Source organism: Arthrobacter sp. D3-16, from assembly GCF_054408515.1.
This window is the reverse complement of the sequence record NZ_CP096437.1, coordinates 3,979,312-4,094,654: the sequence shown is the minus strand read 5'-3', so window position 1 is coordinate 4,094,654 and position 115,343 is coordinate 3,979,312. Positions and strand designations below refer to the sequence as shown.

Sequence of the window (115,343 nt, the reverse complement as noted above, 5' to 3'; positions counted from 1 at the left end):
GGGCATTGTGCCGGTAGGCGTTCCCAAGAATGAATGGGGCGGCAACGACCAGGGCTCCACCCCCTGGAAGGATGCAGCACTGGAAGACCTCGGCGCCGGCTTCGGCTCCGACAAGGCTCCTGCCCAGTACTCCGAAGCTGACGGCATCAACTTCACCGAGATCGCCAAGCTCACCCCGGACGTCATCCTGGCCGCCTACTCGGGCCTCACCGAGGAGGACTACAAGAAGCTCAGTGAGATCGCGCCCGTCGTGGCCCACCCTGAGCTTGCTTACGGAACCTCCTGGCAGGACTCCACCTCCATCATCGGCAAAGCCCTCGGCAAAGACGCCGAAGCCACCAAGCTGATCTCGGACACCGAGGCCACCATCAAGGAGAAGGTTGCCAAGTACCCGCAGATTGAGGGCAAGAGCTTTATTTACGGGAACCTCGAACCCGCCAAGGGCGATGGCGTCAATGTCTATACCGCCAATGACAACCGCCCCCGCTTCCTCTCGGAAATCGGCATGAAGCTGGCTCCGGTGGTCGAAGACAACTCCAAGGGCTCCAAGGAATTCTTCATCCCGTGGTCCGCGGAAAAGGCCAACGAGCTTCAGTCAGACGTGTTCGTGACCTGGGTTCCGGACGCCTCCACCACCGACGCCATCAAGTCGGATCCGCTGCTCAGCCAGATCCCGGCCATCAAGAACGGGGCCCTGGTTGCCGACTCGGACAACACCCTGACGCTGTCCATCTCCGCGGCTTCCCCGCTGAGCCTGCCGTGGTCGCTGGACACGTTCCTGCCGCAGTTGGCCGCCGCTGCGGACACAGTGAAGTAAGCACCTTTCCATGACGCACAGTACGACGACGGCTGCCCCCGGGCAGGGAGGTGCCGGCACCTCAGTGCCGGCACAAGGACCTGGTGGTCCCTCCCGCGGCCGCGCTTTCGGGGGGAAGCGCGCCGCCTGGCTGCTGGCCGCCGTCGTCGTGCTTGCAGTTTTGGCCGGGGCGTCGCTCGCCATCGGCGCCAGGGGACTGTCCCTGGGCACTGTGTGGCAGGCGCTCACCACATTTGATTCCGCCAACGGCGACCACGCCGTGGTGCATGCCCGTATCCCGCGGACCGTCCTTGGCATCCTCGCCGGGGGAGCCCTCGGCCTTGCGGGCGCAGCGATGCAGGGTGTGGCGCGCAATCCGCTGGCCGATCCCGGCATTATGGGCGTGAATGCCGGGGCCGCCCTGGCTGTGGTGACAGGTATCTACGTTTTTGGTGTTGCCACGTTCTCCGGCTACATCTGGTTCGCATTCGTCGGGGCAGCTGTTGCCGCCGTCGTCGTCTACCTCATCGCTTCCCTGGGCAGGGACGGTGCCACCCCGGTGAAGCTCGCCCTGGCAGGCGCAGCGCTGAATGCCGGACTGTTCTCGCTCATGAACGTCATCCTTGTCTCCAGCCAGGACACCCTGGACAGGTTCCGCTTCTGGCAGGTGGGCGGCGTGGCAGGACGGGACTGGTCCGTAGTGCTGCCCGGCCTGCCATTCCTCGCCGCCGGGGCGCTGATCGTGCTGCTGACCGGCCGTATCCTCAACAGCCTGGCGCTCGGCGACGACATTGCCCGTGGCCTCGGCCAGCGCGTAGGCCTGGTCCGGGGCATCACCGCCCTCGGAATTGTGCTGCTGTGTGGTTCAGCCACCGCGCTGGCCGGCCCTATTGGTTTTGTTGGCTTGGTCATCCCGCATGCTGTCCGTTTCCTCACAGGCCCGGACTACCGCTGGATCCTGCCGTTCTCGCTGGTGCTGGCACCGGTGCTGCTCCTCGGCGCGGACATCATCGGCCGCGTGGTGCTCCTGCCGGGCGAAGTTCCGGCCGGCATCATGACCGCCCTTATCGGGGCGCCGGTTTTCGTCTGGCTTATCCGCCGGGGCAAGGGGGCAGGACTGTGACTCTCGCCCAGGACAGGAAACCCACTGAAAAACCCGATGCGCTATCAGTTACGGCTGCCAAAGCCGGGTCCAAGGGACCAAAGGTGATAGGGCAACGCAGGGGGAGGCAGCTGCTGAACCGGACCGCCCTCCTGGCAGCCGCCGTCGTGATCCTGTTCGCTGTTTCCATCCTGCTGGGCAGCTACACGGTCACCGTCCCGGACTTCTTCAAGATCCTCTTCGCGCACCTGACCGGCGGAGAGAAGATCCCTGGCGCAAGCTTCATCGTGATGGAGAACAAGCTGCCGCGGGCTGTCATCGGCACCATGATCGGCCTTGCGTTCGGCCTGGCCGGTGCCCTGTTCCAGACCATGCTCCGCAACCCGCTGGCGAGCCCTGACATCATCGGCATCAGCTACGGCGCGAGTGCTGCCGCGGTGGTGTCCATCGTGGTCTTCGGTGCCACCGGGGCAGCGGTCTCCGGTGCTGCGCTTGGTGGCGCGCTCGGCGTGGCCGCCATCATCTACGCGATCTCCAGCGGCGGCGCGATGCGCGGCACCAACCGTGGCGATGCCGCTGGCAACCGCCTTATCCTGGCGGGCGTAGGAATCGCCGCTGCCCTGCACGCCGTGGTGAACTTCCTGATGACCCGTGCGGATATCCGCACCGCCGCGGACGTCCTCGTCTGGCTCAACGGATCACTGAATTCCGCCAACTGGGACCGGGCCGGCGTGCTTGCCCTTTGCCTCGCCGTCCTGATCCCGGCGGTGGGTGCCATCGCCGGGCCGCTGCGCATCCTGGAACTTGGTCCCGACGCCGCCGCCGGACTTGGCATCCAGGTAGGTGCCACCCGCCTGGCGCTGGTGGTCATTGCGGTGTCGCTGGCGGCAGTGGCGACGGCGGCGGCCGGGCCAGTCTCTTTCGTCGCATTCCTCGCAGGGCCCATCGCCCGGCGCTTCACCGGCAAAGCCAGCCTCCCGGCGTCGGCAATGGTTGGCGCCGTGATTGTCCTCGCCGCGGATTACGTCGCCGCCAACCTTGCCCCCGTGCTGCTGGACGGCACGGTCCTGCCGGTGGGTGTCATCACCGGCGCACTTGGCGCCCCGTTCCTGCTGTGGCTCCTGGTCACGGCCAACCGAAAGGATGCCTGACGTGGCAGTTCTTAACGCCAAGGACCTAACGCTGAAGTACGATCAGCGCTGCGTCGTGGACGGGCTGACGGCCGAGATTCCCGAAGGCCAGGTGACCATGATCGTGGGGGCCAACGCCTGCGGAAAGTCCACCCTCCTCCGGGGACTGTCCCGGCTCCTGAAACCCGCGGCCGGCGCCGTGACCTTGGACGGCAAGGACATCCACTCACGCCCGGCGCGGGAACTGGCCCGTATTCTTGGCCTGCTGCCACAGCACCCCACCGCCCCCGACGGCATCCTGGTCCGCGATTTGGTGGGCCGCGGCCGGTACCCGCACCAGGGTTTCTTCCGCAGCTGGAGCGAAAAGGACGACGCCGCGGTGCAGCGCGCGCTGGAAGCCACCGAAACGCTGGCCCTCGCGGAGAGGAACGTGGACGAACTCTCGGGCGGGCAGCGGCAGCGGGTCTGGATTGCCATGGCGCTGGCCCAGGAAACCGACGTCCTGCTGCTGGACGAGCCCACTACCTACCTGGACCTTGCCCACCAGGTGGAAGTCCTGGATCTGGTGACTGACCTGAACCGGCAGCGCGGCACCACCGTGGCCATCGTCCTGCACGACCTGAACCTGGCCGCCCGCTACGCAGACAACGTGATCGCCATGAAGGGCGGCGCGGTGGTGGCAGTAGGCACGCCGCAGGACGTGGTCACCGAAGGGCTGGTCCGCACCGTCTTCGGCCTTGAGTCGCGCGTCATCCCGGACCCCGTCTCCGGAACCCCCCTGATTATCCCGATCGGCCGACACCACGTCCCCGCCAACGAACTGGAGCTCGTTTCATGAAGACCCGCGATATTGCCGCCGCCTCCACCGAGCCGATGACCCTGGCGTTCGAGGTCACTGTCTCCTCAGTGCAGGAACTCAGCCCCAACTTCCGCAGGATCACGTTTGGCGGGTACTCGCTGCGGGACTTCGGCGTCAACGGGGACACCCTCGACCTCCGGATCAAACTCATGATCCCGTCCCTCGCCGCGGACGGCACGGAACTTCCCCTGCCGGCATTCGAAATGAGCCACGCCGGCTGGTACCGCGAATGGCTGGCCATGGACCCCACGGTGCGCGGCTCCATGCGCACCTACACCGTCCGCCATGCCCGCCTGGACACCGTGTACCCGGAGATCGACGTCGACTTCGTGATGCACTTCGACAGCCAGGGCAACGGCGGGCCTGCCGCCAACTGGGCCCTCAATGCCAAGCCCGGTGATGCCATCACCCTTATCGGCCCGAACAACCGCGCCGCACAGTGCCTGACGGCGGAGGCCTACGGCGGCATCGAATGGCGGCCCGGACTGGCGCAGCGCATTCTCCTCGCCGGCGATGAGACGGCCGTCCCTGCCATCTCCGCCATCCTGGAAAGCCTGCCCGAATACATGACCGGACACGCCTTCCTGGAGGTCCCCGAAGCAGGCGACTTCCTCGAACTTTCCTCGCCAGCCGACATCGAGGTCACGTGGCTGGCGCGGGGCGCCGCAATTGGACGGTCCCGGCCGCACGGCGAGCTGCTCCAGGAAGCGGTCCGCAAGGCGGTTCCGGTCCCCGGCTGGGTGGCCATCAAAGCCGCTGACGGCGCCGCTGGACCGGAGCCGGAGGACGTCAACGTGGACGTGGACATCCTCTGGGAGACTCCCCAGCGGATGGAGACGGCCGACATCCAGGCCACCAAAAACCCCGACATGCCCGCCGGCGCCATGCCGTTCTACGCCTGGATCGCCGGCGAAGCTGCGGTGATCAAGGACATGCGGCGGTACCTTGTCCGCGACGTTGGGATCGACCGGAAGCAGGTTGCCTTCATGGGGTACTGGCGGCAGGGTAAAGCCGAGGGGTAAGCCTCCCTGGGATTGGGCTGGGTGGGCCGGTTGCGTCATTTTGCCGTCGCTTAGACACCTCCTTGCGCTCCATTGCGGCCGCGGGCGGCCTTCACTTCGCTCCAGTCGGCGATGCGCTCCTACCCAAAACAACGCACCCGGCCCTGCCTCGCTTACCTGAGCTTCACCTTGGCTTTCCCTGCTCTCTTTCTGTGGGGGTTACGTTGGCTTGGTGCGTTCTGAACCTTTGCTTCCTGATTCCGGGCGGCGGGTGTTTGTTGCTCTTGGAGACTCTTTTACTGAGGGTGTCGGAGACCGGGACGAGCGGTTGCCCAACGGCGTCCGGGGCTGGGCGGACCGGGTGGCGGAGAAACTGGCGAAGGCGCAGCCGGGATGGCGATACGCGAACCTGGCGATCAGGAGCAAGCGGCTTCGGCACGTCATTGGCGAGCAGCTGGAGCCTGCGCTGGCGATGCGGCCCACCCTGGTCACGCTCTACGCCGGCGGCAACGACATCCTGGACCTGAAAACGGATATGGCCGTGCTCATGGACGACTATGAAAAGCTTGTGGCGCAATTGGCGGCTACGGGCGCCACCCTGGTGCTCTTTACCGGCTTCGATGTGAAAGTTTCCGCCCTCCTCGAGCCGTTAAAGAAGCGCAACAACTTTTACAACCAACAAGTCCGTGCCATCGCAGCCAAGTACGGAGCCGTGCTGGTGGACTACTGGTGCCTGGACGCCTTCCATGACCGCCGGATGTGGGACTCGGACCGGCTCCACATGTCCAAGGCCGGGCACAAGTACTTGGCGGGCCAGGTGCTGGACCAGTTGGGAGTGCCGCACAAGATCCGGCTCAAGGACTGGGAACCGCCGCCAAAGCTCAGCCTCCGGGAGTGGGAGCAGCACCAGCGGCGCTGGATCCACGACTGGGTCCTGCCGCTGTTCGGTCGGAAGTTGCGCGGCGTCACGCTGGGTGACCAGCTCACGCCGCGGTGGCCGGAACCGGTAAAGGTGCCGCGAAAGGGCGGCCTGAAAAAGATCGCCGCCATGTCCCGGGCGGGTAACGCTTGGCCCTAACTGTCCAGCAGGTTCTCAAAGCCCGATGCCACTCTGGCGGCGTGGAACTCCACCACTTCGAAGTCGGCAACGCCATTCGAATAGAACGGGTCCTGTGCCAGGCTGGCGTCCAGCGTGGCGCGGTCTGCCCTGGAGAGCAACATCCCGCCCGTCCGCGGGACCTTGCGCCCTGCGGCAATGAACACGCCGTCGTCGAAAGCCTTCTTCAGCCAGGCGATGTGGGCGTCGTTGTGGAAGTCCACGATGTCCTGGGGTACCCGGTAAGTCAGTGAGACAACATACATGCGCCCAGCCTACCGGCCGGCCCTGCCGCTACTTGAAGGATCAACCGCTGTCTTCTCGTAGAATGGGCATATGACCGAACCCCGCTGGCTCACCGCCGACGAACGCCGTGCCTGGCTGGCCCTGGTAAGCATCAATACCCTCCTGCCGGCGGCCCTCGACACGAAGCTCCATGCAGCGGGGAAGCTGTCCCTTTTCGACTACACGGTCCTGGCCATGCTGTCTGAGGCAGAAGAGCGGTTCCTGCCGATGAGTGAGCTCGCCGCGCGCAGCAGTGCTTCGTTGTCGCGGCTTTCGCATGTGGTGACCAAACTGCAGAAGCGGGGGTGGGTGGAGCGGCGTCCGCACCCGCACGACGCCCGCGTCACCACGGCCCATCTCACTGAAGAAGGCATGGCGACGATCGTCGGCCTGGCCCCCGGTCATGTCGAAACCGTTAGGGACCTGTTCCTGGACGCCTTGACGGAACAGGACGTGCAGGATCTGGCGCGTATCGGCGAGAAGGTGGTTGGCCGGCTGGACGCCGACCACTGGATCCTGCGGGAAAGCTAGACGTTCACCCATGGTTGGTTGCTCCCAGCAACTGATGGCAAACTAGCCGAATGGATTTCACGACCCGCTACGTGGCCCTTGGTGACTCCTTCACCGAAGGTGTGGGCGACGACGACCCCACCCGCCCCAATGGTGTCCGAGGCTGGGCAGACCGGGTGGCCGAGCAGTTGGGAGCCGCTGACCCCGGCTTCGGCTACGCCAACCTCGCTATCCGCGGAAAAAAGCTTCGCCAGATCCTGGCTGAGCAGGTGGATGCCGCCGTCGAACTTAAACCCACCCTGGTGAGCGTTTATGCGGGTGCCAACGACATCCTGCGCCCGAGGATCGACATCGACAACCTCCTGGTGGAGTACGACGACGCCATCGCCAAGCTGCGCGCGGCCGGCGCCGCCGTGGTCATGTTCACCGGCTTCGACGCCAGGGGTTCGAAGGTCTTCAGTACGACGCGCGGACGGACGGCCATCTACAACGAACTGGTCCGCGGCATCGCCGGCGACCACGGCGCATTGCTGGTGGACTACTGGCGCTTCAGTGAGTACTACGACTGGGGAATGTGGGCGCAGGACCGGATGCATATGTCTGCCGCCGGCCATGCCAACATGGCCAAGCGCGTGCTGGACGTGCTGGAACATGACCACTCCATCGACGTCCCGCCCATGACCCCCGTCCCGGAGCTCAGTGGCGTGGATGCCATCCGCGCAAACGCCCGCTGGTTCCGAGAGTATGCGGGCCCATGGGTTGTCCGGCGCGTCACCGGGAGGTCCTCGGGTGATGGCTTGAAGCCAAAGTATCCCCAGCTCACCCGGCTCTAGCCACCGGCCCTCCTTATACACCCTTCGGGGCCGGATTGGTCTTTAATTGCGGGAACTCGTAGACTTGGTAGGCGCTAAGTGCGCGGAGCGTGCGCAATTGCTCCGGTTGTCCGGTAATTTCTCCAGGGCGGCCGGTAGTTAGGGGCTCAAGTTGCGCGACTAACCGTTGCCCTTCTTCATTTTTGGGTCGCCCTTAGCAGCATGGTCCAGCAGCAGATATGCGGATCATTACTTTCAATTCTTGAGGAGAAGTCATGGCAGCACACTGCCAAGTGACCGGAGCCGAGCCGGGCTTTGGGCACAGCATTTCGCACTCGCACCGCCGCAACAAGCGTCGGTTCGATCCGAACATTCAGAAGAAGCGCTACTGGGTTCCGTCCCTGCGCCGTAATGTCACGCTGCAGGTTTCTGCAAAGGGCATCAAGACCATCGACGTACGCGGCATCGACGTTGTCGTCGCCGACATTCTCGCTCGTGGGGTGAAGCTCTAGTGGCCAAGGACAAGGACGTACGTCCGATCATCAAGCTCAAGTCGACCGCGGGCACGGGTTACACCTACGTAACCCGCAAGAACCGTCGTAACGATCCGGACCGCATGGTCCTGAAGAAGTACGACCCCAAGATCCGCCAGCACGTCGAATTCCGAGAGGAGCGCTAAACCATGGCTAAGAAGTCCAAGATTGCTCGCAACGAGCAGCGCAAGGTCATCGTTGAGCGTTACGCTGCAAAGCGCCTCGAGCTGAAGAAGACCCTGGTTGACGAAAATGCAACCGACGAAGCACGCGAAGCAGCCCGCCTGGGTCTGCAGAAGCTTCCCCGCAACGCGTCCCCGATCCGTCTGCGTAACCGCGACATCATCGACGGACGTCCCCGCGGTACCCTCCAGAAGTTCGGCATCTCCCGTGTCCGCTTCCGCGACATGGCCCACAAGGGCGAACTCCCGGGCATCACCAAGTCTTCCTGGTAATCCAGCTCCGCTGATACCAGCTGCTTGAGAAAGAGCCGGCAACCTTACGGTTGCCGGCTCTTTCTGTTTTAAGCCTCCAAGGCTGTGGTGCACGGCATACAAGGAAAGTACGACGCCGGGCGGAGGGCTTGGGGGCCCACGGCCGGTTTTGCCGCGGGATGACGCGGAACAGGGCCGCCGGGGGGTGGATTTGCGGTGCCGGGGGTGGGGGTGTATTGTTTTCTAAGTCGCCGCGAGGGGAACAGCGAAGAGCTGGTTACCGCGGGCGGCCAAAACCCCCAAAAATTGATGCCTTTTCTGGTAGGTCTTTCGAGGACCTCTGGTAGGGGTGGGGGCGGTTTCCCGCTGGTGTGGGTCCTGGAACATGGATTTGCGTCGGGGCGGGTGATCGGGTAAGTTTGAAAAGTTGCTCCGGAGCGATCCTGAACCGTTTGGTTGGGTGGTGCCGGGTGTGTCTGTTGTTTGAGAACTCAATAGTGTGCCAAGTTTGTTGATACCGATTTGTTTTATGAATTGGTTGAATTTGCCGGGCTGCCCGCCCCTGTGGGTGGTCTGGTTTTTACAGCTGGTTTCAAATTTTGTGCGGCCTTTTGGTCCCGTTTTCCCGGGGCTGGGGGTTGTGTCTGTTTTTGTTTTACTTCAACGGAGAGTTTGATCCTGGCTCAGGATGAACGCTGGCGGCGTGCTTAACACATGCAAGTCGAACGATGATCCCCAGCTTGCTGGGGGGATTAGTGGCGAACGGGTGAGTAACACGTGAGTAACCTGCCCTTAACTCTGGGATAAGCCTGGGAAACTGGGTCTAATACCGGATATGACTCCTCATCGCATGGTGGGGGGTGGAAAGCTTTTTGTGGTTTTGGATGGACTCGCGGCCTATCAGCTTGTTGGTGAGGTAATGGCTTACCAAGGCGACGACGGGTAGCCGGCCTGAGAGGGTGACCGGCCACACTGGGACTGAGACACGGCCCAGACTCCTACGGGAGGCAGCAGTGGGGAATATTGCACAATGGGCGCAAGCCTGATGCAGCGACGCCGCGTGAGGGATGACGGCCTTCGGGTTGTAAACCTCTTTCAGTAGGGAAGAAGCGAAAGTGACGGTACCTGCAGAAGAAGCGCCGGCTAACTACGTGCCAGCAGCCGCGGTAATACGTAGGGCGCAAGCGTTATCCGGAATTATTGGGCGTAAAGAGCTCGTAGGCGGTTTGTCGCGTCTGCCGTGAAAGTCCGGGGCTCAACTCCGGATCTGCGGTGGGTACGGGCAGACTAGAGTGATGTAGGGGAGACTGGAATTCCTGGTGTAGCGGTGAAATGCGCAGATATCAGGAGGAACACCGATGGCGAAGGCAGGTCTCTGGGCATTAACTGACGCTGAGGAGCGAAAGCATGGGGAGCGAACAGGATTAGATACCCTGGTAGTCCATGCCGTAAACGTTGGGCACTAGGTGTGGGGGACATTCCACGTTTTCCGCGCCGTAGCTAACGCATTAAGTGCCCCGCCTGGGGAGTACGGCCGCAAGGCTAAAACTCAAAGGAATTGACGGGGGCCCGCACAAGCGGCGGAGCATGCGGATTAATTCGATGCAACGCGAAGAACCTTACCAAGGCTTGACATGAACCGGTAAGACCTGGAAACAGGTCCCCCGCTTGCGGTCGGTTTACAGGTGGTGCATGGTTGTCGTCAGCTCGTGTCGTGAGATGTTGGGTTAAGTCCCGCAACGAGCGCAACCCTCGTTCTATGTTGCCAGCACGTGATGGTGGGGACTCATAGGAGACTGCCGGGGTCAACTCGGAGGAAGGTGGGGACGACGTCAAATCATCATGCCCCTTATGTCTTGGGCTTCACGCATGCTACAATGGCCGGTACAAAGGGTTGCGATACTGTGAGGTGGAGCTAATCCCAAAAAGCCGGTCTCAGTTCGGATTGGGGTCTGCAACTCGACCCCATGAAGTCGGAGTCGCTAGTAATCGCAGATCAGCAACGCTGCGGTGAATACGTTCCCGGGCCTTGTACACACCGCCCGTCAAGTCACGAAAGTTGGTAACACCCGAAGCCGGTGGCCTAACCCCTTGTGGGAGGGAGCTGTCGAAGGTGGGACTGGCGATTGGGACTAAGTCGTAACAAGGTAGCCGTACCGGAAGGTGCGGCTGGATCACCTCCTTTCTAAGGAGCACCTACAGACCTGTTCATGCCGCGTATGTGGTGGTGGGGGTTTGTCAGGAGTATATGCCCGTTGCGCAGACGCAAGTTCTGCGGCGGGTGCTCATGGGTGGAATATCAACGAATAGGTGCCTGGTGGCACGGGCCGGCTTGTTAGTACGGACGCTCGTGAGTGTCCAGGAAAGCTTGCCGGATCGTTTCTGCCGGGTAGTGTTTGGCACACTGTTGGGTCCTGAGGCAACAGGGCTGTGGACTGGTCCCCGTGTGGGGTTGGTTTGCGGGTTTGTTTGTTTCTGGTTTCCTGGCTGCACCGATTACACGGTTGTTCTTCGCTTTTGGCGGGGGTTGTGTGGGGTGTGTGGTTTGGGGTTGTTGTTTGAGAACTACATAGTGGACGCGAGCATCTTTTATAAGAAGCAATTTCCAAGAATATGAACCTGGATCTGGCTGCGCGTGATGATGGCCCTCTTTTTGGGGGTGGTTGTTGGGTGTGGTTGGTTTTCGTGGTTCTCTCGAAAATTACTGATTGATCTTTTGTGGTCAAGTTTTTAAGAGCACACGGTGGATGCCTTGGCATTAGGAGCCGAAGAAGGACGTAGGAATCTGCGATAAGCCTGGGGGAGTCGATAACCGGACTGTGATCCCAGGGTGTCCGAATGGGGAAACCCCGCCAGACGCGCGAGTGATCTGGTGACCCGCATCTGAACACATAGGGTGCGTGGAGGGAACGCGGGGAAGTGAAACATCTCAGTACCCGCAGGAAGAGAAAACAATAGTGATTCCGTTAGTAGTGGCGAGCGAACGCGGATCAGGCTAAACCGTTCCATGTGTGATAGCCGGCGGGCGTTGCATGGTCGGGGTTGTGGGACTTTCCATACCAATTCTGCCGGGTTGGTGGGGTGTGATGTGCAGGCATAGGTGAACGGTCTTGAAAGGCCGGCCAGAGAGGGTGTGAGCCCCGTAACCGAAATGTTGTGTACCGCCCGGATGAGTATCCCAAGTAGCACGGGGCCCGAGAAATCCCGTGTGAATCTGTCAGGACCACCTGATAAGCCTAAATACTCCCTAATGACCGATAGCGGACCAGTACCGTGAGGGAAAGGTGAAAAGTACCCCGGGAGGGGAGTGAAACAGTACCTGAAACCGTGTGCTTACAATCCGTCGGAGCAGCCTTGTAGTTGTGACGGCGTGCCTTTTGAAGAATGAGCCTGCGAGTTAGTGTTACGTCGCGAGGTTAACCCGTGTGGGGAAGCCGTAGCGAAAGCGAGTCTGAATAGGGCGTTGCAGTGGCGTGATCTAGACCCGAAGCGAAGTGATCTACCCATGGCCAGGTTGAAGCGACGGTAAGACGTCGTGGAGGACCGAACCCACTTCAGTTGAAAATGGAGGGGATGAGCTGTGGGTAGGGGTGAAAGGCCAATCAAACTTCGTGATAGCTGGTTCTCCCCGAAATGCATTTAGGTGCAGCGTTGCGTGTTTCTTACCGGAGGTAGAGCTACTGGATGGCTAATGGGCCCTACAAGGTTACTGACGTCAGCCAAACTCCGAATGCCGGTAAGTGAGAGCGCAGCAGTGAGACTGTGGGGGATAAGCTTCATAGTCGAGAGGGAAACAGCCCAGACCACCAACTAAGGCCCCTAAGCGTGTGCTAAGTGGGAAAGGATGTGGAGTTGCGAAGACAACCAGGAGGTTGGCTTAGAAGCAGCCATCCTTAAAAGAGTGCGTAATAGCTCACTGGTCAAGTGATTCCGCGCCGACAATGTAGCGGGGCTCAAGTACACCGCCGAAGTTGTGGCATTCAGATATTAGCTAAGCCCTTGTGGTTCAGGCGTCTGGATGGGTAGGGGAGCGTCGTGTGGGCAGTGAAGTCGCGGTGTAAACCAGCGGTGGAGCCTACACGAGTGAGAATGCAGGCATGAGTAGCGAAAGACGGGTGAGAAACCCGTCCGCCGAATGATCAAGGGTTCCAGGGTCAAGCTAATCTGCCCTGGGTAAGTCGGGACCTAAGGCGAGGCCGACAGGCGTAGTCGATGGACAACGGGTTGATATTCCCGTACCGGCGAAAAACCGCCCATGCTGAACAGGGGATACTAACTGCCCGAGACCTGCCTGACACCCCTTGTGGGTGAAGGGTTTTGGTGGAGCGCAGGACCTGATCCTGGGAGGCAAGCGTATTAACAGGTGTGACGCAGGAAGGTAGCCAAGCCGGGCGATGGTTGTCCCGGTCTAAGGATGTAGGGCGAACGGTAGGCAAATCCGCTGTTCATGATGCCTGAGATCTGATGGGACCCCCGTTTGGGGGGATTTGGTGATCCTATGCTGCCGAGAAAAGCATCGACGCGAGGTTTTAGCCGCCCGTACCCCAAACCGACACAGGTGATCAGGTAGAGAATACTAAGGCGATCGAGAGAATTATGGTTAAGGAACTCGGCAAAATGCCCCCGTAACTTCGGGAGAAGGGGGGCCCCAACCTTGATGGAACCATGCGTTCCGGAGGGGATCGGGGCCGCAGAGACCAGGGGGAAGCGACTGTTTACTAAAAACACAGGTCCGTGCGAAGTCGCAAGACGATGTATACGGACTGACTCCTGCCCGGTGCTGGAAGGTTAAGAGGACCGGTTAGCCGCAAGGCGAAGCTGAGAATTTAAGCCCCAGTAAACGGCGGTGGTAACTATAACCATCCTAAGGTAGCGAAATTCCTTGTCGGGTAAGTTCCGACCTGCACGAATGGAGTAACGACTTCCCCGCTGTCTCAACCATAAACTCGGCGAAATTGCAGTACGAGTAAAGATGCTCGTTACGCGCAGCAGGACGGAAAGACCCCGAGACCTTTACTATAGTTTGGTATTGGTGTTCGGAGTGGCTTGTGTAGGATAGGTGGGAGACGTTGAAGCCCGGACGCCAGTTCGGGTGGAGTCATCGTTGAAATACCACTCTGGTCACTTTGGACATCTAACTTCGGCCCGTAATCCGGGTCAGGGACAGTGCCTGATGGGTAGTTTAACTGGGGCGGTTGCCTCCTAAAAAGTAACGGAGGCGCCCAAAGGTTCCCTCAGCCTGGTTGGCAATCAGGTGTCGAGTGTAAGTGCACAAGGGAGCTTGACTGTGAGAGAGACATCTCGAGCAGGGACGAAAGTCGGGACTAGTGATCCGGCGGTACATTGTGGAATGGCCGTCGCTCAACGGATAAAAGGTACCTCGGGGATAACAGGCTGATCTTGCCCAAGAGTCCATATCGACGGCATGGTTTGGCACCTCGATGTCGGCTCGTCGCATCCTGGGGCTGGAGTAGGTCCCAAGGGTTGGGCTGTTCGCCCATTAAAGCGGTACGCGAGCTGGGTTTAGAACGTCGTGAGACAGTTCGGTCCCTATCCGCTGCGCGCGCAGGAAATTTGAGAAGGGCTGTCCTTAGTACGAGAGGACCGGGACGGACGAACCTCTGGTGTGTCAGTTGTACTGCCAAGTGCACCGCTGATTAGCTACGTTCGGATGGGATAACCGCTGAAAGCATCTAAGCGGGAAGCTCGCTTCAAGATGAGATTTCCATACACCTTGTGTGTGAGAGGCCCCCAGCCAGACCACTGGGTTGATAGGCCGGATGTGGAAGCGAGGACTAACGACTCGTGAAGCTGACCGGTACTAATAGGCCGATAACTTACACCACACACCCTCTTCGTGAACGGATTCAAAAGACGTTCACACCTGAAGCAGGGTAAAAAGATAACAAGACTGCTTGCGTCCACTATGTGGTTCCCGAACAACAAACCAAACCGGTACGTTGTCCAGGGAACAAACCACAATTGAATAACAACACCACACTGCCCTGATACGGCAGAAGCAATTGTTGTAACCACACGAGATTTCCCACACCACCCCCAAGGGGCTGGTGCCGGGTAAAAGGGTTACGGCGGTCATAGCGTGGGGGAAACGCCCGGTCCCATTCCGAACCCGGAAGCTAAGACCCACAGCGCCGATGGTACTGCACCCGGGAGGGTGTGGGAGAGTAGGTCACCGCCGGACATAAATTAGAGCAGGGCCCTGACAAACGACGTCAGGGCCCTGCCGCATTTAACAGACACAACGCCCAGGACACACACGCAAGCGCCTGGTGGGCGAACCCCGCCGCCAGCACCGCCGTCGAACGCCCCCCAAACCGCCGGCCCACCACTACGAAAGCGGCTCTTCCTACCTGAGACGACGGTGAGAGACAGCCCGCCGCCGACGCCGTCGGCGCTGCTCATCGTCAACCTGGGCAGCCGGTCGACTGGGGCGATCTTGCCGGCGGCGCGGACTACTTCGAGTAGACCCCCTTCAGCCCCGGGTCCCGAGCGTTCACCGCGCTCACCCCGACCCGGTACGTCGCAGTCCGGCGGAGGTTCTGCGCAAACATCCCGGCCACGCGGTTGCACGGCTGGCCGCTGCCGGCCGATCATTCTTCAGTAGAGCGACCGCTCGCGAGACGCTAATGTGGGGGCACCCCAAAGCCGAGGAGAGACCCGTGGGCAAAGTGGTCATGTACAGCTCGGTGTCGGTGGACGGTTTCATCGCGGACGAGAATTATTAGCCCGGACTGCTGTTCGACTGGTTGACCAACGGTGACGTCCCGTTGGACGAGAGCGGCGAGGTGAAGGTGTCGCAGCCTTCCTACGACTACACCCGGCCGTACTGGGACCAGATCGGGGTGACACTCTGCGGCCGCCACGTCTTCGACCTGACGGATGGCTGGGACGGGAATCCTCCGAGCGGGATCGACCACATGGTCGTCGTGACGCACCGGCCGCAGCCCAAGGGCTGGGACCTCGACGCGCCGTTTCATTTCGTCGACGGCGTCGAGGCAGCCATGGCCAAGGCACAAGAGCTTGCGGGTGACCGCATCGTTGAGGTCGCCGCTGGTGACGTCGGTGGCCAGATGCTTGCCGCCGGCCTGGTGGAGGAGGTGCGCATGGATGTCGTACCCGTCGTGTTCGGGTCCGGCAAGCGCTACTTCGGGTCGGTCCACGCACAGCGCCGGTTGGAGGATCCCGACGTGGTGATTCAGGGCAACCGGGTGCTTCACCTCCGCTATCGGGTGCGCCGCTGACCGATCTGAGCGGGTACACGACGGAGCCCACTGCGAACGGTGACACAAGATCCGGCCGCCGGCTGCGTTTGCGCAACCGCTGTCCCCCGGAACTGGCGCGCCAGCCAACATTCAGCCGGCGACGTTGAAGTAAGCCAGGAACGCCTCGCGCCACTGCTTGAGTGTCTTCGCGAGCCGCTTAAACCCCTGGACCGGGCAGGTAGGCGGCGACGCGAGGAGCTTCTCCGTGGTAAGCAGGCCCTCGCCCCGGGGTCTTGCACCTGTAGACCGAGCGGACTTGTTGGACCTACAGCCAGGCGGCGAGCACTTCGTCGTGGCGTTCGTCGGCAACGATCGTGCTGTCGGGCCGGGCCTGTTGGTTGATTTCTCTGCCAAAGGGGAGGGGCTTCTGCAGCCGCGATCGGCCGGCCGCGTTTCGAACTTTCCAACCCCCGCTGCGGTGAAGCTGGATCTTCGGGGTCCGGCATTGAAGATTGCGTAAGTGTGATCGGGTCCATATCGTGTCTTTCCTGGTGGGGAAGGTGGGTGCGGGCCACCATCCCCGGATACTTCCTTGTGTTGGCGGGGTTTGTGAGGGCCTTCGGGTGGGCCGGGGGGTGGATTTGCGGTGCCGGGGGTGGGGGTGTATTGTTTTCTAAGTCGCCGCGAGGGGAACAGCGAAGAGCTGGTTACCGCGGGCGGCCAAAACCCCCAAAAATTGATGCCTTTTCTGGTAGGTCTTTCGAGGACCTCTGGTAGGGGTGGGGGCGGTTTCCCGCTGGTGTGGGTCCTGGAACATGGATTTGCGTCGGGGCGGGTGATCGGGTAAGTTTGAAAAGTTGCTCCGGAGCGATCCTGAACCGTTTGGTTGGGTGGTGCCGGGTGTGTCTGTTGTTTGAGAACTCAATAGTGTGCCAAGTTTGTTGATACCGATTTGTTTTATGAATTGGTTGAATTTGCCGGGCTGCCCGCCCCTGTGGGTGGTCTGGTTTTTACAGCTGGTTTCAAATTTTGTGCGGCCTTTTGGTCCCGTTTTCCCGGGGCTGGGGGTTGTGTCTGTTTTTGTTTTACTTCAACGGAGAGTTTGATCCTGGCTCAGGATGAACGCTGGCGGCGTGCTTAACACATGCAAGTCGAACGATGATCCCCAGCTTGCTGGGGGGATTAGTGGCGAACGGGTGAGTAACACGTGAGTAACCTGCCCTTAACTCTGGGATAAGCCTGGGAAACTGGGTCTAATACCGGATATGACTCCTCATCGCATGGTGGGGGGTGGAAAGCTTTTTGTGGTTTTGGATGGACTCGCGGCCTATCAGCTTGTTGGTGAGGTAATGGCTTACCAAGGCGACGACGGGTAGCCGGCCTGAGAGGGTGACCGGCCACACTGGGACTGAGACACGGCCCAGACTCCTACGGGAGGCAGCAGTGGGGAATATTGCACAATGGGCGCAAGCCTGATGCAGCGACGCCGCGTGAGGGATGACGGCCTTCGGGTTGTAAACCTCTTTCAGTAGGGAAGAAGCGAAAGTGACGGTACCTGCAGAAGAAGCGCCGGCTAACTACGTGCCAGCAGCCGCGGTAATACGTAGGGCGCAAGCGTTATCCGGAATTATTGGGCGTAAAGAGCTCGTAGGCGGTTTGTCGCGTCTGCCGTGAAAGTCCGGGGCTCAACTCCGGATCTGCGGTGGGTACGGGCAGACTAGAGTGATGTAGGGGAGACTGGAATTCCTGGTGTAGCGGTGAAATGCGCAGATATCAGGAGGAACACCGATGGCGAAGGCAGGTCTCTGGGCATTAACTGACGCTGAGGAGCGAAAGCATGGGGAGCGAACAGGATTAGATACCCTGGTAGTCCATGCCGTAAACGTTGGGCACTAGGTGTGGGGGACATTCCACGTTTTCCGCGCCGTAGCTAACGCATTAAGTGCCCCGCCTGGGGAGTACGGCCGCAAGGCTAAAACTCAAAGGAATTGACGGGGGCCCGCACAAGCGGCGGAGCATGCGGATTAATTCGATGCAACGCGAAGAACCTTACCAAGGCTTGACATGAACCGGTAAGACCTGGAAACAGGTCCCCCGCTTGCGGTCGGTTTACAGGTGGTGCATGGTTGTCGTCAGCTCGTGTCGTGAGATGTTGGGTTAAGTCCCGCAACGAGCGCAACCCTCGTTCTATGTTGCCAGCACGTGATGGTGGGGACTCATAGGAGACTGCCGGGGTCAACTCGGAGGAAGGTGGGGACGACGTCAAATCATCATGCCCCTTATGTCTTGGGCTTCACGCATGCTACAATGGCCGGTACAAAGGGTTGCGATACTGTGAGGTGGAGCTAATCCCAAAAAGCCGGTCTCAGTTCGGATTGGGGTCTGCAACTCGACCCCATGAAGTCGGAGTCGCTAGTAATCGCAGATCAGCAACGCTGCGGTGAATACGTTCCCGGGCCTTGTACACACCGCCCGTCAAGTCACGAAAGTTGGTAACACCCGAAGCCGGTGGCCTAACCCCTTGTGGGAGGGAGCTGTCGAAGGTGGGACTGGCGATTGGGACTAAGTCGTAACAAGGTAGCCGTACCGGAAGGTGCGGCTGGATCACCTCCTTTCTAAGGAGCACCTACAGACCTGTTCATGCCGCGTATGTGGTGGTGGGGGTTTGTCAGGAGTATATGCCCGTTGCGCAGACGCAAGTTCTGCGGCGGGTGCTCATGGGTGGAATATCAACGAATAGGTGCCTGGTGGCATGGACCGGCTTGTTAGTACGGACGCTCGTGAGTGTCCAGGAAAGCTTGCCGGATCGTTTCTGCCGGGTAGTGTTTGGCACACTGTTGGGTCCTGAGGCAACAGGGCTGTGGACTGGTCCCCGTGTGGGGTTGGTTTGCGGGTTTGTTTGTTTCTGGTTTCCTGGCTGCACCGATTACACGGTTGTTCTTCGCTTTTGGCGGGGGTTGTGTGGGGTGTGTGGTTTGGGGTTGTTGTTTGAGAACTACATAGTGGACGCGAGCATCTTTTATAAGAAGCAATTTCCAAGAATATGAACCTGGATCTGGCTGCGCGTGATGATGGCCCTCTTTTTGGGGGTGGTTGTTGGGTGTGGTTGGTTTTCGTGGTTCTCTCGAAAATTACTGATTGATCTTTTGTGGTCAAGTTTTTAAGAGCACACGGTGGATGCCTTGGCATTAGGAGCCGACGAAGGACGTAGGAATCTGCGATAAGCCTGGGGGAGTCGATAACCGGACTGTGATCCCAGGGTGTCCGAATGGGGAAACCCCGCCAGACGCGCGAGTGATCTGGTGACCCGCATCTGAACACATAGGGTGCGTGGAGGGAACGCGGGGAAGTGAAACATCTCAGTACCCGCAGGAAGAGAAAACAATAGTGATTCCGTTAGTAGTGGCGAGCGAACGCGGATCAGGCTAAACCGTTCCATGTGTGATAGCCGGCGGGCGTTGCATGGTCGGGGTTGTGGGACTTTCCATACCAATTCTGCCGGGTTGGTGGGGTGTGATGTGCAGGCATAGGTGAACGGTCTTGAAAGGCCGGCCAGAGAGGGTGTGAGCCCCGTAACCGAAATGTTGTGTACCGCCCGGATGAGTATCCCAAGTAGCACGGGGCCCGAGAAATCCCGTGTGAATCTGTCAGGACCACCTGATAAGCCTAAATACTCCCTAATGACCGATAGCGGACCAGTACCGTGAGGGAAAGGTGAAAAGTACCCCGGGAGGGGAGTGAAACAGTACCTGAAACCGTGTGCTTACAATCCGTCGGAGCAGCCTTGTAGTTGTGACGGCGTGCCTTTTGAAGAATGAGCCTGCGAGTTAGTGTTACGTCGCGAGGTTAACCCGTGTGGGGAAGCCGTAGCGAAAGCGAGTCTGAATAGGGCGTTGCAGTGGCGTGATCTAGACCCGAAGCGAAGTGATCTACCCATGGCCAGGTTGAAGCGACGGTAAGACGTCGTGGAGGACCGAACCCACTTCAGTTGAAAATGGAGGGGATGAGCTGTGGGTAGGGGTGAAAGGCCAATCAAACTTCGTGATAGCTGGTTCTCCCCGAAATGCATTTAGGTGCAGCGTTGCGTGTTTCTTACCGGAGGTAGAGCTACTGGATGGCTAATGGGCCCTACAAGGTTACTGACGTCAGCCAAACTCCGAATGCCGGTAAGTGAGAGCGCAGCAGTGAGACTGTGGGGGATAAGCTTCATAGTCGAGAGGGAAACAGCCCAGACCACCAACTAAGGCCCCTAAGCGTGTGCTAAGTGGGAAAGGATGTGGAGTTGCGAAGACAACCAGGAGGTTGGCTTAGAAGCAGCCATCCTTAAAAGAGTGCGTAATAGCTCACTGGTCAAGTGATTCCGCGCCGACAATGTAGCGGGGCTCAAGTACACCGCCGAAGTTGTGGCATTCAGATATTAGCTAAGCCCTTGTGGTTCAGGCGTCTGGATGGGTAGGGGAGCGTCGTGTGGGCAGTGAAGTCGCGGTGTAAACCAGCGGTGGAGCCTACACGAGTGAGAATGCAGGCATGAGTAGCGAAAGACGGGTGAGAAACCCGTCCGCCGAATGATCAAGGGTTCCAGGGTCAAGCTAATCTGCCCTGGGTAAGTCGGGACCTAAGGCGAGGCCGACAGGCGTAGTCGATGGACAACGGGTTGATATTCCCGTACCGGCGAAAAACCGCCCATGCTGAACAGGGGATACTAACTGCCCGAGACCTGCCTGACACCCCTTGTGGGTGAAGGGTTTTGGTGGAGCGCAGGACCTGATCCTGGGAGGCAAGCGTATTAACAGGTGTGACGCAGGAAGGTAGCCAAGCCGGGCGATGGTTGTCCCGGTCTAAGGATGTAGGGCGAACGGTAGGCAAATCCGCTGTTCATGATGCCTGAGATCTGATGGGACCCCCGTTTGGGGGGATTTGGTGATCCTATGCTGCCGAGAAAAGCATCGACGCGAGGTTTTAGCCGCCCGTACCCCAAACCGACACAGGTGATCAGGTAGAGAATACTAAGGCGATCGAGAGAATTATGGTTAAGGAACTCGGCAAAATGCCCCCGTAACTTCGGGAGAAGGGGGGCCCCAACCTTGATGGAACCATGCGTTCCGGAGGGGATCGGGGCCGCAGAGACCAGGGGGAAGCGACTGTTTACTAAAAACACAGGTCCGTGCGAAGTCGCAAGACGATGTATACGGACTGACTCCTGCCCGGTGCTGGAAGGTTAAGAGGACCGGTTAGCCGCAAGGCGAAGCTGAGAATTTAAGCCCCAGTAAACGGCGGTGGTAACTATAACCATCCTAAGGTAGCGAAATTCCTTGTCGGGTAAGTTCCGACCTGCACGAATGGAGTAACGACTTCCCCGCTGTCTCAACCATAAACTCGGCGAAATTGCAGTACGAGTAAAGATGCTCGTTACGCGCAGCAGGACGGAAAGACCCCGAGACCTTTACTATAGTTTGGTATTGGTGTTCGGAGTGGCTTGTGTAGGATAGGTGGGAGACGTTGAAGCCCGGACGCCAGTTCGGGTGGAGTCATCGTTGAAATACCACTCTGGTCACTTTGGACATCTAACTTCGGCCCGTAATCCGGGTCAGGGACAGTGCCTGATGGGTAGTTTAACTGGGGCGGTTGCCTCCTAAAAAGTAACGGAGGCGCCCAAAGGTTCCCTCAGCCTGGTTGGCAATCAGGTGTCGAGTGTAAGTGCACAAGGGAGCTTGACTGTGAGAGAGACATCTCGAGCAGGGACGAAAGTCGGGACTAGTGATCCGGCGGTACATTGTGGAATGGCCGTCGCTCAACGGATAAAAGGTACCTCGGGGATAACAGGCTGATCTTGCCCAAGAGTCCATATCGACGGCATGGTTTGGCACCTCGATGTCGGCTCGTCGCATCCTGGGGCTGGAGTAGGTCCCAAGGGTTGGGCTGTTCGCCCATTAAAGCGGTACGCGAGCTGGGTTTAGAACGTCGTGAGACAGTTCGGTCCCTATCCGCTGCGCGCGCAGGAAATTTGAGAAGGGCTGTCCTTAGTACGAGAGGACCGGGACGGACGAACCTCTGGTGTGTCAGTTGTACTGCCAAGTGCACCGCTGATTAGCTACGTTCGGATGGGATAACCGCTGAAAGCATCTAAGCGGGAAGCTCGCTTCAAGATGAGATTTCCATACACCTTGTGTGTGAGAGGCCCCCAGCCAGACCACTGGGTTGATAGGCCGGATGTGGAAGCGAGGACTAACGACTCGTGAAGCTGACCGGTACTAATAGGCCGATAACTTACACCACACACCCTCTTCGTGAACGATTCAAAAGACGTTCACACCATGAAGCAGGGTAAAAAGATAACAAGACTGCTTGCGTCCACTATGTGGTTCCCGAACAACAAACCAAACCGGTACGTTGTCCAGGGAACAAACCACAATTGAATAACAACACCACACTGCCCTGATACGGCAGAAGCAAATGTTGTAACCACACGAGATTTCCCACACCACCCCCAAGGGGCTGGTGCCGGGTAAAAGGGTTACGGCGGTCATAGCGTGGGGGAAACGCCCGGTCCCATTCCGAACCCGGAAGCTAAGACCCACAGCGCCGATGGTACTGCACCCGGGAGGGTGTGGGAGAGTAGGTCACCGCCGGACAACCATTAGGTCGAGGCCCCAACCACCAGGTTGGGGCCTCCCACATTTAACACACACAACGCCTGAGGCGTCCCAGCAGTCGAAAGCTCCGGCCCGCCTAGACTTACGGACATGACCCCTGGTTCCCGTGAAACGCGCATTCGCAGAGCAACGATTCTGGATGTGGCGGCCGCCGCGGGCGTCTCGCGCCAGACGGTGACGCGGGCCATGAACGACATGCCTGGAATCAGTCCTGCAACCCGGGAACGGGTTCAACAGCTAGCTGCAGAGCTGGGCTACACCCCGAGCCGGTTTGCCAAGGGCCTGGTGCAAGGCGCGCGGGTCTCTCTCGGGCTTGCCATCCCGGACCTTACCAACCCCTACTTTCCTGCTTTCGCGTCCAGCGTTGTGGAAGTGGCCACGCAGCGGGGCTGGAACGTGGTTGTTGATGACTTTGGCCACGGCAGCGGGAGCGGCCTGGACGCCGTCACCCGCCTCGCACCCCAGGTCGACGCACTCGTCGGTTATCTCGGCGCCTCCTCAGGTGATGCCCAGGCGATGATGGGCCGGCGGCCGGTAGTGGTACTCGACGACCCGTCAAGCCACGCGGCCGGCGGCATCTCCTTTGACTACTCCTACGCGGCGCGGACCGCCCTGGAGCGCCTCCAAGCGGCGCACTGCCGGGAGATTGCCTACCTTGATTCGGACCAAGAGGGCCCCGCCACTACGCGTGGACTGGCCGTCGCCGCTGCAGCAAAGGAAGCGGGCATTGAGCTCACGGTACAACAGGCCGCTGATTCGGCCCCTTCTGCCCGGCAAGCCGTCCACTCCATGATCGAGCATCGCGGCGGAATGGACGGGCTTTTGGTATTCAACGACCTTATGGCGGCAGGGGCGCTAAAAGCACTGCAGGACGTCGGCAAAACAGTGCCGGGGGACTGTGCCGTTATCGGGATGGACGGGATCCCTTTGGGGGAGCTCTTGACGCCCGAACTGACCACTCTTGCCTTGGACCTGCGCGCGGTTGGACGGGCTGCCGTCGACCTTGTCGATAGCCTGCTGACCGGTACGGTGGTGGCCGGAAGCGAAAACGCCATGCTGGTTCTCAAGCACGAGTTGGTTCTTCGCCAGTCAGCCTGACCCTACTCAAACGGGACAATGTCGGCTAAGCTCAGCGTGCCACGTGAACGTTCACGTGGCACCCGTCCCCAAAGGGGCGCCGCCGCCCGCAACCTTTCGGTCTGACCCCTGAAGCAAGGAACCCCATGTCAGTTCAATCGCCCTCCGCGCCCACCGGCAGCCCCGAACTTGCGGCAGGTTCACCCGCGCTCAGCCTCGAACTTGGTGCTGAGGGCGTCCGGCAGTTGTCCTCCCTGGAGCCCGGCGCCGGTAGCCTGCCGGCGCGCGCCTTCCTGAACAGTGATGCACCAAAGTTGTCGCTCAACGGCGAATGGCAGTTCAGGCACAGCCCCGGGATCCGGCTGGCCCCGGAGGACGGCTGGCAGCTGGGGAAGGACCTGAGAGGCTTTGAGAACCTGCCCGTTCCGTCCAGCTGGCCATTGCTAGGGCACGGCGCGCCTGCCTACACCAACGTTCAATTCCCGTTTGCCGTGGAGCCTCCGCACGTTCCCGAGGCAAATCCCATCGGGGACCACGTGGTGGTCTTTGAGGCCGGACCCGAGTTTCTTCCGCACGCCCTGTTGCGGTTCGACGGCATAGAATCCGCCGGAACAGTGTGGCTGAACGGAGTGGAGCTTGGAACAACGCGCGGCAGCAGGCTTGCCCATGAATTCGACGTTTCCGGAACCCTGGAGCAAGGGACGAACACGCTGGCCGTGCGCGTCGCCCAGTTCTCGGCCGCCAGCTACGTGGAGGACCAGGACATGTGGTGGCTCCCCGGCATCTTCCGTGACGTTACCCTGCAGGCGCGGCCTGCCGGTGGCATCGACGATGTCTTTGTGCATGCGGGCTACGACCACCGCACCGCCGAGGGCGTCCTGCTCGTGAAGGCAAGCCGGGGCGGACAGGCGATTGACGCCGTCGTCCGCGTTCCGGAACTGAACCTGGAACTGCCTGCAGGCACTGAGGTGCGGCTCCCCGCCGTCGAGCCGTGGTCCGCGGAGATGCCCAGGCTCTACGAGGCAACCGTCAGCACTCCGGGGGAGGTTGTGGCACTGCAGGTCGGCTTCCGCAGCATCGCCATCGAGGACACCCAGTTCAAGGTCAACGGACGGCGGATCCTGCTGCGCGGTGTCAACCGACACGAGCACCATCCACGCCTTGGCCGGGTAGTTCCCAGGGATGTGGTGGAGGCTGAGTTGCGGCTCATGAAGCAGCACAACATCAACGCCATCCGGACGTCCCATTACCCGCCCCACCCGGAGTTCCTGGCGCTTGCGGACCAGCTTGGTTTCTACGTTGTGCTTGAGTGCGACCTGGAGACGCATGGCTTTGAAAGCGCCGGCTGGGCTCAAAACCCCAGCGATGACCCGCAGTGGGAAGCCGCGCTGGTAGACCGTATGCACCGAACGGTCGAGCGGGATAAGAACCACCCGGCAGTGATCATGTGGTCGCTCGGCAATGAGGCGGGCACCGGCAGGAACCTCGCCGCCATGTCGCGTTGGACGAAGGACAGGGATCCGTCCCGTCCCATCCATTACGAGGGAGACTGGTCTTGCGCACATGTGGACGTCTACTCAAGGATGTATGCCAGCCAGGCGGAGACGGCACTGATCGGACAGGGGATAGAGCCGGCCCTGGAAAACTCCGCGCTGGATGCCCAACGCCGGGCCATGCCTTTTCTGCTGTGCGAATACGTGCACGCCATGGGCAACGGCCCCGGTGGCATGAGTGAGTACCAGAAGCTTTTCGAACGGTATCCGCGCCTGATGGGCGGCTTTGTCTGGGAATGGCTGGAGCACGGCATCACCGTCGCCACTCCGGGCGGCGGCGAGCACTACGCGTACGGCGGAGACTTCGGCGAGCAAGTCCATGACGGCAACTTCGTCACCGATGGGCTGGTGGACCCGGACCGCAATCCCAGGCCGGGACTGCTGGACTTCAAGAAAGTCATCGAACCGCTGCGGATCACCGTGGCCGGCGACTGGTCGGGCTTCACCGTCCGCAACGGGCAGGATTTCGCTGACACCTGCGCCTACAGCTTCCGGTACGTAGTTGAGTCCGACGGCGGGCCGATTGACGCCGGCATGGTGGACGTTGCGCCCGTGGCGCCTCAGGCCGACGCGGTTGTGGAGCTGCCCGCCAGCCTGGCTGCCCTCGCAAAGTCACTTCCCGACGGCCGACCCGCGGTACTGACCGTCAGCGCGGTCCTTGCCGTTGATTCAGCATGGGCATCAGCCGGGCATGAAGTTGCGTGGGGACAGGCGGCTCGGGGGCTTGGCACCGCGGTTCAGCCAGCGCCGGTTGAACCCGTACTCATCCAGGACGCCGAACTCAGCCTGGGGCCGGTGGTTTTCAGCCGCGTCACGGGCATGCCCACCTCCATCGGTGGAGTCCACGTTGAGAGAATGAGCCTGGCCCTGTGGTGGCCTCCAACTGACAACGACCTCGGCCGGGAGTGGAGCGGCGCCGACGAGCGTCCTCTCGCCGCACAGTGGACGGATGCCGGGCTGAACCGGCTCCATACGCGGTTGCTGGAAATCAGCACGGAAGCCTGCTCTGAGGGAGGTGAAGCGTTGACGGTCCGCACCCGCGTGAGCGCCGCCGACAAGCAATATGGCGTGTTAGTGGACTACACCTGGAGCAGCGACGGTACAACGGCTGCACTCCGGACGCAGGTCAGGCCTGATGGCGAATGGGTCAACCGCGGTTTTCAGGTGGAGTGGGCCCGCATTGGACTGGAAATCGTCCTGGGTGAAGAGACCAGATCGGTCACGTGGTTCGGGCAGGGGCCTCACCAGAGCTACCCCGATACGGGGCAGGGGGCAAGACTGGGTTTGTTCTCATTGGCGTTGACCGATTTGGACGTGGACTACGTGCGCCCGCAGGAGTCCGGGGCGCGGTCAGGAGTGCGGCGGGCCGCCCTGGAGCTCACGGGCAGTACGCTCGAGATTTCCGGAGATCCCTTTGCCTTAACTGTCCGGCCCTACGGCCTGGGCATTTTGGACGCAGCGGCTCACCGCCCGGACTTGTCAGCTGATGGCAGGAGTTACGTGTACGTGGACCATGCGCTCCGTGGTGTGGGAACCGCTGCCTGTGGTCCCGGCGTGCTGGAGCAGTACCGGCTCAAGCCCCGGGAAGCAGACTTCATGCTGACCTTTAGCATCCGGGGCTGACGGGTTCCGGAAGTGTGAGCCAGTCCATACCGGAGCTTGGCTGGCTGGCACGGCGCTGACTCCGGTGCTATGCCTCCGAAAACCGCGGAATTTCGGGGTTCTTGGGGGTAGCCAGCGCGTTGTGGGGTTGATTTGCGGGGTGGGCCTGGGGAGTGTATTGTTTTCTGAGTCGCCGCCGCTGAAGCGGAAAGATAGCGGCCAATCCCCCTTGTGAACAGCCTGAAAATGGTTCGCCTTTTGGTGTGCCGGCCGCAGGTGGGGCCGGTTGAGGGTAGCGCAGGTCGCGGAAACGCCGATTTGCAAAGCTGCTTGAAACCGGGTAAGTTTGAAAAGTTGCTCCGGAGCGATCCTGAACCGTTTGGTTGGGTGGTGCCGGGTGTGTCTGTTGTTTGAGAACTCAATAGTGTGCCAAGTTTGTTGATACCGATTTGTTTTATGAATTGGTTGAATTTGCCGGGCTGCCCGCCCCTGTGGGTGGTCTGGTTTTTACAGCTGGTTTCAAATTTTGTGCGGCCTTTTGGTCCCGTTTTCCCGGGGCTGGGGGTTGTGTCTGTTTTTGTTTTACTTCAACGGAGAGTTTGATCCTGGCTCAGGATGAACGCTGGCGGCGTGCTTAACACATGCAAGTCGAACGATGATCCCCAGCTTGCTGGGGGGATTAGTGGCGAACGGGTGAGTAACACGTGAGTAACCTGCCCTTAACTCTGGGATAAGCCTGGGAAACTGGGTCTAATACCGGATATGACTCCTCATCGCATGGTGGGGGGTGGAAAGCTTTTTGTGGTTTTGGATGGACTCGCGGCCTATCAGCTTGTTGGTGAGGTAATGGCTTACCAAGGCGACGACGGGTAGCCGGCCTGAGAGGGTGACCGGCCACACTGGGACTGAGACACGGCCCAGACTCCTACGGGAGGCAGCAGTGGGGAATATTGCACAATGGGCGCAAGCCTGATGCAGCGACGCCGCGTGAGGGATGACGGCCTTCGGGTTGTAAACCTCTTTCAGTAGGGAAGAAGCGAAAGTGACGGTACCTGCAGAAGAAGCGCCGGCTAACTACGTGCCAGCAGCCGCGGTAATACGTAGGGCGCAAGCGTTATCCGGAATTATTGGGCGTAAAGAGCTCGTAGGCGGTTTGTCGCGTCTGCCGTGAAAGTCCGGGGCTCAACTCCGGATCTGCGGTGGGTACGGGCAGACTAGAGTGATGTAGGGGAGACTGGAATTCCTGGTGTAGCGGTGAAATGCGCAGATATCAGGAGGAACACCGATGGCGAAGGCAGGTCTCTGGGCATTAACTGACGCTGAGGAGCGAAAGCATGGGGAGCGAACAGGATTAGATACCCTGGTAGTCCATGCCGTAAACGTTGGGCACTAGGTGTGGGGGACATTCCACGTTTTCCGCGCCGTAGCTAACGCATTAAGTGCCCCGCCTGGGGAGTACGGCCGCAAGGCTAAAACTCAAAGGAATTGACGGGGGCCCGCACAAGCGGCGGAGCATGCGGATTAATTCGATGCAACGCGAAGAACCTTACCAAGGCTTGACATGAACCGGTAAGACCTGGAAACAGGTCCCCCGCTTGCGGTCGGTTTACAGGTGGTGCATGGTTGTCGTCAGCTCGTGTCGTGAGATGTTGGGTTAAGTCCCGCAACGAGCGCAACCCTCGTTCTATGTTGCCAGCACGTGATGGTGGGGACTCATAGGAGACTGCCGGGGTCAACTCGGAGGAAGGTGGGGACGACGTCAAATCATCATGCCCCTTATGTCTTGGGCTTCACGCATGCTACAATGGCCGGTACAAAGGGTTGCGATACTGTGAGGTGGAGCTAATCCCAAAAAGCCGGTCTCAGTTCGGATTGGGGTCTGCAACTCGACCCCATGAAGTCGGAGTCGCTAGTAATCGCAGATCAGCAACGCTGCGGTGAATACGTTCCCGGGCCTTGTACACACCGCCCGTCAAGTCACGAAAGTTGGTAACACCCGAAGCCGGTGGCCTAACCCCTTGTGGGAGGGAGCTGTCGAAGGTGGGACTGGCGATTGGGACTAAGTCGTAACAAGGTAGCCGTACCGGAAGGTGCGGCTGGATCACCTCCTTTCTAAGGAGCACCTACAGACCTGTTCATGCCGCGTATGTGGTGGTGGGGGTTTGTCAGGAGTATATGCCCGTTGCGCAGACGCAAGTTCTGCGGCGGGTGCTCATGGGTGGAATATCAACGAATAGGTGCCTGGTGGCATGGACCGGCTTGTTAGTACGGACGCTCGTGAGTGTCCAGGAAAGCTTGCCGGATCGTTTCTGCCGGGTAGTGTTTGGCACACTGTTGGGTCCTGAGGCAACAGGGCTGTGGACTGGTCCCCGTGTGGGGTTGGTTTGCGGGTTTGTTTGTTTCTGGTTTCCTGGCTGCACCGATTACACGGTTGTTCTTCGCTTTTGGCGGGGGTTGTGTGGGGTGTGTGGTTTGGGGTTGTTGTTTGAGAACTACATAGTGGACGCGAGCATCTTTTATAAGAAGCAATTTCCAAGAATATGAACCTGGATCTGGCTGCGCGTGATGATGGCCCTCTTTTTGGGGGTGGTTGTTGGGTGTGGTTGGTTTTCGTGGTTCTCTCGAAAATTACTGATTGATCTTTTGTGGTCAAGTTTTTAAGAGCACACGGTGGATGCCTTGGCATTAGGAGCCGACGAAGGACGTAGGAATCTGCGATAAGCCTGGGGGAGTCGATAACCGGACTGTGATCCCAGGGTGTCCGAATGGGGAAACCCCGCCAGACGCGCGAGTGATCTGGTGACCCGCATCTGAACACATAGGGTGCGTGGAGGGAACGCGGGGAAGTGAAACATCTCAGTACCCGCAGGAAGAGAAAACAATAGTGATTCCGTTAGTAGTGGCGAGCGAACGCGGATCAGGCTAAACCGTTCCATGTGTGATAGCCGGCGGGCGTTGCATGGTCGGGGTTGTGGGACTTTCCATACCAATTCTGCCGGGTTGGTGGGGTGTGATGTGCAGGCATAGGTGAACGGTCTTGAAAGGCCGGCCAGAGAGGGTGTGAGCCCCGTAACCGAAATGTTGTGTACCGCCCGGATGAGTATCCCAAGTAGCACGGGGCCCGAGAAATCCCGTGTGAATCTGTCAGGACCACCTGATAAGCCTAAATACTCCCTAATGACCGATAGCGGACCAGTACCGTGAGGGAAAGGTGAAAAGTACCCCGGGAGGGGAGTGAAACAGTACCTGAAACCGTGTGCTTACAATCCGTCGGAGCAGCCTTGTAGTTGTGACGGCGTGCCTTTTGAAGAATGAGCCTGCGAGTTAGTGTTACGTCGCGAGGTTAACCCGTGTGGGGAAGCCGTAGCGAAAGCGAGTCTGAATAGGGCGTTGCAGTGGCGTGATCTAGACCCGAAGCGAAGTGATCTACCCATGGCCAGGTTGAAGCGACGGTAAGACGTCGTGGAGGACCGAACCCACTTCAGTTGAAAATGGAGGGGATGAGCTGTGGGTAGGGGTGAAAGGCCAATCAAACTTCGTGATAGCTGGTTCTCCCCGAAATGCATTTAGGTGCAGCGTTGCGTGTTTCTTACCGGAGGTAGAGCTACTGGATGGCTAATGGGCCCTACAAGGTTACTGACGTCAGCCAAACTCCGAATGCCGGTAAGTGAGAGCGCAGCAGTGAGACTGTGGGGGATAAGCTTCATAGTCGAGAGGGAAACAGCCCAGACCACCAACTAAGGCCCCTAAGCGTGTGCTAAGTGGGAAAGGATGTGGAGTTGCGAAGACAACCAGGAGGTTGGCTTAGAAGCAGCCATCCTTAAAAGAGTGCGTAATAGCTCACTGGTCAAGTGATTCCGCGCCGACAATGTAGCGGGGCTCAAGTACACCGCCGAAGTTGTGGCATTCAGATATTAGCTAAGCCCTTGTGGTTCAGGCGTCTGGATGGGTAGGGGAGCGTCGTGTGGGCAGTGAAGTCGCGGTGTAAACCAGCGGTGGAGCCTACACGAGTGAGAATGCAGGCATGAGTAGCGAAAGACGGGTGAGAAACCCGTCCGCCGAATGATCAAGGGTTCCAGGGTCAAGCTAATCTGCCCTGGGTAAGTCGGGACCTAAGGCGAGGCCGACAGGCGTAGTCGATGGACAACGGGTTGATATTCCCGTACCGGCGAAAAACCGCCCATGCTGAACAGGGGATACTAACTGCCCGAGACCTGCCTGACACCCCTTGTGGGTGAAGGGTTTTGGTGGAGCGCAGGACCTGATCCTGGGAGGCAAGCGTATTAACAGGTGTGACGCAGGAAGGTAGCCAAGCCGGGCGATGGTTGTCCCGGTCTAAGGATGTAGGGCGAACGGTAGGCAAATCCGCTGTTCATGATGCCTGAGATCTGATGGGACCCCCGTTTGGGGGGATTTGGTGATCCTATGCTGCCGAGAAAAGCATCGACGCGAGGTTTTAGCCGCCCGTACCCCAAACCGACACAGGTGATCAGGTAGAGAATACTAAGGCGATCGAGAGAATTATGGTTAAGGAACTCGGCAAAATGCCCCCGTAACTTCGGGAGAAGGGGGGCCCCAACCTTGATGGAACCATGCGTTCCGGAGGGGATCGGGGCCGCAGAGACCAGGGGGAAGCGACTGTTTACTAAAAACACAGGTCCGTGCGAAGTCGCAAGACGATGTATACGGACTGACTCCTGCCCGGTGCTGGAAGGTTAAGAGGACCGGTTAGCCGCAAGGCGAAGCTGAGAATTTAAGCCCCAGTAAACGGCGGTGGTAACTATAACCATCCTAAGGTAGCGAAATTCCTTGTCGGGTAAGTTCCGACCTGCACGAATGGAGTAACGACTTCCCCGCTGTCTCAACCATAAACTCGGCGAAATTGCAGTACGAGTAAAGATGCTCGTTACGCGCAGCAGGACGGAAAGACCCCGAGACCTTTACTATAGTTTGGTATTGGTGTTCGGAGTGGCTTGTGTAGGATAGGTGGGAGACGTTGAAGCCCGGACGCCAGTTCGGGTGGAGTCATCGTTGAAATACCACTCTGGTCACTTTGGACATCTAACTTCGGCCCGTAATCCGGGTCAGGGACAGTGCCTGATGGGTAGTTTAACTGGGGCGGTTGCCTCCTAAAAAGTAACGGAGGCGCCCAAAGGTTCCCTCAGCCTGGTTGGCAATCAGGTGTCGAGTGTAAGTGCACAAGGGAGCTTGACTGTGAGAGAGACATCTCGAGCAGGGACGAAAGTCGGGACTAGTGATCCGGCGGTACATTGTGGAATGGCCGTCGCTCAACGGATAAAAGGTACCTCGGGGATAACAGGCTGATCTTGCCCAAGAGTCCATATCGACGGCATGGTTTGGCACCTCGATGTCGGCTCGTCGCATCCTGGGGCTGGAGTAGGTCCCAAGGGTTGGGCTGTTCGCCCATTAAAGCGGTACGCGAGCTGGGTTTAGAACGTCGTGAGACAGTTCGGTCCCTATCCGCTGCGCGCGCAGGAAATTTGAGAAGGGCTGTCCTTAGTACGAGAGGACCGGGACGGACGAACCTCTGGTGTGTCAGTTGTACTGCCAAGTGCACCGCTGATTAGCTACGTTCGGATGGGATAACCGCTGAAAGCATCTAAGCGGGAAGCTCGCTTCAAGATGAGATTTCCATACACCTTGTGTGTGAGAGGCCCCCAGCCAGACCACTGGGTTGATAGGCCGGATGTGGAAGCGAGGACTAACGACTCGTGAAGCTGACCGGTACTAATAGGCCGATAACTTACACCACACACCCTCTTCGTGAACGGATTCAAAAGACGTTCACACCTGAAGCAGGGTAAAAAGATAACAAGACTGCTTGCGTCCACTATGTGGTTCCCGAACAACAAACCAAACCGGTACGTTGTCCAGGGAACAAACCACAATTGAATAACAACACCACACTGCCCTGATACGGCAGAAGCAATTGTTGTAACCACACGAGATTTCCCACACCACCCCCAAGGGGCTGGTGCCGGGTAAAAGGGTTACGGCGGTCATAGCGTGGGGGAAACGCCCGGTCCCATTCCGAACCCGGAAGCTAAGACCCACAGCGCCGATGGTACTGCACCCGGGAGGGTGTGGGAGAGTAGGTCACCGCCGGACAACCATTAGAGCAGGGCCCTGACAAACGACGTCAGGGCCCTGCCGCATTTAACAGACACCGGCGCGGTGAGGCTGAACCCGGCATCGCCCCACCCCGCCGCTGACGGCGGGACCCTTCATCTCCTCCAGCGGCAGCACCGCCGTCGACCCCCCACACTGCCGGCCCGCTTCACCAAAACCAGCAGAGCTGATGGGCGTCGCCGGAAGGAGTGCAGGAGCTGGTAGAGCGTCTCGCCAAACCCGGCAGGAGGTGATGGAGGGTTGGACGAAAACCCGCAGGAGCTGATGAGTCGTCGCCGGAAAACATGCAGGAAGTGAGCAAGCGTCCGCTGTGGGCACAATTGGGGGCCGGAAACCCTGAAGAATCTGGTGATTAACCTCAAAAAGTCGCGGAAACACGCGGAATTTGCGGAACGGGACGGCCCAAGCTGGTAAGTTTTCGAACAGTGGCTTGTGCGCACGCCGCGTTCAGGCTCCAGAATCATGACCGTCCAGGAGGACATAAATGGCTAAGAACCGTAGTGAACTTGTTGCAGAGGTAGCGGGCAAGGCCGGCACCAGCCAGGCAGCCGTCAACTCCGTCCTCGATGCACTGTTCGAGGTTTTCGAGACTTCTGTTGCCGCGGGCGAGAAGATCACCATTCCGGGTTGGCTCGCCGTTGAGCGCACCGACCGTGCAGCACGCACGGGCCGCAACCCGCAGACCGGCGAGACCATCCAGATCGCCGCTGGCCACAGCGTCAAGCTGACCGCCGGCTCCAAGCTGAAGGCTGCGGTCTCCAACAAGAAGTAGAGCTTCTTCCCCCGGCACCAGGCCGGCGTGGACAAGGGGCGGCAACCACCCGGTTGCCGCCCCTTTTGCTTTAAGCCGATTCGCGGCCGGGGCCAGGGTATCGGACAATGGATAGGTGCCTTCCGCCGCAAAACCCCAATCCACAGCAACCCAGCCAACTCCCGCCAAGGGAGTCCCTGGGCAGGCTGGCGCGGGCTTGGGCGTCCCGGCGGCTTGGCAGCTGGCAGGACTGGCGGCGCTTTTCCTCGGCCTGGCAGCGGCGCTCATTTTCTCCGGCGCGGCTGTGGCCCGCGAGGTTTCTGATCCCGGTGCCCTGGTCCGCTGGGGCCTGCCCGTCAGCAAAGCCGTTCACAACGTCTCCGTGGCCACGGTCATCGGTGGCCTGATCTTCGCCGTAGGAATCCTGCCCAAGACCCTCGGGCTCCGCAGCAAGGACCGGGAGGCCGGGGGCGAGGAGGGCCCCGAACATCCGGCCTTCACCCGCGCGATGGCTGTTGCGGCAATTGCGGGGGCCGTCTGGACTCTGTCCGCCATCGCCGTCCTGGTGCTCACCTATTCAGACGTAGCCGGGCAAGCGGTGTCCGGGGACGCCCAGTTCACGCAGGCCCTGGTCTACTTCATGACGGACATCGAGACCGGCCGGGCCTGGCTCGCCGTCACCATCATTGCCGCCGTGGTGACCACTGCCCTCTTCGGCGTCAGGTCCCTTGGTGGCCTGGCCCTGACCCTGATCCTGGCACTCATTGGCCTGGTCCCGACGGCCCTGATCGGACACTCCTCCAGCTCTTCGGACCATGAAGGCGCCATCAATTCCCTGGGCCTGCACCTGGTGGGCGTCAGTACCTGGGTGGGTGGCATCATCATGCTGGCGCTGCTGTCCGGGATCCTGGCAGGCCGCAAAGCCGGCGCGACGGTGGACATTACCGAAGCAACGCTCCGCCGGTTCTCCTCGCTTGCGGGCTTCGCCTTTGTGCTCGTCTTCGCCTCCGGCATCATCAACGCCAGCATCCGCATCACCAACTGGGGAGACCTTTTCGGGTCCCCCTACGGCCAGCTGATCCTGGCCAAGGCCGCTGCAACGCTGGTCCTCGGCGGGATCGGGTTCATGCACCGGCAGTGGGTGATACCGCAGCTGAACCGCAAGGGCTCCACCATGTCCTCGCGAAGGGTCCTCTGGCAGCTGGTCCTGGCTGAATTCCTGCTCATGGGTGCCACCTCCGGTGTGGCCGTGGCCCTGGGCCGTTCCGCCCCGCCCCAGCCCACCACGTTTGCGCCCGACGCGACGCCGGCTTTCATCCTGACCGGCTACGAACTGCCTCCGGAGCTGACCCCTGCGCGCTGGCTCACCGAGTGGCGGCTGGACTGGCTTTGGATTGCCGTGGCGCTGTTCGGACTGGTCTCCTATTTCCTGGGTGTGGCGAAGATCCACCGGCGGGGCGACAAGTGGCAGTGGTTCCGGTCCGTGAACTGGGTGATCGGCCTGCTGGTGCTCACCTACATCACCTCCGGCCCGCCGTCGGTCTATGGCCGTGTACTGTTCTCGGCGCACATGGTGGACCACATGGCGCTGACCATGGTGGCGCCCATTTTCCTGGTCCTGGGCGCACCGGTGACCCTGGCCCTGCGCGCCTTGCCTCCCCGCGGAGACGGTTCACGCGGGCCGAGGGAGTGGCTGCTGGTGTTTGTGCACTCCAGGTTCTCGGAGGTAGTCACGCATCCGCTGTTCGCTGCTGCCAACTTCGCCGGTTCCATCGTCCTGTTCTACTACTCGGACCTGTTCGGGTTTGCCATGCGGGAACACGTGGGGCACGAACTGATGATCGTGCACTTCCTGCTGACGGGCTACATCTTCATCCTGAGCATGATCGGCTCCGACCCGCTGCCGCGCCGGGCGCCGTACCCCATGCGCCTGCTGCTGCTGCTGGCCACCATGGGCTTCCACGCCTTCTTTGGCGTCGCCATCATGGGCGGAACCAACCTGCTGGCCGCGGACTACTTCGGCAACCTGGGCCGGGCCTGGGGACAGTCAGCGCTGCTGGACCAGCAGACCGGCGGCGCCGTGGCCTGGGGCATCGGCGAGGTGCCCACCCTCCTCGTGGCCATCGGCGTGGCCATCATGTGGTCCAGGTCCGACCAGCGGGAGACCAAACGCGTGGACCGGGCGGCGGACAGGAATAACGACGCCGATCTCACCGCTTACAACGATATGTTTGCCAAATTGGCTGAACGCGACGCCAGGCTGGCTGAACGAAACAAGCTGGAAGGACGCTGATGAGCGAAACCGTACGCACCCACCTCCGGGTCCGAGCCTCCGAACTGGTGGGCCGTAACTGGTTGAACACCGGGGGGAAATCGCTGGACCTCGAAGCGCTCCGCGGCAAGATCGTGTTGCTGGACTTCTGGACCTTCTGCTGCATCAACTGCCTTCACGTCCTGGACGAACTGCGGCCGCTCGAGGAGCAGTACTCCGACGTCCTGGTGACTGTGGGCGTCCACTCGCCCAAGTTCGAGCACGAGGCAGACCCGGTGGCCCTGGCCGCTGCCGTGGAGCGCTACGAGATCCACCACCCGGTCCTGGACGATCCGGAGCTGGACACGTGGAAGGCCTACACCGCCCGCGCCTGGCCCACCCTGGTGGTCATTGACCCCGAGGGCTACATCGTGGCGCACCTCTCCGGTGAAGGCCACGCGGACGGACTCGCAGTATTGATCCCCGAGCTCATCGCCGAACACGAAGCCAAGGGGACGCTCCACCGCGGCACCGGCCCCTACGTTGCCCCTGAGCCCACCTCAGGGACGCTGCGCTTCCCCGGCAAGGCGCTCTTCCTGCCCGCCGGGCGCGGCTCCACCGCCTCAGATGGAACGTCCGACGCCGGTGCAGCGGCGGATGCCGCAACCCACGGCTCCTGGCTGGTTACCGACACCGGACACCACCGCCTGGTGGAACTGGGCACCGACTTCCAGACTGTCCTGGGAACCTACGGCTCCGGCACCAAGGGCTACGCTGACGGCCCCGCCGCCGGTGACGCGGCCACAGCCCAGTTCAACGAGCCCCAGGGCCTGGTCCTGCTGCCGGAGGACGTGGCAGCCAAGGTGGGTTACGACGTCGTGATTGCCGATTCCGTGAACCACCGGCTTCGCGGGCTCTCACTGCAGGACGGGAAGGCGACCACCCTCGTGGGCAACGGCATCCAGCGCCTGCTGGAGACCGGCCCGGCCCGCGTTGACGAGGACGCTGCCGGCTTCACCGGCCGTTTGAGCGAACACCCGCTTGAGGTTTCCCTAAGCTCACCGTGGGACCTCGTCTGGTCCAGCAAGCTCAACGCCGTGGTCATCGCCATGGCCGGCACACACCAGATCTTCAGCTTTGACCCGCTGACCGGGGCCGTGGCCATTGCCGCCGGCAACGGCCTGGAAGGCCTGCTGGACGGCCCGGCCCACGAGGCCTGGTTCGCGCAGCCCTCCGGCCTCGCCGAAGACGCGGCCGGCAACATCTGGGTGGCTGACTCCGAGACGTCGGCCCTCCGCAAGCTCGTGATTGACGACGACGGCGCCATCACCGTTGAGTCTGCTGTGGGCAAGGGGCTGTTCGACTTCGGTTTCCGCGACGGCGCCGCGGCGGAAGCCCGGCTCCAGCACCCGCTGGGTGTGACGGTGCTGCCGGACGGTTCTGTGGCAATCGCCGATACCTACAACGGTGCTGTCCGCCGCTACGACCCCACCGCGGGGACCGTCTCGACGCTGGCCCGCGGGCTCCTGGAGCCCTCGGACGTGATTGTGGACCACACGCAGTCTGCCGGTTCCGAGCCGCTGCTGGTTGTGGTGGAGGCCAACCAGCACCAGCTGGTGTACGTTCCCATTCCCAAGGAAGCACAGCAGGTGGACGAGGGAGCGTCCCAGACCCACCGGCCGAAGAGCCCGGTGGCGCCCGGCCCGCTCGAGCTGACCGTGCGCTTCACCGCCCCCACCGGGCAGAAGCTGGATGACCGTTGGGGCGATCCCACCCAGCTGAAGATCTCTTCCACTCCGCCTGAGCTGCTGGTGTCCGGCGTCGGTACGTCGGTGGGGCTGCTGCGGACACTGGAGCTGTCCGCAGACGTGCCGGAGGGCGTCCTGCATATTACTGCCCGCGCGGCGGCCTGTGACGGCCCCGAGACCGAGGACGGCGAAATCCCTGACCATGCGGCCTGCCACCTTTACCAGCAGGACTGGGGGATTCCGGTGGTATTGCAGGGCGACGGCGATACAGAGCTGGTGCTGGACCTGCGCGGCATGGACTGACCAGCCGCCGTCGTGCCTTGAGCGCACCAAGGGCTGCCGCCCGTGGCCTAAGCGTCACGGGCGGCAGCCCTTTTCGCGTTCGACCCGGGGAGCCGGACCGGCCAGAATCCAGCCTTAGAAGCTCAGCAGCGGCGTGACTTTGATGGTGTCCCCGGAGACGTCCAGCCGGGTGGTGAAGCTGAAATCCACCTCTTCGTCCAGCGGGTACCAGGCGCCGGTGAACAGGTTCTGCTGGAGCGCTTCCACCTTCGCCTTGCCGTCCAGCGGCGCCACCACCCAGCGCCCGTCGAAGGGCTCGATGGCCACGTTGGGATACTCAGTGACGGCCCATGTGATGGTGCCGTCCTGGACCCGGTTGTTGCTGGCGTAGTAGAAGGGGCAGTCCGGCTGGAGCTTCTGCTCCTTGACTGCCTGGGCCGCGCAGCCGTCCAGGAATTCCTTCACCTTCGCCGCTACGTCTGTCTTCAGGTTGTCCGTCGCCTGGGTCAGCAGGTTGAGCGGCGCCACCGGGACGTCCCGGGCGGTCACTGTGGCACGGGTGGCTGGCGCAGAGAAGTACTCCCCGTTCACCGTGGCTTCGTATTCGCCCGGGTAGAAAACGGCGAAGGAGTTCCGGCCGTTCGGCATATTGACGTCCACGCCGTTGACGGTGGCCTCGCTGGCATTGACCACGGTGACATCGAGGGTGGGCAACCGGGACGGGACAAACGCCCACGTGTTGAAGAAGATCCACTCGGTTCCGGTCTTCTGCAGCAGGAACTCGGTGCGGAGGCGGCTTCCGTCGATGGTGTATTCCAAGGGGACCATCACCTGCGCGCCCGGTCGCTCCTCGGCCTCTCCGATGTTCACGTTGGCCAGGCGGGACGCGGCGGTCTGCAGGGCCGTGCCGTCGAGCATGGCAGCGTTGCTGGGCGGTACCGTTGCCCTCAGAAGGCCCAGCGCCTTGCCGCCGTCGCCGCTTTGCAGAGCGTCCAGATACTCGCGCACCGGCTGCTGCGGACTGGCCACAGTATCGTTTACGAGGTTTACGGCAACGACGGCGCCGGCAACAGCAAGCATGAGGCCCAGCAGCCATCCGGCCGCGATCCTCACCAACGCTTGACTCATCTGCACGTTCCATACGTTACCTGCCATGCGCCCGACGGCGGCAGTTGAGTCAGCGCACGGCGGTGGCTCCGATCAGCGGCGGCGCCGGGACGACGTACCAAAAACGCCCCGCAGCAGCTCGCGTCCCAGCTGCGTTCCGATGGACCGTGCCATGCTTTTCAGCCCGCCGCCAAGTGCACCGCCGAGGACACCTCCAAGGTCGCCCATCGTGCTGTCGCCGGACTCCCCGCGGCTGGTTCGCGGGATATCAGCAGGGGCACGGCGGCCGCTGCTCCTGGTGGGTGCGGTCCGGCTGCTGGGCCGGCCCAGGATCTCCTCTTCGATCCGCCGCGCCTCGGCATCGACATCGGCATCAGGAATGCCGGCACCGGGAACGGGAGGTTCGCCGGGTGCAGCCGGGCCGGTGGAAGCCGCCGCCTTGCCGCTGAGCTTCTCGTAGGCCGAGGGGTTGTCTACGGCGGTCCCGTACTTGGACAGCAAAGCGGACCCGGCCACCGTGCTTCTCACCAGGGCCTCGTCACTCGGGCCCATCACGGATTCCGGGGCGCGCAGCCGGGTATGGGCCACGGGTGTTGGTGCGCCGTTCTCGTTCATCACCGTGATCACGGCTTCGCCGATGCCCGCGGACGTCAGGGTCTCTTCGAGGTCGTAGTCGCTCATCGGGAAGGTGGAGACCGTCGCTTTGAGCGCCTTCGCGTCCTCCGGAGTGAACGCGCGGAGCGCATGCTGCACCCGGTTGGCCAGCTGGCCGAGGACTTCAGCCGGCACGTCCTTGGGCGTCTGGGTGACGAAGAAGATACCAACACCCTTGGAACGGATGAGCCGGACGGTGGTGGTGATCGCCTCCAGGAACGCCTTGGACGCATCGTTGAAGAGGAGGTGTGCCTCGTCGAGGAAGAACACGAGTTTTGGTTTATCGAGGTCGCCGGCTTCGGGCAGGTCCTCAAAGAGGTCAGCCAGCAGCCACATCAGGAAGGTCGAGAACAGCATGGGCCTGGTCTGCAGGGTGGGCAGTTCCAGGCACGTGACCACGCCGCGGCCGTCGGGGGCGGTCCGCAGCAGTTCGGCGGTATCGAATTCCGGTTCGCCGAAGAACTTCTCCAATCCCTGGGCCTCCAGGTTCACCAGTTCCCGCAGGATCACGCCCGCGGTAGCTTTGGACAACCCGCCCAGCTCCTCCAGCTGGTCCTTGCCCTCCGGCGACGTCAGGAACTGAATGACCGCCCTGAGGTCCTTCAGATCGATTAGCTCCAGCCCGTTCTTGTCCGCAAAATAGAACACCAGCTGCAGGCTGGATTCCTGGGTGTCGTTCAGCTCCATGATGCGAGAGAGCAGGATGGGGCCGAAGGACGTTACCGTAGCCCTGACCGGGACACCGTTGCCGTCACCGCCCAGCGCGAGGAACTCTACGGGGAAAGTCCTGCCCTGCCAGGCCTGGCCGATGCTCTCGGTGCGTGCAGCAAGTTTTTCACTGCCAGTGGCAGCCGTGGCGAGGCCCGAGAGATCGCCCTTGATGTCCGCAAGGAAGACGGGGACACCCGCGGTGGACAGCTGTTCGGCCATCATGTGCAGCGTGACGGTCTTGCCGGTGCCGGTGGCGCCTGCCACCAGGCCATGCCGGTTCATCATGGCCAGTGGCAGGCGGACCTGCGCCTCCTTGTGGAGTTCGCCGTCAACGATGGCGGCACCGAGTTCAATGGCGGCCCCTTCCAGCGTGTATCCCTTCTGGATGGTGGCAAGCTTCTCTGCTGTGGTTTTGTTGGCCATGCCGCCAGCTTAGCGGTGGGCCCTGCCCGCCCGGCGGAGCCCACGGTCAGTTGGGCCGAACCCCTGAAGCTCCTTCGTGAACGCCAGGAGCTTCAGCGTCTCCGGGTCCGCGTCCAGGTTGAACTGGGGCTGGTAGCCGGTGCTGAGGTACAGGTGCTTGGCTTCAGGCTGGCGGGGACCGGTGGTGAGATAGACGCGCCTGTACCCGCGTGTGGCGGCGAGGGTTTCCAGCTCGGCCACCACCCGCCGGGCCAAGCCACGGCGGCGGTGGCCCGAGTGGGTCCAGATCCGCTTCAGTTCCGCCGTTGTGGCGTCGTAGCGGCGGAATGCCCCACCGGCGATGGATTCCCCGTTTTCCTGGATCACCAGGAGCGCTCCACCGGGTGCTTCAAATTCCTCCGCGGGGTAGCGGCTTAGTTCTTCCGCTGCCGCCTTCCGCCCGAAGAGATCGCCGTACCGGGTGTCGTATTCGACGGCGAGCTCGTCCAGCAGCGGCCGAACCCGCGGATCGTGCATGGGGAGGTTAAGGACCGTCAGCGCGGCCGGGTCGAGCGGGGGGCGCGCAACGACGACGGGCGGGTGCGCACCGTCCAGGTGCTGGCGGGCGAGGTCCGGTTCTGCTGTCACGGTTCAGTTCTTTCCGACGGCGGCTGGTTCTGGAGACATTGTGCTGGAAGTGCGGGAGGCGATGCCACGGGCAACGGCGAGGATGGTCCGGGCCAGGGCATCATTCTCCCGAAAGGGTGCGGCGTTGGTGCCGGGACGGGCAAAGGCTCCGGCGCCCCAGCCGGACGTGCCGGGGCCGATGCCAAAGATCCGCGGCTGCGGCTTCCCCTCGGCGCCCACCAGCTCCTGCCGGGTTGAAATCAGCAGTTTCCCTGTGGAGTGGATCCCGTCCGTGGTGAGCAGCTGCTGTTCCACGCCGAGCCCGGACCGGTGGAGGGACTGCAGCAGCGGGTTAAGCGACCGCGCCACGGTAGGCGAGGGCAGCCTGGCTTCGATCAGGGCTTTTGCCGCCACAGAGGTCCCTGACTGCGGTGAGCTGCCATGGAACAAACCGGTTGATTCGTTCGCGGACACCTCAAGGCCGGGCCCGAGGAAACGCAGCAGGCCGGCGCGGTGCAGTGCCAGCATCTGGCGGAGCCGGTGCGGCGGCGGCCCGGAGTCCACGAAGCTGAAGAACCCGTGCCACCAGCCGTGGATCGTATGCTGGGACCGGGCGTTGAAGCGCTCCGGCGGGACGACGCGTCCTACTTCCATGTACACATGAAGCAGGGCCAGGAATAGGGCGAGGGTTTCGGGGTGGTCGGGGCTGTCCCGGAGCACAAGATCCTGCTCGATGTACTCAACCACCGCATCCTGCACCTCCTGGTCGCCTGCAAAGCGGCGGCCGGCGAAGGGACGGTCAAGCCGTTCCAGATCCAGGTGCAGGGCGGGATCCGGTACGGCAGCGGCCACGAGCTCCTCCCGGCCTGGGCTGTACCAGTCAAGGCTGGAGTAGCGCGTGGCGAACTCCTCCCAGCCCATGGCAGCCCGGGCCGGGCTGCCGGTCAGCAACTCCCGGTAGTAGCCGTAACCGGCTTCCTTAGCAATCAGCGGCCACAGGTCCCTGCGGAAATCCAGTTCTTCGTGTTGCTCCAGCAGGGCATCCACGGCTGCGGCGGTCAGGAAACGCAACGGCCCCGGCGTCTCGCCCCGAAGCGTTGCGGAAATCTTGGAGTGGTAGGGCACCCCCCTGCGCGACCCGGCCCACAACCTGGGTTCCCGCCCGGACGGAAGGTACCGCAGGCCGCCGTCGGAATTTTCCACAAAGCGGCCGCCGCGTCCCTCCATCAGGAGGACCAGGAGGTCAACGAAGGCCAGGCCCATGCCGGAAACGATCACGTCCTGTCCCGGAGCAATGGGTGAATAGTCGACGTCGGTGGTGTAGCTGGGGGCCGCATGGAACCCAGCGTGCCGTTCGGCAAAATCGGGCCAGGCAGCAGAAGCGGTATCAGGATAGGAATCAGTGTGCCCCAGGGCGGTAACCACGACGTCGGCCCGCAGGGTCCGCCCGCTTGCCAGATCAACGAGGTAGCCGTCCGGCCTGCCGGCGGCATCTGCGCCGGAAGCCGAGTCACCTGCCTGCCTGACCGCCACGGCAGTGGTCCGGTGAACCGTCACGTGACGGCCGAAGGACCTGGCCGTGCGGCGGAAGAACCACTCCAGGTACTGGCTCTGCAGCTGCCGGCTTGGGAAGGTGGCGCCGGTAAGGCCGCGGAGCTGCTCCCATAAGGGGCGGGGGAAGTCCGGCACGTCCGTGATGGAGCCGTCCACCACGCCCGCGGCCCATTCAGCCAGGCTCGGACCATTGCTGGCCGGACCTTCGCAGGCAACCGAGGCATCGGTGAACATGGTGATGTCCGCCGCGGTGGAGTTGAGCAGGAGGCCCGGATCCTGGTCGTAGCGCCAAATGCGGCCGGAACCCGGGACGTGCGGCTCGATCACGTGGATCTCCAGTGGTCCGCTGAAGAGCTCCGGACGGTTTGCGGCGATCCGCTCGAGGACGCCGGCCGTGCGGGGCCCGCCGCCCACGAAGACGACGACCGGGATGTTCGCTGGCATGGATGCTCCTGGTAGCGGCGGTAGGCGGCGGCTGGAGTGCCCATGCTAGGCAGCCTTTCCGGCGGCGGTCGAGCGCCCCTTCACGGCCGTTAACTCCGCGTCACAACGCGTCAAGGGACGCAAAAAACCGACTCATGACGCCGTGCGAACTCCGGTGAAGTAATGCAACCTGCTGCCTTGCTGCCCCGTTCGCGCCGGTCCTAGATTTGCAGCCAGCAACCGGGGCAACCAGTTCCGGCCCAACCAGAGAAGCGAGGTGGCGCATGAGTTCAGCAGCAACGACGGTGGCGCAGTCAACAAAGTCAGCCCAGTCAGCTGCAGGCCCGGCGCCGGCCGAAGCTCCTGGAACGGCTGCTTCCGGGGCGGGCGGGCTGCCGCCTGAAAATGGCGCGACCAGGGTAGCCACTGACTACTCCGCCTACCGTATGGTGGCCGCCAAGCACCCCTGGCGGTGGGTGGGGACCGCCGTCGTGGCCCTTGGAGTCCTCGCGGTGGCGTGGTCCCTGGCCACCAACCCCCGCTGGGAGTGGGGCGTCGTGGCGCAGTGGTTCACCGCCCAGTCCGTCATCAACGGATTGCTGGAGACACTGAAGCTGACCGCGATCTCCGGCATCCTCGGCTTCGTGCTGGGCTTCATCCTGGCACTGATGCGGTTGTCCGCCTCGCCGCTGCTGGTCTCGGTGTCCTGGACGTTCTCCTGGATCTTCCGGTCCACGCCGCTCCTGGTCCAGATGCTGCTCTGGTACAACCTGGGCTACCTGTACGAAAAGATCAGCTTAGGTATCCCCTTTACCGACGTCCGGTTCTTCGAGGTGCAGACCACCACCCTGATCAGCCAGTTCGCAGCAGCTGTGCTGGGCCTGACCCTGAACCAGGCCGCGTACTCGGCCGAGATCATCCGGGGCGGCATCCTCTCGGTGGACCAGGGACAGCTTGAAGCCGCTGCCGCCCTGGGCATCCCGGCCTGGCGGAGGTCCACCCGCATTGTCCTGCCACAGGCCATGCGGGCCATCCTGCCCAACGCCTTCAACGAGATCATCGGACTGGTGAAGGGCACCTCCATTGTGTACGTCCTGGCGTACTCCGAACTGTTCTACACCGTCCAGGTCATTTACAACCGCACCCAGCAGGTCCTCCCTCTGCTCCTCGTGGCAACCCTTTGGTACGTGGTGATCACCTCGGTGCTCAGCGTCTTCCAGTACTACATTGAACGGCACTACTCCAAGGGGGCGGTGCGGAACCTGCCGCTGACTCCCCTGCAGAAGGCCCGCACATTCTTCGCCACCCACGCAGTGGCCACCAACCGGGCAAGGAGCCTCTGATGACCGCCACCGCAACTGCCGCTACCACCCGCGGCCTCGTGGAAATCACCAAAGTCCGTAAGTCCTTCGGTACCACCGAGGTCCTCAAGGGCGTCAGCCTCACTGTTGAGCCCGGCGGCGTTGCCGTCATCGTTGGCCCCTCCGGTTCAGGCAAATCCACCCTGCTGCGCACCATCAACCATCTGGAAAAGGTGGACGGCGGCTTCATCTCGATCGACGGCAGGCTGGTGGGCTACGAAGTCCGCGGCGAGCGGCTGCTCGAGCTGCGCGAGAAGGAAATCCTGAAGCAGCGCACCGGGATCGGCATGGTGTTCCAGAACTTCAACCTGTTCCCGCACCTCACCGCACTGGAAAACGTGGCCGAAGCTCCCGTCGTGGCACTGGGCCGCTCCAAGGAGGATGCACGGCGCCGCGGCCTGGAGCTGCTGGACCGGGTAGGCCTGAAGGACCGTGCCGGCGCCTACCCCCGCCAACTCTCCGGCGGCCAGCAGCAACGGGTGGCCATCGCCCGCGCCCTGGCCCTAGACCCCAAGATCCTGCTGTTCGACGAGCCCACCTCGGCCCTGGACCCCGAACTGGTCAACGAAGTCCTCGACGTCATCCGGGAACTCGCCACCTCCGGCACCACCCTGATCATCGTCACCCACGAAATGGGCTTCGCCCGCGATGTGGCAGACACCGTGGTGTTTATGGACGAGGGGCAGATCGTGGAACAGGGCAGCCCGGAACAGATCTTCACCAACCCGCAGGAACCGCGCACCCGGAGCTTCCTCTCCAAAGTGCTCGAACCGGCCTTCAACATCTAAAGGACTCCCCATGGCAACCTCTTCACCTGCCGGCATCCGCACCCTACGCTTCCGCAACAGGCGCACTCCCGCGGCGCTGTCCGCCGTCGTACTTCTTGGAACTGTTGCCCTGGCCGGCTGCGCTGATCCCGGCGCAACAGCTGCCGGCCCCGCCGCCGGAGGTGCGCAGACGACGGCGGCACGCAACGGCGTCGTCTACAACACTTCCCCGGACCAACAGCGCATCCGGGCGGAGAAGGACACGGCGCTCGCGGCCAAGGTCCCCGAACTGATCGGCAAGGACGGCAAGCTGACCATTGCCACCACCGCGGGGTCCATTCCGCTGTCCTTCCATGCCACCGATGACAAGACTCCGATCGGATCCGAACTGGACATCGCCCAGCTCGTGGCGGACAAGCTGGGCCTGGAACTGGACGTCCAGGTGACGTCCTGGGAAAACTGGCCACTGAAGACCCAGTCGGGTGACTTCGAGGCCGTCTTCTCCAACGTGGGTGTCAACAAGGACAGGGTGAAGCTGTTCGACTTCGCCAGCTACCGCGCGGCCTTTATGGGCTTTGAAGCCAAGACGTCCGCCACCTATGACATCGAGGGCGCCGACGACATCTCCGGGCTGAAGGTCTCCGTGGGCTCCGGGACCAACCAGGAGAAGATTCTGCTGGCGTGGAACAAGGAGCTCGAAGGCAAAGGCAAGCCGCCCGCCACCCTGCAGTACTACTCCTCCGATGCCGACACCATCCTGGCGTTGTCTTCGGGACGCACCGACCTCAACATCGCGCCCTACCCGTCCACTGTGTACCGGGAAAACACCCGTGACGACCTGAAAGTGGTGGGCAAGGTCAATGCCGGGTGGCCGTCCGAAACCCTCGTGGCTGCCACTACCTTGCGTGGCAACGGCCTGGCACCGGTGATCACGGAAGCCCTGAACGCCGCCATTGAAGACGGCTCATATGCCAAGGTGCTGGAGCGCTGGGGCCTGTCCGAGGAAGCACTGCCGGAGTCCGAGACCATCACCGAAGAAAGCTTTGCGGCCTCCCAGGCTGCCCCCACGCAGAATGAGAAAACCCGATGAACGCCACCACAGCCGGATCCACTGACACCGCATACGAATCCTTTGAATCCGACTGGCAGGAATGGCACTCGGCCCATGAACGCCACCGGGCACACCCGCACGGTTTCCTGGCCGTCACCCACCTCCACTGGTTGGGTCCTGAGCCCGCCGCATTGGACGGAGTGCCCGGAACTTGGAGCGCCGCCAACGACGTCGTCACCGTGGTCCTGGAGCCCGGCGAGCTACTGGAGCTGGAGCAGCAGGCCCTCCCGGCAGGGGAAACGGTCATCGGTCCCATCGCTGAACGTGGCGGCCTGAACTTCAGCTCCGGGCAAACCGTCATTGAGCTTGCCAAGCGGGGCGGCGAGTACATGGTGCGGCCGCGGAATCCTGAGAACGGGCTGCTGCGCGGCTACCAGGGCACGCCGGCCTACACACCGGATGCGGCGTATGCCGTCCGGGGAACCTATGTGCCGTTCGAGGTGCCCCGCCCCACCACGGTGGGTGCCGCCGTCGAAGGCATCCAGCATGTCTACGAGGCGCCAGGTGAGATCCGGTTCAAGCTGGCCGGCCAGGAACTGGCATTGACGGCGTTCAACGGGCACGCGCCCGGATCCCTGCTGGTGCTGTTCACGGACCAGACCTCCGGCAAAACCACCTACGCAGCCAACCGCTCGCTGTCGGTGGTCCCGGCCGGCGACGGCACGGTCGAGCTCGACTTCAACCGGGCCGTGAACCTGCCGTGCGCCTATACCGACCTCGCCACCTGCCCGCTGCCACCCGCGGAAAACCGGTTACCGGTGCCCATTGAAGCCGGCGAGAAGATCCCCTACGAACGTCAGGACCAGCAGTGAGCACCCCGGAAAAGAACACAGCAGAAGCGGGACGGGTCGGTTTCCTGGCGATCGAGCTGGACGGCGCCGGCTGGGACGGCGGAGACTTCGCAACACTTGCCGAAGCCGTCCTCGCCGCTGAATCCGCAGCGTTCCACGTGGCCACGTTTACGGACTCACCGCTTCCGGGCCGGGCCAACGCCCTGCACCGCGCCGCCTACGCCGGGCCGGTAACCCGGACTATCGCCCTGGTCCCCGAGGTGGACACGGTGTACACCGAGCCGTTCCACGTTTCCACGCAACTGGCGAGCCTGGACTACGTGTCCGGCGGCCGTGCCGGTTGGATCGCAACCGCAGCGGAATCACCGGAGGCGGCAGCCGCCGTCGGGCGCGATCATGTGACCGGCACGGCTCTGGCTCAGGAAGCCGCCGCTTCCATCGAGGTTTCCCGACGGCTGTGGGACTCCTGGGAGGACGACGCCGTCATCCGCGACGTCGCAACGGGCCGGTACATCGACGTGGACAAGCTGCACTACGTCGATTTTGAGACCCCCGCCGATTTCGCCGGCGGCGGCTATTCAGTCAAGGGACCATCCATCATTCCCAGGCCGCTGCAGGGGCAGTTGCCGGTGCTTGCCGCTTCGGCCTTGGTGGGCGACGGGCAGGTTTCCGCGAACGACGTGGATGCCGTGCTCGTCACCGCGCCGACGCCCGAACTGCTCGCCGCCGAAGTCAGGGACTTCCGCAGCCGCCTGGGTGCGTCCGTGGCGGTCATCGCCGAGCTCGACGTCGTCCTTGACGCCCGCGGGCAGGCTGCGGCTGAGCGGGCAGCCGGGGCCGAAAGCGGCCGCGCACGGTACCTCGGCACTCCTGCCGGCCTGGCGGACCTGCTTGAGCTGCTGCTCGTGGAGGCCGACGGCGTCCGCCTCCACCCGGCGTCGCTCGCCGTGGAGCTGGACGAACTTTCACGGCTGGTCCTGCCCGAACTGAGGCGCCGCGGCGCCCTGCGGGCGCCGATTCAGGACGGCACCTTCCGCGACCTGCTCGGGCTCCCGCGCCCGGCCAGCCGCTATGCAGATTCATCCGCGGCCGCTGCCGCCGGAAACTAGGGGAAAGACCATGACGCAGCACAGCAGTGCTAAATCCGATGATTTTGTACCGACCGGCAAAATCAAGTTCGGCGTCTTCTTCCAGGGCGTCAACTCCGGCACCATTTGGAAGGCGGGGGAATCCGGGTCCCAAACCGACTTCGAATCCTTCCGCCGCATCGTGCAGACGGCCGAGCGCGGGCTGTTCGCCGCGTTCTTCCTTGGCGAGGGCCTCCGCCTGCGGGAACACCTGGGCAGGCCGCACGCCCTGGACGTGGTGGGCCGCCCGGACGCGCAGACCATGCTGGCCGCCCTTGCTTCCGTGACCAAAAACATCGGGCTTGTGGCTACCCAGAACACCACGTACAACGATCCCGCGGACCTGGCGCACCGGCTCTCGTCCCTTGACCTGATCTCCGGCGGCCGGGCCGCGTGGAACATCGTGACCACCGACAACGCCTGGACCGGCGCCAACTTCCGGCGCGGGGGATACCTGGACCACGCGGACCGCTACAAGCATGCGGAGGCCTTTGTGCGGACCGCCAAGCGCATCTGGGATTCCTGGGAAACCGCGGAAGGGCCGGTGCGCCGCGTGCTCCATGAAGGGCAGCACTACACGGTGGACGTGACGCCGCGGCTGCCTCGAAGCGCGCAGTACCGGCCCGTGCTCTTCCAAGCGGGTGACTCCCCGGAAGGCCGCGACTTCGCCGCCCGCCAGGCGGACGTCATCTTCTCGGCCCATCCCAAGTTCGACGACGCCGTCGAGTTCCGCAAGGACCTCGTGGAACGGTCCCTGGCTGCAGGCCGGGGCGCCAACGCCGTCCAGATCATGCCGGCCAGCGAATTCATCCTCGCGGCCACCGCTGAGGAAGCGGCGGAGAAGAAGGAGTGGGTGCGCAGCCTGCAGATCGGTCCGCAGCAGGCCGTGGCGTACCTGGAGCAGTTTTGGGGCCGCGAACTCTCGGAATATGACCCCGACGGGCCCCTTCCGGAGATCGATCCCGTGGTGGAGGAAACCTCCGAGACCCGCGGCAGCGGCTTCCACGGAGCCAAGGCCAGGCAGTTGGCGGACCAGTGGCGGGCGGAGGCCAAGGACAAGGGCCTCTCCATCCGCCAATTCGTCACCTCCCGCACAGCACGCGTGGACGCCACCTTCACGGGTTCCTACTCGCGAGTGGCTGATCAGTTGGCTGAGTATGCGAGGGTCGGCGCGGTGGACGGTTTCAACATCTCCCCGTGGCTGGTTCCCAGTGGCCTGGACGACATTGTGAACCACCTGGTCCCGGAGCTGCAGGATCGCGGCGTCTACCCCACGGAGTACCGGGGCAGCACCCTGCGTGAAAACCTTGGGCTCGCGGCTCCAGTGCCTGCTGCCGAGGTGGCACGCGCATCATGAGCGCGGCCGGCTACGGGGAAAGGGCCGTCGACGGCACTGAGAGTGCCGTCGACGACCCTTCCCTGGGGAGCGTCAGGCTGCAGCTGACAGTGTGGGAGCTGCAGCTCTAAGGTATTTTGCCTCCGCACCATGGCTTTCCGCCGACGCTGCCTGCAGGGCGGAGCCTGAGGACGGATGTGCTGCGGAAGCCCGCCGCATGGCTGGGGCTATTGGTCCCGCGGCGGCGCGAACGCGATCTGCTCCGTGCGGGCGATGCTTCTCTGGATGGCTGCCTTGTCTATGCCAAGAAGCGCAGTGAGCCACATGCCGTTTTGTACGACGACAATGTCGGCTGCCCGTTCCCTGCATTGCTCCCGCGGGAGTCCGGGAACGGCGTTGGCCACCAGCGATGCGAGCCCGTCGAGGTACCGGTCAAAAGCTGCAGCATTAATCTCGGCATAGTCCTCGTCTGCTTGCGCGAGGGCCCAGAGGTGCAGGCGCAGGGACAGGTACCGTGTAGTCAGCAGGTCGGCGCCCGCAACCCGCCGCAGGGCCTTGCGCAGCTGTTCGTCCGGGGCGGACGTTGGGTCTGGTGCGACCAGCTTAAGGTCGTGCTCGTCTACCCGGTGCAGGGCCGCCCGGATCAGGCTGGTCTTGTCGTCGTAGTAATAGTTCACAAGCCCCAGCGCGACGCCGGCTTCGCGGGCCACAGCGCGCATGCTCACGCCCGAGATACCGTAGCGGGACAGCAGATCGAGCGCCGCTTCGAGGATGCGCGACTGCCTGTCGACCTGTTCGCCGGAGTTCACGGTATTTGTCCCCATCTGGCCAGACTATGGCTAAACCTGCCAGGCATGCACTTTCCAGGGTGGATGGAAGGGCACATGAGGTCATAGGGCGGCTACGGTGAGCCCTGCCCAACCTCCACCGGGGTCCAGCCCAGGGCGGGACCCAACCTGCCGGCAATGTCGGTAAGGATCTGGAGGTAGTCCTCGTGGTCAAAGCTAAAGGGGAGCGCGAACGCCACCTCATCCACTTCCTGGAATCCTGCATGTGCGTACAGCTGCTCCGCAATTTCATCGCTGGTGCCGATGAGGTCCGGGGCGAACATCATGCCTTTTGGCCCCTGCGGCACCCGTGTGCGGGGAGTGCGTTCATCAACGTACCGCTGGTACTTCTCCCGCTGTTCCGGCGATGCTGAATCGGTGGGGATGACCACCAGGCCCTGCGACACGCGGGCCGGTCCATTCGCTTGGGCTGACGTCGCGGCGGCCTCACGAAAGGCACGGATCTGCGATTGCTGAACCCGGGCAAAGTCCGGTTCCTGGTCCGCTTCGGGGAAGATCACACTGCTGGAGAGCAGATTGAAACCGTTCGCCCCGGCCCAGACGGCCGACTTCCTGCTGCCGGCCCCGTACCAAAGGCGATCCCGCAGGCCGGGAGAGTGCGGCTCGACCCGGTTGGAGAATTCCTCGACCACACCTTGCCGGCCGGAAAAGTCCCGCACCCTTTCCCCTGCGATCAGACGTGCAAGGCGGTCCACGCGGGCGTAGCTGAAGTCCTCAAGCTCTGATGTATCCGGGTACAGCTCGTGCTTCAGTGTGTCGTAGTGCATCGGTTCCCCCACGCTCAGCCCCGGATTAATGCGTCCCCCGGCGAGCAGATCGACGGTGGCCAGGTCCTCAGCCAGGCGCAGGGGGTTTTCCCAGCCCAGCGGGGTGACGGCGGTTCCCAGTTCAATCCGGGAGGTGCGCTGGCTGGCGGCGGCCATCACCGCGATGGGGGAGGAGATCCCGAACTGCAGATGGCGGTGGCGCAGCCAGGCACTGTCGAATCCAAGCCGCTCGCCACGTTCAATGATCTGCAAAGTGGATTCGTGGCCGGAAGCGGGATCCGCCGGATCGAACAGGCCAATAGTGAGGAATCCAAGCTTGCGCAAGGGACGGGTGGGGTGGGTCATGGGGCTCCTTCAGCATGGGGCAGCTCCTTCTCAGGATATGCGCCCTGACGTGAAGGATCCCCGCCTTGCTGAAGCGAGGCGGGGATCCATTCGTCGGCAGGCTTTCCTACTTTTTGGGCAGGCCTGCCGGGTTCAGTTCGGACTTCTGGATGGCCTCTGATGAGAGTCCCCAGCGGTCCAGGATCTTGCTGTAGGTGCCGTTTTCAATCAGCTCATTCAGTGCGGCCTGGGCTGCAGCGGCCAGGCCATTGTCCTTCTTGGTGGTGAAGGCGATGTGCGCGGTCAGCGGCCAGCCGCCGTTGAGGGTGCCAACCTGCTTGCTCTTGCCGTCCAGCGCGGCCTTGTACGCGGCCCCGGCGTTCGGTCCGAACGTGAGGTCCGCGCGGCCGGACTGCAGGGCCAGCGTGGAGGCGGAGTCGTCGTCGTAATACTGGAACTCAACAGGCTTCAGGCCGTTCTTCTTGTTCTCCTCGTCCCAGCGCACCAGGATGGCTTCCTGGTTGGTGCCGGAGCCAACAATGACGCGCTTGCCCGCAACATCCTTGGCCTCTTTGATCTCGCCGATGTCCGAATCGCTTTTCGCGTAGAAGCCCAGCAGATCGTTCCGGTAGGTGGCGAAGTCAAACTTTTCCTTGCGGGCTTCGGTGACAGTCACGTTGGACAGCACGGCTTCGTACTTCCCGGACTCAACGCCCAGCGGCCAGTCAGCCCAAGCCACGGGAAGGACCTCGACCTCCAGGCCCAGGGTCTCGCCCACCGCGTAAGCGATGTCCACCTCGCTGCCGATCAGGGTCTTGTTGTCCGTGGCAAAGGCGCTGAGCGGGGCCGTGCCGCCAGTGCTGACAACCGTGAGCTTGCCATCGGCTTTGATGGTCTCCGGAACCAGTGCGGCTGCTTCGGAGTCGGCCGAAACCTTGAAACGGTCCTGCTCAGGGGACAGGTTAAACGCCTTGCCCGCCGCCGTAGTGGGGGAGCCCGACGTCGGTGCTGTCGCCGCCGTCGCGCCGGGGTCGGAGCAGGCAGTGAGCGCCAAGAGTGCCGTGATGGTGAAGGCGACGACGGCTGGTTTTGCCTTGGGGAAGGCCATTTTTCCTCCTTGGAGGTGGGTAGCGGATGCATCGGAGCGTGTTCGTTGCAGCAACTATCCGGCAGGGCCGGACGGGGAATCAAAGGCCTCCGCAACCCTGGGATACAGGGAGTAACGGCGGTTAACCGGGCGACCGCGGCGGTCACATTCGGAGCGGATCTTCCCCCTTTCATGCCGGCAGCGTGCACCTTCATGGTGAGCCGGCGGCGCCCGCCAGCTTGCCGAGTATTCCGAACGTCACAGAAATAAGACGGGTCCCGCCGTGGTTATGCAGAGAGTGCCCGCCGCAACCCGGCCGGCAAAACTCCACGTAACGTTTTGAAAGGTCGGCTCCCACCGTGACTCCTCCCCTCTCCATCCTTGACCTGGCAACCATCGGTAAGGGCCAGACGGCGGCAGAGAGTTTCGCGGGCAGCGTGGCCATGGCGCAGAGCGCCGAGAAGCTGGGGTACCGGCGGGTCTGGTACGCCGAGCACCACAACATGTCCTCCATTGCCTCCTCGGCCACGAGCGTGCTGATCGCCCATGTGGCCGCGCACACGGAGAGCATCCGGCTCGGCGCCGGCGGCGTAATGCTGCCCAACCACTCGCCGCTGACCATCGCGGAGCAGTTCGGCACCCTCGAAACCCTGCACCCGGGGCGGATCGACCTGGGCCTCGGACGTGCGCCCGGCAGCGACCAGAACACCATGCGCGCCCTGCGCCGTGACCCCATGTCCGCCGACAGCTTCCCGCAGGACGTCCTGGAGCTCCAGGGCTACCTCACCGGGCCCACCCGGATCCAAGGCGTGGAAGCCACTCCGGGAAAGGGCACCGACGTCCCGCTGTACATCCTGGGCTCATCCCTGTTCGGCGCGCGCCTGGCCGCCCAGCTCGGCCTGCCGTACGCGTTCGCCTCGCACTTCGCCCCCACCGCGCTGCAGGATGCGGTTGCCCTTTACCGCCGCGAGTTCAAGCCCTCGGCACAGCTGGATGCGCCGCACGTTATCGCGGGCGTGAACGTGATTGCCGCCGATTCCGCCTCCGAGGCACAGGCAATGATGCAGGCCACCAAGCGTGCGCGGGTGTCGCTGTTCTTCGGCGGGGGCCGCGAGTTCACCGACGACGAAGCGGACATGATCCTCGACTCACCCCAGGGCCAGCACGTCTCGCAGATGATGACGTACTCGGCGGTGGGTACGCCCGACGTCGTGATGGACTACCTGGACGAATTTGGCAGGCACGCCGACGCCGACGAACTCATCGTTGCGCACCAAAGCACGGGCACCGAGGCGCGGCTGCGTTCCGTGGAACTGCTTGCGCAGGCCGCCGGACTGGCCCGGGTCTAGCGTGGCACCCACCAGCGAGGGCGTCGGATTCCGATCCAAACGCGGGCCCATCCTTATTGCACTGATGCTGTCCACCGGACTGGTGGCCATTGATTCCACCATCGTGGCCACCGCAGTCCCGTCGATTGTCCGCGACGTGGGCGGGTTTGAATCGTTCCCCTGGCTCTTTTCCGCGTACCTGCTGGCCCAGGCCGTCTCGGTGCCGATCTACGGGAAGCTGTCGGACATGGTTGGCCGCAAGCCGATCATCCTGGCAGGCATCGGACTGTTCCTGCTTGGTTCCATCCTCTGCGGGATCGCCTGGAGCATGCCCGCCCTGATCGCTTTCCGGGCGCTGCAGGGACTCGGCGCGGGAGCCGTGCTGCCGGTGTCCATCACCATTGCCGGCGACATCTACTCAGTTGAGGAGCGGGCCAAAGTCCAGGGCTACCTGGCCAGTGTGTGGGCGGTCTCCTCAGTGGTGGGTCCCAGCCTGGGCGGCATATTCTCCACTCTGGGGATCTGGCGCGGCATCTTCCTGGTCAACGTTCCCTTGTGCCTGCTGGCCGGGTGGATGCTGCTCCGGACCCTTCACGAAAACGTCGAGCGCACCAAGCACAACGTGGACTATGCAGGCTCTGCGCTCCTGGCAGGTTCGCTCAGCCTGCTGATCCTTGGCGCCCTCCAGGGCGGGCAGGCGTGGGAGTGGAATTCACCGGTTGGCATCGGCGTCTTCGCCGCGGGCGCCGTCCTCCTGGTCCTGTTCCTCCTGGTGGAGCGGCGGGCGGCGGAGCCGGTCCTGCCGGCCTGGGTGGTGTCGCGTCGCCTGCTGGGTACCACGGCGCTGGTGTCCTTCGGCGTTGGAGCAGTCATGATCGGACTGACGTCGTATGTTCCCACGTTCCTCGAAGGAGCCCTGTCCACCTCGCCGTTGATTGCCGGCCTGGCGCTCGCAGCGCTGACCCTCGGCTGGCCGATCAGCGCCTCGCAGGCCGGACGGCTCTACCTGCGGATCGGGTTTAAACCCACTGCCCTGATCGGGATTGCCGTCACAGTGGCGGGCCTTCTGGTCCTTGCCCTGACGTCAGCTACTCCCAACGTGATGCTGATTGCCGTCAGCTGCTTCGTCGTCGGACTCGGCCTGGGCTTGGTGGCCACGCCGACCCTCATCGCTGCCCAGTCAAGCGTGGAATGGAATGAGCGCGGCGTCGTGACAAGCACCAACATGTTCGCCCGGTCCATTGGCAGCGCCCTCGGCGTGGCCGTGTTCGGCGCCATCGCGAATTCGGTGTACGCAAACAGGGCAGGAGGCGCCGGTGAGGCATCGGCCGTCGTCGCCGCTTCAGGCGCCGTCTTCCTGGCGGCCCTGGCGGCAGGCCTCCTCACTGTGGCCGCGGTGCTGGCCATGCCCGCGGTCAAGGCGACCGCGGGAAAGCAGGTTGCGGGAAAGCCGGTTCCGGGGAAGGCGGCCGACGGCGAGCCGGTCGCCAGCGGGGTAGAGGACGGCAAGGAGCGTTAACGGCTAGCGGGATGCGCGGAAGATCTCCGGCGCCGGCCGGGTGCCGGTGGCGAGGTCGGCAAGGATGCGGCCAACAACGGGAGTGAACTTAAACCCGTGCCCGGAGAATCCTGCGCCTATGACCACAGGGCCAATCCGGTCCAGGACGAAATCCTCATCCGGAGTGGTGGTGTAGGTGCAGCTGATGGCCTCGAAGGAATCGGCGTCCACGCCGGGGAGCCACGTTCGGGCGTAATCCTGCAGGGCGGCGAGCTGGACGGGTTCCGGCTGGAACGATCGCCGGTCCGGGTCCACCACGGGGCCCACGCCGTGCCACCCGGCCTTGACCCCCTCCCCTGGAGTCTGCATTCCGTATACCGGGGAGTACCAGTTTTTGTACTCGGCGCCCGTGCCAGGCATGTGGTTGAAGCCGGGCCACCGGGCGCCCCCATCCGCCACCCGGAAGTGTGCCGGCTGCTCCTGGGTGACCCGCAGCTTCGGAGTCCGCAGTCGCGTGTTTCCGGCGGCGCCGGCCAGGAGCTTTTCGGTCCAGCCCCCGGCGGTGATCACAACCTGGGCGGCCGTGACCATCTCGGCGCCCGCGCCGGACTCCAAGGTGAGCCGGACGCCGTCGTCCATGACTCTCAGCTCCACCACTTTGGTGTGATGCCGCATCTCTGCGCCCCGGGCCACCGCGAGCCGCTGGAAGACTGGCAGCGCCGCCTCCGGGTTGAGCTGGCCGCCGTCGGGCATGTGGAGTGCCTGCTGGTCAAAGCGGATGCCGCGCCAGCGCTCGCCGGCCGCGGCCGGGGACAGGAATTCGGCACGGATGCCGGCCTGGTTCAGCGCAGCGGCGACGTCCGGAAGCCGCGGATCGGGGCCGTGGTTGACCACCCCCGTTCGGGCCAGCAACAGTTGGCCGCTGTCCTGCTCGAGTTCGTCCCACAGGCTCAAGGCTTCGGCCAGCATGGCCACGTATTCCGGCCGGTGGTAGCCGGGGTTCAGATTGCGCGTGGCCCCGTGCGAGGCGCCGATCTTGTGCCCCGGCCCGAACTGCTCCACCAGCGTCACCTGGCGGCCACGGCGGGACAACGCCCACGCCGCAGCCGAGCCCATGGCTCCGCCGCCGATCACCACGGTGTCCAGCATCTTCTCCATCAGACTCCCATCAGGTCAGCAGCAGCGCTACGCCAATCATCGCCGGGACGGCCACCACGGTAGTAATCAGCACGGTGTCCTTGGCCACGGTGAGGCCCGTTTTGTAACGGCTGGCGGCCACAAAAACATTCTGCGCCGTAGGCAGCGCTGAGGTGACCACGACGGCAAACAAAATGTGGCCCTCCAGCCCCAGTGCGAAACGGGCAAAGACATACGCAAGCGCCGGCTGGACCGCCAGTTTGAACGTGCTGGCCAGCAGGGTGTCCACGCGGCGGGCGGCGGAGGCCTGGAGCGGGCGGGTGCCGTTCAGGCTCATGCCAAAGGCGATGAGCATGGCCGGGATCGCGGCGCCGCCGATCAGGTGGATGGGCTCCATAACCAGCGGCGGAACCTGCCAGCCGGTGCCTGCCACCAGCAGGCCCAGGGCGGAGCCGACGATCATCGGGTTCTTCAGAATCATCACCACGAAGTTCAGGGGCGTGGTGCGGTGCGAGCTGGTGCTCGAGTCCAGGATCATCAGGAACAGCGGCGTGAAAAAGGCCAGTTGAAAGATCAGCAGCGGCGCCACGTAGCTCGCATCGCCCAGGACGTAGACCGCGATGGGGATGCCCAGGTTGGCGGAGTTCACCAAGGATGCCGCCATCGAGGACATCAGGGACTCGGGAAGCGAGCGTTTAAGCCAGAACTTGGCGATGACAAAGAAGATGGCGGCGGTGGCGATCGCCGATACCGCAGCAACCAGCAGGGGAGCCGCGAAAACCTCGGCCAGCCGTGCCTTACTGAGCGTTTCGAACAGCAGCGCCGGGCTGGCCACAAAGAAGGTGAGGGAGCTGAGGACCTGGCGTGCGTTGTCACCCAGGATCTTCTGCCGGCCCACGAACCAGCCCACCAGGATGATGCACCAGACAACGAAAAAGCCGGCCAGTACACCTAGCAAGGGATACCCCGCAGGGAGCTAAACGGCTGGGAGCTGAGCTGTTGGGAGTTGAACGGCAGGGCGCAGCGGCGGAGGGTACTGGGACACACGCTCCGGATTAGAGGGAAGCGTTGTTAAGGGCAAAAGGGGGGCGGAGCAGCCCTGGCGTCAGTCCCTCGGCGGGGTCGTTGCCCAGTTGGATCACGCGGTTGTTTCCGTCCACGTGGACCACCTTGGGCTCGTAGGCCTTCGCTTCCTCGGTGGTCATCTGCGCGTAGGTGATCAGAATGACAATGTCGTTTTCCTGCATCAGGTGGGCCGCAGCACCGTTGATGCCGATGACGCCGGAGCCGCGCTCGCCGGCAATGGTGTAGGTCTCCAGCCGGGCGCCGTTGGTCACGTCCACGATGGACACCAGTTCGCCGGGAAGAATGTCGGCAGCGTCCAGGAGGTCCAGGTCAACGGTGACGGAACCTACGTAGTGCAGGTCGGCGTGCGTGACGGTGGCCCGGTGGATTTTTGACTTGAACATTGTTCGATTCATAACGGCATCAGTCTAGCGCCGGGGGACATTCCGCGCAGTGACGCAGGGAACACTGCAGCAGTAAATCGCAACCCCCGCGGACAGAAGGTCTCGACGGCGGGTGGTCACCCGGCGTCGTTCGTTGCCACCGCCGCGGCGGCCGCAGCCAGCGTCTCCCTTGCTGCAAGGATGGCGGGCCGCTGGGCGCTGGAACGGCGCACTGAAGTGAACACTGTGCGGTGCGGCTTGCCAGGGAGCTCCAGCAGTTGGGCAGTGGTGCCGCGGCCCGTCCAGACCAGGTCCGGCATCAGGGCCACGGCGTTGCCGGACTCGATCAGCCGGATCTGCGCCTGAAGGTCGGCAGTTTCAAAGCGGACATCGGGTTCGAACCCGGCACTCCGGCAGGCCTGCTCCGCCCAGTGCCGTGATGCTGCGCCCCGCGGCTCCATCACCCAGGCGAGTTCCGCGGTGTCCGCCAGCGAGCTGATGGCGGGCCCGCCGTCGGACGTTGGTGGAACTGCCAGCCTGATGGCATCGGTGGTCAGCCGGACGCGGTCCAGCTCGGGGTATCGCGGGGCAGCGTGCCCCGGGTACTGTTCAGCGATGACAAGGTCGAAGTCCCGCGCCCAGGTCTCGTGCAGTGCGGTTTCCGGCTCACGCTGGATCATCTCGATGCGGACCTCCGGGTAGGCCTTGGCCATCCTCGTCAGCGTTTCCGGCATCAGTGCAAGGGCAGCCGACTGGAAGACCGCGATCCGGACCGTGCCGGTGACAGTGGTTAAGGAAGCAGCCAGGTCGGCCTCCGCCTGTTCCATGGTCTGCAGCAGGCTGGCCGTGTGCGCCACCAGCACCTCAGCCTGCGGTGTGAGCTGCACGCGCCGGCCGGTCTTGCGGAGCAGCTCCACTCCTACTTCCTTCTCCAGCAGGGCAAGCTGCTGGGATACCGACGACGGGCTGTACTGCAGCGCCTCCGCCACCTCGGCGAGCGTTCCACGGATGCTTAGTTCCCGGAGCAGCCGGAGCCTGCGGAGGTCAAGCATGGGGAATTCCTAACTGAATCTAACGAATATAGGTTAGAAGTAGTCACTTTATCTAATGCAAGCAGGCTTGCATACTGTTGGGACCGAGTTACCCCCGTCACAGCGCCTAGCGGCGTGCCGCGGCGGGGTCGCACCCCAACAGGAGTTCCTGATGAGCACTAGAGATATGAGCCAGTCGATCATGAGGCGCAAGCCAATCGACGACATTGAGGAAGAAAACAAACACAGTGGCCTCTTCAAGTCACTCGGGCTGTGGCAGCTTACGGCGATCGGCGTAGGCGGCATTATCGGCGTCGGCATCTTTTCGCTTGCGGGACTGGTGGCAGCAGGAAGCGAAACCGCACCCGGGGTGGGGCCCGCGGTGCTGATTTCCTTCCTGGTGGCCGGCCTTGCTTCGGCCGCCGCGGCGCTGTCCTACGCAGAGTTCGCGGGCATGATTCCCCGTGCCGGCTCGGCGTACACCTACGGATATGTGGCGTTGGGCGAGATCATCGGCTGGTTCATCGGCTGGGACCTGCTGCTCGAATACATTGCCATCGTGGCCGTGGTGGCCATCGGCATCTCCGGCTACTTCGACGCTTTCCTCTCAGGCATCGGCATCAACATGCCCGTCTGGATGACCTCCACCGCGGAGGAAGGCAGGGGCGGCATCGTCAACATCCCGGCCATCGTGGTGTGCCTCATCGTGACCTGGATCCTCTCCCGCGGCACCAAGGCTTTCGGCCGGTTCGAACTCGTGGCAGTGGCCATCAAGGTCATCCTGATCCTCTTCATCATTGGACTGGGCGTCTTCTACATCGACACCAACAACTACAACCCGTTTATGCCCAGCGGCTTCGGCCCCGTCCTTGCGGGTGCTGCCACCGTCTTCTTCGCCGTGTTCGGCTACGACGCCATGAGTACCGCGGCCGAAGAGGCCAAGGACGGCAAGAAGCACATGCCCAAGGCCATTATCCTTTCGCTGATCATTGCGATGCTCCTGTACGTGGCCGCCACCCTGGTCCTGACCGGTATGCAGAACTACAAGGACATCGACCCCACCGCAGGCTTTGCTTCAGCCTTCACGGGTGTGGGCCTGCCGGTGATTGCCGCCATCATCTCGGTGTTCGCCGTGTTGTCCATCCTCACCGTGATGCTGACCTTCCTCCTGGGTGTTACCCGCGTCTGGTTCTCCATGAGCCGCGATGGACTGCTCCCCGGCTGGTTCTCCAAGACCGACCGCCACGGCACCCCACAGCGCGTTACGTGGATCGCCGGCGTGACGTCCGCCCTGCTGGCCGGAGTGTTCCCCATCAAGGCCGTTGCCGACCTTACGAACATCGGCATCCTGGCCGCGTTCGTCGTCGTCTGCTTCTCCGTGATCGTGTTCCGCTACAAGAAGCCGGACGCTCCCCGGTCCTTCCGCCTGCCGCTGATGCCGGTCATCCCGGCCTTCGGTGTGCTGGCCTCGGCGTTCCTGATGTTCCAGCTGCACTGGGAAACGTGGGCCCGCTTCGGCGTCTGGCTTGTTATTGGCCTGGCCATCTACTTCTTCTATGGCAAGAAGAACTCGCTGATGAACCCGAACAGCCCGCGGCATGAGGAGATTGTGGAGATGCACCCGCCCGTCGGCTGACGCTGCCCAACCCCCGAACGCCCCACCACCTGGCGCCTCAGCCGGGACGCTCTCTCACTTAATGTCGCTTAAACCCGGACGCTCTATCACCTTCCTGTGGACGGTGATAGAGCGTTTCCGTTTTTTCCGCATTAAGTGAGAGAGGGTGGCCACAACGCCGCGCCATGTGAGGGAGCGTCCGGTGGCGAGGGGCAATCGGCCGGGGGAAAATGCTTCATGTTTTCTAACCTGTATTGCTTAGAAAAGATCGCTTTATCTTATGTGACAGGAAGCTCATACTGGTGGGTAAGAGCTCCTTGTAACCCCAGGAAAGAACGAGAAAAGCCATGACCCACATTGCAATGGAACCGGCAATTGCATCCGGAACTACGCCACGGACCGTCGACGTCGATGTGCCCCAGGCGAAGGCGCTGGCCAACGAAGCGGTAGCGCTGGTCCGCCACTGGCTGACCGAGGCGTCCAAGGTTCCCGTGGATGCTTCCGCCCAGCAGCTTGCAGGGGTGTTGAAGGACCCCAACGGGCTGGAGTTCACCGTTGGTTTCGTGGACGGGGTGGTCCGGCCCGAGGACCTGAACGTGGCCGCGCGGAACCTCGCCGCGCTCGCACCCAAGGTCCCCGCGTTCCTGCCCTGGTACATGCGCCGTGCCGTGCAGCTGGGCGGGACCATGGCTCCGGTTATGCCGCAGGTTGTCATCCCCATCGCCCGCAAGGTCCTGCGCGAAATGGTGGGCCACCTCATCGTGGACGCCACCGACGCCAAGCTGGGCCCCGCGATTACGAAGATCCGCAAGGACGGCATCAAGCTCAACGTCAACCTCCTGGGCGAGGCTGTCCTCGGCGAACACGAGGCTTCACGCCGTCTCGAGGGCACGCACACCCTGCTGGCCCGCCCGGACGTAGACTACGTCTCCATCAAGGTGTCCTCTACTGTGGCACCCCACTCCGCCTGGGCCTTCGACGAGGCCGTGGAGCACGTGGTGGAAAAGCTCACCCCGCTGTTCCAGCGCGCCGCCTCGTTCGCCGGGACCGGCACGAAGGCAAAGTTCATCAATCTGGACATGGAAGAGTACAAGGACCTGGACATGACCATCGCGGTCTTCACCAGGATCCTGGACAAGCCCGAGTTCAAGAACCTCGAAGCCGGCATCGTACTTCAGGCCTACCTCCCGGACGCCCTGTCCGCAATGATCCGCCTGCAGGACTGGGCAGCCGAACGCCGTGCCAACGGCGGGGCCGCCATCAAGGTCCGCGTGGTCAAGGGCGCCAACCTGCCCATGGAGCAGGTGGAAGCCTCCCTGCACGACTGGCCGCTGGCAACCTGGGGCAGCAAGCAGGACTCCGATACCAGCTACAAGAGCGTCATCAACTACTCCCTCCACCCGGATCGGATCCAGAACATCCGGATCGGCGTGGCCGGTCACAACCTGTTCGACATCGCCTTCGCCTGGCTCCTGGCAAAGCAGCGCGGCGTTGAATCCGGCATCGAATTCGAAATGCTGCTGGGCATGGCGCAGGGCCAGGCCGAAGCAGTCAAGAAGGACGTCGGTTCGCTGCTGCTCTACACCCCCGTGGTGCACCCGGCCGAGTTCGACGTCGCCATCGCCTACCTGATCCGCCGCCTCGAAGAAGGGGCAAGCCAGGACAACTTCATGTCGGCAGTGTTCGAGCTGAGCGAAAACGAGGTCCTGTTCGAGCGCGAGAAGCAGCGCTTCCTGGCCTCGCTCGCCGAACTGGACAACACGGTTCCGCCGGCCAACCGGCAGCAGAACCGCAACCTGCCGCCCGAGCCGATGCCCCATAACGGCTTCGAGAACACCCCGGACACGGATCCGTCCCTGCCGGCCAACCGCGGCTGGGGCCGGGCCATCCTGGAACGCGTCCCGTCCTCCACCCTGGGCAACGCCTCCGTCGCCGCAGCATCCATCAAGGACGAGGCCACCCTCAACACCGTCATCCAGACCGCCCTGGACAAGGGCAAGGCCTGGGGCGAGCTCTCCGGCGACGAGCGCGCCGAAATCCTGCACCGCGCCGGCGACGTCCTGGAGGCCCGCCGCGCGGACCTGCTCGAGGTCATGGCCAGCGAGACCGGCAAGACTATCGACCAGGGAGACCCCGAGGTCGGCGAAGCAGTGGACTTTGCCCACTACTACGCCGAATCCGCCCGCAAGCTGGACAAGGTCGACGGCGCCACGTTCGTTCCCGCGAAGCTCACCGTAGTCACCCCGCCGTGGAACTTCCCGGTCGCCATCCCCGCCGGGTCCACCCTCGCGGCACTCGCCGCCGGCTCCGCCGTCGTCATCAAGCCTGCCAAGCAGGCTGCCCGCAGCGGCGCCGTGATGATCGAAGCCCTCTGGGAAGCGGGTGTGCCCCGGGACGTCCTCACCATGGTGCAGCTCGGTGAGCGCGAGCTCGGCAAACAGCTGATTTCGCACCCGGCCGTTGACCGGGTGATCCTCACCGGCGGCTACGAGACAGCCGAACTGTTCCGTTCCTTCCGCCAGGACCTGCCGCTCCTGGCTGAAACAAGCGGCAAGAACGCCATCATCGTCACCCCCAGCGCTGACCTGGATCTTGCTGCCAAGGACGTCGCCTACTCCGCGTTCGGCCACGCCGGCCAGAAGTGCTCTGCCGCTTCACTGGTGATCCTGGTGGGCTCCGTGGCCAAGTCCAAGCGGTTCCACAACCAGCTGATCGACGCCGTCACTTCGCTGAAGGTGGGCTACCCCGAAGACCCCACCAGCCAGATGGGCCCGATCATCGAGCCCGCCAACGGAAAACTCCTCAACGCCCTCACCACCCTCGGCGAAGGTGAGAACTGGGCCGTTGAGCCGCAGAAGCTGGACGACACCGGAAAGCTGTGGAGCCCGGGCGTGCGTTACGGCGTCAAGCGTGGTTCCTACTTCCACCTGACCGAATTCTTCGGCCCGGTCCTGGGCGTCATGACCGCCGACACCCTGGAAGAAGCCATCGCCATCCAGAACCAGATCGAGTACGGCCTCACAGCCGGCCTGCACTCCCTGAACAGCGAGGAACTGGGCATCTGGATGGACAGCATCCAAGCCGGAAACCTGTACGTGAACCGCGGCATTACCGGCGCCATCGTGCAGCGCCAGCCGTTCGGTGGCTGGAAGAAATCAGCAGTTGGCGCCGGTACCAAGGCTGGCGGACCGAACTACCTTGCCGGCCTGGGCGAGTGGACTTCCGCTCCGAGTACTGCGGATACTGTTGTCACCCATCCCGGTGTCGTGCGGATCATCAATGCGGCCGGTTCGGCCCTGGAAACTGAAGAACTGGAATCCGTCCAGCGTGCACTGGCCTCCGATGCGGAATCCTGGGCAGACGAATTCGGGACCGCAAAGGACGTGTCCGGGCTGAGTGCGGAACGCAACATCTTCCGCTACCGCAGCTTGCCCGTGACCATTCGCCTCTCTGAGGGGGCGCCGCTCGCGCATCTCGTCCGGACTGTAGCCGCCGGGGTCCTGGCAAGCTCGGAGCTGACGGTGTCCACCGCCGTCGGGCTTCCTGCGCAGCTGCGCGCGGTGCTCACCGCGCTGGACATCGACGTCAAAGTTGAGTCCGACGCCGACTGGCTGGCTGCTGCTGGCCAGCTCGCTGAGGCCGGGAAGCTTTCCGGAGCACGCATGCGCCTGATCGGCGGAGATGCGGCTGCTTTGGCGCACGCGACCGGCGGCCGCCCGGACCTTGCCGTCTACTCCCACCCGGTCACCGAGGCCGGCCGCGTGGAACTGCTGCCGTTCGTGCACGAGCAGGCGGTGAGCATCACTGCGCACCGCTTCGGCACACCGAACCACCTCTCGGATGCGCTGATCTAGCGTTAATCGAAGCAGTGCAACAGAAGGCCGGGTGGCCACCTTGACGGTGGCCGCCCGGCCTTCTGTTGCACTGGCTGGTTTAGTTCTCCGCTAGCCGAGGTACCAGCCGGGCGGTGTCCACGTCACCGGCACGCTGTGAGCGGAAAACTCCTCGCAACGGGTGCAGGTGTAGGCGACCTCGCCCAACGTTGCAACAGCCCCGTCCCGCCGGTATGTCGGCGGAATGTAGGACTCAAGGTAGACAAATTCATCGGTGCGGCACTTGTCGCAGGTAGGCTTGCCGACGTATCCGGAGTCCGTGGTGGCCAGTCCGGAGCCGAGGGTGGATTGGCGGGTAGCCAGCGGCCGCGCAGTATTATGCGGGCGGGCATGCGTGGAGCTGAGGCGGGTGTTCTTGGCTGTCGTCATTGGCTGCCTGTCCCGAGCGCCCAATCCGTTGGGCAGGGCGTGCTCGTATTGGAGAACCGGCCATCTGCTTGACCATGGGAAAACCAGCATAGGTGATGCAACCTTGCGCCATCAATGGAGAACGGGTTGTCTTCCGGGGCAAGCTTTAGCTGGTCAGGAACGATTTCAGTGCGGCTACCCATGCGCCGGGGGCATCGAGATGGGCGTCATGAGAGGCCGTGGGCAGGTCGACGCGCCGGACGTTTTGGCCGCGGGCGGCGAATTCCGTTTTCTGCTCTGCTGAAAACATTCCTTCTTCGCCATACACCACGAGGGTGGGAACTGTGACGGCGTCCCACTCCTCCCAGCGGGGCCGTCTCAGCCCGTTCATGGTGTCCACCAGGACGTCAGCGTGGAAGCGGGGCCAGTATCCGTTGTCCCTTTCCTCGAGGTCGGACACCCACGCCTCCTGCAGGCAGCCGTGGCCCAGAAACTCCTTCGCGGCGGACCGGCTGGGGAAGGGGACCGGCCAGGAGCGGAAGAATTCTCCGAGCTGCATATTCGCGGCCACGCTGCTGCTGCCGGCTCCGCTTTCGAGCAGCACGAGTTTAGTGACCAGGTCTGGCCGTTTAGCCGCAACGAGCATTGCGGTGTGGCCGCCCATCGATTGGCCCACGAGTACTACAGGACCGCCCACGGCGGACTCGATCACGTGGACGACGTCGGCAACAAAGGCCTCCCGGGAAAGATCGCCGGGCCTGGAGGTGCTTCGGCCGTGGCCTCGCAGGTCAACCAGGATAGTCCGGAATTCCGGAAGGGCACGGGCGGTTTCAAAGAATTCCGCGGCACTGCCGGCCAGGCCATGCAGCATAACGACTGGAAGTCCGTTGCCGCCGGCGTCGAAGTAGTTGATCCGGACCCCCGAACCGACGTCAAGGGCGAACTGGTGCGCGGCGCCGGTGATCGCTCTCATGCGTACAACCTACGCCTGAGGGATCCTGCAGTCGCGGACCGGCTTGATACTCAGGCTAGGACGGGCGGTTGATGGTCCGCCCCACGATGGACTGCGTGAGTGCATCGATCACCTCGGAGTTGGCCAAGGGGTTGCGGATCAAGGTGAAATCCACGTCACCAACTGCCGGAAGGGCAAAGCGCCGCGTGATGATCTTCAGGTCCTCGGGCACCAGCGAGGACGGCATAACGGCAACGCCGATGCCGGCCCGGACTGCGGCAAGGACTCCGCTGATCTGGCGCGTGGTGCAGGTGATGCGCCAGGTCCTGCCATGGGACTCCAAAGCATCGATTGCGAGCTTTCGGCTTAGGCTGGGGGCGGGATAGGCGATCAGCGGCACGGGAGCTCCGGGTTCCAGCACGGTCTGTTCCTGGCCCACCCAGGAGAACGAGTCATGCTGTACCACCGTGCCGTCCTTGGCCCCGGCGACCCACTTCACGAACACGAGGTCAAGCTGGCCGGCATTGAGCTTCCGGTAGAGCTGGTCGCTTTGGCCAACCGTCAGTTCCAGGTTGATCTGCGGATAGATCTGCCGGAATTCCCGGAGAATCCGGGGGAGGCCGGTAATCGCAAGGTCATCAGCGGTACCAAACCGGAGCCTGCCACGCATGGCGGAGCCGGAGAAATACCGCGCAGCGGCGTCGTGGGCGGAGAGGATGTTCCGTGCGAAGCCCGCCATGGCATCACCGTTGTCCGTCAGCCGGACATCCCGGGTATCCCTCGTGATCAGCACCCGCTTGGCGGCTGTTTCAAGCTTTCTGACGTGCTGGCTGACCGTGGGTTGGGCAAGGCCCAGCCGGTCAGCAGCCTTGGTAAAACTCAGGGTTTCGGCAACCGCCAGGAAGGAGCGCAACTGCGCCGGTTCAAACACGGGGACTCCTGTGGGGCAGAAAGCGGATATTGCCAGCATTGCAGTTCGCAATACGAGTTATAGGGACAATACGTCTCCATAATCGCGTGCACCCAGCCTAGCGTTAACGGCATCCCGGACCGACTGCAATTTGAGGACACTTCTGTGGCACCCCCACCGCCTTCATCGGCAACTGTCACCCAGCCCGTCATCGACTCCGCACGCTCCGCACCACCCGACCACCAGACGCAACCGCTCGCCGTCGTCCCTGAACGGCTGCCATGGAAGCACACCTTCATCTCGCTGAAGGTCCCGAACTTCCGGATCTTCGCGATCGGCCACTTCATCGCCGTCATCGCCATCTGGATGCAGCGCATTGCCCAGGATTGGATGGTCCTGCAACTTTCCGGATCCGTGACTGCCGTGGGGATCACCGTTGCACTGCAGTTCCTGCCTTCGCTTCTCCTGGGCCCATGGGGCGGCATGGTGGCGGACAGGTTCGCCAAACGGAAGATCCTGATTCTGTGCCAGAGCATGGCCGCGGTCCTTGCCGCCGCGCTCGCGGTCCTTGCCCTGACAGGGGCCGTTGAGGTCTGGCACGTCTACGTCATCGCCTTGGTGCTCGGGCTGGTCACCGTGCTGGACCAGCCTGCCAGGCAAGTTTTCGTCAACGAACTGGTGGGCCCGAAGTACCTTCGCAACGCCATCAGCGTCAATTCCACCACGTACCAGTTGGGAGGCCTGATCGGCCCTGCCGTGGCCGGATGGCTGCTCACAGCGGTGGGGGCAGGATGGGCGTTCGCCGGCAACGCCTTCGCCTGCTGCTCCACTGTCGCCATGCTCCTGATCCTGCGGAAAGACCAGTTGTTCGTCAGCGCCCCCACGCCCAAGAGCAAGGGCATGCTGCGGGAAGGGCTCAGCTACGCCCTCAGTAAGCCCACGATCTACTGGCCGTGGCTCATGGCCGGGTTCATCGCGGTTTTTGCCATGAGCCTGCCTGTGGTGCTGGCCGCCTTCGCCGACAACGTCTTCAACGTCGGGGCAGGAGGCTACGGACTGCTCAACGCCCTCGTTGCCCTCGGGGCCATTGCCGGCGCGGTCGCCTCCACCCGGCGCAGGCAGTTGCGGCTGCGCTCCGTGGTGTTCTGCGCGGGCATGTACGGAGTCATGCTCTGCCTTGCCGCCGCGGCGCCATCCATGGTGATGTTCGGAGCGGTGATGGTGCTGTCCGGATTCTGGTGCCTGATGTTCCTGACAGGCTCCAACCAACTGGTCCAGGTCAGTTCAAACATGAGCATCCGGGGCCGGGTGGTAAGCCTGTACATCATGGTGCTTGTCGGCGGCCAAGCCATCGGCGGACCGATGCTGGGCTGGCTCGCCGAGCATGCCAGCCCGCACATGGCGCTGCTGGTGGCCGGGGGAGTCCCCGCACTCGCAGCACTCACAGTCGCCGTCATCCTCGCCCGGAAAGGCTCGCTGCTGCTGAGGGTCAGCCTCAGGGACCGCCGCCACCCCGTGAGCATCGTCAGCAAGGCGACGGCGGCCTGAAGCGGGGCTACAGGGCCAGGTGCGGGTACGCGTCTTCCCGTTTCTGGAACTCGAGGACATCCTTGTTGCGGACTACGCCGTCGCGGATCTCGATGGCCCGGGTAATGGTGTCATTCCCTGCCCAAGCCTCCGGGCCGTCGATAACCGTTTCCAAAAACGGAAGCAGGGCCTGGCTGATCTCCCAGGTGGAGGAGTTCCAGAGGTAGGACGGGCTGTGGTCCACCGCGTAGTAGTTGATGTGGTCACCGACGCTGAACATCGGATCTGCGAACGTGGTGGACCGTGCCCAGCTGAAGCCCATTCCCTCGTCGCAGGAGACGTCCACTATCAAGCTTCCCGGCTTGAAAGCGGCAAGATCATCTGTCTGCAGATAGGTCAGCGGATTATTAGGATCCTGCAGCGTGCAGTTGACCACGATGTCGCTTTCGGCCAGGAACGGCGCCAGCGGCACCCGGCCCCGCTCGGTGATGACCTGGCTCAGGAAGGGCGCTTCGTCGTCGTGATCAAACTGAACGATATTGACCGAGTGAATGGGAGCGCCGACGGCGGCGACGCCGCGGTTGGTCAGTACCTGGACGTCGTGCACACCGTGCGCGTTCAGGGCCGTCACGGCGCCGCGGGCCGTGGCGCCGAAACCGATCACCACAGCGCTGAGGCGCCGCCCGTAGTCGCCGGTGGAACCGGTCAGCGCGAGAGCGTGCAGGACTGAGCAGTACCCGGCGAGCTCGTTGTTTTTATGGAAGACGTGCAGGCCGAAGCCGCCATCGCTGGCCCAGTGGTTCATGGCCTCGAAGGCGATCAGCGTCAGCTTCTTGTCGATAGCCAGCTGGGTGATGGCGCGGTCCTGGACGCAGTGCGGCCAGCCCCAGAGGACCTGCCCGTCCCGCAGCTCGGCCAGATCCTCGGGTTGCGGCTTCGGCAGGAGTACGACGTCGGCCTCCGCCAGCAGTTCCTCCCGGCCCGCCATCCCGCCCACCAGGGTGGAAAGATGCGAGTCCGGTACGCCGAAGCGCTCGCCGTAGCCTCGCTCGAGGATGATGTGCCGGCGGACATGGGGCGTGATGCGCTCAAAATGCAGCGGATGGATGGGGAGCCGGCGCTCGGCCGGCTTCCGCGTGGACGCCAGGACGGCCAGGGTCAGTTTGTTCCCGAGGCCGGTCACTTCTTCTTTGCGGCCTTGCTGGACGTTACGTCCAGGGAGCTGGCCGGCGCGGAAGCGGCCCTCTTATCCGCGCGCTTTTCCTTGATGGATTTGCCGGACTTCTTGGATGCTGCTTGACGCGGGGACTTGTCAGCCATGATTGCTCCTGTAGCGGAACCGGAGAGGTTCCTGACCTCTGACCATACACGCCGGCACCTAATGGCCCGGGGGTTTGTGTGGCGTCCCGGTGCACCCGTGGAGCGGCTGACGGGAATCGAACCCGCGTATCAAGCTTGGGAAGCTAGCGCTCTACCATTGAGCTACAGCCGCGTGGTCCCTCTTCAGGGGCAGAACATAGCTTAGCGCAGATGTGGCAGTGGACCGTCCAAGCGGTGGCTGAGGCCGCCCGTGTCCGGTCACCCGCGCGTCATTCAGTAACCGTTCAATAACGTCCCGGGCCCTGGCTGGGTGGCGGCGGGGGAGCGCGGGCTAACCTAATCCGGGTAGCTGCAGAGCCGGGGGGTGCAGCTGCCGCGGCAGATAGACGTCAACCATGAAAGATCCCGATGGCATTCGCAGAGCATGAGGTCCTCATCCGCCGCGACGCCATGGCTGTGTACCTGTACCTGCTCGATGCAACCAACCTGCCGCTCTGGCGGGACGGCGTGCGCAGCGTCAAGCTGTTGCGTGGTTCCGCCGGAACCAGGGGCGCCGTGTACCGGCAGATGGTGGCAGGGCGGTCCGGCCTGAGCATTCCGGCCGACCTGGAAATCACCCAGGCCAGGCCAGGGGCTGAAATCCAGTTTGACGTCATTTCGGGCCCTGCCTGCCGGTCAGGCGGCTACTACCTAAGCACGGAAACGTCGGGTACGCGCGTCCGGTTCGCGGTTGAAGCCGAGCAGGAGGGGCCCTATGGGTTCCTGAACCGGATAACTTTCCTGAACCGGCTCGGTTTCCTTAACACGATGATGCAGCGGAGCCTCAGCTCCGAGGTAGGCCAGCTGGAGCGCCTCAAGGACGTCATGGAGCTCCAGCCGGCCATGTAGCCCCTTATTGCGCCAGCCGCTGCCCCGCCCACGGGCCCGTTATGTTCGACGGCGACGCCAGGCTTCCGGACGTCAGGTCCCAGTACTGCACCACATCCGCTGCCCGGCGCAACGCCAGCCCGGTGGAGTTGAGCCCGCTGACGTCCCGCAACGGCCGAATGCCCGTGACGTCGCCCCAGCCGGTGGCGACGGTAGGCCTCGCCTCCGCGCGCAGGGCGGTGGTGCCCCAGCCGCGGTGCAGTTGCACTGATCCGTCCGACCGGAGCGCCAGGATGTCCTGGAACCCGTCCGCGTCGTAATCCACCATGGACAGCCTCCGGGCGGTGCCGATGTTGCCGATCGGTGTGCGCTCGGAAAGATCCCCCAAGCCCTTGTTGGGATACAGGAAAAGGTTTCCGGTTCCGTCGAGGGCTACAAGCTGGGGGAGCCTGTTGTTGGCGCACCAGCCGCCCACTGAAAGGGTGAGCGTCTCCCAGCCGCCGCTGCCGAGTGTGACCGGTGCCTGGAATCCGCCGGTGGCAATGCCGCGGTGCAGGGTGAGGGTGCCGCTGGTCCATTGCGCCAGGAGGTCGTAGGCGCCGTCGCGGTCCCAGTCCGTAGTGAACACTTCCTTGGCCCCTGCGAAACCTGACCCGATGGACCTTGCCGCTGCATAGGTGCGCGCCCCCGTGGCTGCCCGGGCGAGGAGCTGGCCGGCCGAGTCAACTGTCACGAGGTCTGCCGGCCCCTTGATTGCTGCTGCAGAGAGGTCCAAAGTAGGCGGCATATGGCGGACCGGAGCGTCACACATGCTTGGCGCCGACGGAGGGAAGGCATGGCCTGATCCCGGGCCGCCGGGGGAATTAACGGTGCCGGCCGGAAGGGTGGTGTAGCCAAAGAAGTTCACCACACCCCAGATCTTGTAAGTGCGGTCCGTGTAAGAGATTCCGGCACCCATGACGTTGAACCGCGGATCGATCAACATGGCGTTGTGGCCGGGGGACCCCTTCCACCACTCCACAAGTTGCGCGGCATCACGGTCCGTGCGGATGGCAATGACTTCGCCGGCGCCGTTGTTGGGATTCATGGCGCGGGGGTCAGTCCAGAAACTGGCGCGGTGCTCAATGACTTCGCGGGAGGCGATGCTGTCGGACCACTCCTGCGCCAGCCCTGCCACGGTGGGGTGGTACTTCACCGGGTTCAGGCCCTTGGACGCCCGGTATTCATTGATCCTGTTAAACACCGTGAGGACCGCCGCCGCGTTGCTGTCCTGGATCAGTGCCTCCGTGGACGGCAAGGCAGCAGCGGACTCGGAGGCCGCCAGGCGCTGCACCGATGGGGCCAGTTCCCCGTCCGGAGCCCACAGCGGCGGGATCGAGGGAACTTCCGGGGCTGGTTCTTCGGCTGCAGCAGTGGCCGGAACCTGTGCGGTGGGGGCCTCTGCGGCAGGTGCTCCACCGGCTGGCTCCAGTACTGCCGGCCCCGTTGACCCGGCCGGTGACGCCGGGCGGATATCCGGTTCCACGGCGGGGGTGAGCCTGGACGCAGCTGACCCGTCGACTGAGGAAGGACCGCTGTCCTCGTTCACGCTGGCCGGGCCCAGGGAGACGCTTAGCGGTCCTGCCGCGCTCGCCGCCTGGCCCGGCGGAAGCGGCCTGGGCACGGTTCCCGCGGACGAGGAAACCAGCGCCAACGCGCAGAGCACGCCAATAAAAGAGGGCGCGACCAATCTATTCACAACATCCCCAGCTCTGTTGGGCCATCCGGGAGACCATCCGGCGCCTGAATCACTGAGGCAACACTAGCCCCAGGAGGTCACAGGAACAACGAAAGAATGTGGCTGTGGATAACCGATACGGTAATTTGGGACGGTGTTGATCTCTGACCGCGATATTCGCGCCGAAATAGACTCCCAGCGGATCGTGCTGGAACCGTACGAACCGGCGATGGTGCAACCTTCGTCGGTGGATGTCCGGATCGACAAGTTTTTCCGTCTGTTCGACAACCACAAGTACGCGCACATCGATCCGGCCGAAGAACAGCCGGAGCTCACGCGCCTGGTGGAAGTAGAGCAGGACGAACCCTTCATCCTGCACCCGGGCGAGTTCGTCCTTGGCTCCACCTATGAGACGGTGACGCTCCCCGACGACATTGCTGCCCGGCTGGAAGGCAAGTCTTCCCTCGGAAGGCTTGGGCTGCTGACCCACTCCACTGCAGGGTTCATCGACCCGGGCTTCTCAGGCCACGTCACCCTGGAACTCTCGAACATGGCCACGCTGCCCATCAAGTTGTGGCCGGGCATGAAGATTGGCCAGCTGTGCTTCTTCCGGCTGACCTCTGCGGCCGCCTACCCCTACGGGCAGGGCGACTACGGCAACCGCTACCAGGGCCAGCGCGGGCCCACGGCCAGCCGCAGCCATCTGAACTTCCACCGCACCAGTATTTAGGCTTTCGCAGCAGCCGCTGGCTAGGCTTTGGCAACAACGCCCGCGGGCGGCAGCACGGTCTTGACCAGCGGTTCCACATAGCGTGCTGCAAGCGGACCAACAACTGCCATGATCAGCACATAGGCAGTGGCCAGCGCGGCAAGTTCAGCTGGAATCGCCCCGGAGGCAAGGGCCAGCCCGGCGATCACAATCGAAAACTCGCCGCGTGCTATCAGCGTTGCTCCGGCGCGGAACCGGCCGGGGCGTGCGATGCCCACCCGCTTTGCGGCCCAGATCCCGGTTGCCATCTTTGTGACTGCGGTGATGAGGGCGAGCACGAGTGCCCAGCCAAGCACTGGTGGAATGGACGTGGGATCGGTGTTGAGCCCGAACGCCACAAAGAAGATGGCGGCAAACAGGTCCCTCAACGGTTCCAGGATGCGGGTGGCGTTGTGGGCGGTGGCTCCGGAAATGGCAATCCCGAGCATAAAGGCCCCCACCGCTGCGGACACCTGCATGGCGGAGGCCAAACCGGCCACCAGCAGCGCGGCGCCCAGGACATTCAGCAGGAATACCTCGGAGTTCTCGCTGTGCACGGCCTTCGAGACCCGGTGTCCGTGGCGCAGCGCAATCATCAGGACGAGGCTCACCACAGCCAGTGCCACGCCGACGGTGGTCAGTCCGCCCAGGAAGCTCACCCCGGCCAGCATCGCCGTAAGGATGGGCAGGTAGACAGCCATCGCCAGGTCCTCAAAGACCAGGATGGACAGCACCACGGGAGTTTCACGGTTGCCGAGCCGGCCCAGGTCCGTGATGACCTTCGCAGCGATGCCGGACGAGGAGATGTAGGTGACGCCGCCCATCACCATGGCGCCCACCCCGCCCCAGCCCAGCAGCAGGGCAAGGCCGGCTCCGGGCAGGAAGTTCAGGACCAGGTCGAGTACGCCGGCCTGCCAGGAGCGGCGAAGCCCGGTAAAAAGCTCTGCAGCAGTATATTCCAGCCCAAGCATAAGCAGCAGCAGGATGACGCCGATCTCCCCGGAGAGGTGGGCAAACTCGTGCATGCCTTCGAGCTTGACGATCCCGCCGGCCCCGAAGGCGAGCCCGCCCAGGAGGTACAGCGGGATGGGTGACATTCCGATCCGTCCGGCCAGCCTGGCCAGGAGGCCGAGGCAGAACACAACGGCCCCCAGTTCGATGAGGGTCAGGGCCAACGGGTCCATCGCGTTTATCCGTTACGCAGGATATCGGCCGCCGTGTCGAGGCCTTCCTGGGTGCCGACAGCTACCAGCAGGTCGCCGGTGTGAAGGACGACGTCGGGTCCCGGCGAGGGGAGCACCTCGCCTTCGCGCATGATGGCCACAATCGAAACGCCGCAGCGGGTGCGGATGCAGGCCTTCCCCATGGGCTGGTTCTGGAACGGGGAGTCGGGAGCAATCGAGAATTGCCGGGTAACGATGCCGGGAACATCCTTGTGTTCTTCAGTCAGTTTCATGGCCAGGTGCTGCCCGCCCAGGAGGTTTCCGAGGGCTGCAGCTTCGTCCCCGGTCAAGGGAATCGAGGCCTGGCACGTATCGGGATCATCCCAGGTGGAAACGATAAGTTCCATCTGGCCTTCCCGCAGCTCCACCACGCCGATTCGGCGGCCGGATGCTGTCATAAAATCCTTCCGCCGGCCGAGGCCCGGAAGGTCCGTCTCATCCACGTTCATGGACCAAGCCTAGTCTGCCGCGACCCGCTTGGCGCTGGTCCTGAGGATTCCCGCAGCACCAGCCGCATCGCGGTAGGGCCGGGCTCCGGGGGAGCGGGGGCACCAGGCGTAAGCGCAGCGAGCAGCTGGTGGATGGTGCTGCTTCCCAGGGCCTCCAGGTCCATCTGCACGGTGGTCAGCGAGGGCACCAGGAATGCGGATTCGGGGTGGTCGTCCCATCCCACCACGCTGACATCCGCAGGCACAATGAGGCCAAGGTCGTGAAGGGCGCGCAGGGCACCGATGGCCAGTTGGTCGTTGGCGGCGAAGATGGCCGTGATGGAGGAGTCGGCCATCAGGGTCCTGGCCGCCCTGTAGCCGGAAGCGGAGCTCCAGTCCGCGCCTGCGACGCCGCGGTCCTCCAGGCCTGCGTCGTTGACTGCCTGCCGGTACACGGCCAGGCGGTTCCGCGCGGCAGGCCACTCCTGTGGTCCGGCGATGTGGGCAATCCGCCGGTGCCCCAGTCCGGCGAGGTGGGCCACGATGGCCTTCGCTGCCGAGCCGTCGGAGATCCGGCCTTGGCCGCGCATTTTGTCGTCGTAGTCCCCGGCCACCACCACGGGGATGCGTTCCTGCGCCTGCAGGAGGTCGGTGCTCGGAATCGGCACAAAGGACAGGGCCCCGGCGAACGGGCTGCCATCGAGGATGCCGCGCAGCCTTGCTGTCCGTTCCGGCCCGGTTCCTTCGAGGGCCACGACGTCGAGCTGGTAGCCGGCTGCGTGGGCGGTGTCCGCTGCCCCGTTGAGCATCCGGGACGGAAAGTACGGCGAGGCCCCGGGCACCAGGGCCAAGAGCCGGTACGCGGCCTTGGTCCGCAGCGAACGGGCGGTCAGGTTCGGCGAGTATTTCAGTTCCGCCATGGCCCGTTCCACTTTTTCGGAGGTGGCCGCCTTCAGCTTCGAACGGTCCGCCATGTACCGGGAGACCGTCTGGTGCGAGACGCCGGCGAGCCGTGCCACCTCGTAGATGGTGGCGGGGCGGGCGGGATGCCGGGACTCAGCGGGGGTTTGTGTCACAGCCTGGAATCTTCCCACGTAGTCAGCCGGCCGCACATGCCGTAGCCTTCACCAACCCGCTGGTGGGCCGAAACCACTGCCGCTCCCGCCATCGACGCTGCAGACCCGTCCTCCAGCTCCAGCAGCGCCTGCTCAGTTGCCGCCACCTGGCTGCGGACGTTCGCGGCCCAGATCTCCTTCCAGAGCTCCACTTTCGGCCGGACCAGCGCCGCGGCGAGGCGATGGAACTCGGCCAGCACATCCGGCCCATCATGAAGGACGGATGCATGCAGTTCCGCGTATCCTTCCAGCGCCAGGTCCCGCCGCCGGCGGGCGGCGGAGGCAACCACGGACTGGTCCGTGTCCAAGGGGAGGACAGCGTGCTGCGCGTAAAGGTCCGGGTCCTGCAGGATGTGGCGCGGGAAGGTCAGCACGGAATCCCCCGCCTCCGGCAAACCTGCGTTGGACATGATCACGTTGAGCGTCAGCTCCGCAGTGTTAACCAGGCGGTGGACTGTTCCGGGGCTGAACCAGAGCAGGGAGCCTGCTGCGAGGTCATGCTCGGCCGGGCCGTCCATGGAGATGGTGTGGACCTGGCCGGTCCCGCTTGTCACCAGGTAGGCCTCGGAGGACACCATGTGCAGGTGCGGGGAGCCGCCGCACAGCCCGTCCCTCGCCTCCCAGTCGTAGACCCGCAGCCCGCTGACGGCAGTACCGCCGGGGAAACCGGGCACCGCTGCGGATGATTTCACTGCCCCGTTCCCCGGCCTGCCGGGGACTGGGTGGAACCTGCCAGGACTTCGCGGGCGGCGGCGGCAAGCGCCTCAGCCCGGCCTGCGTCCGACTCGCCGTCCGCTATGACCACCCCGTACCGGTACCGCAGGGTGGAGCCGGCGGGGAACAGGACTTCCTCACTGAAGAAAGGTGCCGGGCCCATGCAGGCGAAGGGCTCGGACCGGGCAAACCACTCCGGCTGGCCGTGATCGCTTTGGGGGTCGTCAACCATCACAACCGTGGAAAAGCGGCACGTCTCATCATGCTGGCCCACGAAGGAAAGCCACGGTGCCCGCTGTCCGCGCAGCTCTTCACCCGTAGCCCCGCCGGGTCCGATGATCGCTCCGCCGGCGAAGGACCGGGGACCGCGCCAGAACAGCCCGCCGTAACCGGCGTTTTCACGTCCCTCGGTAGTGGGCGATCCGATGTGGATGTCCTCGCCGGAGACGTTGGTCATGGCTGAATCGAAGACCAGGGTGTAGCTGTCGTCGTTACCCGGGACGATCTGGAAGGAACGCTCCTCCTCAACCACGAGAGACCCCGCCTGGGTAATCCACTGCAGGGTGTGAGCGAAACTGAACCTGCCGTCGTCGTCCGCTGCCTGGCGAAGCTCGCAGTGCCGCATGGCGCCGTTGTTCGGCAGCCACTGGTAGTCCTGGCCGCGGCGGTAGCTGGGGCCGCCCCAGAAGTTGTCCGGTCCGAGGTGCGGCAGCGACCAGGCGATGCCCTTGTGCCAGACGTGATCGTGCGGGCGGTAGGCGCTTACAAGGTCGCCGGTGCGGGTCCGGACCGGATGGAAATAGGGCCTGGGCGACTCCACCTGGGGATCATCGGCGGCATAGGTATAGGTCAGGACAGGAATGCCGTCCAGGGAGACTGCGACGGCTGCGCCGTCGTCAAACCAGCTGAAGGGGCTGGCGCTGGCGGTGGCGGAGGCTGCGGGCGCGGTGGTGCTCATGCGTTGCTCTTTTCGAGTTTCCAGGGTTCGAGCCGGCCGTCGGCGCGGTCGAAGAACGGGTTTCCTTCAGTGATTTCGCCGCGGCGGACGGTCTTGCCGGTGATGGCGGAGGCGTAGATTGCTGCTGCGAGCTCCATGGTGGGATAGGCCTCAGTGAGGGGGACCGGCGGGACCGTGCCGGAGCTGACGGCTTCAATGATGTGTTCGTACTGGGCGGGATGTCCGCTGGGGGTGACCGTGGAGCCGTCTGCCCAGAGGTCGGCGAGGTGCTCCTGTCCTGGGGCGGGGGTGAAGCGCCAGTGGGAGTCGTCATAGCCGTAGAGGTGCTCCAGTTCCACGGTGGCGTTCTCGTAGTCGAACCGGAGTTGTGAGGTTTCGCGCGGCGAAATGACCGAGTTGATGACGGTGCTGAGGGCGCCGGACTCGAAACGGACGATTGCGGTGGACACGTCCTCGGTTTCTGTCCGGCGCGCCAGCCTGCCGGCAAACGCGGTGACTTCCTGCCATGGGCCCCAGAGGTGGAGCAGCAGGTCGAACTGGTGGATGCCGTGGCCCATGGTGGGTCCGCCGCCTTCAACGTCCCACAGGCCCCGCCACGGAACGTCAAAGTATTCCTGGTCGCGGAACCACAGAGTGTTGCAGAAACCGGTGAGTGCGTTGCCCAGGACGCCGGACTCCTGCAGCGCCGCCAGCTTCCGGGCGCCGCTGCCGAAGCGGTGCTGGAAAACGCAGCTGACGTGCTTGCCGGTTGCGCGCTCGGCCTCCTGCAGTTCCCGCATCTGCCGCAGCGAGAGTGCCGGAGGTTTCTCCAGCACCACGTTCAAGCCAAGGGACAGTGCTTCCATGGCCAGGGAGGCATGCGACGACGGCGGCGTGCAGACGGCGACGACGTCCAGGCCCGCTTCGGTGGCAGCGGCCAGGCTGGGCGCCGTGTGGGCGAAGCCCATTTTCTCCGCAAATGCCGCTGCCCGGTCTGCGTCAATGTCCACTGCCACGACGAGCTCTGCGCCGGCGAGTTGAAGGGCTTCGGCATGGGCATGGGCGATGCCGCCCGTACCAATGATTCCTGCGCGCGGGCGGTGCGGGGCCTGCTCCATGGATAGTGCTCCTCGTCATTGAAAGGATTCATGTTATCGATCACCACAAGTATGTGATCGATAACAGAAGGAGTCAAGACCCCTGAAACCCCGACATCCCGGGGGAAGGCATGGACGGCTGCACGGGCAGAGTCTCAGGCGAAGCAGACGCCCATACCGCCGCGGCGTTCGGGAGAATCACGCCGCCGGGACGACCGCGATGGGGGCCTTGCCTGGCGGCTTCACCGGCAGCAGGACCAGGAGCCCGGCCAGGAGAACCACCATGATTCCCAGGATGCCCCAGCGTTGGGCTTCACCCGGAGCCACCAACGGGGTGGCCAGCGTAATGCAGACGGTAAAAAGCGCCGGCGCCAGGAAACTGACAGCCCGGCCCGTGGTGGCATAGAGCCCGAAGAGCTCACCCGATTCGCCATGCGGGGCAAGCCGGGCCAGGTACGCCCGGGACGAGGACTGCGCGGGACCCACAAACAGGCAAAGGAACAGTCCGAAGACCCAGAAAGTGGTGCTGCCGGGCCAGTCCATGCCAAAGAAGGCATAATTGCCGTTGCCCAGGACCAGGATGGTGGTGCCGGCGATGAGCAGGCCCACCAGGGACGCGATAATCACCGACTTGGGCCCGATTTTGTCATCAAGGAATCCGCCGATGATGGCGCCCACCGCGGCCACAACGTTGCCGAAAATAGCGAAGAAAATGACCTGGGACAGTTCGAAGCCAAAGGTGCCTGCGGCGATGATCCCGCCGAAGGTGAAGACTGCAGCCAGTCCATCACGGAAGATGGCGCTGGCCAGCAGGAAGTAGATGGTGTGCGGACTGGTGGCATAAATCGCCTTGATCCGGCGGATCAGCAACCCATAACTGCCCACGATTCCCAGGCGGCCGGCCTGCGGAGCCCTCGGCAGTTCAGGTACGGCAAACAGCACGGGCAGGGCGAACACGAAGAACCACAAGGCGGAGAAGACTGCCACGAGCCGGATGTTCAGGCTGTCCTCCGTGGAGGCCCCGAACCACTCGAAGCTTGGCTGCACGAACAACTGCAGGACGATCAACAGCGCAACGATGCCGCCAAGGTAGCCTGCCCCCCAGCCAAGGCCGCTGACCTTTCCGATGTTCCGCGGCGTGGAGATCTGGGCCAGCATGGCGTTGTAGTTAACCCCGGCGAACTCGAAGAACACGTTGCCAAGGGCGATGAGGGACACCCCGAGCAGGAGGAACCCGGGGCGGGGAAACACAAAGAAGCACAGCGCGGTAAGGATGGCGACGGCGGCGGTGTTGACTCCCAGCCACAGCTTGCGCCTGCCGCCGGCATCAGAGCGTTGCCCGGTAACCGGAGCCAGCAAGGCGATGGCGAAGCCGGCAACGGCCAGCGCCCCGCCGAGGACCGCAGACGCCTGGTCTTCGCCGCCGAAGGCGCTGGACGTGAGGTAAACCGTGAAGACGAACGTGGTCATGACAGCGTTGAAGGCGGCCGAGCCCCAGTCCCACGACGCCCAGGCCAGGACCCGGCCCTTGCTGGTTGCCTGGTTCCCGGATTCAAGCTCCGAGGACGGCTGTGTGGCCCCGGGAGCGCTGGCGCTGTTCATACGATGCATCGTATCCGCCCATGGCGAACAGTCAGCGGACCCGAGGCCTTTGACGCCGGGAAATGCGGGGGAAGGATACAACACCGAGGAGGAAGCGGACGCGGAGGCTTGATAAACTGGGGGCTCCCGAACCTAACCAATGACCGCCAGCTCCAACTTTTGACAATCGAATCCCTGACGTTGCGGAGATAACAGTGATCACAGTCCTTGCCGTGCACTTTACGGTGGCTGTGGCGGCGCCGTTCCTCTTCGGAATATGGGGCCGGAACGCTTTTTACGCACTGGCGGCTGTTCCCGGTGCCTCCTTCATCTGGCTGCTGTTCCAGCACGGCCCTGTTTACTCCGGGGACGGGGCGGTCACCGAAGTGGTCCCTTGGATTCCGGGCCTCCAGCTGGAGTTCGCCTTCCGGATGGATGCCCTGGCGTGGGTCATGTCCCTGTTGGTGCTGGGCGTTGGCTCACTGGTTTTGGTCTATTGCGCAAGGTACTTCAAGAAGAAGGACCAGGACCTTGGCGCCTTCGGAGCCCAGCTTCTGGCCTTCGCCGGAGCCATGTTCGGCCTGGTGGTCGCGGATGACCTCCTGCTGCTGTTTATCTTCTGGGAACTCACTACTATCCTGTCCTACCTCCTGATCGGATTCGCCCGCACCAGGCTGGCAGCGCGGCGGTCGGCACTCCAGGCACTGATGGTCACCACCGCGGGTGGCCTGGCCATGCTGGTCGGCCTGATCATGCTCGGCCACGCGGCCGGAACATACCGAATCTCCGACATTCTCCAGCAGGCGCCTGCATTGATGGGCGGAGCTTCCGGCTCCATGGTGAGTGCCGCCGTCGTGCTCATCCTGGTGGGTGCCATCACCAAATCGGCGCTGGTTCCCTTCCACTTCTGGCTCCCCGGAGCCATGGCAGCCCCTACGCCGGTCAGCGCCTACCTCCATGCCGCGGCGATGGTCAAAGCGGGCATTTACCTCGTTGCACGGCTGGCCCCGGGCTTCGCCGAGACGGCCTTCTGGCAGCCGGTGGTGCTGGGGCTCGGACTGGCGACCATGCTGGTGGGCGGCTACCGGGCCCTGCGGCAGTCCGACATCAAGCTCATCCTTGCCTACGGCACCGTAAGCCAGCTCGGTTTCCTCACCATGGTGGTGGGGCTCGGCACGCCGGACGCTGCCCTCGCCGGCCTGGCAATGCTGTTGGCCCATGGCCTGTTCAAAGCCACCCTGTTCCTGGTGGTGGGCATTATCGACCACCAGTCCGGCACCCGCGATGTCCGCAAGCTTTCCGGGGTCTTCAGGTCCTCGCGCGCCTTGGGCATTGTGGCCGGCATCGGTGCCGCTTCCATGGCAGGGGTGCCCCTGCTGGCCGGCTTCGTGGCCAAGGAATCCGTGCTCGAGGCCTTCGTCCATCACGCAAGTGACCCTGCCGCCGGTCCCTGGGGGATGGTGGTCCTGGCCGGGCTGGTCCTGGGGTCCATCCTGACCTTCGCGTACAGCGCACGCTTCATGTGGGGGGCGTTCGCCGTCAAGGCAGGAGTCGAGCCCACACCCTTCAAGGCCATCAAGCCCTCTTTCCTTGCAGCGCCGGCCATCCTCAGCCTCCTGACTATTGTCTACGGCCTTTGGCCGGTCCCCGTGGATGCCTGGATCCAGCCGTACGCCGCATTGTTTGCTTCGTCCGCTCCCGACGCCGGCACGCCCGCTGAGCAGGCAGGCCACCTGGCCCTGTGGCACGGTTTCACCCCCGCGCTTGGGTTGACGGCCCTCACTTTCGCACTTGGCCTTGCGATGTACTTTGGCCGCAACGCTGTTTCGCGCGTTCAGTCCCTGGTGCCGCCATGGGTGGACTCGGACAAGGCTTACCAGTACACCGTCGGGGCGCTGGATGACGTGGCGGTGTGGATCACCGGACGAACGCAGCGCGGCTCGCTGTACTACTACCTCGCCGTCATCCTCAGCGTGGCCTTTGTGCTTCCCTTGGCGGCCATCCTGCTGGCAGGCAAGCCGCTGCCGGGCGGAATCTACCTTGTGGATCCGGGTTCCCCGCTCCAACTGGTGGTGGGTGCGGGCATCGTGATTGGCGCCCTGGCCGCCGTCAAAGCCAACAAGCGGTTCCTTGCGGTCCTGATGGTTTCCGTCACGGGCTACGGCATCGCACTGATGTTTGCCCTTCAGGGCGCTCCGGACCTTGCCCTCACCCAGATGCTGGTGGAAACCATCGTCCTGGTGGCGTTCGTCCTGGCGTTGCGGAGCCTGCCGCCAGAACTTCGGGACCGCACCGGGGGCAAATACCGCGTGGTCCGCGTCATTATCGGCCTCTGCTTCGGCGCCACCATGGTCTTTGCCGCGATTCACGCCATGGGCGCCAGGACAGCCACCCCTGTCTCACTGGAGTTTCCGCGGCTCGCTTACGAGGGCGGCGGGGGACTGAACATCGTCAACGTCACGCTCGTGGACATCCGGGCCTGGGACACCTTCGGTGAAATCACCGTCCTCGCCCTTGCGGCAACAGGTGTAGCAAGCCTCATCTTCGTCCGTGGCCGCGGCGACCGGATCAAGAACTCCGCCACCGTTGCCGCCGGCACCGTAGGCCGCTACCGCGGAGTCAACCCGGGTTCCCGTGACGCCGCTGCCCTGGCGGTGAGCCGGAAGTTCGCCGCGTCAGCACGGGACGCCTGGATCGTGGCGGGCAGGACCCTCGCCCCGGAACGCCGCTCCATCATCTTCGAAGTGGTCACCCGGCTGACCTTCCACTCCATGATCATCTTCTCGCTCTACCTCCTGCTCGCCGGCCACAACCTTCCAGGCGGCGGCTTCGCCGGTGGCCTCACCGCAGGCCTTGCCCTGACCATCCGCTACCTGGCGGGCGGGCGGTTCGAACTGCGGGAGGCCACCCCCATTAGCGCCGGTGCCCTACTGGGCGTCGGGCTGGCGGTTGCCGCAGCCTCAGGCGTAGCGCCGTTGCTGCTGGGCGGCCAAGTGTTCCAGACGGCCATCATCGAACTCTGGCTGCCTGTGTTCGGAGACATCAAGTTCGTCACGTCAACCATCTTCGATATCGGCGTCTACATCGTGGTGGTGGGCCTGGTGCTGGACGTCCTGCGCAGCCTCGGAGCCGAAATTGACGAGCACTTTGAAAAGGGTTCGGCTGCGGTGTCCCACGACATGGCCGACGAGGGGCAGGACTACGCCGGCGAGGCGCACGCCGCAGCCGTGGCCGCGCACAACCCGTCCGCACGGGAACAGAGGCCGGAAGACCTCTCCGCAGAGACCACCGCAAGGGGTCAAGCATGAGCATAAACCTGACCCTGCTGATTGTTATGGGCGCCCTGTATGCCTGCGGAATCTACCTGGTCCTGGAGCGCAGCCTTACGCGGGTACTGCTGGGCCTGATGCTCCTGGCGAATGCCACCAACCTGCTGATCCTGGCAACCGGCGGCTACGCCGGGCTTGCTCCGCTGTACTCGAAAGACATTGCGGCCCAGGACTACAACGATCCCCTTCCCCAGGCGTTGATCCTGACGTCCATCGTGATCTCTTTCGCGGTCACGGCCTTTATGCTCGGCATCATCTACCGGACATGGGTACTGGCCCGCCAGGATGAAATCCAGGACGACGTGGAAGACCGCCGCGTGGCGGAAACGCCAAGCTTCGATGCCGAGGACGACGCCGAGATCCCTGCCGAGACTTCCGAGTTTCCCGTGGCGACGCTCGTGGCGGGCGGCCGTGAAATGCCTGTGGAACGTGCTGCCGCTGAGGAAAAACCCGGCTCCAACAATGTGGCCCTTGGCCCGGAAGGAGTCGGAAAGTGAACATCGCAAGCTTTGCCCCGCTCGCCGTCGTCCTTCCCATCCTGGGCGCCGCCCTGACCTTCCTGCTGATCAGGCACTCACGGGCGCAGCGGGCGGTCAGCATCGCGCTGCTGTCCCTCACGCTCCTGCTGGAGTGTTTCCTGCTGGCCTCCGTCTGGGACGGCGGGACGGCTGCCGTGACCATTGGCGGCTGGCTGCCGCCATGGGGCATCGTGATGGTGGTGGACCAGTTCTCCTCGCTCATGCTGGTTGTCTCCTCGGCCGTGAGCCTCGCCGTGCTGGTATACGCCACAGGCCAGGGCATGGCTGACGGCGACCAGGACGCGCCGGTCTCGATCTTCCACCCCACCTACCTGATCCTGGTGGCCGGGGTCTCAAATGCGTTCCTCTCCGGGGACCTCTTCAACCTTTACGTGGGCTTCGAGATCCTGCTGACGGCAAGCTACGTCCTCATGACCCTCGGCGGCACCGGGCCGAGGATCCGCGCGGGCGTTACCTATGTGGTGGTGTCCGTGGTGTCATCGGTGCTGTTCCTGATCTCCATCGCCATGGTTTACGGGGCCACAGGCACCGTCAATATGGCTGACCTTGCCATCAAGCTCGGCGAGCTGGACCAGGGCACCAAGACCCTCCTGCATGTGATGCTGCTGGTGGCGTTCGGCATCAAGGCGGCTGTCTTCCCGCTGTCCTTCTGGCTGCCGGACTCCTACCCCACGGCACCGGCGCCGGTCACTGCCGTGTTCGCGGGCCTGCTGACCAAGGTGGGTGTTTACGCGATGGTGCGGACGGAGACCTTGCTCTTTCCCGGAGACACCCTCAACACACCCCTGATGGTGGCCGCCCTGCTGACCATGGTGGTGGGGATCCTTGGCGCGCTGGCCCAGAATGACATCAAACGTTTGCTTTCGTTCACCCTGGTCAGCCACATCGGCTACATGGTCTTCGGCCTTGCCATGTCCTCTACGGCAGGCCTGGGTGCAGCAGTCTTCTATGTGGCGCACCACATCACCATCCAGACCAGCCTCTTCCTGGTGACCGGGCTGATCGAACGCCGTGGCGGGAGCTCGTCCGTGGACCGCCTGGGCGGACTCGCCAAACTCTCGCCGCTGCTGGCGTTGCTGTTCTTTGTTCCCGCCATGAACCTGGCCGGCATCCCGCCGTTTTCCGGATTCCTGGGGAAGGTGGGGCTGATGCAGGCCGGCATCGAGCTGGGCACGCCGCTGGCGTACGTGCTGGTGATCGGCGGGGTTGTCACCAGCCTCCTGACACTGCTTGCGGTGGCCAGGGTATGGAACCGCGCCTTCTGGCGCAGCCCCAGTGACGCCGAGCACCCGGATCCCGTGCTGCTGGCCCCGCCGATGGCCGCAGTGGCCGGTCCGGGCGCCAAGCGGAACACTGTGACCCTCCTGCCGCGCACCATGGTGGGTTCCACCCTGGGCCTGGTTGTCCTCGGCGTTGCGCTCACTGTTTTCGCGGGTCCGTTGTTCACCGTCTCCGACCGGGCTGCCGAGGACATGCTGGACAGGTCTTCCTATATTCAGGCCGTCCTTGGCGAGGACACCACCGTCCCGATGGTTCTCACGTCCGGAGGAGGAAAATGAGCCGCCGCCGCATCTCGCTGCGCCAGGAACTTCCGCTCCTGGTCTGGCTGGTCATTGTCTGGGGTGCCCTGTGGCAGGACTTCAGCCCCGGAAACCTTCTCTTCGGTGCGCTGCTGGCCATAGCCGTTGCCAGGCTGTTCTATCTCCCGCCGGTGGAACTCAGCGGCCGCTTCAACATCCTTCACGCCATCCCCTTCGCGCTCATGTTCCTGGCAAAGGTGGTGATTGCCAGCGCCCAGGTCCTTTACTTGGCAACAGTGCGCGGACCCCGGGTGAGGAACGCGGTGGTGGCCGTGACCCTGCGGAGCCACCAGGATCTTTTGGTCACGGCCACAGGGCACGTGATTTCCCTGATTCCCGGGTCGCTGGTGGTGGAGGTGGACAGGTCAACTTCCACCCTCTACCTGCATGCGTTGAACATCAGCTCCCCGGAGGAAGTGGCGAACCTCCGGCAGGAGGTGCGGTCCATCGAGGCCGGGCTGATCAGGATCATGGGTACCAGGGAAGAACTCGAAACCGTTCGTATGGAGGCAGCATCGTGATGCAGACCGTCCTGGTTGTTACAGCCGTCATCTTCTCGCTGGCCGCTGCCGGCGCCATCGTCAGGATTTCCCGCGGGCCGTCGCTGCTGGACCGCGTGCTTGCCACAGACGTCCTGCTCGCCATCCTGGGCGGGGCCCTGTGCGTGGACATGGCCGTTAACCGGCACCTTAACAACCTGATGCTCGTGGTGGCGATCTCCATTATCGGTTTCATCGGGTCCGTCACGGTTGCCAGGTTTGTGGCCGATCGAAGGGAACAGCCCATTGAATCCTGATGCCACGGCCCTTGACGGTTGGATCGACCTGTTGTCAGGCGTATTCATGGTGGTGGGGGCCCTGATGTCCTTGGGTGCCGCGATCGGCCTGCTCCGCTTTCCGGACCTCCTGAGCCGCATGCACGCCGCCACCAAGCCGCAGGTGTTGGGGCTGTTCCTGCTTCTGGCAGCCATCGGCCTGCAGATGCGTACCTGGTGGGTTTGGCCGGTGCTGGTGGTCGCCTGGATTTTCCAGCTGTTGACTGTGCCGGTGTCAGCCCACATGGTGGGCCGGGCGGGGTACCGTACCAAGCACCTGCACCGCGAGCTGCTGACGGCCGATGAGTTGGAGGCAGTCGTGCAGAAAGCCGCCGCCAAAACCGCCCGCGAGGACGGTCCCGGCGACGGCTCGGTGCACTGAGTTAGACGATGTCCTGGCTCTTGGCGAACCGGGTGATGGCCCGCTGCGTGCCGCGGTTGGCCAGGACCTGGATGATGGTGCTCACCGAGGCCGAGATCAACGCAAACGTCAGCGCCGACTGCAGGCTGGTGGGGACATCCTCGTCCTTGCCGGTAGGCGGCTTCCGCCCGGTGGACTTTTCCCAAATGGTGTTGACCAGCTTGGTCCCGACGAACCCGGCGCCGAGGCTCACACCGGTGCCGAGCAGCTTGATGAAGAGGTTCATTCCTAGTACTCCTTGCGGGGCGGAAAACGGGCTGACTTCAGCCTAGCGGCATCGTGGCCGGAGCCGGTGCGGCAAAGCAGCGGTTCGCTGTGGGCGTCGTGAGTTGAGTGGCGGAACCATGGTCATGCCACCGGTGGTTCCGTCCGGAACTTGATCATTTTGTGGGTGCCGTCGCAGTAGGGTTTGATGGCCGAGGCGCCGCAGCGGCAGAGCGCCACGGTCTTGCGTTCCCGCGGGACGGGGTCGCCGGAGGGCGTCACGATTTCGAAGTCGCCCCGCACAATCAAGGGCCCGTCGGGGCACACCACAATCGAGCTTTCGGCTGGTTCCTGGTTCATGGCTGCTCCTGGTCTTGGTTGCGGGCGGAAGGCTGGATGTCCTTGTGGCGCGCGATGGCCAGTTTTCCGGAGTGCCGGCGCTGCAGTTCGGCCTCTGAGTGGGCAGCGGTCCTGAGCCGTGTGCCGGCGTAGGGAACGCCCCCGGCCAGGCGGAATCCCAAGGCGATCCAGATACACACCGCCCGCTCCAGGACCCACAGCGGGGCGCACCAGACGGCCCGGAAGGGGAAGACTGTTGGGCCGTTGGTCCGTCGTCTCCCGATGCCGGCGATGATGACCGGCGCAGCGGCCAGGCCCAGAAGAGCCCGCCCCCGGAACTTCCTGGGAAGGCAGGCTGCTGTGGCGATTACCGGAAGCAGGGAAAGTTCGGCGGCGAGGCGTCGGGGCTGGGCGAAATCGTCGTATGCCTGGCGGGTGCGCTGCTTGAGGAAGTGCCGCGGCTGGGGCGGCCTGCGGGCTACAAACAGGTCCGGCAGGATCTTTTCCTGTCCGCCGGCTGCCTTGACGGTCCTGATCAGCTCGAGGTTCTCGAAAAGCACCGGATCGTAGCCGCCGGTGGCCAGCAGCGCGTTTCGCCGTACGGCCAGGGTGCCGGGGTAGTCCGCCGACCACGCCCGGTTGATCAGGGTCCTGGAGGTGTCCCAGCATGCATGCCACGGCAGCGGGTCAAAGTAGTTCTGCGGTCGCACGAGGTCCGCTGACTCAAGGTGGTTGAGGACGGCGGTGAGCGATTCGCGTGTGTAGCGCACGTCGTCGTCGGCTATTACCAGCAGCTCCGCCTTGGCGGCACGGACGCCGGTCATAACGCCGGCCACCTTGCCGTTGCCTTCGCCCCTGCTGCCTCCGCCTTCGCCCGACGCCGGACGGATATGGCGAACACCAGGCGGGAAAGTTGCCGCGTGCCGCGTGAACAGTTCCGGATCGGAGCCGTCCACCACGGTGACAGGTATCCACTCGGCCAGGTGCCCAAGGTAGGCGGCCAGGTCCGGGAGCCCCGAATCATCGGTCCAGCGCAGTGGCAGAATGTACTCTGCAGACTGCCTGATGGCCTTCGTGCTCATGCTGCCGCCGGCACTGCCGCCCTCAGCGAGGTCTCGCCCTGTTCCCAGCAGGCCAAAAGGTGCGTGGAAATCCTGCCATCGATCGCCATTGCCGCCGTTGCCCCCAACAGGACGTCCCCGAGGAGGCCGGGTTCAGCCTCCACCAGTCCACCCGCAAGGTCGCGGCCGGCGATCTGCTCGTGGACGGCGTCGGCTTCAACGTGCTCGTCGAAATAGTGGGTCACCCCGGTATCGAAGCCGTGCCGCCGGAAGCCGTTGCCGTACAGGCGGTTGGGCTGGGAGGAGGTCATTTCGTAGAGCGCCAGGTGACCGGTGATGGCGCCGCGAAGCCGGCGGTTGAGCCCGAAGAGGGACATCATGTTCACCGCGGCGAGTGAGATGGCGGGTACCGCATCGACGTAGGCGCCGTATTCGTCGTCCATTCCCAGCCCCCGCATGGTGCGGGCAAAGAGTGCGCTGTGCATGCGTTCCGGGCGTCCTCCGCCGTACTCGTCGGCCTGGATCTCCACCAGCGCTGCCTTCGGCCGTCCTGTGAGCCGGGGGATGGCCCACGTGTGGGGGTCCGCTTCCTTCAGCTGGTAGACGGACTTGTGGATGAGGAACTCCTTGAGCTGGTCCAGGCTCGCCTTCTTGGCCACGTAGCGGGACACGCTGGGCCCGGTGTCTGTGCCGGCAAGGCCGAACAGGACGTCAGCCACGGCGTCACTGGTCATCTCCGCTGCCGGCGGCAGGGCCAGCTCCCCGGCTATCGGTTGGGCAGCAGCCCGCAGTGCTTCCTCGAACGGCCTTTCGAGCAGGTGGCGGACCTGGATAAGGCCCGGCTCCCACTCCCACTCGTCGCTGACGCCTTGAAGGCCGGAGTAGTGGAGCTCATAGAGGCAGAAAAGGGCCAGCTGGACGTCGTCGTCCCCGATGATGTCTGTGGTTGCGTCCAGTCCTGCCGTGACCAGCCCGCGCAGTTCTTCGATGCCCGGGATGACGCTGCCGGTGCCGGCGGTTCCTGCCAGGGCAGTGAACAGGGCGCTGCTGATGGGGCCTCGGGATTCCGGGATTTTCATGATGCTCCTTTGGGCGGCAGCAGTGCTGCCGGTGTTGCGGCGTCGACGGTGACGGTTTCGGTTGGGCCGGGGCTCAGGTCACGCCCGCGGCGGCTTCTTTGGGGTGGTTCGCGGTGACAGCAGGATGGCCAGGATGATCATGCCCAGGCCCAGGGCCAGGTGCAGCCAGTTGTCGGCGCCGTTGACAGGGACAAAGTTGGCAGGGGTTTGATCGCCCACCAGGAGGCCGTAGAGCCAGAGGACCAGGTAGACAACGCCCCCGTAGATGAGGAAGCTCCTTGCCTGCTGGTGCGTTCGGGCCAGCAAGAGTCCCGCTGCCCCGAAGGCCGCGTGCACGATATTGTGCAGGATGGACACCTGGAAAAGCCCCAACAGCAAGGCTCCCGAGCCGTGCCCGGCCATGCCCAGGGCCTCGTAATTAGCAGTGATCCCGGGGATGAACCCCAGCACAGCCACAAGGAGGAAAAGGGCGCCCGTTGCAAACGCCGCCTTCTGCAGGCCGGTCCTTGCTCCGGTTGCCCGGGTGCTGACTGTCATGTCCTGTCTCCTCAAAAACCGGGAGACAACATAGTAAGCATGGTTACTAATAAAAGCTAAGTACGCTTCTCATCTTCTGGACGGCCAGCGAGTGCGGCGCCCCGGCTGGTGATGCTGGTGTCTACCCGTCGGAGGTACTCCACACATAGGGATTGGCCTGGTGCCCGCCGCGTCGGCCGTGCTCGTACCCCTGCTGCCAGGCCTTCCCGACGGCGGACACAAGTTCCGCCAGCAGGGGATAGTAGGGGTGGTCCGGGCCGATATAGATCATCTCCTCGGCGGCCTTGTCCACCGCGGCCCGCACTTGGTTTTCGGCTGCAGGACCTAGCATTGGCGTCCTCCTGGTTGAACTCCGGCCGCTGGCCTCGAATGTACTCCCGGGCCTGTGGCGGAGTCCATAGCCCGCTGGTTGATGCCTTCGGTCCATCCGCTCCGAAGTCAGTCCGCCCTCATGGACCCAAGGATCTCCCGCAGGCCCTGCACCACCAGGTCATGGTCCTGCACCTGGGGAAGCCCGGAAACAGTCACTGTTGCGACTGCGCCCACTCCTGTGACGTACACAGGGAAGGAGCCGCCGTGGGCGGCGTACCGGCTCTGATCGAACCAGGCGTTGTCCTCGATCCGTCCGCCCTTGAGCCGGGCGCGCAGCCCCACCAGGAGGGACGGCACCTCGTACCGGGCGGCAGTGCGCTGCTTCGCGCGGATCCAGTGCTCGTTGTCCGGCGTGGCGCCGGGCAGCGCCACATGGAACAGGACCTGTTCACCCTTCGTGATGTCTATCGCAATGGGAAACTGGCCCTCCTTGCCCAGCTCCACCAGCAGTAGCCCCAGGTTCAATGCATCATCCAGGGAGAAGCCGGGAAACTGTAGCTCCCGGATTTCGCTTTCGATCCGGGCGATGAGCGTTGGCAGGGATCCCTCCGGCTGGACGGCATCGGAATCCGGATCAAACTCGGTCACATGCGGGGAATTGGCAGCCATGGCCCACAATCTACCCCTCCTCCGGTGTAAACTGGACCCCGCCCACAAGGGCGATTATTTACCGACAGAATCATTCAACGACAGGGGAGCGCCGCCGTCGGGCATCACTGGCCATGCCAGGGACCGCAGGTGGGCGCTGAGAGTGCGGACAGCCGCAGACCCTCGAACCTGATCCGGTTAGTACCGGCGCAAGGGAGTCGAGTTCTCGAAGTGCGCGGCAACGGCGGCAACGCCGGTTGCTGTATCCACTTTCCCCTCCTGTTCCTCAGGAGGATCGCATGGCAACGACAGTAATCAAGAAGACCACCAGCAAGTCCTGGCGCGTCGTGGACATCGTGGTGGCAGCCCTCATCGCCATCGCAGGCGGCGTCATTTTCTGGGCCTGGTCCCAGGGCGCAGCCGCAGTCTCGGCACCAATGAACGCCGTTTATCCGCCGCTGACCGGCTTGTTGGCCGGCGGCTGGATGATCCCCGCGGTGCTGGGCATGCTGATCATCCGCAAGCCAGGCGCCGCACTGTTCTGCGAGACCGTGGCCGCCACCGGCGAACTCCTCATGGGCTCGCAGTACGGCGCCTCGGTACTGTTCTCCGGGTTCGTCCAGGGACTGGGCGCCGAGATCATCTTCGCGATCTTCGTGTACCGGAAGTTCAACCTGCCCGTAGCACTGCTCGCGGGCGCTGCCGCGGGCTTTTTCTGCGGCCTGAACGATTCCTTCGCGCCCTGGGGCTGGAACATCGCCTACTCCGGCGGGGACAAGCTGGCTTACATCATCTTCACTGCCATTTCCGGCGCCGTGATCGCGGGAGCCCTGTCGTGGATCGCCACCCGCGGCCTGGCAAAGACCGGTGTCCTCAGCTCCTTCGCGTCACGCAAGGCAGCATCGGAGCCCGTCTTTTCCTGATGACTGCTCCTTCCCTCTCCGGCGCTGCCGTGGCGGCGCGGCCGGCTGCAGTCACTGCCAGGGGCTGGGGCTGGCGGCATGCCGGGCGGTCCAAGCCTGCCGTCCGTGCCCTCGACCTGGACATTCAACCCGGCGAACGCGTGCTCCTGCTGGGCCCGTCCGGCGCCGGCAAGTCCACGCTCCTCCACGCACTGGCCGGGGTGCTGGGGGATGCGCACGACGACGACGGCGAGGCGGGCGATTCCGATGAGTCCGGTTCGCTGCTGATCGACGGCGCCTCCCCCCGGGAGCAGCGCGGCCGGGCCGGATTGATGCAGCAGGATCCGGAGACCCAGGTTGTCCTCTCGCGCGTAGGTGACGACGTCGCCTTCGGCGCCGAGAACCTTGCCGTACCCCGCGCTGACATCTGGGCCCGCGTGCACGAGGCGTTGGACGACGTCGGGCTTGCCCACCTGCCGCTGGACCATCCGACGTCGGCCCTGTCCGGCGGTCAAAAGCAGCGCCTTGCGTTGGCGGGCATTCTTGCCATGCGGCCGGGGCTGATTCTCCTCGATGAGCCAACTGCCAACCTGGACCCTGCCGGGGTGGTGGAGGTGCGGGACGCTGTGGGCCGCTGCCTCGACAAAACCGGGGCAACCTTGGTGGTGGTGGAGCACCGTGTAACCGTGTGGAAGGACCTGGTTGACCGGATTGTGGTGCTGCAGCCCGGCTCTTCAACCGATTCCGCAGTGCTGCTGGACGGCCCGCCGGACCAGGTCCTCAGCGAAGCCCGGACCATGCTGATCGAGGCCGGGGTCTGGGTGCCCGGCTACGTCCCTCCGACGCGCCTCCGTGCTGCCGGTTCGGCTCCGGCGACTGGCGACCTGCTGCTTGCCGCCGAGGAGTTGGCCGTGTCGCGTGAACATGCGCGCCGCAAGGGCTTCCGGAAGGTGCCGCCGGTGCCGGTGCAGCAAGGCATTTCCGCGCAGGTAAGGGCCGGTGAGGCGCTGGCCATCACCGGGCCGAACGGAGCGGGGAAATCGACATTTGCGCTGACGCTGGCCGGGCTGCTGGAACCGGTTGACGGCAAGGTTTCCGCCACCCTGGCCCTCAGCCGGGGAGCTGGAATTGACCCTTACCAGTGGAAGGCCGAGCAGCTGATCGAGCGCGTGGGTACGGTGTTCCAGGAGCCTGAGCACCAGTTCGTCACGGGGAAAGTACTGGACGAACTGATGTTCGGCCCGCGGCACCTTGGCCACGGAGAAGAGCGGGTGGATGAACTGCTCGAGCGGCTCCGGCTCACCGGGCTCGTCGACGCCAACCCGTATACCCTTTCGGGCGGCGAGAAGCGGCGGCTTTCCGTCGCCACGGTCTTGGCCGCGCACCCCCAGGTCCTGGTCCTGGACGAGCCAACCTTCGGGCAGGACGCCAACACCTGGGCTGAGCTGGCATCCTTCCTGTCCGAGCTCCTGGACGCGGGCACGGCGGTAGTGTCCGTGACCCACGATGCCGAGTTCACGGCTGCGCTGGGCGGAACGGAACTGCGGCTGGCTGCTGCGGCGGCGGTGTCGCCATGAGGCAGGAGTTGAACCTGCGCGGCAACCACGCCCTGCTGACCCGTGCCAATCCGTTGAGCAAGTTCGCCGCCGTCTTCCTGATAACAGCAGTGCTGGCGCTGTCCATTGACTGGGTGTCCGCGTCAGTGGCGCTGGTCTTTGAGTTCCTGCTGTTCCCATTGGCAGGCCTCACCCTGACTCTGCTGTGGCAGCGGGGCTGGCCGCTCATCCTGGCCGCCGCCGTGGGTGGCTGGAGCACCTCCATCCTGGCGCCGGACAGCGGAAAGACGCTTATCGACGTCGGCATCTGGACCATGAGCGAAGGCTCCCTGGAGCTGGGGGCCGGGTTCATGCTGCGGGGGTTGGCGATTGCGCTGCCGGCGGTCCTGCTGATGAGCTGCACTGATCCCACGGACCTTGCCGATGCGCTGGCGCAGAAGGCACGCCTTCCGCACCGGTTCGTGCTGGGAACCTTGGCCGCCATGCGGCTCGTGGGGCTGATGGCCGAGGAATGGCAGACCATCGGCATGGCCCGCCGCGCCCGCGGCGTCGGTTCCCGCGGTAATGCCCGCCAGCGGCTGAAGGCGACGCTGGGGCAGAGCTTTGGCCTGCTGGTGCAGGCCATCCGGCGTGCTTCCCGGCTTGCCGTCACCATGGAGGCCCGCGGCTTCGGCGTCGGACGGCGGACCTGGGCTCGGGAATCCACTTACAGCGCGCTGGACCTTTGGGTGCTGGCTGCCGGAGTGCTGATGGCCGGTGGAGCATGTGTTGCCGCAGTATGGGCCGGCACCTGGAACATGGTGTGGCTGGGGACCTGACGGCTCACACCTCCGCTGGTTCAGCCGCAGGAGTAGTTGTAATCAAACTTTCTCGTCACGAACTGGGTGAGCATGACTTCACCGCCTGCGGTCAGGGGCGGGTCTGAACAGTTGGCTTTGGCTCCGGTTACCGTGCGCGCCCCCGCCAGCCAGCTCGGCAGGGAGTAGAGGTTGCTCGAGTTGTTGACGGTTCCCACAATCCGGCTCCATTGAAGGCCGGTTGAGTAGATCCCAACGTCCTTGACATCGATGCTCTGGAAGAAATCCGTCATGCCCTCCAGGACTGCACGGTTGGCATCCTTGTCCGTGGACCAGGAGTTCTCGGTTTCCACATCCAGCCACCAGACGTAGTCGGAGGGGTTGCTGATCCCGCGGATGTAGGCGTCGTCCCAGGCCTTGGCGTAGCCGTACATGTAGGCGCACGCCCTGCCATAATCCTTTTCCCCGCAGGAGCCGTAGGGGTTATGGACGGCCGACCCTATCGGGTACTCGTTGCTGGAGGGCCACCACGAGCCGCTGCTCCCGGGGTTGGCGGTGTTCACGTAAAGGGACACCTCAGGCTGGGCCGAATTGCCGGACGAGGTCGCAGCCCACTCGAGCTGTTCCTGCAGGCAAGGATTGGTGTTATTGGCCAACCCGTTGTTGACGCCGACGATGGCAAACGCCTGGCCTGCGGGAAGATCCTTGCCGCATTGGGGCCATGAGACGTCGTTGCCGAGCGTTGACTGTTTCCCTTCTCCCGGCGATGGCGCTGCGGACGCCGCCGCAGCGGGAACCATGAGCAGGGCTGCGAACAGCACGCCGGCGAGTCTGGCTGCGGCTTGGCTGCCTCGATTCCAGCGCATTCAGCGCCTCCGTCGTCGTCGAAGGAAGAGGTTTATCCAGTTTCCTCCGGTTCGGCGGGCAGGGTCAACAACCTCCTCAGGCTGAGTTCTATCGCATGTAGTGGGTAAACGCTCTCGGGTAAGCACCAAATGTGCGCTGAATCTTGAGCTGTAACTCATTTATGATATATTCGTCGCATGACGCAGGAAACTACGGAACACGTTGCCGCCATGCTCCGGGACGCCCGGGGCGAGAAAGGCTGGACCCAGGGCCAGCTGGCTGCTGAACTCGGCACCAGCCAGAGCGCCATCGCCCGGATGGAGCAGGGCAAACAGAACCTGAGCCTGAAGATGATCCAGAGGCTCGAGACCATCTTTGGCCGGAGCATCGTCAACGTCGGCAAGCCGCAGATGACGCACCTTCGCGTGGAGGGCGGCCGCACGCTGTCCGGAGCCGTTGATGTCAACAGCAGCAAGAACGCCGGCGTCGCCCTGCTGTGCGCCAGCCTCATCAACCGCGGGACGACTGTTCTACGCCGTCTTGCTCGAATCGAGGAAGTTAACCGCATCGTTGAGGTGCTCAGCAGCATCGGGGTCGAGTGCACCTGGCTCAATGATACCGACCTCCAGCTCCGCAGGCCGGCCGTCCTTGACTTGGCGGCCATGGACGTGGAGGCCGCCCGCCGCACGCGCAGCGTCATCATGCTGCTGGGGCCGCTGCTGGATGAATCCTCGGAGTACCGTCTCCCGTACGCAGGTGGCTGCGACCTGGGCACGCGCACTGTGGAGCCGCACATGCAGGCGCTGCGCCAGTTCGGCCTCGCGGTGGAGGCCACTGCCGGCTTCTATGCCGTCCAGGCTCCTTCGGCCGATACCCGCGACCGTTCCTTCGTCCTGACCGAACGCGGCGATACTGTCACCGAGAACGCCATCATGGCAGCGGCCCACCGCGAGGGGACAACGGTGATCCGCAACGCCAGCCCCAACTACATGGTGCAGGACCTCTGCTTCTACCTCCAGATGCTGGGCGTCACGATCGAGGGCGTCGGCACCACCACCTTGAAGATCACCGGACGTCCCAGGATCGATGCCGAGATCGAATACTTCCCCTCCGAGGACCCCATCGAGGCAATGAGCCTCATCACTGCCGGCATCGTCACCAACTCCGAGGTGACCATCCGCCGTGTCCCCATCGAGTTCATGGAGATCGAGCTGGCCACGCTGGGGCAGATGGGCCAGCAGCTTGAAATCTCCGGCGAGTACACGGCACGCAACGGCCGGACCCGGCTGGTGGACGTGACTACCAAGCCTTCAGAGCTGCACGCGCCGGAGGACAAGATCCACCCCATGCCGTTCCCCGGCCTTAACATCGACAACCTGCCTTTCTTTGCTGTCATTGCCGCCAACGCGGGCGGGCAAACCATGATCCACGACTGGGTTTACGAAAACCGGGCCATCTACCTCACGGAGCTGAACCGGCTCGGTGCGCAGGTTCAGTTGCTGGATCCCCATCGGATCTATGTCAACGGGCCTACCAAGTGGCGGGCCGCTGAAGTTGGCTGCCCGCCGGCCCTGCGCCCCGCAGCCTGCCTGTTGCTGGCCATGTTGGCAGCCCGGGGCGTCTCCGAGCTGCGGAACATCTATGTCATCGAACGCGGGTATGAGGACCTGGCGGAACGGCTGAACACTATCGGCGCCAAGGTGGAATACTTCCAGGACTGAGCATTCACGCTTCGTCATGAAGTCCTGAGGACCTTCAAAAGTTCCTCAGCTGCCGCAGAATGTGAGTATGCGAACATTCGGCGTTGAGGAAGAGCTCCTGATCGTTGATCCGGAAAGCGGGGAGCCGCTTGCCCTCGCTGATGCCCTGCTGTCCATCCGCCGGTTGGCGGCCGATGACGCTCCTGACGCCGCCCGGGACCTCGTAACGGAAGACAAGACCGTTTACGACGACGACGAGATGGGCCTGAGTGCCGAACTCAAGCTGGAGCAGATCGAGACCCAGACGCGGCCATGCCTGGAGTACGGTGTGCTGCTTGACCAGATCCGGGCGGGGCGCTCGCTCGCTGACACGGCTGCCAGGAAGCATCATGCGCGCGTGGCGGCGCTGGCCACGTCGCCCCTGGGACTGGCCAGCCACACTACTCCTGATCCACGCTATGCCAGGATGTTGGAGCGCTTTGGCCTGACGGCCCAGGAGCAGCTGACCTGCGGTTTCCACGTCCATACTTTCATTGAGTCACCCGATGAGGGTGTGGCTGTGCTGGACCGGATCCGTGACAAACTTGCCGTCCTCACAGCACTGAGCGCAAACTCGCCGTTCTGGAACGGAGTCCAGACCGGCTTCGAAAGCTACCGCACGCAGGCGTGGAACCGCTGGCCCACATCCGGTCCCGCCGGTATTTACGGGACATATTCTGCCTACCGAAGGGTGGTCGCCCGCCTTTTGGACAGCGGAGTGATGCTGGACGAAGGGATGCTCTACTTCGACGCCCGCCTGTCCCGGAACCACCCCACTGTGGAGGTCCGGGTTGCAGACGTATGCCTCCGGGCCGAGGACGCAGCCCTTCTTGCCGTTCTCGTCAGGGCGCTTGTGGAGACTGCCAGCCGTGAGTGGCACGAGGGGGTTGAGCCCGCGCCGGTGCCCACCGTACTTTTGCGGATGGCTTCCTGGCAGGCAAGCAGTGGCGGACTCAGCGGGGAACTCCTGGATTTCGGTACGTTCCGGCCCGCGCGGGCCAGCGATGTGGTGCGTTCCCTGGTGGATTACCTTGCCCCGGTATTGCAGGAGCAGGGCGAACTCGCCCTGGCTTGTCAGGGCGTGGAGGACATCATTGCGCGAGGGACAGGGGCAGCTGAACAGCGTCGAATCCGCGACAGGGCCTTGGCCGCGTCAGCTCCGGAGGACCTGGGCTTTGGCGCAGTGGTCAAACATGCGGTGGAGGTGACGATGCGCGGCTCCGTCAAGCTTCCGGTTGCCGACGGGTCCCCCGAGCTGCTGCGCGTCCGCCAGTCCTAGAAGGCAGAGGTAGCGGCATCCAGCCAGAGGTGCCAGTCCGGGAACGGGTCCTTGGGCAGTTCGTCTTCAGAAGGGCCAGGGTCTTCCGGCACATCAAAATCCGGCAGGTCAGAGTCTTCCGGCGGGTCCGCGTCTTCCAATGGGTCCGCGTCTTCCAGCGGGTCCGCGTCTTCAGGTAGGGCAAAGTACCCAGGCACGTACAGGTCCGAGGGCTCCGAGTCAGCCTGAACGGAGGCATCCCAGAGTTCCTCAATCCATTTCGGCCACACTGGTGGTTCCCAGTCGGGGTGTTCGCTTTTGTAGTGGCGGCCGGTGGGTGAGATCCAGCCGGGTGGTTCGTTTTGGGTGGCTGGGGTGGGTTTCCAGCCGCCGGTGTGCCGGAGTTTGTGGTGTTTGCCGCAGGGCTGGCCGAGGTTTGATATTCCGGTGGTGCCGCCTTGGTGCCAGGCGAGGAGTTGGTCCGCTTCGTTGTCCAGGGAGTTGTTGCTGCAGCCAGGGAACGGACATTTGCCGTCCCGCATCCTGAGCCAGTTCCGCATTGCCTTGGTCAGCCGGTAGCTGGTCCGGCCGATCTCCAGCGGCGCACCGTCCCGCGGATCCACCAGCACCCGGTAAAACGAATCGGCACCGTCAGCGACCAGATCACGTGCCATTGAGGCGGGGATCGGGCCGGACCCGTCCTGCATCGCCGGTTCATCGGTCAGGCCCAGCAGCGAGAAGACCGGCACGGTCCCTGGTGTTGAGGAGCCCTGCAGCGAAGTTGTCGGCCCGGAGCTGGGTCAGGGTGCGCGGCTCATCCGGTCCCTGCATGCCCCGGGAGATGGCGGTGAGCCGGTCCCAGATCGCGGAGGCCTGGTCCGCGGGCAGGCACGCGGCGACCCAGCCCATCCCGTCAGTGTCCCGCCAGAATTCGACCCTTCGGTCCGCCACACTTTTGGCATGCCGGGCCTCCAGGCTCTCCGGGTGATGGCGCTCCCGCCAGGTCCTGGCCTTGGTTTTGAACCGGTACGCCGGCAGCTCCCCAACCGGACACCCCCGGGCAGCGTTCGGCGCGTCCGGGTCCAGGAAGTGCGCCTCCAGCCCTGTTGCCCCGTTACGGTCAAGGCTCGCGGTCTGGTCCACCATGGTCCGGGCGTGCGCCCAGGAAATCGTCCCGGACTGCAGTGCCGCCAGGGTCCGCGGCAGGGACGTGGTCAGGGCATGGGAGTCGGCGAGCAGGGCACCGGCGGCCCGGTCACCGATCGCCAGGACACACCCGACCTCGGCGACCAGGCTCCGGTCCTGCGCCGTCGCCTCATACGGCGACCGCGCCGGAGGATTCAGCGCTTTCGTGGCTTCGGCGAACAACGCCACCGCCTGCACCTTCAGGGCCGCCAGTTTCGCTTCCGACCGTGCCACGCTCCAAGAGCATCCAAAGCCCCATCAGCAACCCGCTGCAGCGGATCATCATCCAGTCCAGCGGCATCGGAAACAGCAGTATCGCCGCCAGCGAGCACGGCAGCAAACGCAGTGACAGAAGCATCAACAAGCTTCTCCGCCTGCACCACTGCCGCGTTCGTTTCCATACCTCCATGATGGCGAGGGGGTCTGACAAAACGGGGCCCAAAAGTCCTCCGCTGAAAAAGAATCCAGGAAACTTTTCTGCCCTGCACCGATTCCATCCGAGCTCACCTGACGCTGGCTTCAGCGGGATGAACAGCACAGCAACAAGGCAGGAAGAATCAGCAACCCGTGGTGCGCGGCAAGGAGCCGTGCCATACTCGGCGCGTGACGGCGTCGTACTCCTTCAGAGCTGAGCTATGGCTTTACCCCGGCGAGGCAGGCTGGCATTTTTTGACGCTCCCGGCAGACGTCGCGGACGACATCCACGAACAAAGCGCCGGCGCCAGCAAGGCATTCGGATCCGTCAGAGTGACCGCGGAGATTGCAGGGCATTCCTGGCAGACCTCGCTGTTTGCGGACCAGAAAGCCGGTTCCTACCTCTTGCCCGTAAAGAAGGCCATCAGGGACAAAGCCCGGATCAGGCAAGGCGACGAAGTGTTCGTCCACCTCTCCATCCTGGGCGCCTGAGAACGCCCTCGCCCACGCAGCAGCGCAGGTGCCGGAGCCGCCCCAGGCACCTCTAGATCTGCTTCAGCGCCTGTTCCAGGTCGCCAATCAGGTCGTCCACGTCCTCCAGGCCCACGGAAAGCCGCACCACGCCGTCGCTCAAGCCAATGGCCGCCCGTCCCTCCGGGCCCATGGCCCGATGGGTGGTGGTGGCCGGGTGGGTGATGAGGGACTTGGCATCGCCGAGGTTGTTGGAGATATCGATGATCCGCAAGGCATTCAGCAACGCAAAGGCGGCCTCTTTGCCCGAGCGGCCACCCGTCGTCGCGAGCTCCAGGGTGAGGACCGTACCGCCGGCGCTCATCTGCTTTGCAGCCAGCTCGTACTGCGGGTGTGACTTCAGGAGCGGGTACTTCACCCAGCTCACGGCGGGTTGCTGCTCCAGCCACTCGGCCAGCCGCAGGGCCGACGCCGATGAATGGTTGACGCGCAGTGCCATGGTCTCGAGGCCCTTGGTGAGCACCCAGGCGTTGAAGGCGGACAACGACGGGCCGGTGTGGCGCATCAGCTGCTTGACCGGTCCCTCGATAAATTCCTTGGTACCCAGGATGGCGCCACCCAGGACGCGTCCCTGGCCGTCGATGTGCTTCGTGCCGGAGTAGACGATGACGTCGGCACCCAGCTTCCCGCAGCGCTGCAGCAGGGGAGTGGCAAAGACATTGTCGACGACGACGGTGGCGCCTGCCGCGTGCGCGAGTTCACTGACGGCGGCAATGTCGACAATTTCCTGCATGGGGTTGGACGGCGACTCAAAGAACACAGCAGTGGTGGGCCGGGACAGGGCGTCACGCCACTGCTCCAGGTCCGGGCCGTCCACAAACACCGTCTCCACGCCCCACCGGGGCAGGATTTCGTTCAGGATTACGAAGCAGGAACCGAAAAGCGATCGGGCGGCCACCACGCGGTCGCCGGCGGCCAGCAACGCACCCAAGGCGGTAAAGACGGCGGACATGCCGGACGCCGTCGCAAAGCACGCCTCGGTTCCCTCAAGGAGGCGGAGCCGCTCCTGGAAGGTGGCCACCGAGGGATTGCCGTAGCGGGAGTACACAAAGCGCTCGTCCTCGCCCGTGAACGCCCGCTCGGCGGCCGCAGCGGACTCGTAAACGAAGCCCGAGTTCAGGAATACTGCCTCGCTGGTTTCCTGGAAGTTGGTGCGGTCCAGCCCGCCGCGGACTGCCTGGGTGTCAGGGCTCCAGCCGGCGGCGTCTTCGTTGAAGGTCACTTAGTTCTTTCCGAGGTTGGTGGGCAGGCCGCGGTTCTTCCAGCCGTTGACGGTGCGTTCGCCGTAACGGTCCGGTTCGCCCTCAAAACCCTCCAGCACGTTGTAGGAGGTGAAACCGGCCTGGGTGGCGGCAATCGCGGCCGCCACGGAACGCTGCCCCGAGCGGCACAGGAATACCAGCTCCGTGGAGGGATCCTCCGGCGCCTGCTGGGCCAGGTGGGCGATGAAATTGGGGTTGGGTATGCCTCCCGGGAACGTCCACTGAATGAACAGCGGATCGTTGTCGGTGGCCTTCGTGTCCGGGATGCCGATATGGGCCCACTCGCCCTCAGTGCGCACATCCACCAGGATGGCTCCCTGCTCCAGCTTTTCCCAGGCCTCCTGGGGCGTCAGGTCTCCGGCGTAGCTCATGCGTGGCCCTCGCCGTCGAACTCGAGGTCTTCGCCTGGGGATTCAAGATTATCCACTGCGGTCGCCACAGCGGCATCGGCCGAAGCGATTGCTGCCGGCAGGACCAATGCCTGCGCCACGATCACCTGGCCGCCGTTGGACGTTGCCGCCGGGCTGCCGTGCAGCACATAGCCCTCTGCCAGGGCGGCGGAAATCCGTTCGCAGAAGGACCTGTCATCCGGTCCGGTGACAAGCCGGTAGGAAAGTCTTTCTTCAGGGGCAGGTGCGTCAGACACGACGGATCTCCTTCTCTCACGCTTGCAACTCGAATCGGTCGATATGCCGAGTATTCACCTGAGGCACCCCGCCGCGGAAGGAGGGTTGCCGACCGGCCAGTCAGGGCTTGGCACCGGTACTCATTACTCCCCAGAAACGTAACACTTGGCACGCAGGGCCGCATCGCCGCCGTCGTCATGTTCCGTAACTGAACCGGGCGCGGTGCAGCAGGCGGGGAAGTCCGCGACACCGGAGGAACGGACGACGACGGCATCGCCGCAGGTGGGCGCCCTTTCCTTGCCTTTTCCGGACCGGCCGCCAGATAAAGTTTCTTACGGGGCAGTGCCTCATCATCAGAACCAGCACCCGGGGGTCCCCATCAGCACGCCAACTGCCGCGCCACAACACCGTACCGGTCATTACCGCGGATCCGGGATACGCGTGGTTGGGGCGCTCCTTACCACACTGCTGATTGCCCTCGTGGCTGTGGTGCTGCCTGCGGGGTCAGCCCAGGCCGCGAGGAGTTTCCCGGAAGAGGGAAAGCCGCTGCTGGGCGCAGTCCTTGAATGGGGCGAGGATACCGCCGCCGGGTTCGCTGACCGGCTGGGTGCTGCGCCCGCTATTTTTGGCCACGACATAGCCTTTCCCTACCGCCCGTCGGAGCAAAACGACGTCGAGGGCTTCCTGGAACAGGCCTCCCTGCAGGGTGCCCACGCGATGCTCACCGTGAAGCCAACGGTGCCGCTGGACCAGATTAATGACACGGACGCCAAGGGCTTCGCCGGGGAGGTGCGGGAGCTTGCTTCCACCTTCAAAGGGCAGCTGCTCATCCGGTTTGCCCCCGACATGAACGCAAGCTGGGTTGAGTGGGGCCAGCAGCCCGCTGCGTACCGTGCCGCGTTCCGGGCAGTGGCGGCGGCGTTTCGCGAGGCCGACGCCGGCGGCACGGTGATGGTCTGGGAACCGTACTTGGGCACGGACTATCCGTTCGACCGGAACCGGAACGCGCCTGCCCAGGGAAGTGAAGGGTTCGCGCTGCTTGACACCAATGGCGACGGCGAGTGGGACGGCGCAGACACCGCCTACGAACCCTACTATCCCGGGGACGATGCGGTGGATTGGGTAGGCCTGACCGCCTTCCACGACGACACCGCCGGCGGAGCGCCGGTCAATACGGTTCCCCGTTCAGGGGAGCTGCAGGGGATGCTGACGGCTTCCGGCGGGGAAAACTTCTACGCCACCTACTCCGAGGGGCGGGACAAGCCTTTCCTCCTGCAGACCGCCGCCTTTTACAGCCCGGCCTCCGGCGGTGCATCGGAAGCGGAGATCAAGGTCGCCTGGTGGGACCAGGTGGTTGGGGTCGCTACCGCCGCTGAATTCCGGATGGCAGGGGCTGTGGTGTGGGACGAGCGGACCAGTACCAGGGACACCGGCGTGGCCAGCATCGACTGGCTGCTCACCGGGAACCCGGCCATTGCCCATGCGGCCTTGGACAGGCTGGACTCGTCCACCATCGTCACCGGGCCGGTCACGGAAGTCAGCTCCGGCAGCACGTACGTCCGGGCCAACACCCTTACCGGGGCCGCTGCCTGGACAGTAGGGGCGGCGCTTCTCATCCTCCTTGTTGCCCTGTGGCAAATACCCCGCAGGATCAATGCCGCGACAGCCTGGGGGTACGCGGACCCTTCCGGCAGGGATTCGCGCGTGGATATGCTGCGCGGCCTGGCCATCGTGTTTGTTGTGGTCAACCACTTGGGCATGACCTCGCTGTTCCAGCTGCTCACGCAGGAAGCGGTGGGCTTTGTTTCAGGTGCCGAACTCTTCGTCCTCTTCTCCGGGCTGGTGGTGGGCATGGTGTACGGGCCCAGGGCCAAGGATGACTTCGGAACGGTGATTGACCTTACCTCGCGGCGTGCCGGCAAGCTCTACCTGACGGCACTGATAGTCCTCATCGGCGTCTTCCTGGCCTCGCTGCTGCCGATCTTCCGGACCGACGCCCTCACCACGTTTGTGGACCAGGGAACGGGCGGCGCGGGGCACGACGGCGCCGGCCGTACCTATGACCTTTATGCCGGGATGGAATCCTTGTTCCAGTTCCCTGTGCCGCCACAGGTGCTTCCTGCCATCCTGCTGCTGCAGTTTGGCCCGTGGCAGTTCAACGTGATGGGGCTTTACGTGGTGCTGCTTTTGGTCAGCCCGCTGATCCTCGCGGCGCTCAACCGCGGCAAGGCGCTTTGGGTGCTGGCCGGGACCCTTGCGGTTTACGCAGTGGGGGCGGCCACGAGGTTCCGGCTCCTGCCGTCACAGTTCGAGGACTCGTTCCCGTTGCTCGTGTGGCAGGTGCTGTTCGTGATCGGACTGGTGGCGGGGTACCACCGGCGCAGCATCGTTGCCTGGCTCTCGGAGAGGATCTGGGTGGTGGCCGCGTGCACCGCCGCAGCACTTCTGTGTGCATTCCTCTCGTGGGGCAACCCGTACCTGGCCAACGGCTTTGACGTCCGCCTCGCCATCATCCCGGACACCCTGTACCGGTCGCTCTACGATGTGCTGTTCGCAAGGACGTACCTCGCGCCGGGCCGCCTGCTTAACGTCCTGGTTCTGGTGGTGGCGGCGTACGCCTTCCTTACCGCGTACTGGAAGCCGGTACAGCGGGCCGTTGGCTGGTTCCTGATTCCCCTCGGCCGCGCCACCCTCTATGTATTCATCATGCATGTAGTGCTGATTGCGGTGGTAGCCAATATTCCGGCGCTGCAGCAGGAGAACGTGCTGCTCAATACCGCGGCCTACGCCGTTCTGCTGGGGCTTCTTTGGGTGATGGTCCGGAGCAGGTTCCTCTTCCGGATCATTCCCACGTAGCGCGTCCACCTCAGTGCCTGCGGCGTCGGGGAAGCGTTTACTTAGCGGAAATAAGAACGCTACAGCACCGACACTGTCACAGCATTTGACGAAACATTTGACCCTTACGCTCACCTCGTAACACTCCGGTGAAAGGGAAAAAATGACAGATGCGACTCGCAGGAACTTCCTCCGCTACGTGGGCATGGTGGGAGGGGCCGGGGTGATGTACGAGACTATGGCCGCGATGGGCTTGGCTCCTGATACGGCCGCGCCTGCCTATGCTGCGCCCCGTGCCGATGACGTGCGGGGCAAGGGTAAGAGCGTGGTCATTTTGGGCGGCGGCATAGCCGGCCTCACAACGGCGTATGAGTTGGGCAAGGCGGGCTATAAAGTCACCATACTTGAAGCCCGGATGCGTCCGGGAGGACGAAACTGGACCGTGCGTGGCGGTACCGAGGAGACTGACCTCCGCGGAATCACCCAGCGGGCAACGTTCTCGAAGGACCAGTACATGAATGCCGGCCCCGGCCGCATTCCCCAGCACCACATCACCCTGGACTACTGCAAGGAACTGGGGGTGGCCATCGAGCCGTTCACCAACCAGAACGCTGACGGATACCTGTTCCGGGAAGGCAACACCAAGCTCTCCAACACCCCTGTCCGCCACCGCGCCGCCAAGGCCGATGTCTACGGTTACGTCTCCGAACTCCTCGCCAAAGCCACCGACCAGGGTGCCTTGGACAGTTACATGAGCGCGGCCGACAAGGAGAACCTGATCACGTTCCTGCGGAACTTCGGAGCCATCGGCGGAAAGGTTCCCGGTGATGCGGCGGCGAGCTTCAAGTACACCGGCACGGGCCGCAAGGGTTACTCGGTGGCACCGGGCGCCGGGCTGGAAGCCGGAACAGCCTTGGCGCCGGACGCCCTTTCGGATGTTTTTGCCAGCGGCGTGGGCAACTATTTCTCCTTCGAATTCGGCTGGGACCAGGCCATGATGATGTTCCAGCCCGTGGGCGGCATGGACCGCATCCCCTATGCGTTCGAAGCGGCCATCGGAAAGGACAAGTTCATTTACGGGGCCCAGGTCCTGTCCATGAACAACACCGCCGCCGGCGTAGCGGTGGAGTACACCAACCCGGGCGGACAGGCCAAGAAGATCGAAGCGGACTTTGCCGTCTGCACCCTGCCGCCGCAGATCGCAGCCACGGTACCGGGCAACCTCCCCACAGATGTTCTCGACGCCTTGAAATTCGCAAGCCCCAGCGACGCCGGCAAGATCGGCATCGAATACTCCCGCCGCTGGTGGGAGGAAGACCACCGCATCTACGGCGGCATCACCAACACCAACATCGACCTCGGCAACATGTGGTACCCGTCCACCGGCTTCCACGGACAGCGCGGCACCATGGTGGGCTACTACAACACCGGCGCCAGCGCCCGCGTGTACAAGGAACTCAGCCCGGAAAAGCGCCTCAGCCGCGCCCTCGACCAGGGCGCCAGGATTCACGGCGACGTTTACCGCAAGGATGTTGCGGCGTCATTCTCGGTCGACTGGGGGAACACCGCCTTTTCCGAAGGCGCCTGGGTGGGCTGGCCGTCGCAGACGGACGCCAAGTACGCCAAGCTGCTGGAACCGTCCGGCAACATCTACTTCGCCGGCGACCATCTGAGCCACGCCATCGCGTGGCAGCACGGCGCCATGACCTCCGCCCGGGCCGCCGTCACCGCCCTGCACAGCCGGGCGGCAGCAATGGTGGCCGGATGAAGCCTGTCCCTGCCCCCGCCATAACTCAAGCCAAAACCCGAAAGAAGCCCATGCTCCGTCGCAAACTCTCCCTCGTGGCCGCCGGCATTGCTGGAATCAGCCTCACCGCTACCGCAGCTTTCGCCGCCCCGGCAGTCTTCAAGGACCTCACAGATCCCAAGCCCGGCACCACGGTTTCGAACCTGCCGGCCGGACAGGACAACCCCATGATTGCAAGCGGGGTGGCAATCGGTGCGAACACCCCGATGTACAAGACCAGCGGACTGGGACCATCCGCGCTTAACACCGCTGCCCCCGCGGGCAGTGAGCAGCGCTACGTGGACACGGCCGTCTTCCCGGGCGGGGCCCTCCCGCCCGGTGTCACCATCACTGAGGCGCAGGGAATCAACGTCCTCCGCAGGATTGGCGAGAACCTCGCCCAGGCAGGATTGGATTACGACGACGTCATCACCATGCGTGTCTTCCTCCAGAACCCTGCCGGCGCAGAAAAAGCGGACTTTGACGGCTGGAACCGTGCGTACCGGCAGTACTTCGCCAACACCAGCCTGTCCGACGGCTCCACTTTCAAGGTTCCGCTGGGCTCGGCTGCGCCCGCCGAACCCTTCGTCAGCAATGCAGCCCGGCCCTCGAGGTTTGCCCTCGAGATCGAGAACCTGCCCGTGAACGGATGGCTCGTTGAGGTGGAAGTGGACGCCGCGTACCCTGCTCCCGGAGGCAAATAGCAGATAGCAAAAAGGCGTGGACCGCGGCCCTGGTGGGCTGCGGTCCACGCCTTATTCCGTGTACCAGACTTCTTATACGAGCCCGGGGTAGCTGGCCAGGATGTAGTCGGCGGCAGCCGGGCCCTTCATCCTCAGGCCGTTGCGGCCCGGAGTGATCCGTTGTTTCATAGCGTCCCAGAAAGCGGACTCCCGGCCCGGCGCCTGCTGATTGATGAAGCACCAGCTGGTGTACAGGCCGTAAAGGCGGTCATCGTCGAGGCTGTGGTCGTAGGCCCGGTCAAGCTGGGTGGCTTCCTGGAGGAAAATATCGAACTGCGAATGTGCCATGACGGCGTCCCTTCGCTACGTGCGCGATTGCCGCCGTTCGGCTACAGCAGCGTTAACATCCAAGCCGTGCACAAGGCAGTGGTGTTTTGATCGATCCTTAGGGGAATCGAGGGCTTCAAGGTGGGTCAACACCTCATCTACACTGTAGACTTTAGCCGTAGACTACAGATACGGCAAGCGTCTGGAATTACTTTCAGGCCCCGCTTGCTGCCGGCTCCAGAATGGAAAACTCATGTCCTCGCCCAAGACCCCAGGCACGAAAGGCCGCGACCACAAAGCGAGGTTGAGCCGGGATGTGGTGCTCGCTAAAGCCTTGGAAGTAGTGGACGCGGAGGGCCTGGATGCCCTCACCATGCGCCGCCTGGGGCAGGAACTGGAGCGGGATCCGATGAGCCTGTACCGCTATGCGGAGAACCGGGCGGCGCTGCTGGATGGCGTCTCGGAGCTGGTGCTCAACGAGCTGCCCATCCACCCCGAGGACCCCGACTGGAAAGCCCAGCTCCGTCACATCGCACATAACCTGCGGCGGCTGGCGCTCCAGCACCCCAATGTCGTACCCCTGCTGGTGACCAGGCCGCTTTCCACGCCACTGGGGCTAAGGCCCCTGGGCACGCTGCGCCCGCTGGAGCAGATCCTCTCCCTGCTCATTGGCGCCGGCTTCAGCCCTGCCGACGCCCTCCACGTCTACCGCGCCTACTACGGGTTCCTCTATGGCCACATTCTGAATGAGCTGCAGGAATTCGTTGTGGACCCGGAGGAGAACGAAGTGCTGCTTCGGCTGGGGCTGCACCGGCTGCCATCAAAAGAGTTTCCCCGGCTCCGTGCCCTGGCTCCTGCGCTCGCCGAATATGATGGCGAGCGGGAACTGGACCAGGGCATCACGATCCTGCTGTCGGGCCTCGAAGCCCAGTTGACCCTGGAACCCCACGCTTCTTCCGCCTAGTTGGCGGGAGCGTCGCGGGCAGCTACTCGAAGGAAGCCCGCCGGCGGTCAGCGGTGCGGGTGTTCCAGACGTCCGGCGAGTTCACCTTGAAACGGCGGCCGGTCATGGCCCGTGCTGACAACCTGATGTAGTGGGCTTTCTCGCCCGGCTGCCATGGTTCCAGGCCCAGGCTGTCCACGGCATCCTTGTCCGCCTGGTCCTCGATGATCTCGGTGTCCCCGCGCACCACAACGCTCCAGGCCTCTTCGGTGTGCGGATCGTAGCCGTCGATTTCGAGTGCAGCGGGCCTTTCGGATTTCGCGTTCCACAGCTTGGTCACCCCGGAAGTGCGGAAGACGATGCTCCGGCGGTGGACCACGTAGTTGACCGGGAAGATCTCCGGATGGCCGTCCAGCACCAGGCCAAGGCGGCCCAGGGTGTCGCCCTCCAGGAGGTCCCAGCACTCATCAAACGTCAGTTTCCCGGTTACCTGTCCGTCAGCAGTCATGAACCATACCCTACGGCTCCTGCCCCCAAGAGGACCATGGGGCGGGAAGTGAAAACTGCTATCCGATGCCCGCGAACAGCTCGTTCAGCTCAGCGGTGAGCTCCTTCTGCACCGAGGGCGTGCCCACCTCTTTGCCGTCAATCCGGTTCACCGGCGCAAGCATGCGCACGCTGGAAATGAGCCAGACCGCGTCGGCATCCAGCAGGTCCTGGGGCTCCAGCGGGCCGTACCCCAGTTCCCAGCCAGCCGCTTTGGCCGCAGCGAACAATGCACCCTGAGAGGTGCCGGCCAGGATGCCGCTGTCCAACTGCGGCGTGATCAGGCGCTTCACCGACGCGCCGTCGTCGGACGTTTCCACGTGCGCCATGAGCACTGTAGACGTGGGGCCCTCCAGGACCCGGCCGTCGGAGGAGATGAAAATGACGTCGTCCGCGCCCTGCTTATGGGCGTGGCGGAGGGCTGCCATGTTGACAGCGTAGGAGAGCGTTTTCGCGCCGAGCAGCAGCCACGGGGCGCGCTCGGCGACGTCGCTGTCGTAGCCGCGGTCCAGGAGGATGACGTCGATGCCCGCCTCGCGCTGGCGGCGCCCGGCCGCCCCGACAGGAGAAACCTGGACCCAGGAGGTGGGGGCTGAGGCGCCCTCCACGCCGCGGGTCACCACCAGCTTGACCACCAGTTCGTTGCCGGCGCCGGAAACGGGCGGATGCTGCGTTTGGTGTTCGGCCACGGCGGTGGCGACGGCGCGGCGCCACTCCTCCTCGGTGGGAATGGCGAGGTCCAGCGCCACCGCGGAACCCGCCAGGCGGTCCAGATGTGCTTGAATCTTCCGCACGCTGCCGTCCACTGCAAGCATGGTCTCGAAGATCCCGTCGCCGCGGGTGGCGCCCTGGTCCGTCACCAGCAGCTGGGGCCTGGTCGCGTCGGCCAGCCGGCCGTCCGGGAAAGAGGGGTCGAGGAATACGAGAACCACGGAAGCTGCAGAGGTCATGGCTCCAGCTTAGTGTGACGTCGCGCGGATAAGCTGGGCAGAGTGCCCCGGCTGGAAACCGTCCGCCGGCAGCCCGTCTCCCGGGGGTTATTCACGTGTTGTGGCCATTTTCGCTTGCCGGTTCCGCGCCGACATGGATCGTGGTGCTGCTGGCTGTCGCCGATCTGGTGATCAGGGTGCTGGCCGTGGGCATCATCCCCGGCAACCGGCGTCCCACCACGGCGATGGCCTGGCTGCTGGGAATCTTTTTCGTCCCGTTTGTGGGCATCATCCTTTTCCTGCTGTTCGGCAATTTCCAGCTCTCCAAGCGCCGCCGGGAGCAGCAGCAGCAGGTCAACGAGAGGGTGCGCGCCGGGATCTCGTCACTTGCGGACGTGGAGAGCGACTACCCGGGCCCGGAATGGGTGCGGTCCGCCGCGGAACTGAACCGGAGGCTGGGTTCGCTCCCCATGGTGGACGGAAACTCTGTGGACCTCATCCCCGGCTACCCCGATTCCATCCTGCAGATGACGGAGGCGGTGCGGAAGGCGAAGAAATTCGTCAATGCCGAGTTCTACATCATGAGCACTGACCACATCACCAATGACCTGCTGACCGCGCTGGAGGAGGCGGCCGAGCGCGGCGTGGAAGTCCGGGTGTTGTTCGACCACATCGGCACCCTGCGTGTCCAGGGCTACAGGAACCTCTTGAAGCGGCTCAGGGCCGGCAAGATCCAGTGGAAGCGAATGCTCCCGCTCCTGCCCATTCACGGCCAGTGGCGCCGACCCGACCTGCGGAACCACCGCAAGATCATGGTGATCGACGGCGAAATCGCCTTCACCGGCTCGCAGAACCTGATCGAGCCCTCCTACAACAACCGGCGGCACCGCAAGGCAGGCCGGGAGTGGGTGGAGCTGATGGCCCGCCTCCAAGGGCCGATCGTCACTACCCTGAACGTCGTCTTCGCCACCGACTGGTTGAGCGAAACTGACGAGTCCCTGGAACACCAGCTGCAACTGCCGTCCAACCCGCATCCCGGGAACGTCACCGCACAGGTGGTCCCCAGCGGTCCGGGGTTCATCACCGAAAACAACCTGCGGCTTTTCAATACCCTTATCTACTCCGCCCAGCACCGGATCTCCATCTGCAGCCCGTACTTCGTCCCGGACGATTCGCTGCTCTACGCCATCACCACGGCTGCCCAGCGCGGCGTGGACGTGGAGTTGTTCGTCTCCGAAAAGGGAGACCAGTTCCTGGTCCATCACGCCCAGCGTTCGTACTACGAGGCGCTGCTGGAGGCCGGGGTCCGGATATACCTGTACAAAGCTCCATTTGTGCTCCACGCCAAGCACTTCACCATCGACGACGAAGTGGCGGTCCTCGGTTCCAGCAACATGGACATGCGCTCCTTTTCGCTCAACCTCGAGGTGTCCGTCATGCTGCTGGGCGCCGACATCGTCACCAAGATGCGCGCCGTGGAAGACACCTACCGGGACATCTCGCACGAGCTCAGGCTGTCTGACTGGCTCAACCGGCCGCTGGCGGCCCGGTACGTGGACAACGTGGCCAGGCTGACGGCGACCGTTCAGTAGGCCGCCCGGGAGGCTCAGTCCTCCGGGAACCCCGCGCCCAGCGATGAGAGGACCCCGAACGCCTTGGTCCGGATTTCGTCGTACTCCTCGCCGGCGTCGGAATCGGCAGTGATGGCGCCGCCGACGCCGAGGGTCAGTTCCGCGGTTCCGTCACCGCCGTCGCGGATCACCAGCGTCCGGATGGCGACGGCGAGGTCGGTCGCGCCGTTCAGCGAGAAGTAGCCGACGGCGCCGGAGTACAGCCCGCGCGCCTCGCCTTCCAGCCGGTCCAGGATGGCCATGGTGCTGATCTTGGGTGCGCCGGTCATGGAGCCTGCCGGGAAGCAGGCCGCCACTGCCTCAGCCCGGGACGAGCCACGCCGCAGCTGCGCATCGATAGTGCTCACCATCTGGTGGACGGTCGCGTAGCTTTCAATGGCACAAAGCCTGCTCACGGTTACGGAACCGGGGACCGCAAAATGGCTGAGGTCGTTCCTCAGCAGGTCAACGATCATGATGTTCTCGGCGCGGTCCTTGAGGGACGTTTCAAGCTCTAAGCGCAGCCGGGCATCTGCCGCCGGATCTGGGGCACGGCGGCGCGTGCCCTTGATTGGCTCGGCCCGCATGCCGCCGTCGGACGCAATCTTCAGGAACCGCTCGGGCGAGGTGCTGGCCAGCGTGAGCCCGGCGAACCGGAGGTAGCTGGCAAAGGGTGCCGGGTTCCTGCGCCGCAGGGCAAGGTAGGTCTGCCATGGGTCCAGCTCTGCGGCCGGAACCCGGGCCGAGAGTGTGGTGGTCAGGCACACTTCGTAGGTGTTTCCCTCGGAGATTTCGTGCTGTGCGGCGGCGATTTTTGCCTTGTATTCAGCGCTGGTGTCCCGGCTGCGAAACGCTGGCGGATATGAAAGTACGACGCCGCTGCTGCCGCTGGCAGCCCCCTTGGAACCTGTAGCAAGTGCTGAGGCAGCCTGGACTGCGGCCCGCGCGTCCCTGAACCATTCGTCCGCATCCGGAACGTCCAGGGCCAAAAGCCAGGCGGTACCTGCGGCATGGTCCAGAACCACTGCCCTGGCGGCAAAGATCAAGGCGGCGTCGGGGGTGGGTGCTGCAAGATCTGTGCCGCCGGTTTCCCGCTTGAGCTCGTACCCCAGGCAACCCAGCCAGCCCAACGTGAATTCGCCGGGGTAGCCGTCGGGAGTGTGGACCGTTGCGCCTCCCCATACGGTGTCCAGCCAGCGGAAGAAGGGCCCTTCAATGGTGGCGGTGGCACCGCCTGCGTGGATCAGGCTTTCGCCGGCGCGGTGCGTCACGCACTGGCCGGACAAGCCGCCGTCGTCTGCCAAGATGCTGAAGCGATTGCGCTCCCCAGCTGCGAACCCGGACTGGTGCGCCGTAGTCCCGGCGGCGGCGCCCGTATTGGAGGAGTCCAGCCAGACTGCGTTCGATGAGCTGCCATAGAGGGCGTCGAACAGTGCGGCGGCTTCCGGGCGCAGGTTGAGGCATTCCGCGCGGAGGCTCAGGTCGCGTCGGGCGGACAGTTCGGGGGAGAGGGCCGTGGCCAGCGCGGGAAGGTAGGGAAGGAGCTGGAGGACGTCGGCGGGGGCGGCGCCGTCTGCGCGGTTCAGGACGTGTACATCAGCGTGGCCCGGAACGTCGTCGCCGCGCAGCCACTCCTCTTCCTGCGCCGCCCATTGGTCCCAGAACGGTTCGTAGGTTCCGCCATCACGGTCCAGCGCGCGCGTCCGGCGTACGTCCTCGGGCGAGTCAGCCCAAATGACGGCACTGAGGAAGGGCCGGGCAGCGGCGGCAGCGGAACCCACACCCTCAACGATGACGATCTCGGCGGGCAGCGTAACGCGGGCGTCGCCGTCGTAGTGTTTCTCCCAGTCCCAGCTGACCCAGGCAGCCGCCTCGCCGCGGCTCAAGGGTGCAAGCACGGTGGCGACGTAGCGGTCCACGCCGGCCATCAGCCCATTCCAGCCCGGGTAGATGTCCTCGAGGTGGAACAGCGAGACCTTGTGGTGCGCTCGCAGCCGTGCCGCCAATTCTACGGCGAGTGTTGTTTTTCCTGCGCCTGAACGCCCGTCGACGGCGATGATGACGGGGGCTGGGCTCATGGATTAGAGCGTACCTTCATCCCCTGCAGGGCTTTCATCCGCGCTGGAGCTGGGCGCCTTGGAGGACGGCCCCCTTGAGATAACCCACCAGCCCGGGCAGTGCGGCGTGGATCTGGTGCCAGACGGCGTCGAAATCCGCGTGGCCGCCGTACCAAGGGTCCTCGATGCCCTGGTCCAGCAAGTCTTTTTCAGCCAGCCGGGGATCAAAGCTCCGTAGCATGCGGATTTTGTTCCTGGACTCATCGTCCGGCGCGGACTCGCTCAGCCATGCATAGTGGTCGATGTCGAGCGCCAGGATCAGGTCGCGTTCACGGAACCACGCGGGCTGCCATTGCCGGGCAACATGCTTGTCCGAGAAGAGCTGCGTGGCGTCCAAACGCCTTGCCGCCCTCGGGTCTATCGGCCGGCCGGCCTCATATCCAGTGGTGCCCGCGGAATCCACGGCTACCAGGCCGTCCAGCCCCTCGCGTTCAAGGGCCGCGGCGAGCATCAGCTCAGCCATCGGTGACCGGCAGATGTTCCCGGTGCAAACGGCAATGACACGGTATGGGCTCGACGTTGAGTTCATGAAACTAAGCATGCGCGCTAATGGACCCTGTTGGCTAGCGCCGGATTCACAAAGGTTGACTGTTTTGTAAAGAAGCTGTGTTTTGGCGTCACATGAGTGCCTGGGAGCGTCCCGAACACCAGGGCCGGTCAGTGGAGGAATGCCAGCAGGATTCCCACGGCCACAAACAGCACGCCAAATGAGCGGTTGAGGACCAGTTGGCCCCGGGCGCTGTGGGTGAAGCGCTCAAAGGACCTGGCTGCGGCCGCAAAGAAGAACCACATCACCAGGATGTCAATGGCGACAACCGTTGCCGCCAGCACTGCGTATTGGGCCAGGAGGGGCTGGTCCGGCCGGATGAACTGGGGCATAAACGCGAGGAAGAAGACGATGGCCTTCGGGTTCAACAGGTTCACCCAGAGTCCCCGCCGGAAAATGGACCAGGCCGGCTCGTCCTTCAAGCCCGCAATCTTCTCTTGTTCAAGGTCCGGCTTGCTGAGGAACTGCCTGATGCCCAGATAGACGAGATATGCCGCTCCTGCGTAGCGGATGACGTTGAAGGCTATTGGAGAACCCGCCACCAGAACGCCTACGCCCAGTGCCACAATCACGATGTGCACCACCAGCGCAGCCTGCTGCCCCAGGATGCCCCAGATGGAGCGGCGGAAACCGGCGGTCAGGGAGTTGCTCATGGTGTTGATGGCTCCGGCGCCAGGGGTGAAACTGATCAGGGCACCGGCGCCGGCCAGGGCGAGCCAAAGGGAGAATTGCACCAGCCAAGTTTAGTGGCAGTTCCCGGCA

88 protein-coding genes, 1 tRNA gene, 9 rRNA genes, 2 pseudogenes and 2 riboswitches (1 of these 102 running past the window's edge) are annotated in these 115,343 nt (G+C 63.7%); of the genes and pseudogenes, 56 read left to right on the top strand and 44 right to left on the bottom strand.

Going from position 1 to position 115,343, the window contains the following annotated elements; all coding sequences use genetic code 11:
* The 6 genes from M1D32_RS19090 to M1D32_RS19065 all read left to right on the top strand — a co-directional run.
* Positions 1-817: the 3' portion of an iron-siderophore ABC transporter substrate-binding protein gene (locus M1D32_RS19090; protein WP_458780168.1), read on the top strand. The gene continues 275 nt to the left of window position 1, outside the view; 817 of the gene's 1,092 nt are visible here — the last part of the coding sequence; its start codon lies off the left edge, out of view; the stop codon is at positions 815-817.
* Positions 818-827: 10 nt separating this feature from the next.
* Positions 828-1,919: a FecCD family ABC transporter permease gene (locus M1D32_RS19085; RefSeq protein ID WP_458780167.1), complete on the top strand. Its 1,092-nt coding sequence runs from the start codon at positions 828-830 to the stop codon at positions 1,917-1,919.
* An 83-nt stretch (positions 1,920-2,002) separates the two neighbouring features.
* The gene (locus M1D32_RS19080) at positions 2,003-3,049 is read left to right on the top strand and encodes a FecCD family ABC transporter permease (protein WP_458782236.1); all 1,047 of its coding nucleotides are present in this window, start codon (positions 2,003-2,005) and stop codon (positions 3,047-3,049) included.
* A 1-nt stretch (position 3,050) separates the two neighbouring features.
* Positions 3,051-3,866, top strand: coding sequence for an ABC transporter ATP-binding protein (locus tag M1D32_RS19075; RefSeq protein ID WP_458780166.1), 816 nt, complete (start codon positions 3,051-3,053; stop codon positions 3,864-3,866).
* Positions 3,863-4,909 (top strand): siderophore-interacting protein, encoded by a 1,047-nt coding sequence (locus M1D32_RS19070; protein WP_458780165.1) that lies wholly within the window; start codon positions 3,863-3,865, stop codon positions 4,907-4,909. Before M1D32_RS19075 ends, M1D32_RS19070 begins: the two co-directional genes overlap by 4 nt.
* Positions 4,910-5,120: 211 nt before the next feature.
* Positions 5,121-5,966: an SGNH/GDSL hydrolase family protein gene (locus M1D32_RS19065; protein ID WP_458780164.1), complete on the top strand. Its 846-nt coding sequence runs from the start codon at positions 5,121-5,123 to the stop codon at positions 5,964-5,966.
* On the opposite strand, the gene M1D32_RS19060 is transcribed toward M1D32_RS19065, so the two are convergent.
* Complete coding sequence (locus tag M1D32_RS19060; protein ID WP_458780163.1) at positions 5,963-6,250, bottom strand: YciI family protein; 288 nt, start codon at positions 6,248-6,250, stop codon at positions 5,963-5,965. The genes M1D32_RS19065 and M1D32_RS19060 overlap by 4 nt on opposite strands.
* Positions 6,251-6,320: 70 nt before the next feature.
* On the opposite strand from M1D32_RS19060, the gene M1D32_RS19055 reads away from it, so the two are divergent.
* From M1D32_RS19055 to M1D32_RS18960, 20 genes and pseudogenes are all read left to right on the top strand, one after another.
* Complete coding sequence (locus tag M1D32_RS19055; RefSeq protein WP_458780162.1) at positions 6,321-6,800, top strand: MarR family winged helix-turn-helix transcriptional regulator; 480 nt, start codon at positions 6,321-6,323, stop codon at positions 6,798-6,800.
* Positions 6,801-6,850: 50 nt separating this feature from the next.
* Positions 6,851-7,612 carry an SGNH/GDSL hydrolase family protein gene (locus M1D32_RS19050; protein WP_458780161.1) on the top strand — a complete coding sequence of 254 codons (762 nt, stop codon included), beginning with the start codon at positions 6,851-6,853 and terminating at the stop codon, positions 7,610-7,612.
* A gap of 254 nt (positions 7,613-7,866) precedes the next feature.
* Positions 7,867-8,103: a 50S ribosomal protein L28 gene (rpmB, locus tag M1D32_RS19045; RefSeq protein ID WP_003798559.1), complete on the top strand. Its 237-nt coding sequence runs from the start codon at positions 7,867-7,869 to the stop codon at positions 8,101-8,103.
* Positions 8,103-8,270 carry a 50S ribosomal protein L33 gene (rpmG, locus tag M1D32_RS19040; RefSeq protein WP_013602737.1) on the top strand — a complete coding sequence of 56 codons (168 nt, stop codon included), beginning with the start codon at positions 8,103-8,105 and terminating at the stop codon, positions 8,268-8,270. The genes rpmB and rpmG overlap by 1 nt, the downstream gene beginning before the upstream one ends.
* A 3-nt stretch (positions 8,271-8,273) precedes the next feature.
* A complete protein-coding gene (rpsN, locus tag M1D32_RS19035; RefSeq protein WP_163166363.1) occupies positions 8,274-8,579 on the top strand; it encodes a 30S ribosomal protein S14 in 306 nt (101 codons plus the stop codon).
* 639 nt (positions 8,580-9,218) lie between these two features.
* Positions 9,219-10,743: ribosomal RNA gene (locus M1D32_RS19030) — 16S ribosomal RNA — on the top strand.
* A 535-nt stretch (positions 10,744-11,278) separates the two neighbouring features.
* Positions 11,279-14,404, top strand: a 23S ribosomal RNA gene (locus M1D32_RS19025).
* Positions 14,405-14,643: 239 nt separating this feature from the next.
* Positions 14,644-14,760 (top strand): 5S ribosomal RNA (gene rrf, locus M1D32_RS19020).
* Together the 16S, 23S and 5S rRNA genes form the textbook arrangement of a ribosomal RNA operon.
* 478 nt (positions 14,761-15,238) lie before the next feature.
* Positions 15,239-15,820: pseudogene (locus tag M1D32_RS19015) on the top strand (dihydrofolate reductase family protein).
* A 1,051-nt stretch (positions 15,821-16,871) separates the two neighbouring features.
* A 16S ribosomal RNA gene (locus M1D32_RS19010) occupies positions 16,872-18,396 on the top strand.
* A gap of 535 nt (positions 18,397-18,931) precedes the next feature.
* A 23S ribosomal RNA gene (locus M1D32_RS19005) occupies positions 18,932-22,057 on the top strand.
* A gap of 239 nt (positions 22,058-22,296) precedes the next feature.
* Positions 22,297-22,413, top strand: a 5S ribosomal RNA gene (rrf, locus tag M1D32_RS19000).
* A 111-nt stretch (positions 22,414-22,524) separates the two neighbouring features.
* Positions 22,525-23,532: a LacI family DNA-binding transcriptional regulator gene (locus M1D32_RS18995; RefSeq protein ID WP_458780160.1), complete on the top strand. Its 1,008-nt coding sequence runs from the start codon at positions 22,525-22,527 to the stop codon at positions 23,530-23,532.
* 125 nt (positions 23,533-23,657) lie between these two features.
* Positions 23,658-26,687, top strand: coding sequence for a glycoside hydrolase family 2 TIM barrel-domain containing protein (locus M1D32_RS18990; protein WP_458780159.1), 3,030 nt, complete (start codon positions 23,658-23,660; stop codon positions 26,685-26,687).
* Between the two features lie 566 nt (positions 26,688-27,253).
* Positions 27,254-28,778: ribosomal RNA gene (locus tag M1D32_RS18985) — 16S ribosomal RNA — on the top strand.
* 535 nt (positions 28,779-29,313) lie between these two features.
* Positions 29,314-32,439: ribosomal RNA gene (locus M1D32_RS18980) — 23S ribosomal RNA — on the top strand.
* Between the two features lie 239 nt (positions 32,440-32,678).
* Positions 32,679-32,795, top strand: a 5S ribosomal RNA gene (gene rrf, locus M1D32_RS18975).
* 505 nt (positions 32,796-33,300) lie between these two features.
* Complete coding sequence (locus M1D32_RS18970; RefSeq protein ID WP_009358243.1) at positions 33,301-33,588, top strand: HU family DNA-binding protein; 288 nt, start codon at positions 33,301-33,303, stop codon at positions 33,586-33,588.
* Positions 33,589-33,703: 115 nt separating this feature from the next.
* Positions 33,704-35,860, top strand: a complete 2,157-nt coding sequence (locus M1D32_RS18965) for a cytochrome c oxidase assembly protein (RefSeq protein WP_458780158.1) — start codon at positions 33,704-33,706, stop codon at positions 35,858-35,860.
* A complete protein-coding gene (locus tag M1D32_RS18960; RefSeq protein WP_458780157.1) occupies positions 35,860-37,869 on the top strand; it encodes an NHL domain-containing thioredoxin family protein in 2,010 nt (669 codons plus the stop codon). Before M1D32_RS18965 ends, M1D32_RS18960 begins: the two co-directional genes overlap by 1 nt.
* 114 nt (positions 37,870-37,983) lie before the next feature.
* Here the strand turns inward: M1D32_RS18960 and M1D32_RS18955 are convergent, their stop codons facing one another.
* From M1D32_RS18955 to M1D32_RS18940, 4 genes are all read right to left on the bottom strand, one after another.
* The gene (locus M1D32_RS18955) at positions 37,984-38,976 is read right to left on the bottom strand and encodes a hypothetical protein (protein WP_458780156.1); all 993 of its coding nucleotides are present in this window, start codon (positions 38,974-38,976) and stop codon (positions 37,984-37,986) included.
* A gap of 72 nt (positions 38,977-39,048) precedes the next feature.
* Complete coding sequence (locus tag M1D32_RS18950) at positions 39,049-40,743, bottom strand: helicase HerA-like domain-containing protein (RefSeq protein WP_458780155.1); 1,695 nt, start codon at positions 40,741-40,743, stop codon at positions 39,049-39,051.
* A gap of 9 nt (positions 40,744-40,752) precedes the next feature.
* The gene (locus M1D32_RS18945; protein ID WP_458782235.1) at positions 40,753-41,259 is read right to left on the bottom strand and encodes a GNAT family N-acetyltransferase; all 507 of its coding nucleotides are present in this window, start codon (positions 41,257-41,259) and stop codon (positions 40,753-40,755) included.
* Positions 41,260-41,373: 114 nt separating this feature from the next.
* Positions 41,374-43,347: an FAD/NAD(P)-binding protein gene (locus tag M1D32_RS18940; protein ID WP_458780154.1), complete on the bottom strand. Its 1,974-nt coding sequence runs from the start codon at positions 43,345-43,347 to the stop codon at positions 41,374-41,376.
* A gap of 263 nt (positions 43,348-43,610) precedes the next feature.
* On the opposite strand from M1D32_RS18940, the gene M1D32_RS18935 reads away from it, so the two are divergent.
* Genes M1D32_RS18935 through M1D32_RS18910 form a run of 6 tightly spaced genes read left to right on the top strand, consistent with a single transcriptional unit; the run spans position 43,611 to position 49,840 of the window.
* Positions 43,611-44,669: an amino acid ABC transporter permease gene (locus tag M1D32_RS18935; protein WP_458780153.1), complete on the top strand. Its 1,059-nt coding sequence runs from the start codon at positions 43,611-43,613 to the stop codon at positions 44,667-44,669.
* Positions 44,669-45,475, top strand: a complete 807-nt coding sequence (locus M1D32_RS18930; RefSeq protein ID WP_458780152.1) for an amino acid ABC transporter ATP-binding protein — start codon at positions 44,669-44,671, stop codon at positions 45,473-45,475. Before M1D32_RS18935 ends, M1D32_RS18930 begins: the two co-directional genes overlap by 1 nt.
* Positions 45,476-45,485: 10 nt before the next feature.
* Positions 45,486-46,544 (top strand): transporter substrate-binding domain-containing protein, encoded by a 1,059-nt coding sequence (locus M1D32_RS18925; protein ID WP_458780151.1) that lies wholly within the window; start codon positions 45,486-45,488, stop codon positions 46,542-46,544.
* The gene (locus M1D32_RS18920; RefSeq protein ID WP_458780150.1) at positions 46,541-47,377 is read left to right on the top strand and encodes a DUF1684 domain-containing protein; all 837 of its coding nucleotides are present in this window, start codon (positions 46,541-46,543) and stop codon (positions 47,375-47,377) included. The genes M1D32_RS18925 and M1D32_RS18920 overlap by 4 nt, the downstream gene beginning before the upstream one ends.
* Positions 47,374-48,465, top strand: coding sequence for an LLM class flavin-dependent oxidoreductase (locus M1D32_RS18915; protein ID WP_458780149.1), 1,092 nt, complete (start codon positions 47,374-47,376; stop codon positions 48,463-48,465). The genes M1D32_RS18920 and M1D32_RS18915 overlap by 4 nt, the downstream gene beginning before the upstream one ends.
* A 10-nt stretch (positions 48,466-48,475) precedes the next feature.
* Positions 48,476-49,840, top strand: coding sequence for an NtaA/DmoA family FMN-dependent monooxygenase (locus M1D32_RS18910; protein WP_458780148.1), 1,365 nt, complete (start codon positions 48,476-48,478; stop codon positions 49,838-49,840).
* Positions 49,841-50,046: 206 nt separating this feature from the next.
* Here M1D32_RS18910 and M1D32_RS18905 read toward each other — a convergent pair whose 3' ends face one another.
* The 3 genes from M1D32_RS18905 to M1D32_RS18895 form a co-directional block, all read right to left on the bottom strand.
* Positions 50,047-50,643: a TetR/AcrR family transcriptional regulator gene (locus M1D32_RS18905; protein ID WP_458780147.1), complete on the bottom strand. Its 597-nt coding sequence runs from the start codon at positions 50,641-50,643 to the stop codon at positions 50,047-50,049.
* A gap of 77 nt (positions 50,644-50,720) precedes the next feature.
* A complete protein-coding gene (locus M1D32_RS18900) occupies positions 50,721-51,779 on the bottom strand; it encodes an LLM class flavin-dependent oxidoreductase (RefSeq protein ID WP_458780146.1) in 1,059 nt (352 codons plus the stop codon).
* A 106-nt stretch (positions 51,780-51,885) separates the two neighbouring features.
* Positions 51,886-52,866, bottom strand: a complete 981-nt coding sequence (locus tag M1D32_RS18895) for an ABC transporter substrate-binding protein (protein WP_458780145.1) — start codon at positions 52,864-52,866, stop codon at positions 51,886-51,888.
* Positions 52,867-53,204: 338 nt separating this feature from the next.
* Here M1D32_RS18895 and M1D32_RS18890 point away from each other — a divergent pair, with 338 nt between their 5' ends.
* Together M1D32_RS18890 and M1D32_RS18885 are read left to right on the top strand one after the other, a co-directional pair.
* Positions 53,205-54,194 (top strand): LLM class flavin-dependent oxidoreductase, encoded by a 990-nt coding sequence (locus M1D32_RS18890; protein ID WP_458780144.1) that lies wholly within the window; start codon positions 53,205-53,207, stop codon positions 54,192-54,194.
* A 64-nt stretch (positions 54,195-54,258) separates the two neighbouring features.
* Positions 54,259-55,692 carry an MFS transporter gene (locus M1D32_RS18885; protein WP_458782234.1) on the top strand — a complete coding sequence of 478 codons (1,434 nt, stop codon included), beginning with the start codon at positions 54,259-54,261 and terminating at the stop codon, positions 55,690-55,692.
* A gap of 3 nt (positions 55,693-55,695) precedes the next feature.
* Here M1D32_RS18885 and M1D32_RS18880 read toward each other — a convergent pair whose 3' ends face one another.
* The 4 genes from M1D32_RS18880 to M1D32_RS18865 form a co-directional block, all read right to left on the bottom strand.
* Complete coding sequence (locus tag M1D32_RS18880) at positions 55,696-56,829, bottom strand: FAD-dependent oxidoreductase (RefSeq protein WP_458780143.1); 1,134 nt, start codon at positions 56,827-56,829, stop codon at positions 55,696-55,698.
* Positions 56,830-56,839: 10 nt separating this feature from the next.
* Complete coding sequence (locus M1D32_RS18875) at positions 56,840-57,766, bottom strand: AEC family transporter (protein ID WP_458780142.1); 927 nt, start codon at positions 57,764-57,766, stop codon at positions 56,840-56,842.
* 97 nt (positions 57,767-57,863) lie between these two features.
* Positions 57,864-58,289: an aspartate 1-decarboxylase gene (gene panD, locus M1D32_RS18870; protein WP_458780141.1), complete on the bottom strand. Its 426-nt coding sequence runs from the start codon at positions 58,287-58,289 to the stop codon at positions 57,864-57,866.
* A 104-nt stretch (positions 58,290-58,393) separates the two neighbouring features.
* A complete protein-coding gene (locus tag M1D32_RS18865) occupies positions 58,394-59,308 on the bottom strand; it encodes a LysR substrate-binding domain-containing protein (RefSeq protein ID WP_458780140.1) in 915 nt (304 codons plus the stop codon).
* A gap of 151 nt (positions 59,309-59,459) precedes the next feature.
* Between M1D32_RS18865 and M1D32_RS18860 the strand changes: the two genes are divergently transcribed.
* Together M1D32_RS18860 and M1D32_RS18855 are read left to right on the top strand one after the other, a co-directional pair.
* The gene (locus tag M1D32_RS18860) at positions 59,460-60,923 is read left to right on the top strand and encodes an amino acid permease (RefSeq protein WP_458780139.1); all 1,464 of its coding nucleotides are present in this window, start codon (positions 59,460-59,462) and stop codon (positions 60,921-60,923) included.
* Positions 60,924-61,249: 326 nt separating this feature from the next.
* Entirely contained in the window at positions 61,250-64,756 is a 3,507-nt protein-coding gene (locus M1D32_RS18855; protein WP_458780138.1) for a bifunctional proline dehydrogenase/L-glutamate gamma-semialdehyde dehydrogenase, read from the top strand.
* A gap of 90 nt (positions 64,757-64,846) precedes the next feature.
* On the opposite strand, the gene M1D32_RS18850 is transcribed toward M1D32_RS18855, so the two are convergent.
* From M1D32_RS18850 to M1D32_RS18840, 3 genes are all read right to left on the bottom strand, one after another.
* Entirely contained in the window at positions 64,847-65,164 is a 318-nt protein-coding gene (locus tag M1D32_RS18850) for a hypothetical protein (RefSeq protein WP_163167524.1), read from the bottom strand.
* A 145-nt stretch (positions 65,165-65,309) separates the two neighbouring features.
* Positions 65,310-66,116: an alpha/beta fold hydrolase gene (locus M1D32_RS18845; RefSeq protein ID WP_458780137.1), complete on the bottom strand. Its 807-nt coding sequence runs from the start codon at positions 66,114-66,116 to the stop codon at positions 65,310-65,312.
* Between the two features lie 55 nt (positions 66,117-66,171).
* On the bottom strand, positions 66,172-67,026 hold the full coding sequence (locus M1D32_RS18840) for a LysR substrate-binding domain-containing protein (RefSeq protein ID WP_458780136.1): 855 nt from the start codon (positions 67,024-67,026) through the stop codon (positions 66,172-66,174).
* A 144-nt stretch (positions 67,027-67,170) separates the two neighbouring features.
* On the opposite strand from M1D32_RS18840, the gene M1D32_RS18835 reads away from it, so the two are divergent.
* Positions 67,171-68,553, top strand: a complete 1,383-nt coding sequence (locus M1D32_RS18835; protein ID WP_458780135.1) for an MFS transporter — start codon at positions 67,171-67,173, stop codon at positions 68,551-68,553.
* Positions 68,554-68,560: 7 nt separating this feature from the next.
* Here M1D32_RS18835 and M1D32_RS18830 read toward each other — a convergent pair whose 3' ends face one another.
* The 3 genes from M1D32_RS18830 to M1D32_RS18820 form a co-directional block, all read right to left on the bottom strand.
* The gene (locus M1D32_RS18830; RefSeq protein ID WP_458780134.1) at positions 68,561-69,715 is read right to left on the bottom strand and encodes a N(5)-(carboxyethyl)ornithine synthase; all 1,155 of its coding nucleotides are present in this window, start codon (positions 69,713-69,715) and stop codon (positions 68,561-68,563) included.
* Positions 69,712-69,852, bottom strand: a complete 141-nt coding sequence (locus M1D32_RS18825) for a hypothetical protein (protein WP_458780133.1) — start codon at positions 69,850-69,852, stop codon at positions 69,712-69,714. Before M1D32_RS18825 ends, M1D32_RS18830 begins: the two co-directional genes overlap by 4 nt.
* A gap of 98 nt (positions 69,853-69,950) precedes the next feature.
* A tRNA-Gly gene (locus M1D32_RS18820) sits at positions 69,951-70,024 on the bottom strand.
* A 236-nt stretch (positions 70,025-70,260) separates the two neighbouring features.
* On the opposite strand from M1D32_RS18820, the gene M1D32_RS18815 reads away from it, so the two are divergent.
* Entirely contained in the window at positions 70,261-70,740 is a 480-nt protein-coding gene (locus M1D32_RS18815) for an SRPBCC family protein (protein ID WP_458780132.1), read from the top strand.
* A 4-nt stretch (positions 70,741-70,744) separates the two neighbouring features.
* Here M1D32_RS18815 and M1D32_RS18810 read toward each other — a convergent pair whose 3' ends face one another.
* Positions 70,745-72,457: a CAP domain-containing protein gene (locus M1D32_RS18810; RefSeq protein ID WP_458780131.1), complete on the bottom strand. Its 1,713-nt coding sequence runs from the start codon at positions 72,455-72,457 to the stop codon at positions 70,745-70,747.
* Positions 72,458-72,590: 133 nt separating this feature from the next.
* Between M1D32_RS18810 and dcd the strand changes: the two genes are divergently transcribed.
* The gene (dcd, locus tag M1D32_RS18805) at positions 72,591-73,166 is read left to right on the top strand and encodes a dCTP deaminase (protein ID WP_458780130.1); all 576 of its coding nucleotides are present in this window, start codon (positions 72,591-72,593) and stop codon (positions 73,164-73,166) included.
* 20 nt (positions 73,167-73,186) lie between these two features.
* On the opposite strand, the gene M1D32_RS18800 is transcribed toward dcd, so the two are convergent.
* The 7 genes from M1D32_RS18800 to M1D32_RS18770 all read right to left on the bottom strand — a co-directional run bounded on the left by M1D32_RS18800 (position 73,187) and on the right by M1D32_RS18770 (position 80,300).
* Positions 73,187-74,368 (bottom strand): cation:proton antiporter, encoded by a 1,182-nt coding sequence (locus tag M1D32_RS18800; protein ID WP_458780129.1) that lies wholly within the window; start codon positions 74,366-74,368, stop codon positions 73,187-73,189.
* A gap of 5 nt (positions 74,369-74,373) precedes the next feature.
* Positions 74,374-74,856, bottom strand: a complete 483-nt coding sequence (locus tag M1D32_RS18795; protein WP_458780128.1) for a cation:proton antiporter regulatory subunit — start codon at positions 74,854-74,856, stop codon at positions 74,374-74,376.
* Positions 74,853-75,911: a LacI family DNA-binding transcriptional regulator gene (locus M1D32_RS18790; protein ID WP_458780127.1), complete on the bottom strand. Its 1,059-nt coding sequence runs from the start codon at positions 75,909-75,911 to the stop codon at positions 74,853-74,855. The genes M1D32_RS18795 and M1D32_RS18790 overlap by 4 nt, the downstream gene beginning before the upstream one ends.
* Positions 75,908-76,642 (bottom strand): cupin domain-containing protein, encoded by a 735-nt coding sequence (locus M1D32_RS18785; RefSeq protein ID WP_458780126.1) that lies wholly within the window; start codon positions 76,640-76,642, stop codon positions 75,908-75,910. Before M1D32_RS18785 ends, M1D32_RS18790 begins: the two co-directional genes overlap by 4 nt.
* Positions 76,639-77,622 (bottom strand): DUF6807 domain-containing protein, encoded by a 984-nt coding sequence (locus M1D32_RS18780; RefSeq protein WP_458780125.1) that lies wholly within the window; start codon positions 77,620-77,622, stop codon positions 76,639-76,641. Before M1D32_RS18780 ends, M1D32_RS18785 begins: the two co-directional genes overlap by 4 nt.
* Positions 77,619-78,719, bottom strand: coding sequence for a Gfo/Idh/MocA family protein (locus tag M1D32_RS18775; RefSeq protein WP_458780124.1), 1,101 nt, complete (start codon positions 78,717-78,719; stop codon positions 77,619-77,621). Before M1D32_RS18775 ends, M1D32_RS18780 begins: the two co-directional genes overlap by 4 nt.
* 177 nt (positions 78,720-78,896) lie before the next feature.
* Positions 78,897-80,300, bottom strand: a complete 1,404-nt coding sequence (locus M1D32_RS18770) for an MFS transporter (RefSeq protein WP_458780123.1) — start codon at positions 80,298-80,300, stop codon at positions 78,897-78,899.
* Between the two features lie 194 nt (positions 80,301-80,494).
* Between M1D32_RS18770 and M1D32_RS18765 the strand changes: the two genes are divergently transcribed.
* The 6 genes from M1D32_RS18765 to mnhG are packed head-to-tail and all read left to right on the top strand — an operon-like array spanning position 80,495 to position 86,923.
* Positions 80,495-83,587: a Na+/H+ antiporter subunit A gene (locus tag M1D32_RS18765; protein ID WP_458780122.1), complete on the top strand. Its 3,093-nt coding sequence runs from the start codon at positions 80,495-80,497 to the stop codon at positions 83,585-83,587.
* A complete protein-coding gene (locus M1D32_RS18760; protein WP_458780121.1) occupies positions 83,584-84,105 on the top strand; it encodes a Na(+)/H(+) antiporter subunit C in 522 nt (173 codons plus the stop codon). Before M1D32_RS18765 ends, M1D32_RS18760 begins: the two co-directional genes overlap by 4 nt.
* A complete protein-coding gene (locus M1D32_RS18755) occupies positions 84,102-85,706 on the top strand; it encodes a Na+/H+ antiporter subunit D (RefSeq protein WP_458780120.1) in 1,605 nt (534 codons plus the stop codon). Before M1D32_RS18760 ends, M1D32_RS18755 begins: the two co-directional genes overlap by 4 nt.
* Positions 85,703-86,248 (top strand): Na+/H+ antiporter subunit E, encoded by a 546-nt coding sequence (locus M1D32_RS18750; RefSeq protein ID WP_458780119.1) that lies wholly within the window; start codon positions 85,703-85,705, stop codon positions 86,246-86,248. Before M1D32_RS18755 ends, M1D32_RS18750 begins: the two co-directional genes overlap by 4 nt.
* Entirely contained in the window at positions 86,248-86,523 is a 276-nt protein-coding gene (locus M1D32_RS18745) for a monovalent cation/H+ antiporter complex subunit F (protein WP_458782233.1), read from the top strand. The genes M1D32_RS18750 and M1D32_RS18745 overlap by 1 nt, the downstream gene beginning before the upstream one ends.
* Complete coding sequence (gene mnhG, locus M1D32_RS18740; RefSeq protein WP_458780118.1) at positions 86,513-86,923, top strand: monovalent cation/H(+) antiporter subunit G; 411 nt, start codon at positions 86,513-86,515, stop codon at positions 86,921-86,923. The genes M1D32_RS18745 and mnhG overlap by 11 nt, the downstream gene beginning before the upstream one ends.
* A 1-nt stretch (position 86,924) precedes the next feature.
* Here mnhG and M1D32_RS18735 read toward each other — a convergent pair whose 3' ends face one another.
* From M1D32_RS18735 to M1D32_RS18705, 7 genes are all read right to left on the bottom strand, one after another.
* Complete coding sequence (locus M1D32_RS18735) at positions 86,925-87,188, bottom strand: DUF4235 domain-containing protein (protein WP_066279890.1); 264 nt, start codon at positions 87,186-87,188, stop codon at positions 86,925-86,927.
* Positions 87,189-87,310: 122 nt separating this feature from the next.
* Positions 87,311-87,526: a CDGSH iron-sulfur domain-containing protein gene (locus M1D32_RS18730; RefSeq protein WP_458780117.1), complete on the bottom strand. Its 216-nt coding sequence runs from the start codon at positions 87,524-87,526 to the stop codon at positions 87,311-87,313.
* Positions 87,523-88,587 (bottom strand): glycosyltransferase family 2 protein, encoded by a 1,065-nt coding sequence (locus M1D32_RS18725; RefSeq protein WP_458780116.1) that lies wholly within the window; start codon positions 88,585-88,587, stop codon positions 87,523-87,525. Before M1D32_RS18725 ends, M1D32_RS18730 begins: the two co-directional genes overlap by 4 nt.
* A complete protein-coding gene (locus tag M1D32_RS18720; protein WP_458780115.1) occupies positions 88,584-89,645 on the bottom strand; it encodes an iron-containing redox enzyme family protein in 1,062 nt (353 codons plus the stop codon). Before M1D32_RS18720 ends, M1D32_RS18725 begins: the two co-directional genes overlap by 4 nt.
* 78 nt (positions 89,646-89,723) lie before the next feature.
* Entirely contained in the window at positions 89,724-90,182 is a 459-nt protein-coding gene (locus M1D32_RS18715; protein ID WP_458780114.1) for a DUF4383 domain-containing protein, read from the bottom strand.
* A gap of 121 nt (positions 90,183-90,303) precedes the next feature.
* On the bottom strand, positions 90,304-90,513 hold the full coding sequence (locus M1D32_RS18710) for a hypothetical protein (RefSeq protein ID WP_458780113.1): 210 nt from the start codon (positions 90,511-90,513) through the stop codon (positions 90,304-90,306).
* A 107-nt stretch (positions 90,514-90,620) separates the two neighbouring features.
* Positions 90,621-91,163, bottom strand: coding sequence for a heme-degrading domain-containing protein (locus M1D32_RS18705; protein ID WP_458780112.1), 543 nt, complete (start codon positions 91,161-91,163; stop codon positions 90,621-90,623).
* 72 nt (positions 91,164-91,235) lie between these two features.
* Positions 91,236-91,376: riboswitch (TPP riboswitch) on the top strand.
* Between the two features lie 65 nt (positions 91,377-91,441).
* Here M1D32_RS18705 and M1D32_RS18700 point away from each other — a divergent pair.
* Genes M1D32_RS18700 through M1D32_RS18690 form a run of 3 tightly spaced genes read left to right on the top strand, consistent with a single transcriptional unit; the run spans position 91,442 to position 94,418 of the window.
* On the top strand, positions 91,442-92,065 hold the full coding sequence (locus M1D32_RS18700; protein ID WP_458780111.1) for an ECF transporter S component: 624 nt from the start codon (positions 91,442-91,444) through the stop codon (positions 92,063-92,065).
* Positions 92,065-93,621, top strand: a complete 1,557-nt coding sequence (locus tag M1D32_RS18695; RefSeq protein ID WP_458780110.1) for an ABC transporter ATP-binding protein — start codon at positions 92,065-92,067, stop codon at positions 93,619-93,621. Before M1D32_RS18700 ends, M1D32_RS18695 begins: the two co-directional genes overlap by 1 nt.
* Positions 93,618-94,418 (top strand): energy-coupling factor transporter transmembrane component T family protein, encoded by an 801-nt coding sequence (locus M1D32_RS18690; RefSeq protein ID WP_458780109.1) that lies wholly within the window; start codon positions 93,618-93,620, stop codon positions 94,416-94,418. Before M1D32_RS18695 ends, M1D32_RS18690 begins: the two co-directional genes overlap by 4 nt.
* 20 nt (positions 94,419-94,438) lie before the next feature.
* Here the strand turns inward: M1D32_RS18690 and M1D32_RS18685 are convergent, their stop codons facing one another.
* The gene (locus M1D32_RS18685; protein WP_458780108.1) at positions 94,439-95,263 is read right to left on the bottom strand and encodes a hypothetical protein; all 825 of its coding nucleotides are present in this window, start codon (positions 95,261-95,263) and stop codon (positions 94,439-94,441) included.
* 177 nt (positions 95,264-95,440) lie between these two features.
* Between M1D32_RS18685 and M1D32_RS18680 the strand changes: the two genes are divergently transcribed.
* Both M1D32_RS18680 and M1D32_RS18675 read left to right on the top strand, forming a co-directional pair.
* On the top strand, positions 95,441-96,964 hold the full coding sequence (locus M1D32_RS18680; RefSeq protein ID WP_458780107.1) for a UDP-N-acetylglucosamine 1-carboxyvinyltransferase: 1,524 nt from the start codon (positions 95,441-95,443) through the stop codon (positions 96,962-96,964).
* A 67-nt stretch (positions 96,965-97,031) separates the two neighbouring features.
* Positions 97,032-98,261 (top strand): glutamate--cysteine ligase 2, encoded by a 1,230-nt coding sequence (locus tag M1D32_RS18675; protein WP_458780106.1) that lies wholly within the window; start codon positions 97,032-97,034, stop codon positions 98,259-98,261.
* Here the strand turns inward: M1D32_RS18675 and M1D32_RS18670 are convergent.
* Positions 98,258-99,826, bottom strand: a pseudogene (locus tag M1D32_RS18670) (HNH endonuclease signature motif containing protein). The gene M1D32_RS18675 and the pseudogene M1D32_RS18670 sit on opposite strands and share 4 nt — an antisense overlap.
* A 202-nt stretch (positions 99,827-100,028) precedes the next feature.
* Between M1D32_RS18670 and M1D32_RS18665 the strand changes: the two are divergent.
* Positions 100,029-100,331 carry a DUF1905 domain-containing protein gene (locus M1D32_RS18665; protein WP_458780105.1) on the top strand — a complete coding sequence of 101 codons (303 nt, stop codon included), beginning with the start codon at positions 100,029-100,031 and terminating at the stop codon, positions 100,329-100,331.
* A gap of 52 nt (positions 100,332-100,383) precedes the next feature.
* On the opposite strand, the gene M1D32_RS18660 is transcribed toward M1D32_RS18665, so the two are convergent.
* From M1D32_RS18660 to M1D32_RS18650, 3 genes are read right to left on the bottom strand one after another with little or no spacing between them, the layout of a single operon-like run.
* Positions 100,384-101,592 carry an O-succinylhomoserine sulfhydrylase gene (locus M1D32_RS18660; RefSeq protein WP_458780104.1) on the bottom strand — a complete coding sequence of 403 codons (1,209 nt, stop codon included), beginning with the start codon at positions 101,590-101,592 and terminating at the stop codon, positions 100,384-100,386.
* A complete protein-coding gene (locus tag M1D32_RS18655) occupies positions 101,593-102,003 on the bottom strand; it encodes a rhodanese-like domain-containing protein (protein WP_458780103.1) in 411 nt (136 codons plus the stop codon).
* Positions 102,000-102,278, bottom strand: a complete 279-nt coding sequence (locus M1D32_RS18650) for a DUF1737 domain-containing protein (protein WP_458780102.1) — start codon at positions 102,276-102,278, stop codon at positions 102,000-102,002. Before M1D32_RS18650 ends, M1D32_RS18655 begins: the two co-directional genes overlap by 4 nt.
* 13 nt (positions 102,279-102,291) lie before the next feature.
* A riboswitch (SAM riboswitch) is annotated at positions 102,292-102,406 on the bottom strand.
* A gap of 293 nt (positions 102,407-102,699) precedes the next feature.
* Between M1D32_RS18650 and opgC the strand changes: the two genes are divergently transcribed.
* The 3 genes from opgC (at position 102,700) to M1D32_RS18635 (ending at position 107,583) form a co-directional block, all read left to right on the top strand.
* Positions 102,700-105,114, top strand: a complete 2,415-nt coding sequence (gene opgC, locus M1D32_RS18645; protein WP_458780101.1) for an OpgC domain-containing protein — start codon at positions 102,700-102,702, stop codon at positions 105,112-105,114.
* A 142-nt stretch (positions 105,115-105,256) separates the two neighbouring features.
* Positions 105,257-106,861 (top strand): flavin monoamine oxidase family protein, encoded by a 1,605-nt coding sequence (locus M1D32_RS18640; protein ID WP_458780100.1) that lies wholly within the window; start codon positions 105,257-105,259, stop codon positions 106,859-106,861.
* Positions 106,862-106,911: 50 nt separating this feature from the next.
* The gene (locus M1D32_RS18635; protein WP_458780099.1) at positions 106,912-107,583 is read left to right on the top strand and encodes a Rid family hydrolase; all 672 of its coding nucleotides are present in this window, start codon (positions 106,912-106,914) and stop codon (positions 107,581-107,583) included.
* A 72-nt stretch (positions 107,584-107,655) separates the two neighbouring features.
* On the opposite strand, the gene M1D32_RS18630 is transcribed toward M1D32_RS18635, so the two are convergent.
* Entirely contained in the window at positions 107,656-107,910 is a 255-nt protein-coding gene (locus tag M1D32_RS18630; RefSeq protein ID WP_458780098.1) for a hypothetical protein, read from the bottom strand.
* 232 nt (positions 107,911-108,142) lie between these two features.
* On the opposite strand from M1D32_RS18630, the gene M1D32_RS18625 reads away from it, so the two are divergent.
* Positions 108,143-108,853: a TetR/AcrR family transcriptional regulator C-terminal domain-containing protein gene (locus M1D32_RS18625; protein ID WP_458780097.1), complete on the top strand. Its 711-nt coding sequence runs from the start codon at positions 108,143-108,145 to the stop codon at positions 108,851-108,853.
* Positions 108,854-108,875: 22 nt separating this feature from the next.
* On the opposite strand, the gene M1D32_RS18620 is transcribed toward M1D32_RS18625, so the two are convergent.
* Both M1D32_RS18620 and M1D32_RS18615 read right to left on the bottom strand, forming a co-directional pair.
* Positions 108,876-109,340 (bottom strand): pyridoxamine 5'-phosphate oxidase family protein, encoded by a 465-nt coding sequence (locus M1D32_RS18620; RefSeq protein ID WP_458780096.1) that lies wholly within the window; start codon positions 109,338-109,340, stop codon positions 108,876-108,878.
* Between the two features lie 58 nt (positions 109,341-109,398).
* Positions 109,399-110,328, bottom strand: coding sequence for an aminodeoxychorismate lyase (locus M1D32_RS18615; RefSeq protein ID WP_458780095.1), 930 nt, complete (start codon positions 110,326-110,328; stop codon positions 109,399-109,401).
* Positions 110,329-110,426: 98 nt separating this feature from the next.
* Here M1D32_RS18615 and cls point away from each other — a divergent pair, with 98 nt between their 5' ends.
* A complete protein-coding gene (gene cls, locus M1D32_RS18610; protein WP_458782232.1) occupies positions 110,427-111,899 on the top strand; it encodes a cardiolipin synthase in 1,473 nt (490 codons plus the stop codon).
* Between the two features lie 14 nt (positions 111,900-111,913).
* On the opposite strand, the gene pabB is transcribed toward cls, so the two are convergent.
* The 3 genes from pabB to M1D32_RS18595 form a co-directional block, all read right to left on the bottom strand.
* Positions 111,914-113,995: an aminodeoxychorismate synthase component I gene (gene pabB, locus M1D32_RS18605; RefSeq protein ID WP_458780094.1), complete on the bottom strand. Its 2,082-nt coding sequence runs from the start codon at positions 113,993-113,995 to the stop codon at positions 111,914-111,916.
* A gap of 34 nt (positions 113,996-114,029) precedes the next feature.
* Positions 114,030-114,563 (bottom strand): low molecular weight protein-tyrosine-phosphatase, encoded by a 534-nt coding sequence (locus M1D32_RS18600; RefSeq protein ID WP_458780093.1) that lies wholly within the window; start codon positions 114,561-114,563, stop codon positions 114,030-114,032.
* A 128-nt stretch (positions 114,564-114,691) separates the two neighbouring features.
* Positions 114,692-115,315, bottom strand: a complete 624-nt coding sequence (locus M1D32_RS18595) for a LysE family transporter (RefSeq protein ID WP_458780092.1) — start codon at positions 115,313-115,315, stop codon at positions 114,692-114,694.
* Positions 115,316-115,343: the final 28 nt, after the last annotated feature.

What these genes read in the sequence shown, in the direction of transcription:
- rpmB (WP_003798559.1), top strand. Translation starts at nt 7,867, where the DNA reads ATGGCAGCACACTGCCAAGTGACCGGAGCCGAGCCGGGCTTTGGGCAC.
- M1D32_RS18845 (WP_458780137.1), bottom strand. Translation starts at nt 66,116, where the DNA reads ATGAGAGCGATCACCGGCGCCGCGCACCAGTTCGCCCTTGACGTCGGT.
- M1D32_RS18615 (WP_458780095.1), bottom strand. Translation starts at nt 110,328, where the DNA reads ATGACCTCTGCAGCTTCCGTGGTTCTCGTATTCCTCGACCCCTCTTTC.
- M1D32_RS18625 (WP_458780097.1), top strand. Translation starts at nt 108,143, where the DNA reads ATGTCCTCGCCCAAGACCCCAGGCACGAAAGGCCGCGACCACAAAGCG.
- M1D32_RS18860 (WP_458780139.1), top strand. Translation starts at nt 59,460, where the DNA reads ATGAGCACTAGAGATATGAGCCAGTCGATCATGAGGCGCAAGCCAATC.
- M1D32_RS18950 (WP_458780155.1), bottom strand. Translation starts at nt 40,743, where the DNA reads ATGGCCAACAAAACCACAGCAGAGAAGCTTGCCACCATCCAGAAGGGA.
- M1D32_RS18770 (WP_458780123.1), bottom strand. Translation starts at nt 80,300, where the DNA reads ATGAACAGCGCCAGCGCTCCCGGGGCCACACAGCCGTCCTCGGAGCTT.
- M1D32_RS18930 (WP_458780152.1), top strand. Translation starts at nt 44,669, where the DNA reads ATGACCGCCACCGCAACTGCCGCTACCACCCGCGGCCTCGTGGAAATC.
- M1D32_RS18995 (WP_458780160.1), top strand. Translation starts at nt 22,525, where the DNA reads ATGACCCCTGGTTCCCGTGAAACGCGCATTCGCAGAGCAACGATTCTG.
- M1D32_RS18725 (WP_458780116.1), bottom strand. Translation starts at nt 88,587, where the DNA reads ATGAGCACGAAGGCCATCAGGCAGTCTGCAGAGTACATTCTGCCACTG.
- M1D32_RS18775 (WP_458780124.1), bottom strand. Translation starts at nt 78,719, where the DNA reads ATGGAGCAGGCCCCGCACCGCCCGCGCGCAGGAATCATTGGTACGGGC.
- M1D32_RS18885 (WP_458782234.1), top strand. Translation starts at nt 54,259, where the DNA reads ATGCTGTCCACCGGACTGGTGGCCATTGATTCCACCATCGTGGCCACC.
- M1D32_RS18630 (WP_458780098.1), bottom strand. Translation starts at nt 107,910, where the DNA reads ATGGCACATTCGCAGTTCGATATTTTCCTCCAGGAAGCCACCCAGCTT.
- M1D32_RS18710 (WP_458780113.1), bottom strand. Translation starts at nt 90,513, where the DNA reads ATGCTAGGTCCTGCAGCCGAAAACCAAGTGCGGGCCGCGGTGGACAAG.
- M1D32_RS18970 (WP_009358243.1), top strand. Translation starts at nt 33,301, where the DNA reads ATGGCTAAGAACCGTAGTGAACTTGTTGCAGAGGTAGCGGGCAAGGCC.
- M1D32_RS18990 (WP_458780159.1), top strand. Translation starts at nt 23,658, where the DNA reads ATGTCAGTTCAATCGCCCTCCGCGCCCACCGGCAGCCCCGAACTTGCG.
- M1D32_RS18655 (WP_458780103.1), bottom strand. Translation starts at nt 102,003, where the DNA reads ATGAGCTACGCCGGAGACCTGACGCCCCAGGAGGCCTGGGAAAAGCTG.
- M1D32_RS18695 (WP_458780110.1), top strand. Translation starts at nt 92,065, where the DNA reads ATGACTGCTCCTTCCCTCTCCGGCGCTGCCGTGGCGGCGCGGCCGGCT.
- M1D32_RS19055 (WP_458780162.1), top strand. Translation starts at nt 6,321, where the DNA reads ATGACCGAACCCCGCTGGCTCACCGCCGACGAACGCCGTGCCTGGCTG.
- M1D32_RS18705 (WP_458780112.1), bottom strand. Translation starts at nt 91,163, where the DNA reads ATGGCTGCCAATTCCCCGCATGTGACCGAGTTTGATCCGGATTCCGAT.
- M1D32_RS18960 (WP_458780157.1), top strand. Translation starts at nt 35,860, where the DNA reads ATGAGCGAAACCGTACGCACCCACCTCCGGGTCCGAGCCTCCGAACTG.
- M1D32_RS18720 (WP_458780115.1), bottom strand. Translation starts at nt 89,645, where the DNA reads ATGAAAATCCCGGAATCCCGAGGCCCCATCAGCAGCGCCCTGTTCACT.
- rpsN (WP_163166363.1), top strand. Translation starts at nt 8,274, where the DNA reads ATGGCTAAGAAGTCCAAGATTGCTCGCAACGAGCAGCGCAAGGTCATC.
- M1D32_RS19050 (WP_458780161.1), top strand. Translation starts at nt 6,851, where the DNA reads ATGGATTTCACGACCCGCTACGTGGCCCTTGGTGACTCCTTCACCGAA.
- M1D32_RS18900 (WP_458780146.1), bottom strand. Translation starts at nt 51,779, where the DNA reads ATGACCCACCCCACCCGTCCCTTGCGCAAGCTTGGATTCCTCACTATT.
- M1D32_RS18935 (WP_458780153.1), top strand. Translation starts at nt 43,611, where the DNA reads ATGAGTTCAGCAGCAACGACGGTGGCGCAGTCAACAAAGTCAGCCCAG.
- M1D32_RS18910 (WP_458780148.1), top strand. Translation starts at nt 48,476, where the DNA reads ATGACGCAGCACAGCAGTGCTAAATCCGATGATTTTGTACCGACCGGC.
- M1D32_RS18895 (WP_458780145.1), bottom strand. Translation starts at nt 52,866, where the DNA reads ATGGCCTTCCCCAAGGCAAAACCAGCCGTCGTCGCCTTCACCATCACG.
- panD (WP_458780141.1), bottom strand. Translation starts at nt 58,289, where the DNA reads ATGAATCGAACAATGTTCAAGTCAAAAATCCACCGGGCCACCGTCACG.
- M1D32_RS18700 (WP_458780111.1), top strand. Translation starts at nt 91,442, where the DNA reads ATGGCAACGACAGTAATCAAGAAGACCACCAGCAAGTCCTGGCGCGTC.
- M1D32_RS18735 (WP_066279890.1), bottom strand. Translation starts at nt 87,188, where the DNA reads ATGAACCTCTTCATCAAGCTGCTCGGCACCGGTGTGAGCCTCGGCGCC.
- M1D32_RS18730 (WP_458780117.1), bottom strand. Translation starts at nt 87,526, where the DNA reads ATGAACCAGGAACCAGCCGAAAGCTCGATTGTGGTGTGCCCCGACGGG.
- M1D32_RS18760 (WP_458780121.1), top strand. Translation starts at nt 83,584, where the DNA reads ATGAGCATAAACCTGACCCTGCTGATTGTTATGGGCGCCCTGTATGCC.
- M1D32_RS18940 (WP_458780154.1), bottom strand. Translation starts at nt 43,347, where the DNA reads ATGCCAGCGAACATCCCGGTCGTCGTCTTCGTGGGCGGCGGGCCCCGC.
- M1D32_RS18745 (WP_458782233.1), top strand. Translation starts at nt 86,248, where the DNA reads ATGCAGACCGTCCTGGTTGTTACAGCCGTCATCTTCTCGCTGGCCGCT.
- M1D32_RS18855 (WP_458780138.1), top strand. Translation starts at nt 61,250, where the DNA reads ATGACCCACATTGCAATGGAACCGGCAATTGCATCCGGAACTACGCCA.
- M1D32_RS18815 (WP_458780132.1), top strand. Translation starts at nt 70,261, where the DNA reads ATGGCATTCGCAGAGCATGAGGTCCTCATCCGCCGCGACGCCATGGCT.
- M1D32_RS18780 (WP_458780125.1), bottom strand. Translation starts at nt 77,622, where the DNA reads ATGAGCACCACCGCGCCCGCAGCCTCCGCCACCGCCAGCGCCAGCCCC.
- M1D32_RS18865 (WP_458780140.1), bottom strand. Translation starts at nt 59,308, where the DNA reads ATGCTTGACCTCCGCAGGCTCCGGCTGCTCCGGGAACTAAGCATCCGT.
- M1D32_RS18925 (WP_458780151.1), top strand. Translation starts at nt 45,486, where the DNA reads ATGGCAACCTCTTCACCTGCCGGCATCCGCACCCTACGCTTCCGCAAC.
- M1D32_RS18880 (WP_458780143.1), bottom strand. Translation starts at nt 56,829, where the DNA reads ATGGAGAAGATGCTGGACACCGTGGTGATCGGCGGCGGAGCCATGGGC.
- M1D32_RS18675 (WP_458780106.1), top strand. Translation starts at nt 97,032, where the DNA reads ATGCGAACATTCGGCGTTGAGGAAGAGCTCCTGATCGTTGATCCGGAA.
- M1D32_RS18715 (WP_458780114.1), bottom strand. Translation starts at nt 90,182, where the DNA reads ATGACAGTCAGCACCCGGGCAACCGGAGCAAGGACCGGCCTGCAGAAG.
- M1D32_RS19060 (WP_458780163.1), bottom strand. Translation starts at nt 6,250, where the DNA reads ATGTATGTTGTCTCACTGACTTACCGGGTACCCCAGGACATCGTGGAC.
- M1D32_RS18680 (WP_458780107.1), top strand. Translation starts at nt 95,441, where the DNA reads ATGACGCAGGAAACTACGGAACACGTTGCCGCCATGCTCCGGGACGCC.
- M1D32_RS19085 (WP_458780167.1), top strand. Translation starts at nt 828, where the DNA reads ATGACGCACAGTACGACGACGGCTGCCCCCGGGCAGGGAGGTGCCGGC.
- M1D32_RS18685 (WP_458780108.1), bottom strand. Translation starts at nt 95,263, where the DNA reads ATGCGCTGGAATCGAGGCAGCCAAGCCGCAGCCAGACTCGCCGGCGTG.
- M1D32_RS18800 (WP_458780129.1), bottom strand. Translation starts at nt 74,368, where the DNA reads ATGGACCCGTTGGCCCTGACCCTCATCGAACTGGGGGCCGTTGTGTTC.
- M1D32_RS18795 (WP_458780128.1), bottom strand. Translation starts at nt 74,856, where the DNA reads ATGAACGTGGATGAGACGGACCTTCCGGGCCTCGGCCGGCGGAAGGAT.
- pabB (WP_458780094.1), bottom strand. Translation starts at nt 113,995, where the DNA reads ATGAGCCCAGCCCCCGTCATCATCGCCGTCGACGGGCGTTCAGGCGCA.
- M1D32_RS18945 (WP_458782235.1), bottom strand. Translation starts at nt 41,259, where the DNA reads ATGCACGATCCGCGGGTTCGGCCGCTGCTGGACGAGCTCGCCGTCGAA.
- M1D32_RS18620 (WP_458780096.1), bottom strand. Translation starts at nt 109,340, where the DNA reads ATGACTGCTGACGGACAGGTAACCGGGAAACTGACGTTTGATGAGTGC.
- M1D32_RS18690 (WP_458780109.1), top strand. Translation starts at nt 93,618, where the DNA reads ATGAGGCAGGAGTTGAACCTGCGCGGCAACCACGCCCTGCTGACCCGT.
- M1D32_RS18600 (WP_458780093.1), bottom strand. Translation starts at nt 114,563, where the DNA reads ATGAACTCAACGTCGAGCCCATACCGTGTCATTGCCGTTTGCACCGGG.
- M1D32_RS18750 (WP_458780119.1), top strand. Translation starts at nt 85,703, where the DNA reads ATGAGCCGCCGCCGCATCTCGCTGCGCCAGGAACTTCCGCTCCTGGTC.
- M1D32_RS18955 (WP_458780156.1), bottom strand. Translation starts at nt 38,976, where the DNA reads ATGAGTCAAGCGTTGGTGAGGATCGCGGCCGGATGGCTGCTGGGCCTC.
- M1D32_RS18905 (WP_458780147.1), bottom strand. Translation starts at nt 50,643, where the DNA reads ATGGGGACAAATACCGTGAACTCCGGCGAACAGGTCGACAGGCAGTCG.
- M1D32_RS18640 (WP_458780100.1), top strand. Translation starts at nt 105,257, where the DNA reads ATGACAGATGCGACTCGCAGGAACTTCCTCCGCTACGTGGGCATGGTG.
- M1D32_RS18825 (WP_458780133.1), bottom strand. Translation starts at nt 69,852, where the DNA reads ATGGCTGACAAGTCCCCGCGTCAAGCAGCATCCAAGAAGTCCGGCAAA.
- M1D32_RS18850 (WP_163167524.1), bottom strand. Translation starts at nt 65,164, where the DNA reads ATGACGACAGCCAAGAACACCCGCCTCAGCTCCACGCATGCCCGCCCG.
- M1D32_RS19070 (WP_458780165.1), top strand. Translation starts at nt 3,863, where the DNA reads ATGAAGACCCGCGATATTGCCGCCGCCTCCACCGAGCCGATGACCCTG.
- M1D32_RS18635 (WP_458780099.1), top strand. Translation starts at nt 106,912, where the DNA reads ATGCTCCGTCGCAAACTCTCCCTCGTGGCCGCCGGCATTGCTGGAATC.
- M1D32_RS18920 (WP_458780150.1), top strand. Translation starts at nt 46,541, where the DNA reads ATGAACGCCACCACAGCCGGATCCACTGACACCGCATACGAATCCTTT.